Source organism: Paenibacillus sp. FSL H7-0690, from assembly GCF_037980415.1.
GTDB classification, from domain to species: Bacteria; Bacillota; Bacilli; order Paenibacillales; family Paenibacillaceae; genus Paenibacillus_AQ; species Paenibacillus_AQ odorifer.
The window spans coordinates 4,671,390-4,786,732 of sequence record NZ_CP150281.1; the positions used below are offsets into that span (position 1 = coordinate 4,671,390).

119 protein-coding genes, 2 riboswitches and 1 other annotated feature (2 of these 122 cut by a window edge) are annotated in these 115,343 nt (G+C 44.9%); of the genes, 17 read left to right on the forward strand and 102 right to left on the reverse strand.

Going from position 1 to position 115,343, the window contains the following annotated elements; all coding sequences use genetic code 11:
• The 19 genes from MHI32_RS20590 to MHI32_RS20680 all read right to left on the reverse strand — a co-directional run.
• Positions 1 to 785, reverse strand: partial view of a 3-hydroxyacyl-CoA dehydrogenase NAD-binding domain-containing protein gene (locus tag MHI32_RS20590; protein ID WP_036676304.1) — the 5' portion only. Its footprint begins 88 nt before the window's first position; 785 of the gene's 873 nt are visible here — the first part of the coding sequence; it begins with the start codon at positions 783 to 785; its stop codon lies off the left edge, out of view.
• Positions 786 to 918: 133 nt separating this feature from the next.
• Entirely contained in the window at positions 919 to 2,421 is a 1,503-nt protein-coding gene (locus MHI32_RS20595) for an AAA family ATPase (RefSeq protein WP_076276715.1), read from the reverse strand.
• Positions 2,414 to 2,956, reverse strand: coding sequence for a hypothetical protein (locus MHI32_RS20600; protein ID WP_076127549.1), 543 nt, complete (start codon positions 2,954 to 2,956; stop codon positions 2,414 to 2,416). The genes MHI32_RS20595 and MHI32_RS20600 overlap by 8 nt, the downstream gene beginning before the upstream one ends.
• A 411-nt stretch (positions 2,957 to 3,367) precedes the next feature.
• Positions 3,368 to 3,886, reverse strand: a complete 519-nt coding sequence (locus tag MHI32_RS20605) for a DUF5590 domain-containing protein (protein WP_076278333.1) — start codon at positions 3,884 to 3,886, stop codon at positions 3,368 to 3,370.
• A gap of 172 nt (positions 3,887 to 4,058) precedes the next feature.
• Positions 4,059 to 5,360 carry an amidohydrolase gene (locus MHI32_RS20610; protein WP_340010720.1) on the reverse strand — a complete coding sequence of 434 codons (1,302 nt, stop codon included), beginning with the start codon at positions 5,358 to 5,360 and terminating at the stop codon, positions 4,059 to 4,061.
• Positions 5,347 to 6,000: a redox-sensing transcriptional repressor Rex gene (locus MHI32_RS20615; RefSeq protein ID WP_340010721.1), complete on the reverse strand. Its 654-nt coding sequence runs from the start codon at positions 5,998 to 6,000 to the stop codon at positions 5,347 to 5,349. Before MHI32_RS20615 ends, MHI32_RS20610 begins: the two co-directional genes overlap by 14 nt.
• 130 nt (positions 6,001 to 6,130) lie before the next feature.
• Positions 6,131 to 8,992, reverse strand: a complete 2,862-nt coding sequence (gene dinG, locus MHI32_RS20620) for an ATP-dependent DNA helicase DinG (protein ID WP_076134667.1) — start codon at positions 8,990 to 8,992, stop codon at positions 6,131 to 6,133.
• Positions 8,993 to 9,118: 126 nt separating this feature from the next.
• Positions 9,119 to 9,760, reverse strand: coding sequence for a hypothetical protein (locus tag MHI32_RS20625; protein WP_076183993.1), 642 nt, complete (start codon positions 9,758 to 9,760; stop codon positions 9,119 to 9,121).
• 111 nt (positions 9,761 to 9,871) lie between these two features.
• Complete coding sequence (panD, locus tag MHI32_RS20630; RefSeq protein ID WP_036676288.1) at positions 9,872 to 10,255, reverse strand: aspartate 1-decarboxylase; 384 nt, start codon at positions 10,253 to 10,255, stop codon at positions 9,872 to 9,874.
• Positions 10,248 to 11,138 (reverse strand): pantoate--beta-alanine ligase, encoded by an 891-nt coding sequence (gene panC / locus MHI32_RS20635; protein WP_076127542.1) that lies wholly within the window; start codon positions 11,136 to 11,138, stop codon positions 10,248 to 10,250. Before panC ends, panD begins: the two co-directional genes overlap by 8 nt.
• Entirely contained in the window at positions 11,139 to 12,005 is an 867-nt protein-coding gene (gene panB, locus MHI32_RS20640; RefSeq protein ID WP_340010722.1) for a 3-methyl-2-oxobutanoate hydroxymethyltransferase, read from the reverse strand.
• A 336-nt stretch (positions 12,006 to 12,341) separates the two neighbouring features.
• A complete protein-coding gene (locus MHI32_RS20645; RefSeq protein WP_076127538.1) occupies positions 12,342 to 13,142 on the reverse strand; it encodes a biotin--[acetyl-CoA-carboxylase] ligase in 801 nt (266 codons plus the stop codon).
• The gene (locus tag MHI32_RS20650) at positions 13,132 to 14,481 is read right to left on the reverse strand and encodes a CCA tRNA nucleotidyltransferase (RefSeq protein WP_340010724.1); all 1,350 of its coding nucleotides are present in this window, start codon (positions 14,479 to 14,481) and stop codon (positions 13,132 to 13,134) included. The genes MHI32_RS20645 and MHI32_RS20650 overlap by 11 nt, the downstream gene beginning before the upstream one ends.
• A 10-nt stretch (positions 14,482 to 14,491) precedes the next feature.
• The gene (gene bshA, locus MHI32_RS20655) at positions 14,492 to 15,652 is read right to left on the reverse strand and encodes an N-acetyl-alpha-D-glucosaminyl L-malate synthase BshA (protein WP_036676278.1); all 1,161 of its coding nucleotides are present in this window, start codon (positions 15,650 to 15,652) and stop codon (positions 14,492 to 14,494) included.
• Positions 15,653 to 15,888: 236 nt separating this feature from the next.
• Positions 15,889 to 16,581 (reverse strand): bacillithiol biosynthesis deacetylase BshB1, encoded by a 693-nt coding sequence (gene bshB1, locus MHI32_RS20660; RefSeq protein WP_340010726.1) that lies wholly within the window; start codon positions 16,579 to 16,581, stop codon positions 15,889 to 15,891.
• Positions 16,578 to 17,000 carry a methylglyoxal synthase gene (gene mgsA, locus MHI32_RS20665; protein ID WP_036676275.1) on the reverse strand — a complete coding sequence of 141 codons (423 nt, stop codon included), beginning with the start codon at positions 16,998 to 17,000 and terminating at the stop codon, positions 16,578 to 16,580. The genes bshB1 and mgsA overlap by 4 nt, the downstream gene beginning before the upstream one ends.
• 15 nt (positions 17,001 to 17,015) lie before the next feature.
• Positions 17,016 to 17,819 (reverse strand): 4-hydroxy-tetrahydrodipicolinate reductase, encoded by an 804-nt coding sequence (gene dapB / locus MHI32_RS20670; protein ID WP_036676273.1) that lies wholly within the window; start codon positions 17,817 to 17,819, stop codon positions 17,016 to 17,018.
• 34 nt (positions 17,820 to 17,853) lie between these two features.
• Complete coding sequence (locus MHI32_RS20675) at positions 17,854 to 18,375, reverse strand: tetratricopeptide repeat protein (RefSeq protein WP_036676272.1); 522 nt, start codon at positions 18,373 to 18,375, stop codon at positions 17,854 to 17,856.
• Positions 18,376 to 18,434: 59 nt separating this feature from the next.
• Entirely contained in the window at positions 18,435 to 18,764 is a 330-nt protein-coding gene (locus tag MHI32_RS20680; protein ID WP_036676271.1) for a nucleotide pyrophosphohydrolase, read from the reverse strand.
• A 167-nt stretch (positions 18,765 to 18,931) separates the two neighbouring features.
• Here MHI32_RS20680 and MHI32_RS20685 point away from each other — a divergent pair, with 167 nt between their 5' ends.
• A complete protein-coding gene (locus MHI32_RS20685) occupies positions 18,932 to 19,801 on the forward strand; it encodes a YitT family protein (RefSeq protein ID WP_076127532.1) in 870 nt (289 codons plus the stop codon).
• Between the two features lie 60 nt (positions 19,802 to 19,861).
• On the opposite strand, the gene MHI32_RS20690 is transcribed toward MHI32_RS20685, so the two are convergent.
• The 12 genes from MHI32_RS20690 to MHI32_RS20745 all read right to left on the reverse strand — a co-directional run bounded on the left by MHI32_RS20690 (position 19,862) and on the right by MHI32_RS20745 (position 28,917).
• Entirely contained in the window at positions 19,862 to 20,764 is a 903-nt protein-coding gene (locus tag MHI32_RS20690) for a sporulation protein YpjB (RefSeq protein ID WP_340010728.1), read from the reverse strand.
• A 155-nt stretch (positions 20,765 to 20,919) separates the two neighbouring features.
• Complete coding sequence (locus MHI32_RS20695) at positions 20,920 to 21,567, reverse strand: DUF1405 domain-containing protein (RefSeq protein WP_051490910.1); 648 nt, start codon at positions 21,565 to 21,567, stop codon at positions 20,920 to 20,922.
• Positions 21,568 to 21,658: 91 nt separating this feature from the next.
• A complete protein-coding gene (locus tag MHI32_RS20700) occupies positions 21,659 to 22,531 on the reverse strand; it encodes a menaquinol-cytochrome c reductase cytochrome b/c subunit (protein WP_076134674.1) in 873 nt (290 codons plus the stop codon).
• Positions 22,532 to 22,557: 26 nt separating this feature from the next.
• Positions 22,558 to 23,229, reverse strand: coding sequence for a cytochrome b6 (locus MHI32_RS20705; RefSeq protein ID WP_036676266.1), 672 nt, complete (start codon positions 23,227 to 23,229; stop codon positions 22,558 to 22,560).
• Between the two features lie 5 nt (positions 23,230 to 23,234).
• On the reverse strand, positions 23,235 to 23,789 hold the full coding sequence (locus tag MHI32_RS20710) for a ubiquinol-cytochrome c reductase iron-sulfur subunit (protein WP_076134675.1): 555 nt from the start codon (positions 23,787 to 23,789) through the stop codon (positions 23,235 to 23,237).
• Between the two features lie 239 nt (positions 23,790 to 24,028).
• Positions 24,029 to 24,448: a DUF2487 family protein gene (locus MHI32_RS20715; protein WP_076127523.1), complete on the reverse strand. Its 420-nt coding sequence runs from the start codon at positions 24,446 to 24,448 to the stop codon at positions 24,029 to 24,031.
• A gap of 184 nt (positions 24,449 to 24,632) precedes the next feature.
• Entirely contained in the window at positions 24,633 to 24,812 is a 180-nt protein-coding gene (locus tag MHI32_RS20720; RefSeq protein WP_036676261.1) for an IDEAL domain-containing protein, read from the reverse strand.
• Between the two features lie 245 nt (positions 24,813 to 25,057).
• Positions 25,058 to 26,143: a hypothetical protein gene (locus tag MHI32_RS20725; protein WP_076101463.1), complete on the reverse strand. Its 1,086-nt coding sequence runs from the start codon at positions 26,141 to 26,143 to the stop codon at positions 25,058 to 25,060.
• Positions 26,144 to 26,232: 89 nt separating this feature from the next.
• Positions 26,233 to 26,820, reverse strand: coding sequence for a histidine phosphatase family protein (locus MHI32_RS20730; protein WP_076127520.1), 588 nt, complete (start codon positions 26,818 to 26,820; stop codon positions 26,233 to 26,235).
• Positions 26,821 to 26,998: 178 nt separating this feature from the next.
• On the reverse strand, positions 26,999 to 27,445 hold the full coding sequence (locus MHI32_RS20735; protein WP_051490909.1) for a hypothetical protein: 447 nt from the start codon (positions 27,443 to 27,445) through the stop codon (positions 26,999 to 27,001).
• Positions 27,446 to 27,597: 152 nt separating this feature from the next.
• Positions 27,598 to 28,185, reverse strand: coding sequence for a sigma-70 family RNA polymerase sigma factor (locus tag MHI32_RS20740; protein ID WP_036676255.1), 588 nt, complete (start codon positions 28,183 to 28,185; stop codon positions 27,598 to 27,600).
• Positions 28,186 to 28,737: 552 nt separating this feature from the next.
• Positions 28,738 to 28,917, reverse strand: a complete 180-nt coding sequence (locus tag MHI32_RS20745) for a hypothetical protein (protein WP_076127519.1) — start codon at positions 28,915 to 28,917, stop codon at positions 28,738 to 28,740.
• A gap of 193 nt (positions 28,918 to 29,110) precedes the next feature.
• On the opposite strand from MHI32_RS20745, the gene MHI32_RS20750 reads away from it, so the two are divergent.
• Complete coding sequence (locus tag MHI32_RS20750; RefSeq protein WP_076281432.1) at positions 29,111 to 29,677, forward strand: XRE family transcriptional regulator; 567 nt, start codon at positions 29,111 to 29,113, stop codon at positions 29,675 to 29,677.
• A 217-nt stretch (positions 29,678 to 29,894) separates the two neighbouring features.
• Complete coding sequence (locus tag MHI32_RS20755) at positions 29,895 to 31,199, forward strand: MFS transporter (RefSeq protein ID WP_340010732.1); 1,305 nt, start codon at positions 29,895 to 29,897, stop codon at positions 31,197 to 31,199.
• A 453-nt stretch (positions 31,200 to 31,652) separates the two neighbouring features.
• Here the strand turns inward: MHI32_RS20755 and MHI32_RS20760 are convergent, their stop codons facing one another.
• From MHI32_RS20760 to MHI32_RS20950, 39 genes are all read right to left on the reverse strand, one after another.
• Positions 31,653 to 32,747, reverse strand: a complete 1,095-nt coding sequence (locus MHI32_RS20760) for a prephenate dehydrogenase (RefSeq protein WP_326047953.1) — start codon at positions 32,745 to 32,747, stop codon at positions 31,653 to 31,655.
• A gap of 46 nt (positions 32,748 to 32,793) precedes the next feature.
• Complete coding sequence (gene hisC / locus MHI32_RS20765; protein ID WP_076127634.1) at positions 32,794 to 33,891, reverse strand: histidinol-phosphate transaminase; 1,098 nt, start codon at positions 33,889 to 33,891, stop codon at positions 32,794 to 32,796.
• A 60-nt stretch (positions 33,892 to 33,951) separates the two neighbouring features.
• The gene (gene trpA / locus MHI32_RS20770; protein WP_340010734.1) at positions 33,952 to 34,776 is read right to left on the reverse strand and encodes a tryptophan synthase subunit alpha; all 825 of its coding nucleotides are present in this window, start codon (positions 34,774 to 34,776) and stop codon (positions 33,952 to 33,954) included.
• Complete coding sequence (gene trpB / locus MHI32_RS20775; protein ID WP_076127515.1) at positions 34,773 to 35,972, reverse strand: tryptophan synthase subunit beta; 1,200 nt, start codon at positions 35,970 to 35,972, stop codon at positions 34,773 to 34,775. The genes trpA and trpB overlap by 4 nt, the downstream gene beginning before the upstream one ends.
• Positions 35,969 to 36,646: a phosphoribosylanthranilate isomerase gene (locus MHI32_RS20780; protein WP_076127514.1), complete on the reverse strand. Its 678-nt coding sequence runs from the start codon at positions 36,644 to 36,646 to the stop codon at positions 35,969 to 35,971. Before MHI32_RS20780 ends, trpB begins: the two co-directional genes overlap by 4 nt.
• Positions 36,639 to 37,469, reverse strand: a complete 831-nt coding sequence (trpC, locus tag MHI32_RS20785; RefSeq protein ID WP_340010736.1) for an indole-3-glycerol phosphate synthase TrpC — start codon at positions 37,467 to 37,469, stop codon at positions 36,639 to 36,641. Before trpC ends, MHI32_RS20780 begins: the two co-directional genes overlap by 8 nt.
• A complete protein-coding gene (trpD, locus tag MHI32_RS20790) occupies positions 37,459 to 38,499 on the reverse strand; it encodes an anthranilate phosphoribosyltransferase (protein ID WP_179086816.1) in 1,041 nt (346 codons plus the stop codon). The genes trpC and trpD overlap by 11 nt, the downstream gene beginning before the upstream one ends.
• 40 nt (positions 38,500 to 38,539) lie before the next feature.
• The gene (gene trpE, locus MHI32_RS20795) at positions 38,540 to 40,105 is read right to left on the reverse strand and encodes an anthranilate synthase component I (protein WP_076127509.1); all 1,566 of its coding nucleotides are present in this window, start codon (positions 40,103 to 40,105) and stop codon (positions 38,540 to 38,542) included.
• Positions 40,106 to 40,537: 432 nt separating this feature from the next.
• Positions 40,538 to 40,912, reverse strand: coding sequence for a chorismate mutase (gene aroH / locus MHI32_RS20800; RefSeq protein WP_076127508.1), 375 nt, complete (start codon positions 40,910 to 40,912; stop codon positions 40,538 to 40,540).
• Complete coding sequence (aroB, locus tag MHI32_RS20805; protein WP_076184012.1) at positions 40,906 to 42,009, reverse strand: 3-dehydroquinate synthase; 1,104 nt, start codon at positions 42,007 to 42,009, stop codon at positions 40,906 to 40,908. The genes aroH and aroB overlap by 7 nt, the downstream gene beginning before the upstream one ends.
• Before the next feature lie 2 nt (positions 42,010 to 42,011).
• On the reverse strand, positions 42,012 to 43,181 hold the full coding sequence (gene aroC, locus MHI32_RS20810) for a chorismate synthase (RefSeq protein WP_076134686.1): 1,170 nt from the start codon (positions 43,179 to 43,181) through the stop codon (positions 42,012 to 42,014).
• A 150-nt stretch (positions 43,182 to 43,331) separates the two neighbouring features.
• Positions 43,332 to 43,535, reverse strand: coding sequence for a hypothetical protein (locus tag MHI32_RS20815; protein WP_339168868.1), 204 nt, complete (start codon positions 43,533 to 43,535; stop codon positions 43,332 to 43,334).
• A gap of 105 nt (positions 43,536 to 43,640) precedes the next feature.
• The gene (locus tag MHI32_RS20820) at positions 43,641 to 44,444 is read right to left on the reverse strand and encodes a protein-glutamate O-methyltransferase CheR (RefSeq protein WP_036676236.1); all 804 of its coding nucleotides are present in this window, start codon (positions 44,442 to 44,444) and stop codon (positions 43,641 to 43,643) included.
• A gap of 27 nt (positions 44,445 to 44,471) precedes the next feature.
• Positions 44,472 to 44,915 carry a nucleoside-diphosphate kinase gene (gene ndk / locus MHI32_RS20825; RefSeq protein WP_076127503.1) on the reverse strand — a complete coding sequence of 148 codons (444 nt, stop codon included), beginning with the start codon at positions 44,913 to 44,915 and terminating at the stop codon, positions 44,472 to 44,474.
• Between the two features lie 99 nt (positions 44,916 to 45,014).
• Positions 45,015 to 45,983, reverse strand: coding sequence for a polyprenyl synthetase family protein (locus tag MHI32_RS20830; RefSeq protein WP_076127501.1), 969 nt, complete (start codon positions 45,981 to 45,983; stop codon positions 45,015 to 45,017).
• Positions 45,980 to 46,840 carry a menaquinone biosynthesis protein gene (locus tag MHI32_RS20835; protein ID WP_076127500.1) on the reverse strand — a complete coding sequence of 287 codons (861 nt, stop codon included), beginning with the start codon at positions 46,838 to 46,840 and terminating at the stop codon, positions 45,980 to 45,982. The genes MHI32_RS20830 and MHI32_RS20835 overlap by 4 nt, the downstream gene beginning before the upstream one ends.
• 4 nt (positions 46,841 to 46,844) lie before the next feature.
• Entirely contained in the window at positions 46,845 to 47,447 is a 603-nt protein-coding gene (locus tag MHI32_RS20840) for a flavin prenyltransferase UbiX (protein WP_036676229.1), read from the reverse strand.
• Positions 47,447 to 48,319, reverse strand: coding sequence for a UbiA-like polyprenyltransferase (locus tag MHI32_RS20845; RefSeq protein WP_076127498.1), 873 nt, complete (start codon positions 48,317 to 48,319; stop codon positions 47,447 to 47,449). The genes MHI32_RS20840 and MHI32_RS20845 overlap by 1 nt, the downstream gene beginning before the upstream one ends.
• Positions 48,312 to 49,064 carry a demethylmenaquinone methyltransferase gene (locus MHI32_RS20850; RefSeq protein WP_139329851.1) on the reverse strand — a complete coding sequence of 251 codons (753 nt, stop codon included), beginning with the start codon at positions 49,062 to 49,064 and terminating at the stop codon, positions 48,312 to 48,314. Before MHI32_RS20850 ends, MHI32_RS20845 begins: the two co-directional genes overlap by 8 nt.
• Before the next feature lie 3 nt (positions 49,065 to 49,067).
• Positions 49,068 to 49,961 (reverse strand): heptaprenyl diphosphate synthase component 1, encoded by an 894-nt coding sequence (locus tag MHI32_RS20855; RefSeq protein ID WP_340010741.1) that lies wholly within the window; start codon positions 49,959 to 49,961, stop codon positions 49,068 to 49,070.
• A 91-nt stretch (positions 49,962 to 50,052) separates the two neighbouring features.
• Positions 50,053 to 50,595, reverse strand: a complete 543-nt coding sequence (locus MHI32_RS20860) for a hypothetical protein (protein WP_340010742.1) — start codon at positions 50,593 to 50,595, stop codon at positions 50,053 to 50,055.
• Positions 50,596 to 50,689: 94 nt separating this feature from the next.
• Complete coding sequence (gene mtrB / locus MHI32_RS20865) at positions 50,690 to 50,938, reverse strand: trp RNA-binding attenuation protein MtrB (RefSeq protein WP_051490908.1); 249 nt, start codon at positions 50,936 to 50,938, stop codon at positions 50,690 to 50,692.
• A 116-nt stretch (positions 50,939 to 51,054) separates the two neighbouring features.
• Positions 51,055 to 51,327, reverse strand: coding sequence for an HU family DNA-binding protein (locus MHI32_RS20870; protein WP_036676223.1), 273 nt, complete (start codon positions 51,325 to 51,327; stop codon positions 51,055 to 51,057).
• Between the two features lie 377 nt (positions 51,328 to 51,704).
• Positions 51,705 to 53,183: a stage IV sporulation protein A gene (gene spoIVA / locus MHI32_RS20875; protein ID WP_036676222.1), complete on the reverse strand. Its 1,479-nt coding sequence runs from the start codon at positions 53,181 to 53,183 to the stop codon at positions 51,705 to 51,707.
• 437 nt (positions 53,184 to 53,620) lie between these two features.
• On the reverse strand, positions 53,621 to 54,367 hold the full coding sequence (locus MHI32_RS20880) for a DUF3939 domain-containing protein (RefSeq protein ID WP_254847661.1): 747 nt from the start codon (positions 54,365 to 54,367) through the stop codon (positions 53,621 to 53,623).
• 30 nt (positions 54,368 to 54,397) lie between these two features.
• Complete coding sequence (locus MHI32_RS20885) at positions 54,398 to 54,766, reverse strand: 2Fe-2S iron-sulfur cluster-binding protein (RefSeq protein ID WP_036676220.1); 369 nt, start codon at positions 54,764 to 54,766, stop codon at positions 54,398 to 54,400.
• Between the two features lie 34 nt (positions 54,767 to 54,800).
• Complete coding sequence (locus tag MHI32_RS20890; protein ID WP_036676218.1) at positions 54,801 to 54,980, reverse strand: DUF2768 family protein; 180 nt, start codon at positions 54,978 to 54,980, stop codon at positions 54,801 to 54,803.
• A gap of 198 nt (positions 54,981 to 55,178) precedes the next feature.
• On the reverse strand, positions 55,179 to 55,454 hold the full coding sequence (locus MHI32_RS20895) for a stage VI sporulation protein F (RefSeq protein WP_038572437.1): 276 nt from the start codon (positions 55,452 to 55,454) through the stop codon (positions 55,179 to 55,181).
• 66 nt (positions 55,455 to 55,520) lie between these two features.
• Complete coding sequence (locus MHI32_RS20900; protein ID WP_076127494.1) at positions 55,521 to 56,561, reverse strand: NAD(P)H-dependent glycerol-3-phosphate dehydrogenase; 1,041 nt, start codon at positions 56,559 to 56,561, stop codon at positions 55,521 to 55,523.
• Positions 56,554 to 57,171 (reverse strand): glycerol-3-phosphate 1-O-acyltransferase PlsY, encoded by a 618-nt coding sequence (gene plsY, locus MHI32_RS20905; protein ID WP_036676213.1) that lies wholly within the window; start codon positions 57,169 to 57,171, stop codon positions 56,554 to 56,556. Before plsY ends, MHI32_RS20900 begins: the two co-directional genes overlap by 8 nt.
• A gap of 12 nt (positions 57,172 to 57,183) precedes the next feature.
• Positions 57,184 to 58,509, reverse strand: coding sequence for a ribosome biogenesis GTPase Der (gene der, locus MHI32_RS20910; protein WP_036676212.1), 1,326 nt, complete (start codon positions 58,507 to 58,509; stop codon positions 57,184 to 57,186).
• 176 nt (positions 58,510 to 58,685) lie between these two features.
• The gene (rpsA, locus tag MHI32_RS20915) at positions 58,686 to 60,008 is read right to left on the reverse strand and encodes a 30S ribosomal protein S1 (RefSeq protein ID WP_170914203.1); all 1,323 of its coding nucleotides are present in this window, start codon (positions 60,006 to 60,008) and stop codon (positions 58,686 to 58,688) included.
• 174 nt (positions 60,009 to 60,182) lie between these two features.
• The gene (locus MHI32_RS20920) at positions 60,183 to 60,770 is read right to left on the reverse strand and encodes a lysophospholipid acyltransferase family protein (protein ID WP_036676211.1); all 588 of its coding nucleotides are present in this window, start codon (positions 60,768 to 60,770) and stop codon (positions 60,183 to 60,185) included.
• Positions 60,767 to 61,477 carry a (d)CMP kinase gene (cmk, locus tag MHI32_RS20925; RefSeq protein WP_254848699.1) on the reverse strand — a complete coding sequence of 237 codons (711 nt, stop codon included), beginning with the start codon at positions 61,475 to 61,477 and terminating at the stop codon, positions 60,767 to 60,769. The genes MHI32_RS20920 and cmk overlap by 4 nt, the downstream gene beginning before the upstream one ends.
• Before the next feature lie 207 nt (positions 61,478 to 61,684).
• The gene (locus MHI32_RS20930; protein WP_340010747.1) at positions 61,685 to 62,338 is read right to left on the reverse strand and encodes a flagellar brake domain-containing protein; all 654 of its coding nucleotides are present in this window, start codon (positions 62,336 to 62,338) and stop codon (positions 61,685 to 61,687) included.
• Positions 62,339 to 62,471: 133 nt separating this feature from the next.
• Positions 62,472 to 63,830 (reverse strand): germination protein YpeB, encoded by a 1,359-nt coding sequence (gene ypeB, locus MHI32_RS20935; RefSeq protein ID WP_076127490.1) that lies wholly within the window; start codon positions 63,828 to 63,830, stop codon positions 62,472 to 62,474.
• A 322-nt stretch (positions 63,831 to 64,152) separates the two neighbouring features.
• Positions 64,153 to 64,848: a glutamic-type intramembrane protease PrsW gene (gene prsW / locus MHI32_RS20940; protein WP_076134692.1), complete on the reverse strand. Its 696-nt coding sequence runs from the start codon at positions 64,846 to 64,848 to the stop codon at positions 64,153 to 64,155.
• 153 nt (positions 64,849 to 65,001) lie between these two features.
• A complete protein-coding gene (locus tag MHI32_RS20945) occupies positions 65,002 to 65,616 on the reverse strand; it encodes a genetic competence negative regulator (protein ID WP_036676203.1) in 615 nt (204 codons plus the stop codon).
• A gap of 234 nt (positions 65,617 to 65,850) precedes the next feature.
• Positions 65,851 to 66,222 carry a hypothetical protein gene (locus tag MHI32_RS20950; protein WP_076141316.1) on the reverse strand — a complete coding sequence of 124 codons (372 nt, stop codon included), beginning with the start codon at positions 66,220 to 66,222 and terminating at the stop codon, positions 65,851 to 65,853.
• A gap of 94 nt (positions 66,223 to 66,316) precedes the next feature.
• On the opposite strand from MHI32_RS20950, the gene MHI32_RS20955 reads away from it, so the two are divergent.
• Entirely contained in the window at positions 66,317 to 67,213 is an 897-nt protein-coding gene (locus MHI32_RS20955) for a polysaccharide deacetylase family protein (RefSeq protein ID WP_076179718.1), read from the forward strand.
• Positions 67,214 to 67,362: 149 nt separating this feature from the next.
• On the opposite strand, the gene MHI32_RS20960 is transcribed toward MHI32_RS20955, so the two are convergent.
• The 3 genes from MHI32_RS20960 to MHI32_RS20970 are packed head-to-tail and all read right to left on the reverse strand — an operon-like array spanning position 67,363 to position 69,193.
• A complete protein-coding gene (locus MHI32_RS20960) occupies positions 67,363 to 68,205 on the reverse strand; it encodes a metallophosphoesterase (protein ID WP_339187841.1) in 843 nt (280 codons plus the stop codon).
• A complete protein-coding gene (locus MHI32_RS20965; RefSeq protein ID WP_038572439.1) occupies positions 68,199 to 68,603 on the reverse strand; it encodes a hypothetical protein in 405 nt (134 codons plus the stop codon). The genes MHI32_RS20960 and MHI32_RS20965 overlap by 7 nt, the downstream gene beginning before the upstream one ends.
• On the reverse strand, positions 68,600 to 69,193 hold the full coding sequence (locus MHI32_RS20970) for a CPBP family intramembrane glutamic endopeptidase (protein WP_036676197.1): 594 nt from the start codon (positions 69,191 to 69,193) through the stop codon (positions 68,600 to 68,602). The genes MHI32_RS20965 and MHI32_RS20970 overlap by 4 nt, the downstream gene beginning before the upstream one ends.
• A gap of 115 nt (positions 69,194 to 69,308) precedes the next feature.
• Between MHI32_RS20970 and MHI32_RS20975 the strand changes: the two genes are divergently transcribed.
• Both MHI32_RS20975 and serA read left to right on the forward strand, forming a co-directional pair.
• Positions 69,309 to 70,214: a hypothetical protein gene (locus tag MHI32_RS20975; protein ID WP_076127483.1), complete on the forward strand. Its 906-nt coding sequence runs from the start codon at positions 69,309 to 69,311 to the stop codon at positions 70,212 to 70,214.
• Positions 70,215 to 70,324: 110 nt separating this feature from the next.
• Positions 70,325 to 70,555: a binding site (T-box leader), on the forward strand.
• 243 nt (positions 70,556 to 70,798) lie between these two features.
• Entirely contained in the window at positions 70,799 to 72,391 is a 1,593-nt protein-coding gene (serA, locus tag MHI32_RS20980) for a phosphoglycerate dehydrogenase (protein ID WP_036676193.1), read from the forward strand.
• Between the two features lie 370 nt (positions 72,392 to 72,761).
• Here serA and MHI32_RS20985 read toward each other — a convergent pair whose 3' ends face one another.
• Positions 72,762 to 73,595, reverse strand: a complete 834-nt coding sequence (locus MHI32_RS20985) for an SDR family NAD(P)-dependent oxidoreductase (RefSeq protein ID WP_076213553.1) — start codon at positions 73,593 to 73,595, stop codon at positions 72,762 to 72,764.
• A 159-nt stretch (positions 73,596 to 73,754) separates the two neighbouring features.
• Between MHI32_RS20985 and MHI32_RS20990 the strand changes: the two genes are divergently transcribed.
• The 6 genes from MHI32_RS20990 to MHI32_RS21015 all read left to right on the forward strand — a co-directional run bounded on the left by MHI32_RS20990 (position 73,755) and on the right by MHI32_RS21015 (position 80,131).
• On the forward strand, positions 73,755 to 74,711 hold the full coding sequence (locus MHI32_RS20990; RefSeq protein WP_340010751.1) for a YafY family protein: 957 nt from the start codon (positions 73,755 to 73,757) through the stop codon (positions 74,709 to 74,711).
• A gap of 120 nt (positions 74,712 to 74,831) precedes the next feature.
• Entirely contained in the window at positions 74,832 to 76,082 is a 1,251-nt protein-coding gene (locus tag MHI32_RS20995; protein WP_036676188.1) for a HAMP domain-containing methyl-accepting chemotaxis protein, read from the forward strand.
• Positions 76,083 to 76,256: 174 nt separating this feature from the next.
• Positions 76,257 to 76,353, forward strand: a riboswitch (cyclic di-GMP riboswitch).
• A gap of 155 nt (positions 76,354 to 76,508) precedes the next feature.
• Positions 76,509 to 78,149, forward strand: a complete 1,641-nt coding sequence (locus tag MHI32_RS21000) for a thiamine pyrophosphate-binding protein (RefSeq protein ID WP_340012756.1) — start codon at positions 76,509 to 76,511, stop codon at positions 78,147 to 78,149.
• A 10-nt stretch (positions 78,150 to 78,159) separates the two neighbouring features.
• The gene (locus MHI32_RS21005) at positions 78,160 to 78,528 is read left to right on the forward strand and encodes a carboxymuconolactone decarboxylase family protein (RefSeq protein WP_036676184.1); all 369 of its coding nucleotides are present in this window, start codon (positions 78,160 to 78,162) and stop codon (positions 78,526 to 78,528) included.
• Between the two features lie 205 nt (positions 78,529 to 78,733).
• Positions 78,734 to 79,084 carry a hypothetical protein gene (locus MHI32_RS21010; protein ID WP_076127478.1) on the forward strand — a complete coding sequence of 117 codons (351 nt, stop codon included), beginning with the start codon at positions 78,734 to 78,736 and terminating at the stop codon, positions 79,082 to 79,084.
• Between the two features lie 54 nt (positions 79,085 to 79,138).
• Entirely contained in the window at positions 79,139 to 80,131 is a 993-nt protein-coding gene (locus MHI32_RS21015; RefSeq protein ID WP_076308400.1) for a ketoacyl-ACP synthase III, read from the forward strand.
• A gap of 76 nt (positions 80,132 to 80,207) precedes the next feature.
• Here the strand turns inward: MHI32_RS21015 and MHI32_RS21020 are convergent, their stop codons facing one another.
• From MHI32_RS21020 to mscL, 21 genes are all read right to left on the reverse strand, one after another.
• The gene (locus MHI32_RS21020; RefSeq protein WP_339187845.1) at positions 80,208 to 80,417 is read right to left on the reverse strand and encodes a DNA-binding protein; all 210 of its coding nucleotides are present in this window, start codon (positions 80,415 to 80,417) and stop codon (positions 80,208 to 80,210) included.
• A gap of 20 nt (positions 80,418 to 80,437) precedes the next feature.
• Positions 80,438 to 81,931 (reverse strand): glycerol kinase GlpK, encoded by a 1,494-nt coding sequence (gene glpK / locus MHI32_RS21025; protein WP_076213562.1) that lies wholly within the window; start codon positions 81,929 to 81,931, stop codon positions 80,438 to 80,440.
• A 118-nt stretch (positions 81,932 to 82,049) separates the two neighbouring features.
• A complete protein-coding gene (locus tag MHI32_RS21030; protein WP_076127471.1) occupies positions 82,050 to 83,486 on the reverse strand; it encodes an ATP-binding protein in 1,437 nt (478 codons plus the stop codon).
• The gene (locus MHI32_RS21035) at positions 83,487 to 84,203 is read right to left on the reverse strand and encodes a response regulator transcription factor (protein ID WP_036676174.1); all 717 of its coding nucleotides are present in this window, start codon (positions 84,201 to 84,203) and stop codon (positions 83,487 to 83,489) included. It lies immediately after the preceding gene.
• Between the two features lie 76 nt (positions 84,204 to 84,279).
• A complete protein-coding gene (gene ccsA / locus MHI32_RS21040) occupies positions 84,280 to 85,542 on the reverse strand; it encodes a cytochrome c biogenesis protein CcsA (protein WP_036676173.1) in 1,263 nt (420 codons plus the stop codon).
• Entirely contained in the window at positions 85,539 to 87,224 is a 1,686-nt protein-coding gene (locus MHI32_RS21045; protein WP_076192222.1) for a cytochrome c biogenesis protein ResB, read from the reverse strand. Before MHI32_RS21045 ends, ccsA begins: the two co-directional genes overlap by 4 nt.
• The gene (locus tag MHI32_RS21050; RefSeq protein ID WP_038572444.1) at positions 87,224 to 87,745 is read right to left on the reverse strand and encodes a redoxin domain-containing protein; all 522 of its coding nucleotides are present in this window, start codon (positions 87,743 to 87,745) and stop codon (positions 87,224 to 87,226) included. The genes MHI32_RS21045 and MHI32_RS21050 overlap by 1 nt, the downstream gene beginning before the upstream one ends.
• Before the next feature lie 120 nt (positions 87,746 to 87,865).
• Entirely contained in the window at positions 87,866 to 88,624 is a 759-nt protein-coding gene (locus MHI32_RS21055; protein ID WP_036676166.1) for a pseudouridine synthase, read from the reverse strand.
• Between the two features lie 20 nt (positions 88,625 to 88,644).
• Positions 88,645 to 88,989 (reverse strand): N-acetylmuramoyl-L-alanine amidase, encoded by a 345-nt coding sequence (locus MHI32_RS21060; RefSeq protein WP_038572446.1) that lies wholly within the window; start codon positions 88,987 to 88,989, stop codon positions 88,645 to 88,647.
• Positions 88,990 to 89,049: 60 nt separating this feature from the next.
• Entirely contained in the window at positions 89,050 to 89,583 is a 534-nt protein-coding gene (locus MHI32_RS21065) for a spore maturation protein (RefSeq protein WP_036676158.1), read from the reverse strand.
• Positions 89,584 to 89,590: 7 nt separating this feature from the next.
• Positions 89,591 to 90,256: a nucleoside recognition domain-containing protein gene (locus tag MHI32_RS21070; protein ID WP_076127464.1), complete on the reverse strand. Its 666-nt coding sequence runs from the start codon at positions 90,254 to 90,256 to the stop codon at positions 89,591 to 89,593.
• Positions 90,257 to 90,292: 36 nt separating this feature from the next.
• Complete coding sequence (locus MHI32_RS21075) at positions 90,293 to 91,492, reverse strand: D-alanyl-D-alanine carboxypeptidase family protein (RefSeq protein WP_175618935.1); 1,200 nt, start codon at positions 91,490 to 91,492, stop codon at positions 90,293 to 90,295.
• Between the two features lie 247 nt (positions 91,493 to 91,739).
• Complete coding sequence (gene ytfJ / locus MHI32_RS21080; protein WP_076127461.1) at positions 91,740 to 92,228, reverse strand: GerW family sporulation protein; 489 nt, start codon at positions 92,226 to 92,228, stop codon at positions 91,740 to 91,742.
• An 89-nt stretch (positions 92,229 to 92,317) separates the two neighbouring features.
• The gene (locus MHI32_RS21085; RefSeq protein WP_076127459.1) at positions 92,318 to 93,025 is read right to left on the reverse strand and encodes a DUF2953 domain-containing protein; all 708 of its coding nucleotides are present in this window, start codon (positions 93,023 to 93,025) and stop codon (positions 92,318 to 92,320) included.
• 180 nt (positions 93,026 to 93,205) lie between these two features.
• A complete protein-coding gene (scpB, locus tag MHI32_RS21090) occupies positions 93,206 to 93,808 on the reverse strand; it encodes an SMC-Scp complex subunit ScpB (protein WP_036676149.1) in 603 nt (200 codons plus the stop codon).
• Complete coding sequence (locus tag MHI32_RS21095) at positions 93,777 to 94,568, reverse strand: segregation/condensation protein A (protein WP_036676147.1); 792 nt, start codon at positions 94,566 to 94,568, stop codon at positions 93,777 to 93,779. Before MHI32_RS21095 ends, scpB begins: the two co-directional genes overlap by 32 nt.
• 136 nt (positions 94,569 to 94,704) lie before the next feature.
• On the reverse strand, positions 94,705 to 95,172 hold the full coding sequence (gene ribE / locus MHI32_RS21100) for a 6,7-dimethyl-8-ribityllumazine synthase (protein ID WP_036676377.1): 468 nt from the start codon (positions 95,170 to 95,172) through the stop codon (positions 94,705 to 94,707).
• Positions 95,173 to 95,208: 36 nt separating this feature from the next.
• Positions 95,209 to 96,462: a bifunctional 3,4-dihydroxy-2-butanone-4-phosphate synthase/GTP cyclohydrolase II gene (locus MHI32_RS21105; RefSeq protein ID WP_076127453.1), complete on the reverse strand. Its 1,254-nt coding sequence runs from the start codon at positions 96,460 to 96,462 to the stop codon at positions 95,209 to 95,211.
• A 62-nt stretch (positions 96,463 to 96,524) separates the two neighbouring features.
• Positions 96,525 to 97,193, reverse strand: coding sequence for a riboflavin synthase (gene ribE, locus MHI32_RS21110; protein WP_076127451.1), 669 nt, complete (start codon positions 97,191 to 97,193; stop codon positions 96,525 to 96,527).
• A gap of 55 nt (positions 97,194 to 97,248) precedes the next feature.
• The gene (ribD, locus tag MHI32_RS21115) at positions 97,249 to 98,349 is read right to left on the reverse strand and encodes a bifunctional diaminohydroxyphosphoribosylaminopyrimidine deaminase/5-amino-6-(5-phosphoribosylamino)uracil reductase RibD (RefSeq protein WP_340010758.1); all 1,101 of its coding nucleotides are present in this window, start codon (positions 98,347 to 98,349) and stop codon (positions 97,249 to 97,251) included.
• A 219-nt stretch (positions 98,350 to 98,568) separates the two neighbouring features.
• Positions 98,569 to 98,742, reverse strand: a riboswitch (FMN riboswitch).
• Positions 98,743 to 98,930: 188 nt separating this feature from the next.
• Complete coding sequence (mscL, locus tag MHI32_RS21120; RefSeq protein WP_076127447.1) at positions 98,931 to 99,326, reverse strand: large-conductance mechanosensitive channel protein MscL; 396 nt, start codon at positions 99,324 to 99,326, stop codon at positions 98,931 to 98,933.
• Positions 99,327 to 99,744: 418 nt separating this feature from the next.
• Between mscL and MHI32_RS21125 the strand changes: the two genes are divergently transcribed.
• The 4 genes from MHI32_RS21125 to MHI32_RS21140 all read left to right on the forward strand — a co-directional run bounded on the left by MHI32_RS21125 (position 99,745) and on the right by MHI32_RS21140 (position 104,588).
• A complete protein-coding gene (locus MHI32_RS21125) occupies positions 99,745 to 100,458 on the forward strand; it encodes a response regulator transcription factor (RefSeq protein ID WP_076304025.1) in 714 nt (237 codons plus the stop codon).
• On the forward strand, positions 100,455 to 101,558 hold the full coding sequence (locus MHI32_RS21130; RefSeq protein WP_076192231.1) for a HAMP domain-containing sensor histidine kinase: 1,104 nt from the start codon (positions 100,455 to 100,457) through the stop codon (positions 101,556 to 101,558). Before MHI32_RS21125 ends, MHI32_RS21130 begins: the two co-directional genes overlap by 4 nt.
• A 127-nt stretch (positions 101,559 to 101,685) precedes the next feature.
• Positions 101,686 to 103,065: an MBOAT family O-acyltransferase gene (locus MHI32_RS21135; RefSeq protein WP_076302773.1), complete on the forward strand. Its 1,380-nt coding sequence runs from the start codon at positions 101,686 to 101,688 to the stop codon at positions 103,063 to 103,065.
• Between the two features lie 20 nt (positions 103,066 to 103,085).
• The gene (locus MHI32_RS21140; protein WP_340010761.1) at positions 103,086 to 104,588 is read left to right on the forward strand and encodes a stalk domain-containing protein; all 1,503 of its coding nucleotides are present in this window, start codon (positions 103,086 to 103,088) and stop codon (positions 104,586 to 104,588) included.
• A gap of 87 nt (positions 104,589 to 104,675) precedes the next feature.
• On the opposite strand, the gene MHI32_RS21145 is transcribed toward MHI32_RS21140, so the two are convergent.
• Positions 104,676 to 108,152, reverse strand: coding sequence for a collagen binding domain-containing protein (locus MHI32_RS21145; RefSeq protein WP_339168902.1), 3,477 nt, complete (start codon positions 108,150 to 108,152; stop codon positions 104,676 to 104,678).
• A 243-nt stretch (positions 108,153 to 108,395) separates the two neighbouring features.
• Between MHI32_RS21145 and MHI32_RS21150 the strand changes: the two genes are divergently transcribed.
• Positions 108,396 to 109,151 (forward strand): TIGR02206 family membrane protein, encoded by a 756-nt coding sequence (locus MHI32_RS21150; protein ID WP_076127434.1) that lies wholly within the window; start codon positions 108,396 to 108,398, stop codon positions 109,149 to 109,151.
• A gap of 54 nt (positions 109,152 to 109,205) precedes the next feature.
• Here MHI32_RS21150 and MHI32_RS21155 read toward each other — a convergent pair whose 3' ends face one another.
• From MHI32_RS21155 to MHI32_RS21180, 6 genes are all read right to left on the reverse strand, one after another.
• Entirely contained in the window at positions 109,206 to 109,637 is a 432-nt protein-coding gene (locus MHI32_RS21155; RefSeq protein WP_036676135.1) for a peptidylprolyl isomerase, read from the reverse strand.
• A 145-nt stretch (positions 109,638 to 109,782) separates the two neighbouring features.
• Complete coding sequence (gene lysA / locus MHI32_RS21160) at positions 109,783 to 111,117, reverse strand: diaminopimelate decarboxylase (RefSeq protein WP_036676133.1); 1,335 nt, start codon at positions 111,115 to 111,117, stop codon at positions 109,783 to 109,785.
• Between the two features lie 126 nt (positions 111,118 to 111,243).
• On the reverse strand, positions 111,244 to 112,944 hold the full coding sequence (locus MHI32_RS21165; RefSeq protein WP_340012757.1) for a spore germination protein: 1,701 nt from the start codon (positions 112,942 to 112,944) through the stop codon (positions 111,244 to 111,246).
• Between the two features lie 567 nt (positions 112,945 to 113,511).
• Positions 113,512 to 113,937 (reverse strand): stage V sporulation protein AB, encoded by a 426-nt coding sequence (locus tag MHI32_RS21170; protein WP_036676132.1) that lies wholly within the window; start codon positions 113,935 to 113,937, stop codon positions 113,512 to 113,514.
• A gap of 2 nt (positions 113,938 to 113,939) precedes the next feature.
• Entirely contained in the window at positions 113,940 to 114,596 is a 657-nt protein-coding gene (locus MHI32_RS21175) for a stage V sporulation protein AA (protein WP_076127430.1), read from the reverse strand.
• A gap of 225 nt (positions 114,597 to 114,821) precedes the next feature.
• Positions 114,822 to 115,343, reverse strand: partial view of an arabinogalactan endo-1,4-beta-galactosidase gene (locus tag MHI32_RS21180; protein WP_312148607.1) — the final stretch only. Its footprint extends 525 nt past the window's final position; only the last 522 of its 1,047 coding nucleotides appear in the window; the start codon falls outside the window, past its right edge; its stop codon occupies positions 114,822 to 114,824.

Genomic DNA, 115,343 nt, shown 5'->3' on the forward strand with positions numbered 1-115,343 from the left:
ATCGTGGAAGGACGATATTTCAGCTCACCATATTCACGGAACATATTTTCGAGTGCAGCAAGAACCGAATCCAGACCAAATCTGTCAGCCATTTCAAGCGGTCCATATTGGAATTGATAACCAATACGCATAGCATCGTCAATATCCTGTGCGGAGGCAACGCCCTCTTGCAGTACATGCATAGCTTCGTTGATAAACAAGCAAATGAGGCGTGATGTTACAAATCCTGGGGATTCATAAATCATTACACCTTTTTTCTCAACAATTTCATCAACAAAGGATTTTGTATCTTCAAAAGTAGCATCTGAAGTTTTCAGACCGCGTACAATTTCAACAAGATCCACTTTAGCTACAGGGTATATGAAATGCATTCCGATCACGCGTTCCGGATACATTGTAGAACTTGCAAGTTCAGTCAAGCTAAGTGTTGACGTATTGCTGGCAAGAATAATGTGGTTTGGACATACTTGATCCAGTTGATTCAATATTTTTTTCTTTTCTTCTAAATCCTCAACGATTGTTTCGATAACCATGTCACAAGAGCTCAGCTCTGCGAAATGTGTCACTTTTTGAATACGGCTAAGAATCAGCTTCTTCTCAGCTTGAGTGATCGCCCATTTCTCCAGTTGCTTATCTAGACTTGTCTCGATCATTTCGTAGGAGTAGTCCAGTTTCTCAGGGGTTTTCTCCACCAGCAATACATCCAGGCCCTTGGCTGCCAGCATTTCGGCAATCCCTTGTCCCATTGTGCCACCGCCGATGACACCAATTTTCTTGAAATTCATAAAAAAGTCTCCATCCTTTCAGGTATCTATACTTTTGTATTGTACCTTGTCTGTCGCAAAAATTTATAAAGCCCGACATATAATGATATCTTAGCATGCCTGAAAAGTAAAAAAAAATAACCAGCATAAATATTTATGCTGGTAAACGCACGCTGTCACGAAATTGACATCGAAATTGCTCTCCAGAGAGCACTTCTTCCTTCATTAAAATGTCAAGGGAGTAATCAAATACATTTCGTTGCTTTTCAAGGTGGTCGTGAGTACGTACCATCAATTCATCCAATATTTTACTGTTTTCCTTCATAAGCTCTTCAGTAGTAACCATTTCCAGCTTGGCGATACCCAACGAAGTCAATCCGGATTTCATCATGGTTTCGACAATATTCAGGGCCTGATCAAAATCGCCACGCGAACCTGTGCTTCGTCCGCCATAATACATTTCTTCTGCAGCCGCTCCACCAAGTGCGATCATAATCTGATCTTCTAGATAATCTTTAGTGTACAGATACTGCTCTTGTTGAGGATTGTGACGTACATAACCAAGGGCTTGCCCCCGCGGAGTCAGCGTAACCTGACTGACACTTCCCGGACGGAGCAGCTCAGCCATAATGGCATGTCCCAATTCATGGATTGCCACCCGCTTTTTCTCTTCGTGGTTTGTTTCTCTGTCCGTTTTTTCCCCCATCATAACCTTGTCAATCGCCATCGACAGATGCCGCTGCTCAACCTCTGTCAATTCCTCACGCATCATATAAATTGCTGCCTCATTCATAACACTTTCGAGCTGAGCACCGGAGAAACCATAGGCTTCTTCGGAAATTTTATCGAGGTTCACATTGGCATGAAGCGGCTTATTTTTGGCATGTAATTCGAGAATCGATCTGCGGCCTTTTTTATCAGGCATGTCCACTTGAATATGACGGTCAAACCGGCCAGGACGCAGCAATGCTGAATCAAGCATTTCTTTACGGTTAGTGGCTGCTACCAGTAGAATGCGTGGTGTTTCGTTGTTATAGATCCCGTCCATCTCAGTCAACAGCTGATTCAAGGTCTGATCATATTCTCGCTGCTGTCCGCCTTCACGCTTTCCGCCAATTACGTCAATTTCATCTATGAAAATAATAGCGCTTTGCTTGTTTTCCTTAAGGGCGCGGGTACGGGCATCCTTAAACAAATCGCGGATACGGCCGGCACCGACACCTACGTACATTTCTACAAACTCACTGCCTGATGCTGCCACAAATACAGAGTTCGTATAATGTGCTGCTGCTCTAGCCATAAGGGTCTTACCTGTTCCTGGAGGGCCTGTAAGCAGAATCCCTTTCAAAGGCCGAATCCCGAATTTGCTGATTTCCTCATGCCGGATCAAAAAATCCAACGCTTCACGAAGCTCCTGTTTTGCATTGTCTTGCCCGCCAATTTCTTCAAAAGTAAGCTTTGAAGGTCCATCCTTCTTGCGTTTCTTCCCGGCACCTGCATTTACCGCAAGTCCGCCTCTTAAATGAGCAATGATAAGTAACGCCGTGAGCATCCCAGCAGCAATTACAATCGGGAATATATTAATGCCTAGAAAAGCCATAAAAATAAACAAGACAGGAACAAATCCGATTAGAATTTCTTTAAGGTATTTAGGCATTATTCCATACCCCCAATGTCGCAGGTTTACGCGGCAAAATAATAAATTTGCTTTCTTTTCCATTACTCAAGCTTACATAGACATTATTGTCATCAATTTCTGTTGAGGCTATCACATTTTTATATTGTGGATATTGCGCTTTGAGTCCATCAAGTTCTGTGGGTATAAGTGTATATTTACGGCTCTCCATAGCTTCGGCTACAGAGAACATCGCTTTATCCCAGTATTCATCCAGCAGTTCACTGGAGTTCTGTTCTACATCAAGTTTTAGTGTACGTCCATCAATCATCGATTTTCCTTCTTGGGAGACGTACTGAACCAGTTCACGTAATTTCGTGCCTGGCTGGAGATCAAGTTTCAAAGTGACCTCATTGCGGTTAATACTGATATGAGAATTATTGACGCCCTCATATTGAGATACAATCTTCTGAAGTGGTTCCTGCATTGCAAACTGACGATACAAAAAGAAGCCACCAAACAATAGAGTAGCCGACAGTAGAGACGTTATCAGCACAGGTACAAGACGTAATTTCAAGAAACGTCCTCCTCTCAAAGATGACAAAATATAAAGCTCATTATAATAATTTATAGCTACTTGAGAGCTCATCAGAGAGACTGAAGTCTCTTATTGCTGTTCCTAATTACAAGTAGTAGTATATCACAGGTGTATATACTAATTTCAAAATAAATGTGAATATATTTAAAATTTAATTTTTTAAATATTTCCATCAATACCAAATAAATTCCTCACTTTCGACAAAACTGGCCTTGATTTTTAATCAATCGGCCTATTTTCGCATGTGAATTTAAGAGAATATTCGGTGATAACTACCCATTCAGTATATCACTTAGTATATCACTTTTGTACATCAAATAAATGTAAACAAGCGAACTTATAATAAGTTCGCTTGTTTACTATGCCACCCTTAATTTCCTTATGTTCAGCTTAACTTTTAGGTAAACTGTAACCTTCGCCCATTCGGGACCCATCCGAAAAGCGATAAAATTGATAATAATACCGACCGCTCTGATTATAAAAAAGCTGCCAAGCATACTCTCCGTTATATACTCCCGGCAGCAAGCGTTCAATCGTTATGTCCGGAAGATCAGCTTTGATAATGCCGCGTATTTGGGCTTCCGAGGTTCCTTTACTTAGTTCCTCAGCAAACACTGCGTCGTCGCCTTCAGCAAATTTTCCATCTACCGTAAAGCGGACCCAGACCATAAGAGCAGTCCCGGCTTCATTTTTCCCAGTTAATACCCAGTACACTGCATTTTCATCCCAAACCGATTTTTGTGCTTTGGTTACCTCTGTTAGACCCGCTCTGGTTTTGGCAACATCCTTAGCGATATCACGCTCGTTCCATTGATCTTTCATAATATAGGCATAGAACTGGATAAGTCCAAACCCCAGGAGCAGAATCAGAACTGACCCCAGGAGGATCCATTTTTTCCTTTTCTTCAAGGTACAGCTCCCTTTCTAGTAATATATCTTTTTTGATTATATAACACACCCGCGTGTTTATCCAAAATTTCATAATTTTCTAGCTTTCCCAGTCTTAAAAATGCACAAAAGGCCGCAACTTTTGCTAAAAGCAAAAAGTCACAGCCTATTATTTATTCGTTATTCTCCAGACTTAACGCTTCAATAAACCTTCGAAGGCTTCTTGCGCTTTACGCCGGATAGCTTCCTCATCCAGGGTTAAGCATTGTCCATGCTTGATGACCTGTTTACCATTCACCCACACATGCTCAACATCCTTAGCGCTAGCAGAGTAAACTGCATGAGACAACAGATCTGTGTGTGGCAGCAAATGCGGCTGATCGATATCAATAGCAATGAAATCAGCTTTCATCCCTACAGCAAGTCTGCCTACATTATTTAAAAAGATGGACTTCGCGCCATATTCTGTAGCCATACGCAGAGCTTCTGGAGCAGGGACAGCCGTTGGATCACCGCTGACACCCTTATGAATGAGAGCTGCAAGCCGCATCTCTTCAAACATATCCAAGTTATTGTTGCTTGCCGCGCCATCCGTGCCAAGAGACACCTTCACACCAGCTTTTAGAAGATCAGTAACCCGAGCCACTCCGCTAGCCAGCTTCAAATTACTGCCCGGATTATGAGATACACCCACATTATGGCGAGCCAAGATCTCAATCTCTTCATCATTTAAATGAACACCATGTGCAACTATCGAGGGACGTGTGAACATTCCAAGCTTCTCTAAGTGAGCTACAGGACGCAACCCGTAATCCGCCACATTTTGTTCCACTTCACGTTTCGTTTCGGACATATGCGTATGCATCGGTAAATCCAGATCATGCGCTGCCTGCACGAACTTAACCAGGAAGTCAGGAGGGCAAGTATAAGGGGCGTGTGGCGAGATCATAGTAGTAATTCTACCGTCAGCCTTTCCATGCCAGTTACGGGCAAAAGAAATCGCTTCCGCAAGCTTGTGATTCTGTACATCCTCTGGACATAACCCGATCACACCACGCATCAATACGGAACGGATACCTGATAACTCAGCTACCTCGGCTACTCGGTCCATATGATCATACATATCGAGGAAGGTCGTAGTTCCACCCTTCAGCATTTCCAATACAGATAAGGAGGTTCCCCAGTATACATCATCACCGGTGAACTTTTCCTCCATTGGCCACATCTTCTCCTGAAGCCACACTTGTAGCGCTAAATCATCTCCATATCCACGCAGCAAAGACATCGCCGCATGACCGTGTGTGTTTACAAGTCCAGGCATGAACAGCAGACGGCTGCCATCAACCACTTGCACTCCAGCTTCCATCTGAGGCTCTTCTTTTCCTATGTAAGTGATTAAATCATCTTCAATAGTCATATATCCACTCAGAACCGGCTCATCCGTTCCCGGAGTCAGAAAATACCCGCCCTTAATTATCGTTTTATTGTTGTTCATGTTCACTTTCTTCCTTTCCATCCCGCAAGTAATAAGCAAGACTTTGCAGATCAGTTGTAAAATCAGCTGCATGCACCCGGATATTCGGTGGTGTCTTCAGAATCACAGGGGCAAAGTTCAAAATCGCTTCAATCCCAGAAGAAATGAGGATATCTGCTACATTTTGAGCTTCTGAATCAGGTACGGTAATAATGCCAATGCGAATACCTTGCTCACGAATTGTGCTGCCTAGTTCATCCATCGGTTGCACAGTAAGGGAGTTGATCTTACGTCCAACCTTAGGAGCGTACGAATCAAATATAGCCGTGATTTTCATAGTATCTTTGAGATATGCATTGTAATTAGACAAGGCATGTCCGAGATTACCTGCTCCAACTAAAGCTACATTAAGCTGTTGATCCAGCTTCAGGATATGACGGATTTTCTCAATAAGATACGTTACATCATAGCCGATACCTTTTCTGCCGAAGTCACCAAAATATGCTAAATCCTTACGAATCTGTGCGGGATTAAGATCAAGCTTTTGCCCAAGTTCCTGAGAGGAAACTGTTAATATTTCGCGATTCTGGAGATCATTCAAAAAACGCAAGTACACAGGCAGTCTGCGAACAACGGCTTCTGATATTTTATCCGATTTCATATTTTTCCTCCTAAAAATAGTAATGTTCTTGTGAAAATCCATATTCAAACGTCTACCTCTCCTTATTAAGGACGGGACTGTAACACACCGCCCTTAAGGATAAGGAGGAGCTAAACTGAAGACGAGCGTTTTAAGAAGCGCCGCCATCCTCTAGCCATTCCGCTATGCGAGGGACCATTTGATCAGTAAGCATATGCTCCATTTTGGGACCAGGCAATGAATAAAGGAAATACTTCCCGTAATGAGATTCAATAACCCTTGTATCATAAACAATAACTATTCCACGATCCTGCGCCGTGCGAACCAGTCTTCCGAATCCCTGCTTAAAACGAATAACCGCTTGAGGAACAGATAATTTCATGAACGGATTCTTCTTCTGGGCCTGCAATAACTCCGACTTCGCTTCCGCCAACGGGTGATTCGGTGGTTGAAACGGAAGTCTCACGATGGCCAGGCAAGTCAGTGCTTCACCTGGAATATCTACACCTTCCCAGAAGCTGCTCGTCCCCAGCAATACGGATGCTGCACTGTCCTGAAAGCGGCGGATCAACTTGCTCCGGCTGCCACCTTCCACGCCTTGACCAAGCACCGTAATCTCTTGTGAGGCCAAAGCCTCTTTAAGCGGATCATATACCTGACGCAGCATTTTATAAGAAGTAAACAGAACCAGCATCCGCCCACGTGTTGTTTTAGCAGCTTCCGATAATGACTGTACGAGTGTATCGACAAATCGAGCATCGCCCACACTCCCCTTCACACTAGGAAAATCACGCGGTATAACTAGCAGTGCCTGCTCGCGATATTTAAAGGGAGATGGAAGGAGTGAGGTCATTAGACGTCCCTCTTCTGCAGCTTCGTTAAGTCCGAGATTATCAATCATAAATTGAAAAGATTTATCTACAGATAGCGTCGCCGAGGTAAGCACGATGCTTTTTTTCTTATCGAAGAACAACTCTTTAAGCTGGCTGCTAACATCCACAGGGACGGCATACAGCTGTAGGGATTTGCTGCGGTAATTTCCATTTGCCTCCAGCCAATATACTACATTATCGTCATTCAGCCCCATAAAGAATCTTACTTGCTCACGTATGGAAGCCAAATCTTTAAATAAACCGCTAATATCAGTAACAAGGCTGTCTGCTGAGGATTGGCTTTCCTGGTCACGCATCTCGTTAAGCATTTTATCACCCTTACGGATGATGTCGCTTAACGTCAGATTCATAGTGTTCTCTAGCGCAACCAATTCATCCCAATCCTTCGGCTTACGGGCAGGAAGCAACCGCATAACCAGTTGTCCCGCTTCTCCTGCCCCTGCATCACTGCGTTCCGGCAATAGGCTGAACAGCTTGTCGCTGAGTGCATCCCAGGTTTCTTTGACAGTAAGCAGATCCGGGTAGATCCGATCGATGACTCCGCTCCATTCTGAAGCCTCTTCACTGCCTGACGACTGTAATATTTGACGCAGAGCAGGGAGCTGTCCGTTTCGGCTATCTTTATACAGTCGCGATAACGTGTGTGCCACCGTGAAATGCTTCATATGCATGCCAAGATGTTTACCAGCCACATCTTCTAAATGATGTGCTTCATCAATGACAAGATGCTCGTAAGCCGGAAGCAGCTGGTGCCCAGCCTTAACATCTGCGAATAGCTTGGAGTGGTTCGTAATAACCACATCAGCAATCCCAGCTTCATGCTTGGCCCTATGATAATAACATTTGCGGAACCAAGGACAAGAACGGCCCAGACAGGAATCGGTATCGCTTGCCACCGTCTCCCAGAAATCACCGCCCCGGCCGCTTAAATTCAGCTCTTCATCATCCCCTGATTCACTTTGAGTGAGCCATACAATCATCTGAGCGGCAGTAAGCGCATCTTCCCTTGGGCTTATAAAGTCCTTTTTATTAATTTTATGCTCAAACTTACGCAGACACAAATAATGCCCTCTTCCCTTAAAAATAGCAGCTTTAAACGGAAAAGGAACTACCTGCGTTAACAAAGGGATATCCCGCTCGCGCAATTGGTCCTGCAGATTAATGGTATGAGTGCTGACCATGACTTTTTCATTGGTGCGAACGCTTTGATAAATGGCAGGCAACAAATAACCGAGCGATTTACCGGTTCCTGTGCCCGCTTCGATCAGTAGGTGTTTGTCTTCGGCAAGTGCCGTCATCACCTCATTGATCATAATATCCTGAGCTTCCCGGCTTTCATACTGCGGTAATGTGTCTTTAAGTCGTTTGGTTACTTCGTCCATATAATCAGTAAAAGATAAATTCGCTAGCGGATTCTCAGCATGCTCATCTCTAGGTGGCGCTAACTCCGTCCAATCTCCTACTGCAAGCGCTAATTGACGATAGAAAGTCAGATCACCTTCGGGCTGTAGCGTCTCCGCTTCCCGCTCTCGCAGCAGACCATCAAAGTACCAGCCCAGATCACTATCCTCTTCGGTAAACAGCTCACAGAGTCTCTGGATCGTAAGCAGCGGCAGCTCGTAGAGCTCCTCCAGACATTTCAGCAGCACTAAAGCAGTCGCAAGTGCATCACTATCTGCCTGATGCGGACGATCATGTGTCACTCCAAAATGAGCACTGACAGAGCCAAGTTGATAAGATGTGAGCGAAGGAAAGCAAATTTTCAGAAAATCAATCGTATCCAAAATCCGCCCTTGAAATGGCAAATAACCACAACGATCTAAAGCATTTTGTAAAAAATGGAAGTCAAAAGCGACATTATGCCCTACGAGCACAACATCATCCAAGAGCGGAACAAGCTCCATCATCATCTCATCCAGCTCAGGCGCATCCTTCACATCATCATCGGTAATCCCCGTCAGACCTGTTATAAAAGGAGGAATCGGCGTTCCGGGCTTGACATAGGAACCATATACCCGGGAGATGGACCGGTCTTCTTCTATAATTGCAAGGCCAACCTGGATAATTTCACCCACGGATTGGGTTCCTGTTGTTTCAAAATCAAGCACGGCAAATTTCATTATAATTCTATTCCCTTTCAATTGAGACTCTTAATCAGCATAACAGAAGTTGCGAAAAAAGGCGATGCACACCACTGGTTCAGGGGATGCATCGCTTGAATGGAAATTTCCAAAACCGTTATTCTTTTACAAAAGGGAAACCAGCTGATTTCCAAAGTGCAGCTTCCCTCCACGACGGCGGCATACCTCTAAGTTAACGTTTGGTTCCGGAAGCGCAGGGTCATGCTGCAAAGCAAGATCAAACAATTCCTGCGCTTCATTGAAACGTTCCTGTGAGGCTCGTATGCACCCTAAAGCATTATAAACCATGGCTTTCAGCTTGGTTTCCCGTATCAAGCCCAGCATATGGTTCAGATGACTCCAAGCGGCCTCACCGTCACCTTCCTGCAGATAAGAGATGGCTAAATATAATCGAGCAGCCAAGCTATCCGGGTATTGCGCAATAACTTCTTTAAACTGATCAATACACTTTCCATACATCAGCAGCTTATAATACCCCTGACCTCTTACAAAGCAATCCATACACAGCTCTGGTGCTTCCTGTTCCGGCACTTCCTCTTCGACCTCTGCTGTAAAATCAGCACTTTCGCGAAAGGAACTAAGCTTCTCAGCAAAAGCGAGCCATTCATCCATCACTTTATCGCTCAGTCTATGCAGCATATTATAATTGCATAAAAGCTCGTTCCGGCGGGCACCCTCCGCTGTAGGGTAATCTGTTACGATCTCCTGAAGCACCTTGTTCATTTCAGCAAACAAATGTTGAAACATGGGCGATCCCCCCTTACTGAAGATGAAATCAGTTCAGCTTGCCTGACTTCATTTTCTGCGAGATCGGGGTCTTTCATCCCTGCCATTCATTACATGGCGTAAGTCCATACATTAAGCGATTGTAGCATGCAATTCATGATCAGCCAGCTTCACTGGTTTGTTATTCTCATCCACGAATACCACCGTTGGCTTATGTGACTCCAGTTCTTCCGAGGACAACATCGCATAGGAAATGATAATTACTGTATCGCCCGGCTGAACAAGACGAGCTGCGGCACCATTAAGACAGATCACTCCGCTTCCACGCGGTCCAGGGATTACATAGGTTTCCAGTCGCGAACCATTATTGTTATCCACAATTTGAACTTTTTCATTCTCAAGAATGTCTGCGGCTTCCATCAAGCTCTCATCAATGGTAATACTGCCCACATAGTTTAAATTCGCTTCCGTTACTGTTGCGCGGTGAATTTTGGATTTCATCATATGTCTAAACAAGTGCAGCAACCTCCTTTGGAATAAATACATTATTATCAATTAAGCGTGTTCTGCCAAACTTCACGGCGAGCGCTATTATAATTTCCCCATCCACTTCTGATAAAAGAGCTTCATCCTCTAATCCTTCAAGATCAGGGAATGTTAGGATCTCCGCATAATCAATCACCGCTAGAGGAGAGCTGGAAATAACCGATGTCAACAATTCCCGCACTTCAGCAACGGTTGTTACTTTTCCTTCTTCAATAGACTGACGTGCTTCACGTAAGGAACGAGATAACACCAATGCCTGACTACGCTCCTCTGGAGACAAGAATACGTTACGTGAGCTGAGTGCAAGTCCATCCCCTTCACGAACGATCGGACAAGGGATAATTTTGACATTCATATTAAGATCGGACACCATTCGGCGAAGCACTGCAACTTGTTGAGCATCCTTCAGCCCAAAGAAAGCATAATCCGGCTGTACGATATTGAAGAATTTATTAACCACTGTGGTTACACCATCAAAATGCCCAGGGCGGGAAGCCCCACAAAGACGGGTAGTAAGCTCCGATACCGAGACCGTAGTCCGAGTAGGCTGCGGATACATTTCTTCCACACTGGGGATAAATACAATATCTACTCCCTCACGTTCAGCGAGTTCCAAATCACGACGCTCGTCACGCGGATAGGAATCATAATCCTCGTTTGGCCCGAATTGCAAAGGATTCACAAAAATGCTCATTACCACTGTGTTGCTCATTTCTCCAGCCCGGCGAAGCAGACTGGCATGTCCGTCATGCAAGTATCCCATCGTAGGAACGAACCCAATCGGGGCGTGCCCGCCTTGTCTCATATACTCCAAAGCTTCGCGCAGCTGCTCAATGCTTCTGACGACTCTCATTTATTTCCCTTCCTTTCTTGAAGCGCCATATAAAGATTCCAAAACCGTTTCATCTGCATTAAAAACGTGACTTTCATCTGGGAAGGAACGTCCCTTCACTTCCTTCACATATTGGCTGATGCCCTCACGGATTACATTACCCACATCCGCATAGGTTTTGACAAAACGTTTCTCACGGTAAGGTGAGGCATACCGCAGCAAATCATGGAAAACCAATACCTGTCCATCACAGTAACGGCCTGCACCGATCCCAATGGTTGGGATGCTAAGCGCTTCAGAGATCGCTTGGGCTACTTCTTCCGTTACCAGCTCCAGAACGATTGCAAAAGCACCTGCGGCCTCAAGCGCCTTAGCTTCATCCATCAGGCGCTGCGCATCTTTGGCATCTTTGCCTTGAATCCGGTAGCCACCAATCATATTCACGGATTGCGGAGTAAGCCCGATATGTCCCAGTACAGGGACTCCCGCAGCTACCACTGTAGCTACAGTCTCACAAATCTCGAGTCCACCTTCCATTTTGACGGCATGAGCCCGCCCTTCCTGCATTAATCTGCGCACTCCCCGCAGAGTTTCATCTACACTTCCGTGATAAGTCATAAATGGCATATCCGCCACGATAAAGGTGCTTTGTGCTCCTCGGGTTACCGAGCGGGTATGGTACACCATATCTTCAATCGTTACCGGTAAAGTTGTATCGTATCCAAGGACTACATTCCCAAGAGAGTCACCAACCAAAATAAGGTCGATACCTGCTTCTTCTGCAAGAACTGCAGACGGATAATCATAAGCGGTCAGCATGCTCAGAGGCACACCTTCTGCTTTCATTTTTTTCATTTTTACAATATTTAGCGCTTGTTTGTTTGCCATTTCTCTTTTCGTCCTCCTTTTTTAAGTAACCTGCCCGTAAAAATCGCAACAAAAAAACCTTTTAGCAATCATTTGCTAAAAAGGTCCGAAGGGCAAAAAAGAGTCACTTGCGATCGTCCCTTCTGTCTCGGTCCTTACGGCTCAGAGCAGAATCCAACGTAACCGTCAAACGCAGTTATGAAGGTATTTCCAATAATAAAAATATAAAAAAGTTCTTCAGTTCAAGAGTACAGTTCGTTAAACGATACCGCCTCCGACCCATAGTATAACAAAAAAAGCTCGGAATTACACGAAAAAAATATGACAAGGGATGATACCCTTGTCATATAAAAAATATTATAAAAGTTCAATCTCACCTGAGCATACGTTAGAGATCTCTCCCAAGCTGTTTTTAAGCAGCAGACCACCTATTTCATCCAAACCTACTACCACACCTTCAGAACGCCCCTGAGGGCTATTCAGTGCGATCTGGCGGCCCAAAGTCACTGACATGGACTCCCAGAGCTCTTTGATGGGTTTAAAACCTTGCTTCATGTACAAATTGTAATGCATCTCCAGCTCGTCCAAAACCGCTTTTACCAGCTCAGAACGGTCAACTGGAGCACCGCCCCGCTCAATCCGAAGTGAAGTCGCGACCTCCTGCAGATGATCAGGATAATCTTCCTCTGTCATGTTCGCGGAAATGCCAATTCCAGCAATGCAATAATGAAGCTCCCCTTCTCTTAGAGAAGATTCCAGTAAAATCCCACAAATCTTACGACCGCCTGCGAGCAGATCATTCGGCCATTTGATGCCGGCATCTACACCTGTTACCCGTCGAATTGCCTTACAGACGGCAACCCCAGCCAGCAATGTCAGCTGCGGAGTCTCCGACAAGGGTAATTGGGGCCGTAACACAATACTCATCCAAATGCCCTTGCCACGGGGAGAAAACCACTTTCTTCCCATTCGGCCTCGGGCGCCCGTCTGTTCTTCCGCGATGACAGTTGTCCCTTCCGGCGCGCCGTTCTCCGCTAAAAACTTAGCTTCTTCTTGAGTGGACACCACAGATTCCAGCAACTGAATGACGCCTACCCAATTCGAAGCGGAGGTCTCTCGCTTCAGCTCAGTTAGCGACAGCGCTTTATCATCGCTCATGTCTATCCATCCTTTTTGCTTCAAGCAGTAATAATTGTTTATCGTTAGGTAAATCACCTGAAGCGACCGCTTGCAGGAGTCCATTTAACATTTTGCCTAGCCATGGTCCCGGACGTTTGTCCAAAGCCCCCACCAGCTCATTGCCTGTAATCTCAAGCTCTGAAAGGCTGGTTAGCGGCATTTGAGCGATCCATTCTCTTGCCGCTTGTACATTTACAGCGGCAGGTGTTGTTGAGGCCTCTGTCGATTCCACGACGGAAAAGGCAGAAGAGGCCGCAGTAGGAAGTGCAGGTGCAGCTGCTGGCAGGATCGCCAGCAGCGAGAGCCACCCTTCGGCGGCTTCCACGCCGAAGGCCAGCACGGCGGCGATCCATTGCCGCCGCAGACCTTCCATGCCGCCCGTACCCGGCGGCATGGCCTCTATCGCAGCGGTCCAAGCTTCGCGGACCCGCAGCACCTGGACGACGCCGCTCCGTGTCGTCCCCGAGAACGTCCATGCCCGCAGCAGCACATCGGCCTCTTGGGCCGATTGCTTCAGGGCATGGAGGAGAAGCGCCCACCGCAGGCGGGCGCTCTCCAGTTCCCCGATCCCGGCCGTTGAGGCAGCGGCAGCCGCCATATCGGTTCCGGTCCAGGGGAACGGGGCTTTGCCGCGCGCCAGCAGCTCGCAGCGCGCTAGCATGCCGAGGCCGCGCAGAGGATGCGGCCCCTCGACGATGCGGTCCAGCTCCGCGCGGACACGCTCCACAGCAATATGCGCCAGCTTATCCCGCTGGCGCATCAGGCCCCTCCACGTGTTCTTCGCGATGGAGAAATCCAGCACCGATGCAAAACGAATGCAGCGAAGCATACGAAGTGCATCTTCGTCAAACCGCTCCTCCGCATCGCCTACACAGCGAATCACCTGCAGCTGTAGATCCTTCTCACCCTCAAAAGGATCAATAAGTTCCCCATTTAATCCACAGCAAATCGCGTTGATCGTGAAATCACGACGACGAAGATCCTCCTTCACATCGTTGACGAAAAAAACATGCTCAGGACGACGGTGGTCTACATAACCACTCTCTGTCCGGTATGTCGTCACTTCAAACCCACAACCATCCTGTATCACGGTGACCGTACCATGAGCTAATCCTGTTGGCACACTGCGCGCAAAGATAGCTATCACTTCCTCTGGCAGTGCTGAGGTTGTAATATCCATATCATGCACTGGCCTACCCAATAGCTCATCGCGAATACATCCTCCAACCCAATAAGCCTCGTGACCATTTTGGGTTAACTCGGAAATTACAATCTCCGCTGCAATTGCCATCGCAGAAGGTGCCATTGTCCATTCCATATATGACTCCTTACCCCCGAACTGGGTCCAGTCCAAGTACCTTGCGCCCCAGCACCCGGTAATAAATATCTTCATATTGTTTCGTTATCGAATCCTTACAGAAATCTTTGCAGGCTGTTTGTAAACAAGCTTCTCTGAACTGTTGCACCATACGTTCATCCGACAGGAGCTTAACTGCATATTTAGCCATAGCCGTTGTATCGCCAATCGGTGCAAGGAATCCAGTCTTTCCATGCTCTATAAGCTCAGGGATGCCTCCGGTTTGCGAGCCAATCGTCGGTACGCCGCAAGCCATTGCTTCCAGAGCAACCAGACCAAAGCTTTCCTTCTCGGAAGGTAGCAGAAGCAGATCAGCTAAAGAGATCACCTGAGCGATTTCATCCTGCCTTCCCAGAAAACGAACTTTATCTTCCAGACCCATTTCGCTAATTTTGGCTTGAATTTTGGGAAGATCCGGACCTTCACCTACAAGCAGCAGGCGTGAAGGCAGTTCACGATTCACTTTTGCAAAAACGTCAACAACATCGCTGACTCTTTTTACAGGACGGAAATTACTGATATGCATCAGAATCTTCTCATCAGGCGCTGCGAAATCTCCCCGCAGATCCGTTACATCACGCGGATAATAGACCCGATGATCCACGAAGTTATAAGTGAGATCAATGTCGCGGGTAATATCGAGTACGTCCCGTGTTTCTCTAATAAGATCCTGAGAGACCGCTGTAACGGCATCACTTTCATTAATCCCCAGACGAATCAAATCTTTAAGCGATTCATCCTGACCAAGCACCGTTATATCCGTACCATGCAAAGTGGTTACAACCTTCATATCGTTCCCAAGCATTTGCTTTGCAAGGAAAGCACACACTGCGTGTGGCACTGCATAGTGAACATGGAGAAGATCCAGATTTTGCATTTTGGCAACCTGAGCCATCTTCGTAGCAAGCGCTAGATCGTACGGAGGATAGCGGAATACATAATAATCGTTTACTTCTACCTCATGGTAAAAAATATTTTTCTGAAACGTTCCCAACCGGAACGGGATACTATGTGTAATAAAATGAACTTCATGACCCTTCTCGGCCAAGAGTTTACCTAATTCAGTCGCAACTACGCCTGAACCGCCAAGAGACGGATAACAGGTAATTCCTATTTTTAGCATACGATCCATCTTCCTGTCTCCTTCTTCTCCAGTATTGATTCGTGTAATGAATCATCTATTGTTTGTCGGCCGCTTTCAAAAAAGCGAAGCGAACACCGTTTCTTTCAAAATCACACAGGACTTCATTTCTCTAAGCTGTTCAAAAAAAGCTCTCAGGAGCGCAATGGCGTATTCATTCCAAGCGCTCCTGGATCAATCATAATCAGCTTATTATATTATCATACAAACTTCGTTATATCCGTTCCTTAAGTAAACAATTCCACCGTATGAGGTACCTTGGTTGCAAACCCTTCTGCATAAGGAATCAGCCTGCGCTGGCCAAGCAGCATATCTCTCGAACGGACTCGTTCAATGTAGCCTTCCGTTAACGGTGTGGATACAGCATCCTCACCCGGAGGTTTGGTGAACTGCGAGCGATAGCAGGACAACGCCTGCTCCTTCAAGCCATATTGCTCAGTAACATCAACAATAAGATCGGTACGTCCTAAATCATTGATAAAATAGAAGTACAGCTGTGAAGCAGGAATTGCCGGCTTGTCCGGCATATATTTACGTAGCTTGGCATTAAAAACAGCCTCTTCCACCAGCTTGCTACAGGCGATATGATCGGGATGACGATCCTCCCAATAAGGAGCAAAAACTATCGTAGGAGAAAGGCGGCGAATTTCAGCAGTCACAGCCGCCACATGCTCTGCTGTAATAAAAAGCCCTCTATCTGGCAGACCCAGGTTTGTCCGCACGGATGCTCCGAGAAGGTCTGCAGCTTGCTGCGCTTCTTGCTTGCGAAGTTCTACTGTACCGTTCGATGACATTTCCGCGGCTGTTAAATCGCAAAGTCCCACCTTAAGTCCCGCAGCGGTATGTTTCGCAATTGTTCCTGCCATACCAATCTCCGCATCATCTGCATGCGCACCAAATACAAGAATGTCCAGCTTCATTCATCAACACCCGGTTTGTATTTGTGAACCAGTGCACGCCAAGCAAAATCACCACGATCAATCGCCTTCACAAGAACCTCCGCTGTGGCAATATTCGTAGCTACCGGTATCCCGTATACGTCACACAGACGAAGCAGAGCTGAAATATCAGGTTCATGTGGCTGCGCCATTAATGGATCCCGCATGAAAATAATAAGATCCAGTTCATCCTGTGCTACCATGGCACCGATTTGCTGATCTCCACCTAATGGACCAGACATGTAACGATGAATTTTTAAGTTAGTTACATCCATAATCCGTTGGCCAGTAGTCCCTGTAGAAAATAGTTCATGACCTTCAAATACATGTTCATAAGCTAATACAAAATTTACGATTTCATCTTTTTTACGATCGTGGGCAATAAATGCGATCTTTAACATGGTGTTCTCTCCTGTCTATTCTATAAAGTGCTCGAATCCATAGATCAAGCCTGTATATCCCATTACCTTTTCAATACCCATCTTAACGCCTGGCATATATCCTGCACGCTCATAAGAATCATGGCGAATCTTCAAGGATTGTCCGAATCCACCAAAAATCACTTCTTCTTGAGCAAACACACCAGGAAGACGGACACTATGTATCCGGAATCCGTTATAGTAACCACCACGGGCACCTTCAATGGTTTCTTCCTCTTTAGGATTACCTTGACGAAGTTCCTCACGAACTTCCGAAATCATCTCTGCGGTTTTGACCGCAGTTCCGGATGGAGCATCCAGTTTCTGGTCACCATGATACTCTATAATTTCCAGATGCGGGAAGTACTTTGAAGCTTGTGCCGCAAATTTCATCAATAGAATAGCTCCAATGGAGAAATTCGGAGCAATAAGTCCGCCAATCCCCTGTTCTTGACACTGCTTGTCCAGTTCCACCATCTGCTCCGGTGTGAATCCGGTTGTACCGATAACCGGACGCACTCCGTACTTAATAGCTAGCGCTGTATTCGTATACGCTGACTGCGGTGTAGTGAAATCGACAAGGACATCTCCGTTGCTTCCCGCGAGGGCGGCCTCAAGATCAGAAGTTACAATAACGCCTGAGTCTTCCAGACCTACCAGACGCCCTGCATCAATATCGCCCGAAGAACGATCTACTGCTGCTGCTAACTCCAGCTCTTCGTCCTGCAATACAAGTTTAACAACCTCTTTACCCATTCTTCCGCCTGCGCCGGATACAACGACCCTGATCTTGTTATTCATATTTTTTCCATCCTCGCTCTCACTAGTTATATAGTTATTGCATATACGATTGTATGGATTTCTGAAGGTCTCTCATCAATTCCCGCAAGCCAGAATCATCCGGATGTAACGAAATCACTTCTTTTAAGGCAGTCATAGCTTGTAAATGTTCATTCACTCGGCTATGCGCGATAGCAAGCCATACATAAGCATCCCCATATAATGGATCAAGGGTAATAGCCTCTTTGAGCAGTGTAATCGGATGATAAGGGTTGCGAGTTTTGTTATCTTCATCTTCTATCAACCGTTTGGCTTCTTGTACATGCATCATAGCCTGCAAATGCTGCAGATGCAGACTATACTCAGGTTTGCTGGTGTCCAGCTTTACAGCAGCCTGAGCATGAACTAAAGCTTTATCTAGCATACCACTGCGGGCATACGTTATGGAACAACGATATCTAACCTCGGCATCAGCAGGGCTTGCTGCAATTGCAGACTCGAAGCAAACAATAGCTTCGGCAAAGTCACTGCGCAATATCGAGCGGTAGGCCTCTCTTACATAATCCTTATGATCCATATACACACCATCCTCACGGCTAAATCCCGTTCGTTTGGTACAGCATATGTTATAGAGGCCTAATCGGTGTCTTTCGGCGTCCAACGTCCCGCATCACGGGTATTAAATTTATGCATTACCTTATTATGCGCTTCCGTCAGGTCTATCCCGAGAGAATTTGCAAAACAAACGGTAATAAACAGAATATCTCCCAGTTCAAGTTCAATGGAATTCTCAGCTTCATCAGACTTCTTAGGCTTCTCGCCGAACTCATGATTGACCTCTCTAGCCAGTTCTCCGACTTCCTCGGACATGCGGGCCAGCATAGAGAGTGGACTGAAGTACCCTTCCTTAAACTGCGATATATAAGCGTCTACTTCACGCTGTATGTCACCAAGACTTTTGTCCATAAAATGTAACTTCTCCCCCTCTGTATATCTTGCCTTCTGTTTGCCCCTATGTTATCGTAAAGACGTTTTGAAGACAATCTTTTTTGAATATTTTAACACACGCAAGAAAAGGTATACTTATTATAGGAAAAGAAAAACTGCCTACAAAAGGCCTAACGAGGGATTTCATGAATTCAAAAAAGGTAATTACAATCAGCAAGACAGTCGCTCCCATCTTGCTCGGAGCCGCAGTATATGCCTTCGGGCTACTGTATTTCATCATTCCTAATCAGTTGATGGAAGGCGGCGTAACCGGGATCACACTTCTCCTTAATTATGCCTTTAGTATTCCCATCTTTTTATCCACACTGCTGATCAATCTTCCTTTGTTTCTGCTAGGCTGGAAAGTTCTAGGCGGGCGGCAAATTGTGTATACAGGTGTAGGGATTGGGGCATTGACCTTTTTCCTGTGGGTTTTCGAACGAATGATTACTGCGGGATGGATTATCCCCTTCAGTACCGAACACGACTTTATTCTTGCGGCACTGTATGCAGGAGTAACGCTTGGAACGGGGCTTGGGCTTGTATTCCGTTTTGGGGGTACAACAGGTGGTGTAGATATTGTCGCAAGAATTCTGGGACGGAATTTTGGTTGGAGCATGGGGCAGATTATTTTGGCCATCGACATTATTATTATTGGCTCTTCCATCCTCTACATTCCTAAAGAAAAAATACTTTACACACTCGTCGCAGTTTTTATCTCATCACGAGTTATAGATTTTATCCAAGAAGGCGCCTATGCTGCCAAGGCATTTACAATTATCAGTGATGAAGCACCACAAATTGCCGATCTGATTACAGCCGAAATGGACCGTGGTGTAACCCTCATCCCTGCCATTGGTGCTTATTCCAAGCAAGCCAAATATATGGTGTACTGTGTAGTCTCAAGGCAAGAAATCCGCCGGCTAAGTCTGCTGGTCAAATCCGTTGATCCACGCGCCTTCGTAATTATTAGTGATGTACACGACGTACATGGAGAAGGCTTTCGAGAAACCTAAATAAAAAGGAGTGTAGGCCATTTCAAGCCCACACTCCTTTTTGCTGTTTATAATTTCATCCTACGGAATCGGCTTCCAATTCTGATTCTGACCACGATACTTGCGATAGGCTACATAGGCTAACGCAGCTATAATGAAGCTTGCGGCTAACCCTCCCCAAATCCCAAATTCTTGCGATGCCAGCGGCAAGGACAAAGCAGGTTCATCCTTCTCTTTTCCGAACATTACTCTTACCGCATCCTGACCATAAGATACAATTTCAAGCAGGCGGGCACGTTCAACCTTTTGTGAGGACGAAGGAATGCCGGCCGCATATGAGAGCCAGGAATCAAAAGCATTCACAACTTCAGGCTGGCGGGAGACAATCACTGCCGGCCGGATGTTATCATACCTGCCCTGCAGTCTTTCCAGAGCTGTTTTCCAGCCCGCCATATCATTCGCAACCGCACTTTGCTCCATCGCATTTAGATCCTCACGAATCAGCTTGTAGTACTGAAGCCAAATAGGCTGGCGCGGATGATTAAGACTGTTGGCAGCTAGACGTAGCTTGGCGGCTGCCGCTTCCCATTGCTGTGGATTTATTTTCGCTCCTGCCACGGTAGCCTTCAGGTCCATAATGACCCCTGACAATGCATTAATACCCTCCACAGAGGTCATTCCTTCAAAGGATGAGGACACAAAGATCTTGGAGATCGCTTCGGTCTCCTGTCGGACCTTCATTACATCTCCTTCCAAAACATTCCCATACAATGCCTCAGCAGCTTGTTCCAGCTGCTGCGCTCCAGTCTTTCCGCTCATTACTGCCAAACCGTTGCCCGAACTAACGTCGGCGCTTTGCTTCGAAGCTTTGCCAGACCCTTCACCAGCATCCCCTAGCGCTGCTGAAGCCTTTACAACATCCATACTGGACAGCAGCCAGCAGAATACTAGAACAACCACTACATAATATCTCCCGCGGAGCATGAGACATCCCCCTCCTACTTAAGAAGAAACGACGTTGTCGTCTTTTAAAGACGATATTCGTTTCTCGTAAAATTATAAGGATAAAGCATAGTATAAAACTTATACTTCTTATAATTCTAAATGTATGGCAGGGGGACAAGGGATAGAACTGCTTACTAACGTCTATTCTTGAACTGATAGATTGACTCTACCGGTCTTTGTCTTCTACTAAACAACCAAGCAGCTGCAACACTAAGCAGCGTAAGCGCCATTGTAAAGTACTGTACCTGTATAACATAATCGTTCAAAACAGAAGGTAACCACGGATAGATTCCGTAAGAATAATCCAGCATATCGTTGGCGAGTGTCCAAAGCAGGGCTAATGGAATCATTTTGCGGAAAGAAAAAAACCTTGCATAAATCAATGCTTCAACTGCCATCCCCGTATGGGAGATTACCAGCATCCAATCTTTCCAAACCAAAACATCACCGTGATAACCCCCGGCAAAAATAATACTCACTGCCCATATCCCGTACTTCACTGACGTAACGACCGCCAAAGCCTCAATAAGTTCCCTTACATTGTTTCCTGTGTAGCTTTTTGGAGGGAAGAGCATCAGCAACAGAGCCAAGGTAAAAAACAAACTTGCGGTTGGACTATCCGGAACAAATGGAAGCAGCCAGTGTGGATAATTAGCCGCAGTGAACTCCAGTTGATTGCCATACCATATGTAACCATAAATTGTACCCAGGAAATTTACGATAAATAACAACCAAATAATTCCCCGGTTCTTAAACAGTTTGTTAAACCAATGAACTGGCATACAGATTATTAACCTCCCCAAGTAATGGCACTTTGCATTTAGACATACAAAAACCTGACCGCATGCACGATCAGGTTGCGTTATCATTATTTTACTGTTCGCTTTTTTGTTTGGCAAGCCAGCCGGCCAATGTATCAATATCCGCTTCTGATAGACCTGCTCCCAAGGCGGTATCGTACATTTTCGGCATCTGCCCTTGACCCTCTTTTATAATAGTAAGGATTGCTTCTTTGTCATGAGTGTCTCCAACTCCACGAAGTGAAGGTCCGCCCGCCCCTTTCAAATCCGCTGCGTGACAGGAGATACAAGTGGCTTGCTTGAAGAGCCCCATAGCAGGATCATCCTTGTCCACAATCGCTACTTCTTTTGGCTTAACGGCACTGGAGGTCGGAAGACCCTTAGCCCTGTTCTCCGCCGCCTTTTCTTCCCTTTGAACATCTTCAGGAATCTGACCCGTTTCAGCCATTTCATGTTTGTATTCAGTCCAGGCTGTATTGGTCAAATAAACAATTGCTGCAAGTGACAAGAACATTAAAGATGAAGCAATCGGCCTACGGTAAAAGCGACGCTCTCTACCCGTATCCAGAAAAGGAGCCAACAGAAGTGAACCAAAAGCTACACCAGTAACTCCTAGTGTACCCAGAACGATATAATCGCCCGAAGCATATGGGAGCTTCAAATACTGATAGAGGAACAAGAAATACCAGTCAGGAATCGGGATAACCGTAGCACTAGCATTTGCTGGAAACCCCAGCGGAGCTGGCTCTGAAATAGTAAGGACTAATATTCCTACAAGTACAACGACTCCGACCATCCATTCCTTCAGTAGAAAGTTAGGGATAAAGGCTTCCGATTTGCCGGGGTAAGCCGTGTAGTCCGGAGGTGTGATAAATCCGTTCCCTCTGCGAACTCTGGAATCACCGACATATACAACCTTTTCCTTAGAATTGTTTCCATGCGCCATCCGTATTCCTCCTCTCTCAGATTAACTTACAACGGTCCGGAAATCCCTTGTCTGCGGATCATAATAAAGTGTCCTACGAGCAGACTAAGAAGCACCGCTGGGAGGAAGAATACATGTAATGCGAAAAAACGAGTTAAGGTTTCGGCACCAACAATCGTTCCACCTTGCATCAGTTCCTTCAGCACCGGCCCCATCACTGGAACAGAATTGGCTATTTCAAGAGTTACCTTTGTTGCGAAATAAGCTTTATTATCCCAAGGCAACAAGTAACCTGTTAAACCAAGTCCCAACATTACGAAGAAAATCAGCATTCCAACTACCCAGTTCATCTCGCGCGGCGCTTTGTAAGAGCCTGTAAAGAAGACGCGCATTGTATGAAGGAACATCATAACAATTACTAGACTTGCGCCCCAGTGATGCATCCCGCGGACAATCTGTCCAAATGCAACACTTGTCTGCAAATACTCAACACTAGCATAAGCATTAATAATGTCCGGAACATAATACATCGTTAAGAACATACCTGATAAAATCTGTATGACTGTAATAAAAAAGGTCAGTCCGCCAAAGCAATACACGAACGCAGAGAAATGATGGGCCGGATTAACATGCTCAGGAACCTCGTGATCGGCCACGTCTCTCCAAATCGGCGTAACATCCAGACGTTCGTCAATCCAGTTATAGACATTTTTAAACATCAGAACTACGCCTCCTCACGAGCTACTGTATTTGGCACAATGTCTCCCAAAAGCACCCACCCGTTATCGAATTTCGTTTTATACTGGTCAAGCGGCTTAGGAGCAACTTCGAGATTTTTGCCAAGCTTTGTATAACGTGCACCATGGCAAGGGCAGTGATATTCGTCCGGATGAGCTTTATCGTTGTTCCACCCGACCGTACATCCCAAATGTTTACAAATCGGTGAAAGCGCATAAATATCACCCTTCGCGTCTTTCCGGATCCACGCAGTGAGTGTCGCTGTACTGTCGTACCATCCGTCCTTCTGTTTCAATTCAAAAGTAAATTCCTGGGGCTCTTCGGTGATTTTGCTTATCTCAGCAACCTTGATAAAATCTCCAGCACCCTTCTTATGTAATATCGGATCCACGACAAAACGGACCATGGGGAGAATCATACCCGCCCCCATAAAAGCAGTGGCGCCACCAAGCGTGTAGGTCAAAAATTGCCTGCGCGACATCTCATTACGGCTGGGTGGTTGTTCAGGCCATGTCTCCTGTTGTTCATTATGGCTGCTCATACTGTTATATAACCCCCTTCTCAAGATATAAGAAAGTATCTGTGGTGTCCGATCAGAGATGTCTCAATATAAATAATCCGTTTTCAAATCTTTTCAATGAAATACATCACATACCATTTGGATTCAACCTAATAATAGCTTAGGCTCCAAAACCCGTCAAGAATATTGTCTAATTTGTGACAGGCTAAAAAACGGTTTCAACCTATAATTGTTGATTTTCTGTCACATTTATAAGGAGTTCATCCCCGCCACATGTCTTGAATTTTCATACTAATTTCACTGTTATTCCTCCCTTCTTGAGAAGCCTCAATGATAGGCAGAGAGAGAACTAAATCGCTTTCATAGATTTGGCTTTCTTGGAGAGGTACATCCGCTGTCAACACCACTACATGCTGGAAACCACTGGATTTGACTTTTTGGCAAATCTCATTAATTAAATTCACATAGCCCTCTCCAGCGTACTGAATGGCTGGGTAAGTCACGATCCGCCCCTTGAACGGTATTTCCACCATATCCATGAAATTACGTAATCTTTCGAGTGCCTGAACGGTCTCAGGAGGACTCTCAAGTCCACTTAATCCTGTAAAAGGTATGAGACATGTATCATAGAATTTTTGATTTTCTTCCCAAGTGTCCACTTCAAAATCGCTGAATTTCATTCCCATTCATCTCCCTATGTATAATTGTTAATTTTTCCGTTCTTTCGCAAAGCTTCCTGAAGTTATAGAACCCATTATATTGAAGGAGGAGGAGGAACGTCCAGATTTAGATTTTATATTTTCGTCCGATTAAGCAAATTGAGTAGATTATAAGCAAAAAAAGAAATGCGCTAAGCGCATTTCTTTATGCCAAACTTTTAAGTTCCTCAGTAAGATTTCGGAAAGCCATCTCATCTCCGGTAGCCAGCGCCGTGTCAATCTCACGGTGCAAGATGTCGGAGCGACGCTTTCGCAGCGCTTCATCCCACACCATTTCTGCCGCAAGTCCTAGCATCACTTCATACGTAGCCTTCATTTTGTCCATTCGATACACCTCCGCTGTTTAAGAGATCCTTTTTTCTTGTTATTTGATATTTTGATATCCATCAAGATGATTATGTTTTCGGTTTCAAGAGAATCGGCACCTACTAAAGCATATTCATCAATCCTGTCTTCGTTCTACATATTTGCCCATTCCGCTCAATACTTCCTCTATTGTACCCATCAGCAACAATAACGGATTCCTACATCTGCGTATGTAATCCCCATAAGCATTTCGCACACGCACCTCTACCGAAGATACTTAGGCACGGCTGTCTCTATCCCCCATGGCGTCATCATCACAGCGAGTCCACCAGAAGTCTCGCCCAATTTAAGCATCCCTAGGTGCACCATCATCCGTATTATACGTTGCTCTAGAATAGAAGCAGCACTGTCATAATAAAACGGTTTAATTAGCCACCCCACACCATCCACTAAAGAAGGTACTGTCACCCAATTACCGGCGCTGATGCTTATCCAATACACAAGTGAAGGTAGATTTGGCACAGCCCCTTTATATAGTCTTAACCAAAAAGAGAATATCTGCATCAACGAATCACATTTTCCATCGTTTAACACAGCCTCACCGGTCGCAGTAAGCCTTAGCCGGAAGCCTTCCTCAGAGATCCAGCGGCGGTGACGAATATAGTCATACAAAAGCGCAAATCTTGGAGGATAATGCTCACAAGCTCTCCCATAACCAAACCTCCAACCGCCTTTGCTAAGAAGCTCCTCCGGAATATGAAGCGCGTTCATCACACCTTGCTGATAACGCCTATACATTGCCCCTTCCTGATTCAGTTCTGGCTCATTGTCCTTAATATATCTCAGCAGCATTACCAGATCACTGATCATTAATTCTCCTTCACTGCGATACATCACAGGTTCAGGGCTAGTTGCGATGCTCTCTTTGATATGCGCACTCATCGTCTCCCGAAAACGCTCTTTTAAATCTTTGGGTACCTGGTACAAATATCTGGTCTGCTGTGAGGAACCACTAAAGAGCCAGCCTCCACTCTTGAAGCGAGAGACCATCTCCCGGAAACCTCCAGTTTTTCCTTCAGGTGCATCAAAAGACGCTTGCCTTGCCACAGCCAACAAATCCTCAAGACTAAAGTAGGTGCGTTCATCAAAAAGCAATGTATTCAAAAACCTTAAATCCTCCGGAGCGCATTCCCGGATATGAGACTCCATAAAACTTCTGCTTCCAAGCATAATCAAAATACTTTGGATCAAGTCGTGTTTGGAATTCTGTTTGCATTCACACCGGTAGCGGCCCGCTATGGCGGTCAGCTGTCCAATATCTGCATAAGTAAGCATATCCGCCAGATTCATGTTTTATCGCCTCACCGTTTTACTACCATTATGGGGAATACTGCCTATTTTATTCCCTTTATTGCAAAAAAAATAACCCGAAGCCCGGGTTAATGCTGATTTTGCAGGATATGGCGAGTACAATTATATAAAATAGGGTTCCATTCCCGCTCTTTCTTCTCCAGAATCGTCAAGGATAGATTGCCAATTCGTTCAGAATACTTATCCTTGTAAAGAGCAGTATACAGCTGAGCAAGAAATCCTCCATGGGATATGACGAGTATATTCCGATTGGGATGCAATGCAGAAATATCTTCCATAAAAGCAAGAGCCCGCGCCTGAAGCTGTTCGTCGGTTTCTTGACCGAGGGAGAGCTGGCTCCATTCCTTACCCCACTTCTCTTCACGTTCTGCGGCAGTAAGCCCTTCTACCTGCCCATAAGCACGTTCCCGGATACGCTGATCAGGTTCTAATAGCGGAATCCCTAACTTGTCAGCAATAATCTTACCGGTCTCAGCAGCGCGGGAAAGATTACTAGTAACGCAGCAGTCCCAGCTGTACGGTTCCTGTAATAAGCGGTCAGCAAGCATTGCAGCTTGCATCCGTCCTTCATCATTAAGTGGAATATCACTTTGTCCCTGTATTTTCCCTATCGCGTTCCAGTCCGTCAATCCATGGCGTATCAAGCCGATTAGCATGTTGCCTCCCCCTTTTCAGCAAAGTATTTGTCTCTTAATGTAACATGGATGAAATAAAAAGTCTTCTTTTTATGAGTTTTACAATGCAAAAAGCCCCTCATTACATTAAGTAAAGGGACTCATTCAATGTTCTGAATATTATAAACAACGGAAGCAAAGACATACGTCTAATAACCCTCTATGATCGGCGATAACGATTCAGCCTAGTTAATGAAAATACTGCAAAGCCTACACCTAACATTGATAACATCATCCAGTATTGAGGATGAGTGGGTCCCATACTTACTACAAGGGGTTCAATGATCCCACCTTCAGAGCCCAAAATTGGATACGTTGATTGCCATTCCATCGAGGATCCAGCGACACCTGTCTCCACAATTCCACTCTGAGCAACAACTGCATCACCTGGAGTTCTGAACATCGTAAAATAAAGAACGCTGGACAGAAATATTGCCAGAAAGCATGCGATCCATAAGCTAAGCCGATGGCGAACAATAGCAGAGGTCCCAGCAGATTTCCCGTCACCGGGCATCAACCATGGACTCTCTAAATAAATCCGCTCCATGACCTTAACATTTATGGCTTCAGCACGCTCTTCACTGATCTCTTCCCTCAAATCTTGCATAAGCAGGCTGCTCTCTTGCCATAGAGCCCATTCTGCAGCGCAGTAAGGACAAGTTTCAATATGTCTTTCAAGTAAAATCCGCCTAGGATGTGTGGGGGGAGCGTCCCACAAGAGCGGAATACATTCTTGCGCTTCCCTGCAATTCATTCGCCTTACACCCTCTCAACCTGCTCTTCAACTTCAGGCTCATTGAAATAGGATTCGAGTTGAAGCTTCACACTACTCCTGGCACGAAACAATAATGATTTCACTGAGCTTACACTCTGATCTAAAATTTCTGCGATTTCTTGATAGTCCATTTGATCATATTCACGTAGGATAAGTGCAGAGCGTTGTTTTTCGGGAAGATTATTTATCGCCTCACGGACCAAATTCATCCGTTCATTGCGCAATGCAGCCTGCTCGGGTGCAACTTCAAACGGTGCTACTGGTGTATATCCACTCTCTTCCAGAGATACATTACCGGCACGGTTCTTGCGAAGCTCACTTAGAACAGTGTTGCGGGCGATAGTGTACAGCCATGTTGAGAATGAAGCATCTACCTCTCGAAAGGAATGCAAGCTACGAAATGCCTTGTAGAAGGTCTCCGAACAAAGGTCCTCTGCGATAAGCTCCATATGTGAATTTCTAAGCATATGATATACAAATGCTAGTATTTTACGTTGATAACGACGCATTAATTCTGAATATAATTCCGTGTTTCCTTGTTTGATTTGCTGGATCAACTGGGAATCCGTCATGGTGAGATTGGCCCTCCTCGCCCTTGCACGTCTTTTCCCATCCGGTCCGTACTTATTATACCGGTTTGGGCTTTAAAAGTTGCGGTGTTACTGCAAATTTTTAGTTTTTTTATGAAATACACCTATGTATATTCAACTACCCGATAATTAAGGCATGATGTATATGAAGAAGACAAAAAGAAATAAGGCATACTTCTAATTTTACATAAATATAGAAACGAATCTAGAAACATACCTGCTCTATTGTACCACATATTCTCATAGGATGACATTAATAGACTTTAGATAGGTCGACTCGCCAGCAAGACCCGACATTGGATTTCTGACTTAGAATCCGGCTTTAAAAATAACACATTTATCAATTTTTAAAAACTGTTGACAAAATGTAAACGTATACATATAATAAAAGTACAGTATGGTTTCTCTCCACTCCTATCCAATACTTAACGGTTCCAATTTATTGTGAACTGTAGCCGCTTACTTTGTAAGCGGTCTTTTTTTGTCCTGAAAGCGCTCTACCTTTTTTTTTAGATGATCTATATTAGATTATTTTTAATATAGCGAGCGAATTAGCTTCCACAAATCCCCACAATCATCTATTACCCCGTCTACGTCCACTTGAAGAGATATCTGCTCATTACGTTTCCCAATGGCTTGCAGCCCTGCGTTACGGCTCGCTTGTACGTCATTCATTGGATGATCACCTACAAATATAGACTCCTCTGCGCTCACCCCATTGGTATCCCTCCTTTTGCAAAAATAAAGGATTAAACCGGGGAAGGTGATAAGCCTACGGGCAGGTTCGTTACATAGACGTCATTTGCATAGCTGCGTGTGTAATCCACCCTCTAATCCTAATCGTATGGAAAAGAGTCAGGATAAACAATATACTAGCTATAAAGTTATTTGTTGAGGTGAATTTGAAATGGATGAAATCGATGAATCAAAACAACTGGTACTACAAATCGGCGGTGCCTTGAAAAAGTACAGAAAAGAAAAAAACATGAGCTTAGACGACTTAGCGGAATTAACGGGCGTAAGTAAACTTACTCTGGGGAATATCGAACGTGGCGAGACAAATCCAACTTTGGCGATAATATGGAAAATTTCAAAAGGCATATCTTTGCCCCTATTAGCTTTGTTCAAATCTGAAGACCCTGTTAGTTTGTATCGAGCAGGCGAAGGTCTCCGGTTTTCTAATGATCAAAAGAATTGGATCATAGAACCCGTCTTTAAAAATGTAAGCAACGATATTGAAATGTGTCGGGCTTACTTACAGCCAAATAGTTCGTATCACCCTGAAGGTCATCATGTGAATACAACTGAAATTGCGACAGTAATGACTGGTTCCATTGAAATACGAGTCGATGGAGAAATGTACACATTGAGTCAATATGATACGATCAGTTTTCGTGCAGATCGCCCTCACTCTTATACCAATCATACGAATAGCGAAACAGTGCTCCATATCTCCTTAAAATATGGTTTCTAAAAGTCGAAAATTTCACCTATTACATGCAACTCAGTATTCCATTCTAAATGGAAACTCTGAGTTGTATTTTTTTATCTAATATAAGCATTTCAAGTTATAGAACCATCTCAATAAAGTAAACTTTAAAATACTTATTGTTAAATTTAATATATTATACTATACTTTCATTGTCCGCGCGGATATTAGTACGCATTAATTCTGGGAGGGAAAATGAAGAATGCCGAATAAAAAATTCGTACCATCATCTTTAGGGCTGCTACTACTCGGCATCATTATTATTGCCGCAAATTTACGTGCTCCCTTAACCTCGGTCGGTCCATTAGTGGGTCTCATTAGGGGTGACGTTCATATTTCCAATACTTTAGCAGGCTTGATCACAACGGTACCTTTACTTACCTTTGCTTTATTATCGCCTCTAGTACCAAAATTAGGACGTAGGTATGGAGTAGAACTTTTAATTTTGTTTGCTCTGATCTTTTTGACTGTTGGTATTGTAATACGTTCTTTATCTGGGGCTGCAAATCTGTATATTGGAACTGCAATTCTTGGATTTGCAATTGCCGTTTGTAATGTATTAATGCCAAGTTTAATCAAACGTGATTTCCCTAATAAAATCGGTGCCATGACTGGTGTATTTGCAATTTCAATGAGTTTATCTGGAGCGATCGCATCGGGAATCAGTGTACCGCTAGCTGCAAACGCAGGTTTAAAATGGCAGGGTGCATTGGGAATTTGGGGGATCCTAAGCTTTGTATCGATCCTCTGCTGGTTGCCTCAATTAAGGAAGCATACGAAGCAAACAGCCTCGACGAGTCAACAGATGGCCGGCAATGATGTGAATGTTTGGCGTTCCCCTCTTGCCTGGCAAGTAACCTTGTTTATGGGGATGCAGTCCATGATTTTCTATGTGCTAATCGCATGGTTGCCTGAAATTTTAAAACAGCAAGGCATCGACTCAAGCCAATCAGGATGGTACCTCTCAATAATGCAGTTAGCGCTGCTTCCATTTACCTTTATTGTCCCCGTTATTGCAGGGCGAATGTCAAATCAACGTTCGTTAGTGTTCATCACAACCATTTTACTTTTGACGGGAACGCTCGGACTGCTTTACGGAAGCTCCAATATCATTCTGTTGTGGATCATCATACTCGGAATTGGTGGAGGCTGCGCCTTTAGCTTGTCCATGATGTTTTTCGGTTTACGTACTAAAAATGCGCATCAAGCAGCGGAACTGTCTGGTATGGCGCAATCGATCGGATATCTGCTTGCCGCAATTGGTCCTGCCCTTATAGGATATTTGCATGACACGACAAATAGTTGGAACGTGCCACTTTTCATACTGCTTGGAGCTTCGGTTTTACTCTTTATTGTCGGTCTAGGAGCAGCAAGAAATCGTTTTGTAGGTAGTCGAAATAGTTACGACGAAATAAACTCAAGTACCAGAGAATTTCATGGAAGAAATACTGATCAGAATGAAGAAAGCGAGTTTGGGAACAGTTGCAACAAACCAAACCTAAATTAGAGTCCGCGGGTATAAACCCGGAAGCATTTTGCGGCACTCCTTTCTTTTCTTCGTTGATCCAATAAACATTTAGCTTGTACGAAGTCGCTATCGGACACAGTTGACCTTAAATGCAGCATTAATCCACATTTGGGATGCTAACGGACCGCATATCAGCTATTGGCACGAAAAATACACAATATAAGCCTCTTTATGTGAAATAGCGTCTGTGGAGTCCGAAAGACTGCTTCAAAGGCAAAAAACGAGCAAATAACGTCATTAGGGTCCGTAAGTACTAGGTGGTACTTATGGTGGTACTTATGGTGGTACCGATGCCGATGACGATACTGACGGCATGTTGAAATAAGCAACCAATAACCCAAAAAACAAAAAAATAGCGATTCTCTATTCACATGAGAATCGCTATTTTACTGTTTATTATGATTTAAAAATGAACCCGAGCGAACCTCAATACTACACGTATACCGTATAATCATGATGCTGCAACAGGATCTTCGCCCGCTCCATATCGTTCTCCTGACGGAAAGAGAGACGCATAATCCCCGGCACATCTTCACGGCTTTCGATAATTTGTACGTTGCTAAGGTTAATTCCTTGATCCCCCAGCTCTGTAGCAATACGACCGATAATCCCCGGATGATCCGGTACATCAATATGTAGGTCAAATAAAGGTGCTATCATACCTTTACGCCGTTCAGGCAATTGACTACGGAAGCCATTGGCTTCATGAAATGCCTCTTCAATCCCTACACCATCTTCATTTTCCAGCAAACGAACAAAAGAAGAAACTTCCTCGTTCCAATCCTTCAACAATCGAAGCATCACTGAACGATTGTTTAACAAGATATCACGCCAAATAATTGGATCACTGGACGCAATCCGTGTAATATCCCGAAAGCCCCCTGCAGCTAACGTACTAAACAAGGAGTCAGTATCATCATAAGCTTTAATCTGATTTACCAGCGCAACGGCAATAATATGTGGTAAATGACTAATGGCGCCTACAATCTCATCATGACGTTCTGGATTAAGGCGTACAATCTGCGCTCTAGTAAGGTGGAGTAAGGACTCCAACGCATGATAAGCCTCGTCTGGCACTCCCGGTGGAGGCGTTAATACGTAATAGGCATTCTCAAACAACAGCGATGAAGCTGCCTCAACACCTGAACGCTCTGATCCTGCCATAGGGTGACCGCCGATAAAATGTACTCCAGGAATATCCAAAGAGACCGCGCATGCGGCAATACTAGCTTTCGTACTTCCAACATCTGTAATGATGCAGCCGGGCTTGAGCGGCAATTTGCTTAACTGCTGCAAATAATCCTCTAGCATACCCACCGGCACACATAAAAAAATGAAATCGGCATCGATTGCCGCTTCCTCCACAGACAATGTGGCACTATCGACCACACCTCTGCTAATATACTTACTCGCGGATTCAGGACGGTGGGCATGGCCAACGACGGTCAGGCCCTCCTTGCCTTTAAAGCAAAGGGCCAGTGAGCCTCCGATCAGACCGACACCGAATATTGCTATTTTTGTCGTCATGTTCTTTGAACTACCTGCCTTCTTTAGTCTTGACTTGCTGTTATTACTAAGCGCGTACTCCACTCTCTATAAGAGTTTGTTCCAGCGCGGTGATAAAAGCTGTATTCTGCTCAGCCGAGCCCACAGTAACCCGAATATAAGTCGGATAAACCTGATGACCCGCTCTTACGATGATTCCTTTACGCATCAAAGCATCAAAGACCTCTGTAGCAGGCTTACGAACATCTACCATGATGAAGTTCCCGTGTGCCGGGAAGGATTCTAGACCCAGACGTTTGAATTCACCTTGCAATTGGACAATACCCGCGCTGTTAAGACGACGGCATTCCTGTACGTAATCTTGATCATTCAAAGCAGCAAGAGCTGCAGCTTGAGCAAGTCGTGAGGTATTAAAAGGCTCACGTACCTTGTTGATCAACGAAATGATCTCAGGACTCGCAACACCGTATCCAATACGCAATGCAGCTAAGCCATAAATTTTGGAGAATGTGCGAAGCACAACCAGATTCTTGTAACGAGTCAGTAACTGGATACCATTGGAGTATGAAAGATCTGTTACATACTCACAGTATGCCTCATCAAGGACAACCATTACATTGGAAGGCACAGCATCCAGGAAAGAAACCAAAGCTTCCTCTGGAACAATCGTACCTGTTGGGTTATTCGGATTACAGATCCAGATAACCTTAGTGCGGTCCGTTATACGGGCCAGCATCCCATCCAGATCATGTGTACCTTTTACAAGTGGCACCTCAATAGATACCGCACTTTCGATGTCTGCGTTACTCTTATACACGGAGAAGGTTTGGTCCGCCATGATTGTCTCATCACCCGGTAAGAAAAAGGCACGAGCAATAAGTGCAATAATCTCATCTGAGCCACAGCCAAAAATAATATTGTCGTTATTCACGCCAAGACGGCTGGAAAGTGCTGAAGTCAATTCAACGGCTGAGCCGTCCGGATAAAGATAAAGATTCTCAAGTTCTGCTAGAATTGCTTCTTTTGCACTCGGTGAAGCTCCATACGGGTTCTCATTGGATGCAAGCTTAATAACCTCACTTAAGCCAAGCTCCTTCTTGACTTCGTCTATAGGTTTCCCTGGTTTGTAGACAGGGAGATTAACTATATTCGGTTTTGGATTCATACAATAGTCCTCGCTCTCCATAGTTGATTACTCCACTATACACAGGTCAGAATGACACTGTTATGGTCTTTTTAATTGTGCCACAAATTCTCGAATTTGCAACAGTCCCTCATTCCGCGTAGCAGGATGATCGAGCAACGGAATTACCTCTTCTATTTTGCGGACAATGGCACTCCCTACTACAACACCATCGCAAATCTGAGCAAAACGGGCAACCTGTTCGCCAGTAGAGATCCCAAATCCTACAGCCACTGGCAGATCCGTAGCTTGACGAACGGAATCAATAAAGGCTTCTACATCCGCATGGAAAGAGGATCTTTCTCCAGTCACCCCTAATGAAGATACACAATAGATAAAACCGCTCGCACCGGATACAATCTTTGCAATACGTTCGCTTGAGGTGGGTGCAACTAAAGGAATGAGGTTGACTCCAACTTCATCACTACGGCGCCGCATCTCCGCTGATTCCTCAACGGGAAGATCCGGGATAATAAGTCCGCTAATTTCATGCTTGTTCAGATCAGCAAAAAACGTATCTAGACCCATTTGCAGGATAGGATTGTAATAAGAAAACAAGATAAATGGCAACCTGCTGCCGGCTTCACGAGCCTTTAACGCGGTCTCCATGCAAGTGCGCAGGTGAACTTCACCCCGCAGTGCCCGGGCAGATGCTCGCTGAATTACAGGGCCGTCTGCAAGCGGATCAGAGTATGGTACTCCTAGCTCCAGAATATCTGCCCCTGCTGTCTCCAGTTCAGTGATGATGGCAAGAGTAGTCTCCAAATCTGGATCTCCAACAGTCAGAAAAGGAATCAATGCGGTCCGGTTCTCAGCTTTAAGCTTCCGGAATACCAAATCCATCCGGTTTGTAGTTTGGGTTGTCATTCAGTTCCCTTCCCTTCTGTATACGCCATAATGGATTCTACGTCTTTGTCTCCCCGGCCTGACAGGCAGATGACAACAATATCATCCTTAGTAAGGGTTGGACCCATTTTTACAACATGTGCTATCGCATGCGCCGATTCTAACGCTGGAATAATGCCTTCCGTTACGCATAGCAGCTTCAGTGCATCTAGCGCCTCTGCATCTGTAATCGGGACATATTTTGCGCGTTCGATATCTTTTAGATAGGAGTGTTCAGGACCCACACCAGGATAATCCAGGCCTGCGGAGATGGAATGTGCTTCTGTTACTTGTCCATGCTCATCCTGCAGGAGATAACTCATCGATCCCTGGAATACGCCATGAGTTCCTTTACTCATTGTTGCCGCATGAAAAGGGGTATCAATGCCTTTACCAGCCGCCTCTACACCAATCATACCGACATTTTCATCCTCAACAAATGGATAGAACATACCGATGGCATTACTGCCACCGCCTACAGCAGCTACGAGCACATCCGGCAGCCTTCCTTCAGCCTCCAGAATCTGGCGCCGTGTTTCATCCCCAATAACCCGCTGAAAGTTACGAACCATCATCGGATAAGGATGCGGTCCTACAGCTGAACCCAATATATAGAAGGTATCATCTACATTGCTAACCCAGTAGCGAAGCGCTTCGTTGCCGGCATCTTTTAAAGTACGCGATCCGGAAGTAACGGGAATCACTTCTGCACCAAGCAGCTTCATCCGGAATACGTTAAGGGCCTGGCGGCGTGTATCCTCTTCCCCCATAAACACCTTACATTCCATACCTAGCAAAGCTGCAACTGTAGCTGTGGCTACACCATGTTGACCCGCACCCGTCTCAGCGATTACTTTCGTTTTTCCCATCATTTTGGCCAGAATCCCTTGACCAATCGCATTGTTAATCTTATGGGCACCTGTATGATTCAAATCTTCACGCTTCAGATATATTTTAGCTTCTCCCAGATGTTTGCTCAGACGCTCCGCATAATACAGCGGGGTCTCCCGTCCGGAATACTGCTTTAATAGATAATCTATTTCTTCCTGAAAAGCTGGATCTGCCGAAAACTTACGGTAAGCCTCCTCCAACTCAATCAATGCATTCATCAAAGTCTCGGGCACGAAGCGGCCTCCGAATGAACCGAAACGTCCATGCTGGTCCGGTACTTGTATCATGATTGCTTCACCCTTTCCACAAAAGCTGTCATTTTTTGAATATCCTTAATGCCGTCAGTCTCTACTCCACTCGACACGTCTACCCCATACGGGGCATAGGTATCAAGCAATTCACCAACATTATCTGAATGAAGCCCTCCAGCCACAAACAAGGGCAAGTCATGTTGTACTGCAATTTCTTGGTAAGCAGGTAATTTATTCCAAGCGAACGTTCGGCCGGAGCCGCCACTCTGCAATGGATCATAAGTATCTAATAAAACCGCATCTACTGCAGCTGCGTAATCTTCCAAGCTATATTCATTTTCAGCTTTATCCCGCTCTTGATCCGCAACGGACAGTGCCTTCCATACCTGAACCTGTGGATAAGCTCGGCGAACCTGCTGGCAAAAAGCTGGACTCTCCTGTCCATGAAGCTGAATTACATCTAAATGCACCACAGACAGCAATTCGTTCAACTCATCCAGCTTCGGATTAACGAAAACCCCGGCAGCCTTAGGGATTTGACCAGTCTTCCAATTTGGAAGCTCTGCAATCAGTTCGGCAGCACGCTCTATGGACACCTTCCGGCGGCTAGGTGCAAAAACAAATCCGATATAATCTAGTGGTAAGTGTAACATAGATTTTAGCACTTCAACGTCCTGAAGTCCACAGATTTTTACTAATGTCTCAGCCATGCCGGACACGGTCCTTTCCGTTAGGAAGCTCCCCGAGCAAACCGTTAACCGCATCCTCTACGTTAGCTTGACGCATTAGATACTCCCCAACGAGCACTCCGTGAGCACCAGTAGTTCTTAGGTAGTCGATGTCTGTTGACCCGGAAATTCCGCTTTCGCTGATCACTGGAACACCTTGCGGCACAAGAGCTGCCAGCTCGGCTGTTGTCTCCAAAGAGGTCTCAAAGGTACGTAGATTACGGTTATTAATTCCAAGAAGAACGTTAGGTTGGGTTATCTTTTCTGTGCTCAGTACAACCGCCAGTTCATTTTGGTCATGCACCTCAATCAAGATATCCAATCCAAGCTCTGAAGCTATATCTATAAAATGAGACAGTTGTGCCGGTGTCAAAATAGCGACGATCAACAACACCGCATCCGCTCCGAGAAGACGTGCTTCGTAGATCTGCTTCTCATCGATAATAAAATCTTTGCGAAGCAGCGGCAGATTTACAGCTTCCTTCACTTGCTGCAGATAAGCTGCGCTGCCCTGGAAATATTCTGTGTCCGTCAGAACAGATAAGCAATCTGCACCTCCAGCTTCATACCCTTTTGCAATGGAAACAGGATCAAAATCTTCACGGATCAACCCTTTGGAAGGAGAAGCCTTCTTCACCTCAGCGATCAAGCCCATATCTCTGTTCTTCCCTTGGGTCAGAGCCTTACGAAAGCCTCTTGTTGCCGGAAGAAGCGCAATATCACGCTTTGCTTGTGCCAGCGAAAAGTTTTTACTGAGCAGTTCAACCTCTTTAATCTTAGTCGCGACAATTTTATCAAGATACATAATTAAGTTCCTCCGTCATAGCTACAAGCTGATTAAGCTTGGATAGTGCCTTGCCTGAATCCACTACATCTTTTGCTCTCTCTACGCCTCCGGCCATGGTATCTGCCAGACCAGCAACATATATACAGGCTCCGGCGTTAGCAAGAACGATATCGCGATAAGGATTCATCTGCCCTTGAAGGACCGAGGTAATAATCGCCGCATTTTCAGCTGCATCTCCACCCAGCACAGTCTCCAGTGGATGTCTGTTAAGACCTAATGCCTCTGGCGTTACCTCATACGTGGTTACGATGCCCTCTTTTAGCTCAGACACTAATGTAGGGGCCGAGATGCTGATTTCATCCAGACCATCCAAGCTGCTAACAACCATCGCACGCTTGGACCCCAGCTCCTTCAGTACATTAGCCACCGTCTCTGTCTTATTCCGATCATAAATCCCCAGCAGCTGACGGTCAGCACCAGCGGGATTCGTAAGCGGACCAAGCATATTAAAAATCGTCCGCACTCCAAGCTCTTTACGCGGTGCCGCCGCATGCCGCATCGAAGGATGATAGATTTGCGCGAATAAAAAACAAATGCCGATTCGATCCAAGCATTCCCGGGCCTGATCCGCATTCAGATGAATGTTGACGCCCAAAGCTTCAAGTACATCTGCACTTCCTGCTCTACCGGAAGCTGAGCGGTTGCCATGTTTGGCAACTCGTACCGAAGCCGCTGATGAAATAATCGCTGAGGCGGTAGAAATATTAAACTTATGGATGCCGGAACCGCCCGTACCACATGTATCTAGCAGACGCGCTTTTTCAGTAAGGACAGGTGTGCCGAAACCTCTCATGGCTTCCGCAAACCCCGTAATCTCCTCCACGGTCTCTCCCTTAATCCGTAAAGCGGTCAGCAGTGATCCGATTTGCGCCTGTGAAGCCTCTCCCAGCATGATTGCACCCATTATATCCCGTGCTTCTACACGTGTCAGACTTTTGCCTTCGATTAGTCCAGCGATTCCTGATTGTATCAATTTTGTTGCATCCATAATGTTCATCCTCCAGCCTTAATGTAATCTTTTTTATTAATCAAACCACCTGTTCAGGGGTATATGCGTACATGTAATCTTGATTGATGACTTGTTTCTCTTTTATCTCGGGTGGGAACATAGCCTCTGCCATACGAATAGCTTTTAGCATGCCCTTCGCTTTATTCACCGTCTCTTCATACTCTTTCTCCGGAACCGAGTCCCAAACGATACCCGCTCCAGCCTGCACATATGCTCTGCCCTTACGGAAGATGATTGTACGGATGGTGATACATGAATCCATATTTCCCGAGAATCCCAAATATCCAATCGCCCCCGCATAAGCACCACGGGCTTCTCGCTCCAATTCAGCAATAATCTCCATTGCCCGTAGCTTAGGTGCTCCTGAGACAGTACCGGCTGGCAGACAGGAGAGAAAGGCATCAAAGAAATCTTTATCCTCGCTAAGCGTGCCTGACACATTCGAAACCATATGCATGACATGAGAGTATCTTTCAATTTCCATAAAGGAATCACATTTTACAGAACCGAATTTGGACACTCTTCCTAAATCATTACGACCTAGATCAACTAGCATCAAATGCTCTGCACGTTCTTTTTCATCCTCCAGCAGCTCCGCGGCGTAAGCTCGATCCGAAGCTTCACTTTCACCTCTTGGTCTTGTTCCGGCAATCGGCCGTGTCTCCACACGATTTCCATCTACCTTTACGAGCGCTTCCGGTGAGGTTCCAACAATAATCTCTTCATCCATTTTCAAATAATACATATATGGAGATGGGTTAAGCGTCCTGAGCATCCGGTATACATGCAGTGGAGAAACTTCCGTTTCAATATGCAGGCGCTGCGACAACACCACTTGAAAAATATCGCCAGCCCGAATGTATTCCTTCGCTTGTTCTACGTTGTTGATATATTGTTCTTTAGTCAGGTTGGAATGAATCTCACCCAGCTCAATATCCTGCGGAATACTGCGGCGGTTCACATTTTCCTTAGGCCCTTCCTTCTGCAGCTCTTCGGCCATATCCTCAAGCTTACGACTTAAGCTTTCGTAATTGGATTTGATATCTGAGTCCGTATCACCGTCTTTAACATGCAGGTTACCAACTAGGAGAATTTGTTGTTTCACATGATCAAAAACAATGATGCGATCACAGAACATAAACCGGATATCATCCATTTGGAGATCATCTACTGGATGCTCAGGCAGCTTCTCATAATATTGCAGCAGATCATATCCAAAAAATCCGATAGCTCCTCCAGTAAAAGGCGGCATCTCATCCAGCTTAGGGCTACGGTATGAACGAAGCAGCGCCTTAAGCTCCTCAATCGGCTTTCCATGCAGCTGTTTTTTCTTACCGTCGATCTCTACGTTAATCGCACCCTTTTTTCCCGATATCATTAAAAAGGGATCGCTGCCGATGAACGAATACCGGGCCCATTGTTTGCCACCCTCTACACTTTCTAGTAAGAACGCGCGGTCACGTTCAGCAAAACGTTGGAATAACCGGATAGGTGTTTCCATATCAGCCAGCAGCCGCTTCACAACAGGAATCAGATTATAATCCTGCGACAGCTTTACCACCTCTTGAACACTCGGATTCGTCATTTTTAGATGCCCCCTTAGTTATATAAATCTTTCCGAAACACAGAAAAACCCTCTACCAAAGTAGAGGGTTTGTGTAAGTAAGTATATGTTTTTGAGCAATGATCAGCATCGTTATATTGTGCCTACAGACTTATCTCTAAATAAGATACATCAGAGATGTGAAATATCACTCCCGTACATATCAAAATAAAGACTCTGCGTACACAAAAACTGCTAATCAGGCATAAACGTCTTCAGCGTCCTTATAAGGACGGTAAGCGTATATGCGTGAAATATAAGAATGTATAGAACAAAGCTTATACTTTCTTATATTCGCAAAAATTTCTTGCACTCTGCTCAACTATACTCATCTCAACTCAACTAAACTCTTCTATACTCGGCTAATTACACTATACATGATGACAAGGGTCATTGACAACCCACAACTCAAATTTAAGACTTACTCTGCGACAAATCCGGACGAAGCTTCTGAGCTTCATTCAGATACACATGGCGGATCTCACGCTGTGATTTATCCGTATTAAACTGCACCATTAACCGGATACACATCGGCAGGCTGCCTTTGACCGGGATCTCCGTAGAACACATAAGCGGCACCATTTCCCAGCCCTCAATCTCACGTATGGCTCTTGCCGGAAAAGTAGCATCCAGATCATTGGTCATCGTAATCCATACATTGCTAATATCCTCAGCTATAACATTATTGCGTTCAACGATCTCCCGCAGCAGCACAACGGTTTCACGCAAAATCTCTGTTTCTTCGTTATTAATCACGGTAGTTGCTCCGCGAATCCCTCGATTTACCACGGTTTTCCCTCCTTTTTAAGCTCTGCGAGAACCTCTCGCACAAGCGATTCCTGTACATCGTTTACAATACTAACGGCTCCTATGGCATCAGGCACAATAAAAGTCATTCTGCCTTCTTTGAATTTCTTATCATGCATCATCGCTTCCATTAGCTCCTCTTCATCATATTCAGAAGGAAGCTGTATAGGCAGTGAAAGGGCAGATAACATAGATACTGTATCCTCATAAATGGATCGGTCACGTCCAAGCTTTACAGCCAGCAGCGCCGAACCCGCCATACCAATCGCAATCGCTTCACCGTGCAAAAACACACCATATCCGCCAACCGCTTCAATAGCATGGCCGATCGTATGGCCTAAATTCAGGATCGCCCGAAGTCCATGCTCACGTTCATCGTTCGCCACGACATGAGCTTTGATCGCACAACCGCGCTCAAGGGCATAACCGAGGGCTTCAGCATTCAGAGCAAGCAGCTCATCAGCATGTTCACGGCACCAATATGCAAATTCTTTGTCCATAATCAGACCATGCTTCACTACTTCAGCTAAGCCAGAAGAGACTTGGCGTGGCGGAAGCGTGCGAAGGGTATCCAAATCGTAAAGCACCAGCGAAGGTTGATAGAACGCACCAACCATATTTTTGGCTAGTGGATGATTGACAGCCACTTTGCCGCCTACGCTGCTGTCATGGGCTAGAATCGTCGTTGGAATTTGTAGAAATCCTATTCCGCGCATGTAGGTAGCTGCTACAAAACCAGCTAAATCACCAACAACCCCGCCACCTAAAGCCAACACCGCTGAGTTGCGATCCAGTCCCGCTTGAATCGCGGTCGTCATAACCTCTTCATACACGGTTAATGATTTGGATGCTTCCCCTGCCGGCATAATATGGCTTACTACGGTATAACCTTGCTGACGTAGAGCTTCTTCAAGCGCCGGTAAATACCGTGGAGCTACTTCACTATCACTCACAACCAGTAGCGGGCTACGAGTGGACAGTCCAGCCTCAGCACAGTACTGGGCAATGTTCTGCAGCAGACCACTACCGATGTGGATTGGATAAGAACGATCTCCCAAATCTACATTGATTGTACGCATGATTAATAACTCTCCAATTGTGCAAGATAGTTTTCATAATTCGCTTTAATTTCTTCGAGAGAATCCCCGCCGAATTTATCAAGAAATGCTTTAGCAACTTCCCATGCCACTACGCTTTCCAGAACCACACATGCCGCTGGAACTGCACATGCATCCGAACGTTCTACTTGAGCAGTAAAAGGTTCTTTCGTATCGATATCTACACTTTGAAGTGGCTTATACAAGGTAGGAATAGGCTTCATAACACCACGAACCACTACCGGCATGCCATTCGTCATCCCGCCTTCAAAACCGCCTAAACGATTGCTTGCGCGATAGTATCCTTTAGAAGCTTCATACATAATTTCATCATGGACTTGCGATCCACGCAATTTACCTGCTTCAAACCCAATGCCGATTTCAACGCCTTTGAAGGCATTAATCGACATTACTGCCCCAGCAATTGCCCCGTCTAACTTCCGATCTGACTGTACATAGCTGCCAAGTCCAATGGGCAGTCCTTCGACGATACATTCAACGATTCCACCGATGGAGTCGCCCTCTTCCTTGATCTGATCTATGTAAGCCTCCATTTTCTGTTCTGTTTCTTTGTCGACAACTCTGACAGAAGACTGTTCTGTCCGTTCAATCAGCTCATCGATAGGCAGATCATTTGCAGGTGCCTCAATTTCACCAATGCGAATGACTTGACCTGCTACTTTCACACCAAAAGCTGCCAGCAGCTGTCTGGCTACAGCGCCACATGCGACTCTGGCTGCGGTTTCGCGGGCACTGGAGCGCTCCAGAACGTTGCGAAGATCCGTATGATTGTACTTCAATCCACCATTCAAATCTGCATGTCCAGGACGCGGCCGATTTACCCGGCGTTTTTCTTCATCACTGCCTGGAATAGGTTCAATATTCATAATGTTCTTCCAGTGAGTCCAATCCTTGTTCTCTACTACCAAGGCTACCGGAGCACCCGTAGTATAGCCGTGACGTACTCCACCTACAATCTGTGCCGTATCTTTCTCAATCTGCATGCGACGTCCACGTCCGTATCCCTTTTGTCGACGATGCAATTGAAAGTTAAGCTCTTCAAAATCCAAAGTTAAATTACTTGGCAATCCCTCAATAATAGCCGTTAGCTGGGGGCCGTGCGTTTCCCCCGCTGTTAAATAGCGTAAACTCATGATGTCTTCCCCCTTTTATACTTTTAAACTGTAAACCGCTAAAATCCTATGATCTTTGCTCATTATAGTATAGGGAATCCGCTTTGACAAGAAAGGGATCTCCCTAGAAACACTGTATGTATACCGAAATAAAAAGCGCCATCCATACCCTTAAGAGTATGAATGGCGCTCCTCGGCTCGGTCCTCAGCTTGTTGGCTGCCGAGCCGCTGGCTTGGTGGAGGGAATGTAGACTTACGCTCTTCCAGCTGCAGAAGGCGCTCCAATTGCATTTCCTCCACACCGAGAATTTGCCCGCACTCACGAACGGTGATAAAGCCTCGTTTGTACGCGGCAATGACCTTGCTTTTGTCCATCGGTTTAACTTTCCTTTCACTTAGCGTACAGATTCTACTATCCAGTATCACTGAACTTTTGCGAAAGTATACCTTTGAAGTTAATGGCGAAGGAGCAAAAAGTATTTATTTTTTACGATAGAAAAAAGTTTCCGTCGATTCAAAGCCATATTGAGCCGGTGTAAAGATTTGCTCTGTGCTGCCCACAAACAAATAACCACCCGGACGTAAGCTAGCCGAAAACTTATGATAGAGCTTGTTCTTCGCTTCTTCAGTAAAATAGATCATTACATTGCGACAAATAATAAGATCGAAACCTTCGTCGAACTTGTCCAAGAGCAAATTTTGTTTGCGGAAATCTATGTTTTTCTTAAGTGAATCGCTGACCTTGAAGACAGGGCCTTCCGGCGTAAAATAACGTGCTGCCACGTCTTTCGGCACATCCTTTAAAGAACGTTCCAAATAAAGACCCTGCTTTGCTTTGGATAAAGCGCCATCATCAATGTCAGTGGCAAGAATACCTGTCTGCGCCAATATATTCTTGTCCGACAAAATCATAGCCAGCGTGTAAGGCTCTTCGCCTGTGGAACATGCCGCGCTCCACAGCTTTAATTTGCGGCCCGACTGCTGGAGGTCAGGGAGGATAATATCCCGCAAAACTTCCCAGCGATTCGGATTCCGCCAGAACTCAGAGACATTGATCGTCATTCGATCTAAAAATTCATAAAATAAGTCCTTATTTTTCATCATCGCTGCAAAAAAATCACTGAAGGTATGATACCCATTCTTCATCCGAAGAGTCGTCAAACGCCGCTTCATCTGCGCTTCTTTATATTGAGCCAGATCAATTCCGGTGCTTTGTTTAACGTTGTGAATAAATCCGCTATAATCTGGATCTGTTGTTAATGCTGCAACATTACGATCAGACATGTTAATCCCCTGCCTCCCACCTGGACCTTACATCCAGACTGCGATGTCTTTGTTATACTGATTCAGTTCATCTGGAGCAAAGAAATTAGCAATTTCCCGTTCTGCACTTTCAGGCGAGTCTGATCCATGAATTAAATTAAGTGGTGTATGGCTGGCAAAGTCGCCACGAATCGTGCCTGGCAGAGCTTCTCCAACTTTTGTTTTGCCTATGAGTGTCCGGGATAAAGTTACGACATCATCGCCTTCCCATACCATTGCAAACACTGGACCTGAAGTGATGAAAGAGACCAGCTCTGAAAAAAAGTCTTTGCCTGCATGCTCAGCATAATGTCTTTTCGCTTGATCCTCACTCACTGTAATCAGTTTAGCAGCGACCAATTTAAACCCCTTATCCTCAAAGCGGGCAACAATACGCCCTATTAATCCACGTTGAACTCCATCAGGCTTGACCATCAGATACGTCTTTTCCATAGAAGCACTCTCCATTTTCCCATTTGAAGGGTTGTTTTGACGCTATCTTAACAGAAACATTGCTTTCTGGAAACGTTTAATTTCAATCTCACCAGAAGATCAATAACTTCTTCCTGTTATAAAATACGCAATATCGCGCAGATTGCGCTTAGTCTTATTGTTAGGCAATTGTTCCAGCGCCGCCAGCGCCTTGTCGATATAACGTGAAGCGAGCTCCTCAGAACGGGCGATTCCGTCTCCGGAAAGAATGAGATCAATCGCATGTCCTACCGTGCTATGTCCCTCACGTATAGACTTCAGTTCCTCAAGCAATGACTCGCGCAGTCGCTCATCCTCAAGACTATAAATCACTGGAAGTGTAATGTTTCCTTGCCGCATATCACTGCCCGGAGGTTTACCGATCTGTTTCTCTGTGCCTGAGAGATCCAGTAAATCATCACGAATCTGGAACGCCATACCCACGTTATATCCATAATTATAAAGCAGACGAGCTACTTCTGGATCTGCCTCAGCAGCAAGAGCGCCGAGTTGGCAGCTAACTGCAATCAGCAGGGCTGTTTTGCGGCGGATACGCCGTAGATAATGACGTACACTTTGCTCACTGTTGAAAAAGTCACGAATCTGCTCCATCTCTCCGATCGACATTTCGATCATCGCCTTAGACAGAATTTGATGAATTCGTGGATTCTTCAGCTCCGTAGTCATAACCAGCGCTTTTGCATATATGTAGTCACCAGTGTACATGGCAATTTTATCGCCCCATTTTGCTTTCACGGTGAGTTCACCACGGCGCAATTCTGCATCGTCGATCACATCATCATGGACCAGTGAAGCGCTATGGATCAACTCTAACGGTATCGCCACCCGTTTCAGTTTTTCCAGATCATACTTACCGAATTTTCCGCCCATTAGGACAAATACGGGACGTAATCTTTTGCCGCCTGCCTTTAATAAATGCAGGGAGGTTTCTGTAAGCAGATCGTCATCCCCCTGTACACTGCGGTACAGCTCTTTTTCAATCTGATCCATATCTCTGTTCAGTAATCCGAATATTTGCAGTCGTTTCATTCTTTCACCCGTGTCAACAGTTTATGGCTCCAAATCTCCATCTTCACTTCCTGCGGCAGCAGGCCCATCTCATAGGCATAGCGGAAATAGAGGTTCAAACCTTGCTGCTGCCTTTCTCCAAAATCATAACATAAATTGCGGAAGTACCCTTCCCAATAAGACTTTGTTCCTCCAATGTTAGAACAAGCTGCTTGTACAATAGGATCTAAATCTCTCAATCCCCGCATTTTACTCTCGGCAAAAGCCTCTGCAATCTCAGAAATAGCTTCCGGTTTGTCCTCCGCAGCCTTTCGATTCACTGCCCAGACCGCAAAGGTCATCCCTAAGCCCGTCCATTCCTTCCAAACCTCAGCTAGATCAGTAACGATATAACCTTGATCCTGCCATGAGGCCTTAATAGCATTATCACCAATTAATAAACAGGCATCCGCTTCATGCATCATGTCATCCAAATCAGGATTAGCGCTAATATACTCCGGTTTATTGCCAAAAGCTTTTTCCATTAAAATTTTCAGCAAATTTACCGAGGTTGCAGAAGTATTCGTAACAGCGATCTTACCGCTGCCAATCTGAGCAAATGGCACCCTGGAAAAAAGGAATATTGATCTCACAGGACCGTCCGCGCTAACCGATAAATCAGGTAGAAGTAATAATTTGTCACTGGCCTCAGCATAAGCAAAAGAGGATAAAGCACCTACATGAATAGTTCCACGGCTCATCCCCTGATTAAGAATGGCAGGTACCTCACTCACCATCTCTGCAGGATATTTCAGTGCAGAGGGATGAAAATTGTGAAATACCGGCCATGAGTTGGTATAGCTGATTTTGCCAATGATGGTGTGGCTGTTATTGTCCATCCTTTCAATCCCCCCATCTTCGAAATAAATTGTGTTCAATATTAAAGCTGTCAAGCACTTTGCCCACCATGAAATTAATCAGATCATCCATACTTTGCGGCCCAAAATAAAAAGCCGGCATTGCGGGAATCATCCGAACTCCCAGACGGGACAGCTTCAACATATTCTCTAGATGAATAGCATGCAGTGGAGTCTCACGAGGTACAAGCACCAGTGGGCGGCCTTCCTTGAGCATAACGTCAGCAGCACGTGTCATCAGATTATCAGAGGTCCCATTCGCTACCGCGGATAATGTTCCCATAGAGCAAGGCATAATAATCATCCCTTCCACACGAAACGAACCACTTGCAATGGATGCGCCGATATCCGCAACAGGATGATAAAGCAGAGAACCGGGATAGCCTTTGAACCTTTCGTTCAAAAAGCCCTCCCGGTCTGATGCGATATAGCCAAGTTCTTCTTTAAATACGCGCCAGCCCGCATTGCTAACTACCAAATGCACGGAGTAGCCTAGTGACAGCAAGGTTTCAGTTAGACGAACACCATATATCGCACCGCTTGCTCCTGTAATTCCAACCACGATGTTTTTCGGTTTAGTAAGCGTCATTAGTAGAACTGCACCACCAAGTCAATCAAAGTGAAAGAGAACACCACGATGCTCAATACGCCGTTCATAGTGAAAAAAGCAGTCTGCAGACGGCTCAGGTCACTCGGAGATACAATGTAGTGCTCATAAAAGAGAATGATATATGCGATGATCATGCCTGCTACATACCACCAGCTTAAATCCGTCATAAACAGCAACGATACGAATCCAATCGCCGTGAGAATGTGAAATACGCGGGCAATAAAGAGTGCACCTTGAACCCCGAACCGAACCGGAATGGACTTCAAGCCCTCTTTTAGATCAAACTCAACATCCTGACAAGAATAAATTACATCAAAACCTGCAGTCCAAAACACAATAGTGAAATAAAATACCATTGAAGTCCAATTCACACTACCAGTTACAGCTACCCAACCGCCTAAAGGTGCAAGCGCAATGGTCAGACCGAGGATAAGATGGCAGGCCCATGTAAAGCGCTTAGTAAATGAATAAATGACAAGAAGGAAAACTGCGATTGGCAAGAGCTTGGCCGACAAAGGATTCAGCTTAAAGGCTGCCCAAAAGAGTAAGAAAAACGAAATGCCGATAAAAATGACGACTTCACCGATCTTCAATAATCCTGCAGGAATAGCTCTTCCCGCTGTGCGTGGATTCTTAGCATCACTTATCCGGTCAATCAGTCGATTCAGACCCATAGCAGCGCTCCGTGCCCCAAACATAGCCACTACGATCCAACCAATCTGGCTCCAGGTAGGTAGCGTGCCAAACATGACAACGGAACCAAGTAAAGCGCCCATAAAAGCAAAAGGTAAAGCAAATACCGTATGTTCAAACTTGATCATTTGTAAAAAGATACCGATTTTCTTAAACATTCCCGTTCTCCTTGAGCCCAATATGTAATGCCGCGATGCCTCCGGTCAAGGGGAAGGATTCCACTTTTTGCAGTCCGGTTTCACGGAAAATAGCAGCTAATTGCTCCCGGTCAGGGAACAGCGCCAGCGATTCTGGCAGCCATTTGTATTGCTCATACCTTTTAGCGAATAACTTGCCCAGCAATGGAAGAACACGCTGAAAATAAAAGAAATAGATACCTTTAAACGGTTGTTTCATCGGCTTGGAAAGCTCCAGGCAGACCACCATTCCTCCGGGCTTCACCACTCGTTTCATCTCGTTCAGCACTTGAACAAGATCCGGTACGTTGCGGAGTCCAAAACCAATCGTTGCATAATCAAATGCGTTGTCTTCAAAAGGCAACTCCATAGCGTTGCCCTGTACGAGAGAGATCCGGTCCTGAAGCTTGCGCTCCTCCACCTTACGGCGCCCCACTTCAAGCATGCCTGCACTGAAGTCGAGCCCTATCACATTCCCTGTCTGTGAGGCTTCGGCCAAGGCAATGCTCCAATCGCAAGTGCCGCAGCATAAGTCTACAGCTGAATCCCCGCGCTTCATACCCATCTTCTTCATCGTGAACTTACGCCAAGCCTTATGCCGACGAAAGCTTAAGATGTCATTCATCAAATCATATTTACCTGCAATACTCTCAAACACCGAGTGCACAAACTGTTCCTTCGGCTTGCTGTTATCACCCACAGCAGTTGTAGTTTTGTCCATAGTCATCCACTAACCCTCCACGGCTGCTTGTCCTGAGACTTTCATCTGCAGGAGAATACGATCCAGCGCTATCTCAAGCTCTCTAAGCAGGCTTTCGTCTTTAACGCTTTGTAATAGTCCCTGAATCGACTGAATCGACTGATGGAGCTTGTCCGTCAGCAGAGAATCACATTTATATTTCATCTTCAGCATCTTCCAGTCCTTCTGATCAAGGTTCTGGTCTTGAAGCTGTTTGCGTTCTTCCTCTGTCGCTGACTCCAGCATCTTCCAGTAGCAATAACCATTGCTTGCATTCTCAAGGTTATTACAACGCTGAAGCTCTATGGCAACAGTTTCGCACTGACTGAACTCTGTCAATAACTTCTCCCACAATTCCACTAAGGAATTCTCGATCATGGGCGTAAAAGAAAGGAACAGCCGCATATTGAGCTGTACCATGTGCCGCAAGTATTGTTCAGCCGAAAGACGGATTCCTCTCATCTTCACATAGAGGTTCGCTTTCAAGACATTGAAATCAGCAATCGCCTTACTCAAGATTCCAACCATCTCAATCTGATCACTCTTTGCAAGCAGATGGTAAAACCAGCTACTAAAATAATCACCAGCCAATACCTTTAATTGACGGGAACGCATAGGATCTCCACCGCGTCTATCATTCGAGCGGTCAATTACCTCATGTGTATCTAGTCCAAGTTGAATAAGTGCGGTTACGAGCGTATACAACTCACCAGTACTTCCTTTTACAGAAGATCCATGGTTTAGAAAAATATATAACAAATGACCCCGGCCATCAGAAAACGGCGGCAAATCCGTATGCTTCTGAATCATGTCGTAGTCGGTGTAGGGTTTTGCCAGTTGCGGTATGCAGTACGGTTTCATTTCAGCCTCCGAAGCCATTGACATTTATATTAATTCCTTTGTTCACAATCTTGTCTATTATATCACATGTTTTTTTGTCACGCACTGTGATACAACTGAGTTTCTTTTATTCTTCTCAAGGATAAATGAACTGCTTCTTCCAGAGCTCAGTCTCACTAATACGGAAGCCTGTCTTGAGACGCTCGGATATGGGGAGATTACCCGCAGACTGAAGTTCATTCTGGAGTTCAACGGACCACTCCGCGCGTCTGATATCCCCTGCTAGCAGCAGCCGGCGGCTATCCAGCCATTTATCCATGACCACGATGCGCAGCAGAAGCTGATCCACATTCGAGGTTTCTTGAAAAGCAAAAGAAATAGTCTGTGCCATATTTCGATAAAGCTCCTGGGGTTCATGATCATTTCCGCTCACTTTTAAATCCAGAGACAGAACGTGATCCTCCCAGCCTACGCTATCAATGGATAAGGTCAATGGAAGTGCGCCAAGAACATCAACAAGATTATCGTTGTCTAGCACCGTGTTATGGCCGCCAGTAAAAGTCTCCACTGCACCATTTCTCTGCTGTAAGGTTGAATCCATATCTGCCACTTTGGGCAATATTACAGCAGAGGTTGCAGTCAAGAGTAATACGGCTCCAACCCACCAGGCCTTGTTCATGAACACGCCCCCCTTATCCATAATTCCCACTCTTAGCGGAATACGATCATTTCTCTTTACTATATTTTGAAAAAAAGCAGGCTATGCCTGCTTTTCAGCTTTCACTTTCCAATTGTCCGTGCTTTGTCCATATTTCAGCCTTACCGCGGATCTTCATCGCTGAGGTATGATCAGTAAACTGGGCAATCAATACCTCGCCCTTATCCAGCTTCTCTGTATGATGAAAACGTGTATCTGTACCTCTGGTTAACCCAATGACCTGAACGCCATTATCTTTAGCCTTAACCACAATATAGTCGCTGCCCGTTGGAAGCGGAGTAGTACCCGTATTTTTATCCATCATCACTCATCCTCCTCTAAACCTATTATACAGTTCATAGTATTTCAAAAAACAAATGCCGCCTTGGAGGGCGGCATAGTTGTTCTTAAAAAGACTATGGGATAGGTATGTAGAAATCTTTATTTGATTCCGTCTTTCAGCGCCTTACCGGGTTTGAATGCCGGTACCTTGCTTGCAGGAATTTCGATTTCTTCACCAGTTTGCGGGTTACGGCCTTTACGTGCAGAACGCTCACGCACTTCAAAGTTTCCGAATCCAACCAGTTGTACTTTATCACCGCTTTGCAGTGCTTCTGTAATTGCTTCGAAAACCGCATCTACAGCTTTAGTAGCATCCTTCTTGGGAAGTTCAGTTGCTTCTGTAACTACATTGATCAAATCTGATTTATTCATGTTTTCTCACCTCCCTGAGTAAATTCTCCGGTATCATACACTGTTTCCGTTTCAACGTAAAATATACGTGATAATCCCGTTTAAAACTTAACTTTGGCGCCCTTAGACCTTGAAGCGCAACAAACTTATAGTAATACAGCCCATCCATAAATTCAAGCTGTTACTCAAAAAAGGAGCAGAAATTATCATCTATCCTTGCATATTTATCTAAATTCAATCTAATTTGTTAGACCTATAGGAGCATTTAAGGTCTTTATTTCATCAGAATAATTGAGTCAGATTCACCGTTATTATAGGAACTAGGAATCAAGTTTTAGGATAGATACAAATAAAAAGAGCAGGATTTCTCCCACTCTTTGAATTTATTTATATTCAGCTTAGAGAATAATTGCAATAAGTCCGCCGGAACCCTCATTTATAATGCGGCCGAGCGTTTCTTGCAGTTTGTAGCGCGCATTATCCGGCATCATAGCTATCTTGCCTTGAATTCCTTCTCTTACAATGGAGTGCAGGGAGCGGCCAAAAATATCGGATTCCCAAATCTTAATAGGATCATTCTCAAAGTCCTGCATCAGATAACGAACCAGCTCTTCGCTTTGCTTTTCCGTTCCGATGATTGGCGAGAATTCAGACTCCACATCCACCCGAATCATATGAATGGATGGTGCCGTAGCCTTTAAGCGAACCCCGAAGCGAGAGCCCTGACGAATCAGTTCTGGCTCGTCGAGTGCCATTTCAGCTAAGGATGGAGCCGCGATACCATAGCCAGTAGTCTTGACCATTTCCAAAGCTTCTGAGAATCGGTCGTATTCTCGTTTCGCATGTGAGAACTCCTGCATAAGCTGGAGCAAATGATCCTTACCGCGGATCTCAACCCCAACCACTTCCATCAGAACTTGATCGTACAGCTCTTCTGGAGCATACAGGTCAATCTCTGCTACACCCTGACCCATGTTCATACCACTTAGGCCAGCTTTATCAATAAAGTCATATTCGGTGAACTGAGATACGAGGCGGTCAACATCCCTCAGGCGGCGAATGTCTTTTACCGTATCGCGAACGGAGTTCTCATAACTACTACGTAGCCAGTGGTTTTCTCCAAGCACCATAACCCAGCTTGGCAGATTTACATTTACTTCATGCACTGGGAATTCATAAAGCACTTCCCGCAGTACACCCGTTACGTCATCTTCGCTCATGTTTGCGGCGCTTAGCGTCATAACTGGGATATCGTATTTGATGGCTAGCTCGTTACGGAGCTGCTGCGCTTCCTCACTGCGTGGCCGGGTGGAGTTAATGACAAGCACAAACGGCTTACCCACTTCCTTCAGCTCTGCAATGACGCGCTCTTCAGAGTCCACGTACGAGTTCCGCGGAATTTCTGCAATCGTACCATCTGTTGTTACCACTACACCTAGCGTTGAATGCTCCTGAATAACCTTACGTGTCCCGATTTCTGCCGCTTCCTGAAAAGGAATAGGCTCTTCAAACCAAGGTGTAGAGATCATTCGTGGTCCATTTTCATCCTCGTAACCTTTTGCACCCTCTACAGCGTAACCCACACAGTCTACCAGACGAACATTAACCTCAAGCCCTTCCGCAACCTTGATTTGGACTGCGTTGTTTGGCACAAACTTCGGTTCTGTCGTCATAATCGTTTTGCCTGCTGCGCTTTGCGGAAGCTCATCCACAGCTCTTACTCGATCAGCCTCATTCGTGATGTTTGGCAGGACAATTGTTTCCATGAAGCGCTTGATAAATGTCGATTTCCCCGTGCGAACCGCGCCGACGACGCCAAGATAAATGTCTCCGCCGGTACGCTCGGCAATGTCCTTGAAAATATCCACTTTTTCCAAAAGAGATCCCCTCCTCATATTACTCCGAAGAAAAAATGCCTGAAGAGCATCGACTTCGCGTTCCGCCGGTAATCTGACCCTTGCAGGACATCAACCGGACTTATCGTATGCCCGCCCGAAGCCTAGCTGCTTTCGACCGGGACGTACTTGCCCCGCGCTAAACTCCGAATGCTCGGACATGCATTTGGACTAGTATCATCATATGTATCCGGAACGAATTTATGACCCGTATTCGCGCATTTCCCAATGTAATTTCAAAAAAAGTTAAGTCTGCGCGCCGCAAGGCGTCTGACGCCCGGAAGCTTACTCATCCATCTTATGAGGTAGGATTCGTTGATAGAACTATTTTTAGTGGATGCTGAGATTAAAAGGTTATAAACAAAAAACGCCTAATGCCCCGGATAAAACCGAAGCTTAGACGCTTTTAAACTATAACTCTAACTTGGAGGCTGTGGGATCGGCTGATTATTAATCCATAGATACGGCAAAGACTTTACGGGAACGTAATATGAAGCTTCCTCCAGATCCAGTCGCAAGTCCTGATTCTTGTCGTGCTCTCCACCCTTCTTATCGACGGCAGCCATGATATCAAAAACATAATCTACGTAGACAGTTCCATCCTTATCCATGATAAAGTCAAGAACTTGACCGGAATAGACGCTAGTTAAGGTTATAGAGCTTGTACCCGCCTGCTTATGATCAATGGTATACAATCCGGGGTATAGCTCATCAAGCACAGGCAGGTTGCCGCCATGAGCTGATTTATAACGGTTAACCTGTCGTTGCACGTCATTCACCTTTTGAACCGTAACAAGGTCCATCACCTTCACCACAGGATCAATTTCCTCATTCAAAATAAGAAAATAAGCACTTCCACCCTGCTCAAAAGCGGTAGCCGGTATATCATCCAAATATCCCTTATTATTCAACTTCCCCAGGTCAATACGAAACTTCTCATACCTTGGAGTAGTTTCATCCGCATTAAGAATGGGCAATACCCCTTCCTCCTGTTGATAATCATCAACGGCTGCTTGTATCCGTTTAACACTTTCCCGATAATTAACACTAGCCCGCTTCTCTTCACCTGGGTATAGACAGCCCGAAAGCGTAAGCGCGAGCGATACCATCCCTAGCAAAAGCTTGGCCCCTGCCTTCAGTTTCATTTTATATCCTATAAACTCCAACCGAGTCCCTCCCACGGTGACATTCTTACGCTACCACAGTTCATCTTCTTCCCCACGACGCGCTGCTTCAAGCTTACGGCGCACCGCAGCCTTCAGTGGATCTTCCGGCACCTGAACGGTTACGTCGCTCCATACGGCAGCCTGACAGGCCAGACGCGTTCCTTCTTCTAAGGCCGATCCAAGCTTACGCCGCTCAATATCACCGGGAGGCCTTACTGCAGCAGCCTCTTCCTTCGCGACTGTAACCTTGCACATCAGACAGCCTGCTTTGCCTCCGCATCTAGTTGTTATTGGCACTCCTGCTTTACGAGCAGCCTCTAATAACGAAATGCCACGGTTCACAACAGCTTTACGACCTTCTGGTTGAAATACAACGGTAACTCCTTTTTGTGATTTCATGATGTTACTTCCTTCCTCAACACTATGTAACTGCTTACATAATTGAAACAACTCCGCCCAATAGGCCCACTAACATGATGACAAAAGCAAGTATAGACAGTACAGCCTTAAGCAATCCCTTGGTTTTGCTCCGAGCAAAAGTTATAAGAAATACTGATAATCCCATAATCAGCATCGCAATCAGGGATAACCACATTTTTGTCATCGGATCCATGGTCAAAGCCCCCATTCGCCTGTAATTTATTAGGGACTATTATATCATGACCTTATCCTTTTCTGTAAAAAAACATCATTTTTAATGTATTATTTTAAATAAATTACGCTTCGTGAAAATTATCAGGAATATAAAAAAAAAGCAAAAGACGACGGAATCATTCATTGATCCGTTTTCTTTTGCTCACCCAACATAAAGCTATTTTTTAAGCATCATTTTCATTAAAGACTCCATTGTGCTGGAACCTGCGCCGCCTTTTTTAACGGCATTGATAATCTCCTGCACAGTAGCTTCACTGACCGGCACTTTCGCCATTGATGACACCTGCTTAATTAACTGGCGGAGCTGGGCTTCATTCTGCGTAGTTCCTGGCTTTACCGTACTGGCTAGCTTTTTGACGGCACTTTCCGTAATGTTCTTGCCCGCCTTTTTGTTAATGGCGTTCAATGCATCCTTGGAAAAATCTCTGCTCACTTTTCATCCCTCCTCCGTCAATCCCCATTACAACATATGAGAATTTGCGGAAAAAGGTGAACAGGATCAGGAATGCCACTGCTCCCAAGTTTCCTGGGAGATCGACTCAAGCTCAGGCTTACGATCACGACCCATCAAGGCTTCAACCGCACTGCGTGGGCTTCTTCCTTGAAAGAGCACATGATAAATCTGATCCGTAATCGGCATCTGCACACCCAGCTTGAGCGAAATTGCATAAGCTGCTTCGGTAGTACGAATACCTTCGACTACCATCCCCATGGATTCCAGCACCTCGGCCAGCGGCTTGCCTTGACCAAGCATGGACCCAGCGCGCCAGTTACGGCTGTGCTGACTAGTAGCCGTCACAACAAGGTCGCCAATTCCGGCAAGGCCGGCAAAGGTCAAAGGATTGGCTCCAAGCTCAACTCCCACCCGAGATATCTCGGCGAGTCCACGGGTCAAAAGGGCTGCTTTAGCATTGTCCCCATATCCAAGGCCATCGGATAGACCTGCACCAAGGGCAATAATATTCTTAAGAGCTCCGGCAAGCTCTACCCCTACCTGATCACGATTCGTATATACACGGAAATCGTTGTTGATGAACAATTCCTGCGCTTCGGCGCTACGTTTGTCATCAGGTGAAGCAACTACAACGGTTGTAGGACACCGGCGTACAACTTCCTCTGCATGACTTGGACCGGAGAGGACGACGATCTGCCCTTCGTCACAGCCTAGTTCCTCTGCAATTACGATGGACATCCGCTTATTGCTTTCCGACTCAAAGCCCTTCGTAGCATGAACACATAACATGTCATCCTTCCAGAATGGCTTCAGACTGCGAGCAACCTGCCGCATTCCTGAAGACGGAGCTACAATTACAACCGCCTTAGAACCGGACACTGCCGTTTCCATATCCGTAGTTGCAATAATGTTAGCTGGCAGTGCGATGCCAGGCAGATACTTATTATTCGTATGAGAGCCATTGATCTCGGCAGCTTGATCAGAGTTGCGTGTCCACAGATAAACTTCCGAGTGGTTTGCAGCCAGCACACTAGCCAGCGCAGTTCCCCAGCTCCCCGCTACAAGTACGGTAACTTTATCAGACAACACGATTCCCTCCTTTAACTTTTGAGCCTATCTTGTTCTCACGGCCTTCTACAATCTTTACAATATTCGTCCGGTGCCGCCAGAAGGCGAAGACCGCAATAATAATACTGGTCCAGAGCACAGGTTGTGTAAATCCTGTCAACAATAAAGCCACTGGTGTCAGTGCTACAAAAATTAATGAGCCAAGGGACACGTAACGTGTGATAAAGATAGACAGGATGGCGATGATACCGGCGAGCAGCGCTGGCCATAAACAAAGCGTAGCCATAACACCGATCGTAGTAGCAATGCCTTTCCCCCCACGAAAACGAAAATAGAGCGGCCAATTATGTCCGATGATGGCCGCGATTCCGCAAAGAGCCGGAACCCAGGTTCCCCAACCGCCGACCCAGGTTCCTAACCATACAGCGGCCACCCCTTTCAACACATCCAGCAACAGCACTAGTATTGCAGGACCTTTACCCAATACACGCAGTGTATTGGTAGCCCCCGCATTTCCGCTTCCGTATTGACGGATATCAATTCCCTTTAGCAACTTTGCAAGCAGTACACTAAAGCTGACAGAACCAAGCAAATAGCTTACAACGATAACCAGAAGTTCAAGCGCCACACTTCTTCTCCCCTAACCTTCGTTTTCGGATTTGCGCCGTGTAAAGAGACGGATTGGTGTTCCTTCGAAATTAAATGCTGCGCGAATTTTATTCTCCAGATAACGTTCATAGGAGAAGTGCATCAGCGACGGATCATTCACGAACACCACAATCGTAGGCGGCTTAACCGCAACCTGCGTTACATAGTTAATACGCAAGCGACGGCCTTTGTCAGTTGGTGGAGGGTTAATCGCGATTGCATCAGATACAACGTCGTTCACCAAATGTGTAGTAATGCGCAGTGCGTGCTGTTGAGATACATGCTGTACAACAGGCAGCAGTTTTTGCAAACGCTGTTTGGTTAAAGCCGACAAAAAGACAACCGGTGCGTAACTCATAAACAAGAAATGGTCACGAATCTTAGTCTCGAAGTTCTGCATAGTCTTATCGTCTTTCACAATGGCATCCCATTTGTTCACAACAAAAATAGATGCTTTACCAGCTTCATGTGCATAACCAGCAATATGCTTGTCCTGATCGATGATGCCCTCTTCGCCGTTAATTACAACGAGGACCACATCAGCCCGTTCAATCGCACGCATAGCTCGCATAACACTGTATTTTTCAATGTTCTCGTATACCTTGCCTTTTTTACGCATACCTGCCGTATCGATAAGCACATAACGTTGCCCATCACGTTCAAAAGGAGTATCGATAGCATCTCTTGTAGTCCCTGCAATATCGCTGACGATAACACGTTCTTCGCCCAAAATCGCGTTAACCAGAGAGGATTTACCTACATTCGGACGGCCAATCAAAGCTACACGAATGACATCCTCATCGTATTCATCATCTATTTTCTCAGGTAGGCGTTCAACTACAGCATCTAGCAAATCGCCGAGTCCGGTTCCGTGACTACCAGAAATGCCGATTGGATCGCCAAAACCAAGGCTATAGAACTCATAAATATCATCCGCACGCTTCATATTATCCACTTTGTTGATGGCAAGAACGACCGGTTTACCTGAACGGAACAGAATCTGAGCTACCTCTTCATCTGAATTCGTCACACCACTCTTCGCCTCACACATAAATACAATAACATCCGCTTCTTCAATCGCCAGCTCCGCTTGAACACGGATTGATTTCAGAATTGTATCTTCTCCATCAATTTCAATACCTCCGGTATCAATCACACTGAACGACTTACCGTTCCAATCTGAAATACCATAAATCCGGTCACGTGTAATCCCCGGCTTATCTTCTACAATGGCTAATCTATCGCCAATCAGCCGATTAAATATCGTCGATTTTCCGACGTTAGGCCTCCCAACAATTGCCACAACGGGTCTTGCCATATTCATTCCTCCTGTCATCCTTACGTTACTCATCATAGCAAAAAACATTTAAATTGGCTAACAATCATGTTAACTCTCAATAATCCGACCAGTTCCGAAAAAAAGACAATCGGCGAACCCCCGTATCGAGGGCTCGCCGATTACTTTACCCGTATATTCAAAAGCTCGTTTAGGGATTAGTTATTACCCTTAAATTTATCCAGCTTGTCACCAAAACGTTCAGCAAGCGTAAAGCTAAGGCCTTCGTTGCTAAGGGAAACGTTAGGGTTGTTCAGAACTTCTTTAGGAGCTCTGTCTCTGCTATTGCTGCGTTCAGGTCTAGCAGATGGAGCTGGAGCTTCTTCAGTTTCTTTGATGCTCAGGCTAACACGTTTCTCGGATGGATTGAAGTCCAGAACTTTCACTTGAACTTCTTGTCCTTCTTTCAATACTTCGTGTGGAGTAGCGATGTGTTTGTGGGAGATTTGTGAGATATGCACAAGACCTTCCACACCCGGAAGCAATTCTACGAACGCTCCGAAGTTCACAAGACGTTTTACAACGCCTGTTACAACATCACCGATGTTGATTTCGCCAGCAGCAGAGTCCCAAGGACCTGGAGCAGCAGCTTTGATGCTCAGGCTGATTTTTCCTTTTTCAGGATCAACCTTCAATACTTTAACACGTACTTTATCACCTTCAGATACTACATCAGAAGGTTTCTCTACGTGGCTCCAAGCGATTTCAGATACGTGTACAAGACCGTCAACTCCGCCCACATCAACAAATGCGCCGAATTGAGTCAGACGTTGTACTGTACCTTCGATGATTTGGCCTTCAGATAGTTCAGCCATAATTTTCAGCTTGTTAGCTTCGAATTCTTCTTCAAGAACTTCTTTAGCAGACAAGATTACTTTGCTGTTCTCACGGTCAAGTTCTTTCACTTTAACGCGCAAGGTACGGCCTTTGTAATCGCTGAAATCTTCAACGAAGTGACGCTCTACCATGGAAGCTGGGATAAATCCGCGAGCTCCAACATCAGCTACGAGGCCACCTTTAACAACGTCAGCCACAGTAACTTCGAAAGCTTCTTGGGAAGCGAAGTATTTCTCAAGATCTTCCCATGATTTTTCACTATCAACAGCACGTTTGGAAAGAACAAGGCTTTCCTTGTTGTCGTTGATGCTGACAACTTTACATTCTACTTCCTGTCCAACTTCTACTGCTGCAGCAGCGTTGTCCAGTTGTACTGCGGACAATTCGCGAATTGGAATCACACCGTCGTATTTATATCCAATGCTTACATAAGCTTGGTTATCTTCGATTTTGACGATTGTTCCTTTCACGGTATCGCCTTTTTTCAGAGAAATGATTTCCAAGTCAGCTTGGTTAGTCACTTCTTCTTCGTTAACGGCAGCAACTTCTTCTACAGCTCCGTTATTTTCTGTCACAGCGGAATCCACCGCTTCTACGGATTCATTCTTTTCCGCAGCTTCCTGATTTTTAATTTCTTCAGACATGTGATTAGCCTCCTCGATTCAAAACCCCATTTATTTAAACCTGCGTATAGCAGAGTTCAAAACAAGCAATGCATAATATTTCACTTACACTTGATGATAGTATGTTCCAAAAAATAGCGGCTATGCCGTTATTTAATCAAAACATTGAGCAAAATTTGTTGTTCTGCTCATCCCTTAACTAGCACTTGGTTTACCTGTCTCTTTCATCTCACGGATGCGATCCATAATGACATCGGTAACAGCCTCGAGAGATTCGCTCCCCGCACCGGCAAATTGACTAAGGTCTACAGGAGCACCATAGACAACGACCATGCGTCGAAAGGGTTTATACTGGCCGATAATAGCCGCCGGAATAACTGCTGCGCCACTTCGAAGTGCAAAGCTAGCAGCACCCTTCTTGGCCACTCCGGCATCAGAGTTACGCGTACCCTCCGGGAAGATACCCATGACATTACCATTACGAAGTGTGTTAAGGGCCGTTTTTATGGATTCTTTGCTTACGCCGCCACGTTTCACCGGAAAAGCACCCAATTTATTAATGAGCCAGCCAAGCACCGGAACCTCAAACAGTTCAGCCTTAGCCATATACTTTACCTGACGGTCCAGCTTAATTCCAATAGTCATTGGATCAAGCAGACTAATGTGGTTAGCGCAGAGCAGTACCCCGCCCTCCTTTGGCACATTTTCTTTCCCCACAATCTTAAGTGGGAAAAGGATTGCGTAAATCAAGCGAAGCAATCCAACACAAATTGCATAAATCATAAATGATTTCTCTCCCCGTCAACATGAGATCTACAGTGGGATACAATGGCCTCCACAACTTGATCGATATTCATTAAGGTCGTATCCAGAAGAATAGCATCCTCTGCACGGCGCAGCGGTGAAATCTCCCGTCCTTCATCCAGACGGTCCCGCTTTGCAATATCGTGTTCAAGCTGCTGAAGCGTCACCGATTCCGCGTCTCTCAGTTCCTTATAACGACGGAGAGCTCGTTCTTCCACACTTGCCGTCATAAAAATCTTTACCTCGGCATCCGGCAGCACGGTTGTACCGATATCGCGGCCATCCATCACCACGCCTTTGCGAAGCGCCATCTGACGCTGCAATTGACTCAGTCTGGATCTTACATCCTCGATCTTCGCATACTGCGACACAAGGCCGCTAACCTGAAGGCTCCGAATATGTGGGGTCACGTCTTCCCCATTAATCAGCACCTTCTGAATGTCTCGTTCCGGAATAAGTTCAATCACCATGTCGCGAACCTTCTCGTTCACTCGATGCTGATCTTCCGGTTCAATGCCTTCTTGGATCATATACCAGGTGATTGCCCGGTACATTGCACCAGTATCGACATAGATATAAGACAACTTCTGGGCTACCAATCGGGCTACAGTGCTCTTGCCTGCCCCGGCAGGTCCGTCGATGGCGACGTTTATTCTGTCATAAGTATGTGTACCCTGCCTATCCAACGGGGCATTCCTCCTCAAACACTCTTTCATAAAAAAAGCATCTAGCGTTACGAAAACTATTCCTGCAATATCAAGGAGCACACATAAATTGTTATGCTTGATGATATTATCAAGAAAAAAGCAGGCATTGCCTGCGACTTATAAAATTATACCACAGTTTATACTTCAGTGCAAAATCAGACAGCTTAATAGAGCTGTAAAAAATGCTTATCTGTTGCGGAAATCAAACTGACGTTCGAAGCAAACACGGATAATTTTCTGGCGTTCCAAATCTGAAATAGCGACAAATTTCAACATCGCTAAAAGCCGTCCATTCTCTAGCTTTTTAATGCGCACTACTTCACCTTCAAAATTGACATGCTCCGTGCTTCCGTTTCGATAAGGCACCAATACCCAGCAGGACAATTTATTACCAACCTCCAGCTTAACCTGGTTATCCACCAAAAAGGAGATTCCTCCACCACCAATATCATCTGTACGAACCAGGAACCGTTTGCCAAGGCTATCCTTCACAGCAAGCTCTAGATCTGCATTCACTCGGAAAAAGCTTCTTCTCTGGATCTTAAAAATCGAATCTGTCTCCGGCTTTTGAATCCGGACCATACGAATTACATCTTCTTTAAAGCCCAGTACATAAGTATTAAAGTAATTTTTGATGCCACCCTCAGTTAAAAAATAAACCGAAAGCTCGTCCCCCATAAAGAGCCTTTTTAGACGACCATTGCTCTCCTGCATAGGAATTTCAATCAGGAATGCGTCTTCTTCCGTCTCTGCAATTCTTGATCTATATTCAACTTCTGCTTCAGCAGCGTCACTGGAAGCAACCTGTATGTATAGATATTCGTTAATTTTAGGATACAAAGATGTCACCGCCACATCAGTTTAGTAATTATCACTACCCCTGATTATAGCATGGGAATATCAGCCAGTCAGATATATTTTATAGATATTGCAAAAAAAAGGGACGCACCCAACTGCTGGATGCGCCCTCCCTTTATTTTGCCTCAGACCCCGAAGAAGGTCTGATTTCTTCCACAGACTCTTCAATGCCATCCTCGGCGTTAATGTAAATACGATACTTTGAGCCATTGACCCCTCCACCGAACTCGTAAGTCAAGACCTCGACGGAATCATCATTTTTAATCCAGGACAAGCGATTGTATTGCTCCTTGAAATCAGAATTCAGAAATTTTCTCGCCTCTGCAAGGGTAAGCTTTGGTTTTGGAAGCTTCCGGTTGTCCTTGTGCTCATTGACGTATTCGCTGGCCTCAAAACCGATGGTATCACCTGTATCCAGCCCCATACGAATGGTCATCTTTTCAGGATAAATCAATACATCATTCTGTTTGGTTACAAAGGTCAAATTCCCGATATTATCGTAACGATCAGCGCTGACTGCAGTCATATGGGGATATCCTTTTTTCTCAAGAAACTGCTCTGCTTTGGTAACTGCTTCTTTAATAGAAACTTTGGCAGGGCCAACCTCACGGTTGTCATAATAAGAGATCAGCAACCCGCCATTTTTGGTGAAATCCATACTAATGGTGTGCTTCTTATTCGAAGCGCTAACAGTTGCTGTATAGGATGGCCATTCGGTGTTCTTCCCATTTTCTTTAACATCCACTTTAGCATTGGAGCCCGCATCCGCGAACTTCAACGCCTTACGTTTGATATCTTCGGCAGTCACGGGGGTACCTCCGAGCATTTTGACGGAACGTTTATCGTAGATGCTTGCTACTGAAGGACCCCAGTCTAGCTCAGGGTATGCCCCTACACGTTTATCCACCGTTTTGAAGCCGTCAATAATCGTGTTGTCCTCCGCTTTATTTTCTGTCGCCAACGCCGTTTCAACATCCATCCAGCGCAGCCGATTGCCAATGACTTTATTTTGTACCTCTTGCAAATCCTTAGAGATTTCTCCTGAGTTCTTGTACAATGCTTTTAGATTGCTCAGCTCTCCATCTGTCAGAGGTTTTTTAGTGAAGTCACGAATCCCGGCTTTATAAGAAAAGTTGGAGATTTTGGACAGAAACTCCTCTGTTTTGCTAAATGGCAGCAAGGTCAGCGGCAGCTGGTTAATCTCATTTTGGGCCTCACTAGTCATCCGCCACACATTCACAAGTCCTTTGCGGTGCATCCCATTAGAAGCAGAGTTAACCGCAAGCGTATTTCCAAGCTCACCATGAAGACGGTCCACATGATAGGACAAATCATGAAAGGCGCGTTGATATTGGTTCTCCGCCTTAATTAGTATTGAATTCTTCTCCTGATTCTCCTGATAACCCCACACAAGCGCACCAATCAGCAGCAGCGCGGTCAGCGGGAACATTACAGCACTTAATCTTTTGTACATAGGGCTACAAGACTCCTTTCGATAGCTTATTGGCGTTAGTTTGACAATAAACTAGGAGTCTTATGCACTGAAGTTGCTACACAATGTGACTATAACGTCCGTTCATGCTCTCTCTTCAATCTCAAAGCCACTGCTATTACTGCAAAGGCATTGTTTAAAGCCGGTTTGAATGACACCATGCTCTTTAATCCCTCTTAATATGTAGGTCTCACCGCACTGTTTGCAAACGATACGTACTTTTATACGCAAAAAAAGACACCTCTCTCCTCTCTGGAATTCCTTACTAGGAACTGCCCTTCGAATATAAGTGTGTCCATCTCGATTATAGGTTAACCTCTTCTTCACGTTTCAGAAAGCGGAAAGGAGAACGGCTGTTGGCCCTAGCAACCTTTCCCATACCTCCATACCATAGGATAGCCATCAGAGGCACAATAAACCATATCCAATAGTTGGCTGTCGTACTCAAAATAAAGTCATATATCCCATGCCACATCCATGGCAACAGGAGAGAAAACACCAGAATTCTGCGGGTATGAACTCCTTTTGAGAACTTCGCCCTTCCCATATGGTAGCCCATGATCACACCAAACATAGCGTGTCCAGAAACCGGAAGAAGTGCTCTTAGAAACATTGATCCGATTGAAGCGTTGCTATACCAAGCGTACATTACATTTTCTATTGTTGCGAAGCCGAGCGAAATCGCCACAGCGTATAGTATCCCATCATATGGCTCGTCAAATTCGGTATGATTGTAAATCATATGGTACAGCACAAACCACTTTAGACATTCTTCCACGCCAGCGGATATGAGAAACGACTCCACGTAGGGACCACCATTTAGTCCCAGCATCAGCCCTCTCTGAATGATCATTACTGGAAACACAATCAGAAGGCCGAGCAAGAATACTTTAATGACTACATGAAGCGGTTCTTGATCATACTTGTCTTTCAGATAAAAAAAGGTCAACAGAGCAAGTCCCGGCGCTACTGCCGACGTAATGACCGATAACACGAGCACCGAATAACCTCCCTACACCCCTAAACCCTATTACTGCCGTTACACAGCAAGGTAGATGATAACTTTGATACAAGAATGACCGACATATCACCAACAACAAGACTAGGGCTGATCGGCCTAAACAATGGTCATCAGCCCCTAGATCTTGCTTAATTACTCCTGACGCTTAAAATGAGTGCACAATAACTGGACCGCATTCTCCGGCATCACTGTTTTCCCGTATTCATCGAGAACAGCTTCTGTGACCGGTGAGGAATCTCCAAACTCAGCAAGTACGCCAACAAGACCTGACAACGCCGTTTCTTCAAATTCCTTTGGATCGAAATACAGATACCATTTATTGTTATAAGAATACAGTTTCCCCTGGGAAGTAATATTACCGATGAGCACATGAGCCGCTTCAACCAGAACCTCGAAATCGCGGAATGCATATACAATGGAGTCGCTTTGTTCAAGAGTAACTTCCATTTCATAAATCTCTTCTGGCAATTCTTCTTCCCCGGACGCACCGTACTGATGGTGATCATATTTTCCTCGGGTCACTATAACGACCATGCCTTGCGCGGGCAATGCGAAAACTTCTACGGCAAGCGGACCCGTGGCATCAAAACCTAGTTCACTATATGCTTGATCCATCATCTCCGTAAACAGGTCATGAACCTTAGGAACTTCCTGCCACATGTCTTCCTTCTGGATGCCCCGCTCGCTCAGGTCGTCAAAAGTGAGGAAAATCCGTATCTTATCTTGACTTAATCGCTCTATTCTCATGACAGGATCCTCCTTTTGCAAGCTCATTTATTATAATGTATGATGAGTCCCGAGTAATGAGCCAAAAATGGTTACTATGTAAGTATGTTATCATTTTGCCGAGATAAATGCACGTAAATAAATATATAAAATCCTCTCTATTGAATAAACCATTTTCAAGGCCCTGAATAATAAAAAAGAATCATTCTGCGGAATATTTCATCCCCAAAATGATTCTGATGGAGTCCTTTACGGTTACAATCCCGGTATGGTTGTATGCGTTTCTTTAAGAATCTGCTCTACTTCGCTCTTTACTTCAGGATTGCTGCGAATGAATTCCTTTAACAATTTAAGATTGGATTCCTTCGACTTCACTGGTGATTCAGTCTTATGCTCAGAGGTTGCGCTGCTTGAACCGTTACTTTGAGCATTACTGCTTGAAACAGCAGTGTTACCAAAACCAGTCGTGGCCATACCGATTATTTTTTCTTTTGCTTTATCTGCAGCCCCACTCATGGAACCACCCGATTGCCCTAGCGAAGACATTAAAGAATTCCGCTTTTTGGACATAATCATACTGGCTGCGGCGCCCATCAGCACCCCGCATAAAAATGACGAAGTATTCATATTTCCAGCCTCCTTGTATGGTAAAATCATGTTTAGTGTTCGCGGAAAGATTCCGGCTCATACAACCTAATAACAAGAAAGCGAGTTGAAAAAAGTGGGTAAAATGACATCAGTGCTCCTATTGGCTACCTTGCTGCTTACAGCCTGTGGCAACAGCGGTGCAAATGGAAATACAGCCAAGGAAACAAACACCACAAACAATCCGCCCACGGCGGCAGCTACACAAAGCGCAGAAACTACGGCGCCAGCACCTGAAGCAACAGCCAGTCCTACCCCTGAAGCAACAGCAGATGGAGGTACTACAGGAAATAGTACAGCCAGTAAGGGTGAAGCATCCGCTGAAATTCCACTGCTGTACCATATGAACAAAAATTACGACATCGTCCCTAATGAGGAAGCTACAAATAAAAAAGTGGTTCTGCTCACTTTTGACGACGGTCCTAAAGATGCTGCAATGATTAACCCTTTGATGGATATTCTGGACAAACATCAAGCTAAAGCCATCTTTTTCGTAAATGGTTATCGTGTTAAGGAGCATCCTGAGCTTCTGGAGTTAATACATAACCGCGGTGGAATTATCGGCAACCACAGCTGGGATCATATTGTATTGAAAGACAAGTCCTATACTGAGGTTAAAAAGCAAATCGAAGATGTTCAAAATATTGTCAAAGAAACATTGGGAGAAGCTCCTCACTTTTTCCGTCCGCCACATGGTGCCGGCGGGGATGTTGGCAAGAAGGTCGCGGCTGAGAATGGAATGTTATACATGACCTGGTCTGTAGGCTCACTTGACTGGGAAATGAAAGAAAAGGAAACGGGTAAGACAGAAAAATTGATCAGTAATGTTACCGATCAGCTGCATTCCGGCAGTAATATCCTGATGCATGAGCTACCATGGACCGTTGAGGGACTGGATACCTTGCTCACTACACTTGAGGGTAAAGGCTACAGCTTTGTTGATCCGCGCAGCATTGAGCTAAAAATGCGTTGATCTTCTCATCTTTACATGTCCGATAGTTGCTTCGTCAGTGCAATTGTTTTCGAATCAAACAAAAATAGAAGGGGGTTCCAAAAGCCATTTGCATGGCTTTGGAACCCCCTTTTTACGCTACCAGTTTTTCTTACTGGAAAGAGTAAGCACTATTGGGTTGATTTACGCAGTGTCAGCACATGCATTTCAGCAGGACTGCCCCAGCGAAGTGGCAGATGTGCTGTTCCAAACCCTCTGCTGATCAGCAGCAGGGCATTTTTTGCGGAACCGTCCCCTCTTGGCCAACTAAACTTTCCAGCGTCATATTTATGATAGAAATGCTCTACATGTCTTTGACCCACAAATGGAAGGATCACCTGCCCCCCATGCGTATGACCTGCGAGAATCAGGTCCGCTGGCACACTCTGGCGCTTGGATAACCAAAGCGGATCATGTACAAGAATAATACGACAGGTACCTTCAGCAGAAGTGTTTGTGGTTAATGGCGGAAAAGGACCGTATGGAGTTTTGCCCCCATTTTTCGGAAAATCAATTCCGGTTAACCAAAGTTTAGCTCCCTCACGTTCAAAAGCCACATTTTCATCCATTAACAGTTTTGCACCACTGTCCTGAATAATCTCATCTACCCTTGAAATATTAGCCCGGTAATCATGATTTCCATGCACTACATAGGTAGATGCAATAGAAGTAACTAGAGTCATATTATCGACAAGACGATTTAAAGGGCTATCTTTTTCCGTTAGATCTCCTCCCAGAAAGACAACATCTACCCCACCCTTTAATGGTGTCAGAAGCGCGGAAGGAAGGCGGCGGCGATGGATATCTGTTATAAACAAAATACGAAATCCATCGAACTCTTCAGGTAACGAATCTAGCATTATTTCCTCGGTAATAATTCTGTTTCTAAAAGCATTAATCACCATGATTATGACAACGGCCGCAGCTATCAATAGAATGACCAGAGCCATTCCCCATACCCATGTGCTCACCATAATGTACTCAGCGGAGGCGCTCCTTCAATTCCCCACCAAAGCAGCCCGATTAGCAAAATAACAAAGATAAAAATCAAAGAATTCACAAACATCTTGCTTAGACGAACTTTTTCTGAAGAATAAGTATCTGAACGAGAAGGAACAGATTCTTCGTCCTTCTCTTTACTTCCTGTGGAAGAGCGCTTTGCAGAACCTGCTGGGCGGCGAGCTTTTCTTGATAAAGTTGCCGTAGAAACCCGAGCGGTAGCATTTTTCTTTATAGGAGTAGACTTCTTTTCAGGAGTAGCCTTTTTTACAGCCTCCGAAGTCCGCTTCTCTTTTTTACTTTTGCCAGGATGTTTGCTTTCACTTTTGTGTTGTTTTTGTCGAGACTTTACCCGGCTTAATTCCTCACTCATGATTCCCTCCTATAGCGGATCACCAGACCTGAGATCAGGTCGATGAAGAAGTGACATAGTATAGGGGCCCAGAGGCTGCCCGATTGAATGTAAATATATCCAAGACCATAACTGCTTAAGAATACCCAGCCGGTAGGTACAAAGTGACGTAAATAACGGACATGAATAAGAGCAAATACTATACTCGTCCAATAAGGGCCAATGGAATATTGGATGGCTCCGCGGAATAAGAGCTCCTCACATACCGATACAATTGCTGCTATGACGATAATATGCCATACAGGGCGATTTCGAAATAAAAGGTCGTTTATTCCACCATCATCCATGCTTTCCTCAGGGACAATATGTGTCAATAAATAGTCAACAATTAGCATTGCAGCAGCAAGACCAAGGCCCCATGCCACAAAATGTACTTTTTCCGGAATAATTAATAGCTGAAAAGGATTTCTTTTCTGAAATAATATCCATATCAAACCGATAATTAATGTGAGCCCCTGAGTGATATAGAGATTGAGCAGCAGAAGACGGTCTGTCAACTGGCCTGGTTCTACCTTTTTAACCTTAATCTCGCCAAATTTGAATTTTTTCATCGTGACCTGCCTGTTCTTTATTTTTTTCGGGCCGCTCCGAGAGAGAAACCGTCCATAGTGTTGCTATCAATACATAATACATAGGATAATCCCCCCAGAAAAAGGAGCATTTATTATGAGCAAACGTAAGTCCCGCAATCAAATGTTATACACGCTAGTTTTTTTGTTTTTCTTAGTTTGCGCCTTCGCCGCATTTTTTACTGGCGTCAAGGTTGGCGCAGACAAAACTGAAGCCAAATATGACAATCAATCAAGCATGAATGGATTAGTAGAATTCACGGGCTCGTATCAACAGCAGGATCTTGTTACTTTCTATCATAACGTATTTTTGCCCTATCGGGAATTCAAGCGGAATTGGAACATTCAAGTAGATAAGTTAGCGCGCAGCACAGATGCTCGTATGAATGCGGCAGTAATGAAGAATCTAAGTATTCTAGCAGATCAGCAATATGAAAGAGTTAATCAAGATTCAATTTTTACTAACTCTCCTCTATTACATCAGTCACAGGTCAATGTTCTCAAAAGCTTAACTTTATTTTCTAAGGCCTCCGGCAAAGTCTCTACTAGTGCATCTGGTGCAGAGACAGCCAAGTTATTGAAAAATGATGAATTTACAACCGGCGCCGTGAAGTACGGTCTGTTAGCACAAAAGAACTTCTATGATTCTATGCTAAAATGGGGCTCTAAGACAAACCAGAAAATACCTTCTGCACCTGGCGAACTAAAAACGATGTCTTTCATCCAGTGGAAAAAAATGCCGCTTCTTTTGAAGAATGCTTCTATCGCTGACATGATGCTGAATCGCGGAATTTTTGCAGGTTATGATCCTCAGGACATCACTGCTAAAATAGACGATATGATTTACTCAGGCACTGCAAGCTCATTAAATCTTTCGGATATCCAGTCCTCAGTAACCTTGTTGATTTCTACAGGTGCTGTGCAGGAACAGGATTTTGTAAAATGGCGGGAACAGTATTATAACAGGGAGACACTTCCACAGCTTCCGTTCTTTTTTGAATAGAACCAGTTATTGAATCATAACGAAAAATGAAGTTCACTTCAAGAAACGCTGCTTGCAAAGCCTATTGACACAACTTGCATACCGTGTTACATTATGAAAAAATTAATCATTCAAAACCGATGATGGAACAAAGATCCTGGAAGTCTTCAGAGAGCCGGTGGTTGGTGCAAACCGGTGACGAACAGCTATCTTTAGCGCTCCTGAGATATTGTATCGAACCTTAAAGTAGGTACAATCGGATCAACTCCGTTAACAGTGTGGCCTATGCAGGCCAATGAGGCTGCTTCTTCCAAGTTGCAGTGAATTAGGGTGGTACCACGAAGATAACTCTCGTCCCTTACTACGGCAGTAGTATGGGGTTGGGAGTTTTTTTAATTCCCTAATCCCCCATAAATACTACCTTATGCCCAAAGTTACCGATTTCGCGGTACTCTTGCACGCTGTTTCTTTTGTGCGACACCGCGTTGATCTACTATTATTACATGTTTTTCTCTACTAGTTCGTGAACCTTCTGGTATTGTGGACTGCCCATCAGGGCGTCCTCGACATATAAAGCTTTTCAACTTTAAGGGGGATAAGAAACCATGTTTAAAGTATTAGTATCGGATCCAATCAGTGATTTGGGCATTCAGCAATTGATGGACGCAACAGATGTAGTTGTAGACAAAAAAACAGGTCTCAGTGAAGATGAGCTCGTTGCAATCATCGGTGAATATGATGGTCTACTCGTCCGCAGTCAAACTACAGTAACTGAAAAAATTATCGAAGCTGGAAAAAACTTAAAGGTCATTGGTCGTGCAGGTGTGGGTGTAGATAATATCAAGCTGGAAGCTGCTACTCAACGTGGGGTTGTTGTTATCAACGCTCCTGATGGAAATACCATTACAACTTGTGAGCATGCTTTTGCAATGATGATGGCTTTGGCCCGTCACATTCCACAAGCTTATGCAAAAACAATTGGTGGAACCTGGGATAGAAAAACCTTCGTGGGTGTAGAACTTCGCGGCAAAACTTTAGGTGTACTGGGAATGGGCAGAATCGGTAGCGAAGTGGCAAAACGTGCCAAAGCTTTCGGCATGGAAATCCTTGCTTTTGATCCTTTCTTAACTGCTGAGCGTGCGGAGAAACTGGAAGTAAAATTAGCTTCCGTTGACGATGTAGTCCGCGGAGCAGACTTCATTACTGTTCACACTCCACTTACTCCGGAAACACGCCATATGATTTCCCGCCCGCAATTTGAAGTGATGAAAAAGGGAATGCGCATCATCAACTGTGCCCGTGGTGGTGTAATTGATGAAATGGCGTTAGTAGAAGCTATTGATAGCGGTATTGTTGCTGGCGCTGCATTTGACGTATTCGAAAAAGAACCGCCACAAGCAGATCACCCATTCTTGTCGCATCCAAAAATTATCGTGACTCCTCACTTGGGCGCTTCTACAATTGAAGCTCAGGAGAATGTAGCGATCGATGTATCGGAACAAGTACTGCATATTCTGCGTAATGAACCGTTCATCAATGCTGTAAATATTCCTCCAGTTGCTCCAAGCGTAATGAACAAACTCCAGCCTTACTTCACACTTGGTGAGAAGCTGGGCAGCTTTGTTACCCAAATTACAGATAGTGCTATTCGTGAAATCCATGTTGAGTATGCGGGTGATCTGTCAGATGTCGATACCCAACCACTTACCCGCTATATTGTGAAAGGCGTGCTCTCCCGTCACTTCGCTGAGGATGTTAACATCGTTAACTCCATGCATTTGGCAAAAACACGCGACGTTAATGTAGTAATAACTAAAGCTTCCAAAACTAAAGGCTTCACTAATCTGATTACCGTGACCCTTAAAACAGATCACGACCAAGAACGTCTCGTAGCCGGAACATTGCTGCAAGGTTATGGAGAAAGAATTGTTCAAGTGAACAAGTTCCCGGTTGATATCGCTCCTGAAGGACATCAAATTGTAGTATCCCATAACGACAAACCAGGGATTATCGGACTTGTGGGCACATTGCTGGGCGAAAATGATGTCAACATCGCCTCCATGCAAGTGGGACGTAAAATCGTTGGTGGCGAAGCAATCATGCTGCTGACCGTTGATAAAGCTGTACCTACTCATGTGCTTGTGAAGCTTGCTGGCCTGCCAGAAATCAACACTGCCGAAGAAATCATTCTTCTGTAAGCAATACGATAGAAATCAAACAACAGAGCAGCGATCCTCCCCTTATAGGAGTTTCGCTGCTTTTGTTGTTGATCGTCGACCCGTTTCGGCTTCATTTACAATATCGAATCGAGTTCCCTAGTGGGGGCTTACGGACACCCTTGAGGTTACGGACCCAGATGACCCTATATGCAATAATTTCGCCTTTGAAGCAGGGTTTCTCCAGTGCCACTATTCCTCAAAAAGAGAGCTAAATCAGGTGTTTTGCCTATCAATAGCGTCTATGGGGACCGATAGCGTTCTTAATATACGAAAATGCTGCATTTAAGATCAGCTGTGTCCTACACTGCTTCGTACGCACAAATGGGATCAAACAGATCAAGTTTGCTGTTTAGACTAAGAATGCGGGAACAGTCCGACCATCGATGTCTGTAAATCCATACTTTTCAGCCAGCGTAGCAACCTGCTGCGGTTGTCCGGTCATAGACATGACCTTAGGATCGGCTGCTAGAGCAGCGGCTGCTCTACCGATATAGGTTGTGGATTCAGTCATCTGCAATGCTTCAACCTCATGCCAATGCTCCTCATCCGTGTTCATGCTCTCCAACACCGCCTCTGTCCTCATCCAGCCCGGAGTAAGCGGAATAACTGCAATGTTGTCCTCTTTAAGCTCATTCGATAACCCGTAGGCCATGCGGACTAGGGAGTTTTTAGAAAGATCATAATAGAAGTTTCCAAGATATTTGTAATGATCCCAAAAGGTTGTGTGGATGATTAGACCGCCAGCTTTTGCCTCACGCATTAATGGAATTGCATAATAATTTGTTATCAACTGTGCCCTCACACCCGCATTAAACATATTATCCCAATGCGCTGTAGGAAGCTCCCAGAAAGACTTCTGCTCAATAGGTAAATCGTTGCCGCCCCATACATTGTTGACTAAAATATCAAGCCGCCCTTGCTCTGAAGCAATCTGGCGAATGACCGCCTCTGTCTCCTGATCTTTTGTATGATCACATCGTATGGCGCTGCCGGACCCTCCCTCCGCTTTTATTTCCCTAAGTACGTTATCAATGCTCCGCTTGCTATGCTCTGTGCCAGAAGCCTCTGTCGTTCTGCCCGTAATATAAACGAATGCACCTTTCCTTGCCAGCTCCAATGCAATTCCTCTACCAGCACCTCTGCTGCCTCCGGTAACCAATGCTACTTTTCCTTTTAAAGTCATGTCCTCAATCCTTTCTACACTTGTTTTTCTCAAAATGTTCTGTATTTAATCCTTACCTTATATAAGTATAATTCTTTAATATGACATCAACTGACATATATAATATAATAATTAATTAAGAACTAACTAACATTTATTAGGAGGAGGAATGTTCCCTTAATGAGAGCCGATCGTTTGTTATCCATCTTACTTTTGCTGCAAAATCGTGGAAAGATGACGTCCCGTGAGCTAGCCCAGACCTTAGAAGTGTCTGAACGAACTGTGTTTAGAGATATGGAAGCCTTATGTACAGCAGGAATACCGATTCTTGCCGAACGGGGACGCGAAGGGGGTTGGATGCTCACAGAAGGATACCGAACCTCGTTAACGGGTATGAAGCCCTCAGAAATTGCTACTCTGCTGCTGTCCGCAGACTCCTCGATTTTAAAAGATCTGGGTATACAAAACGACTTCTCTTCTGCCGTGCTTAAGCTGGAGGCTGCTTCCCCATCCAGACCGAATAATCCAGCCAGTTACCTGAGCCAGCGCATTCATATAGATGGTGCCAGCTGGCACCCTTCCGACGAGACATATCCGTTCCTATCTGTCCTGCAGGAAGCTGTTTGGGAAGACCGTAAAGTGAAGATCACTTACCCACGGAATGACGAGATGAAGGAGCGTTTCATTGAACCTCTCGGGTTAGTCGCAAAACGTGGTGTTTGGTATGTAGTGGCACGAACCGAGGGTGAAATGCGGACTTTTCGCGTGTCAAGATTAATACAAGCTGAAGCAACTAATGAATCATTTGTCAGACCTGAGGCTTTTGATTTAAAAAGCTACTGGGAACAATCGACTTTAGCTTTTAAAGCAGCACTGCCAAAATATGTAGTGAAATTAAAGGTGAATGAGTCTATTCTTAAAGAATTACAACGTGAAAGATATGTAACTATAACTTTAGTAGAACCCTCTGCTAATACTGGGTGGATGAACGTGGAGGCCGAGTTTAATACTATAGAATCTGCCTGTCGTATCGTACTCTCTTTCTCTCCTTCAGTTATTGTTTTAGCTCCTACCGAACTAGTAGGGATGGTAAAGTCTGCTATTAAAACAATTTCCACAATATATGAGGAATTTTGACATGAATTCTAAATATCTACTACTTAAAGAAGATTTATGACACTTCTCTATAGACCAATGACCTATAAATCCCCTATAATAACACCATACATAAAATTTAATAAGGGGGACATTTTACCAATGAGCTGGATGCACAAACTTCCGTTAAAACAAAGAATTGTTGCCGGATGTTACCTCGTTGCCGCACTGTTTGCTATTCCTGTCTTAGTTACGTTAATGATTCTAGGTCAATTTCTCGTAGGAATTATACTAGTAGTTGTTCTTGCAGGTCTGACTTTACCTGTTGCTCGCTTTGTGGAGAGAACGCTTACATCATCTTTTGATGATATTGCTAATGTATCTCACAGTATTTCGAAGGGGGATTTCACTAGCAGAGCGGACGAAAATGGTTCAATGGGTGACGTAAGCCGCTCCTTTAACACAATGATTGATAAGCTCAAGAAGATTCTGACCGATGCATCGCAGATCACCCGTCAAGTAATGGATGCAAGCCGCGGAATCGAAGATAAGAACCAGAACCTGAAAATTGTCATGGCACAAGTAGCCTCTTCTTCTACTGAGCTCGCTCTTGGTGCAAATGAAATATCTACGGATATCGCTGATATGACAGAATCCATTAAAGACATTGAGACCAAAGTATCCAATTATACGAACTCCACCAAAGAAATGAACAGACGTTCAATACATACCTTAGAACTTGTTGAGCAAGGGCGCCAATCCGTAGATACACAGGCTGAAGGCATGCGTAAAAACATAGAGGCTACACAAAAAGTGGCTGACACTATTGAAGCTCTCTCACAAAATGCCCGCGGGATTACGATGATCACCAAGACCATCACAGAGATCGCTGAGCAGACCAACCTGCTGTCACTGAATGCCTCCATCGAAGCTGCTCGTGCCGGTGAGCATGGTCGGGGTTTTGCCGTTGTAGCTCAAGAGGTTCGCAAGCTTGCTGAGGAATCTACGGCATCCACAAAAGAAGTATTCGGCTTGGTCCGCAGCATTGAGTCAGATATTAAACAAGCCATCGATAATATCGCCATCAATGAAGAGGTTGTGCAGGTTCAGAATGAAATGATCACTCAATCTGCCCATATTTTCGCACAAATTGTACAAAGCGTGCAGTACATTACCGAGCAAATCTCTTCATTCTCTGCGGAGAGTGATCTTATGCTAGAAAGTGCCTTGAAAATTTCTAGTGCAATTGAGAATATCTCAGCAATCACCGAAGAAACCGCTGCTGGCACAGAAGAGGTATCGGCGGCTATGAATGAACAGATTAATGCCCTGCAGTCTGTTGCAGAAGAAACGGAAAAAATGACCCAGGCCGTATTTAATCTGCAAAAAACCATTCATATCTTTAAATTCTAGTTCAAAACTATCAACTGCCACCTAAGCTGAGTCTTAGGTGGCAGTTTTTTTCGCGAGGCAAAACTTCATCTCTTGGACAAGACTTTCGTCAAATTTCGAGTTTTTTTAGCGGATTATGTTGACAAAAATTAATGAGGAATATATTGTAAAGGAAAATTATTCTTATCAACTATAAATTAATATTGGCAAAATCCTCGAAAGAGGATGACGCAAAACCATGGATCTACAGCCTCATTTTTTCGTTTGAGGCCATGATTGCCAGGTTGCAGAGGAACCAGGACGGCTGAACTATTGTTCAGTCTTAGCGGCGCCTTATGCCACCAACCTGTGCTTACTATAGAGCACAGGTTTTTACTTTTTGAGTATATTGATCTATCGTATCTATTCGGTAGATTAATAACTAATATATATCAAAAAACTTGTGAGGTGTTTCTTTTGAAGACAGTCGCAGATTACATGGCGGAAGCACTACGTAACCTTGGAGTCACCCATTCTTTTGGGATCATTGGCAAATCCATTTGTCCAATAGTTCTAAAGATGGTGGATTACGGTATTGAATTTATTCCCGGCAGACATGAAGCAAGCTCCGGATTCGAAGCAGCAGGGTATGCGCTGAAAACGGGTAACCTAGGCGTAGCATTTGGTACTTCGGGTCCTGGGGGAACTAACCTGCTTACAGCAGCAGCACATGCGAAAGCTAACAACCTACCTGTCCTATTTATTACCGGCCACCAATCCATTACAGAGCTTGGAATTCCTCAATGTCAGGACTCCACCTCTTTTCTGGCTGATTTAGCTGATATGTTCAGACCTGCCACCTTGTTCAGTAAATTGGTTGAACGTGGGGATCACTTTGGTACTATTTTTAATCATGCGATTTCTGTGGCCCTGACCAAACGGGGTCCTGTTCATCTTTGTATTCCTTTTGATGTACAAACTGAAGTATTGGAAGAATGCAATATAGTAATCCCAGAAAGAGAATCTCTAATTAGTCAAGCTAATATCGATAGAGTCATCGATGCTATTCAAGCTGCTAAGAATCCTTTGATTATTGCGGGTAAAGGAATTAACCGCTCCGGAGCACATAAAGAGCTTGTTCAACTCGCAGAAACTTTTAATATTCCTGTAGTAACATCTCCAGGTGGAAAAGGGGCTATAGTCTGGGATCACCCACTCTATCATGGTCCTATTGGCGTTGGCGGTTCGACCCACGGGGACGATTTATTGAATAAAAGCGATTTATTTATAGTGCTTGGATCACGTTTAAGTGATATGACCATCTGTAATCTTAAACGGGAGAATCATCCAGCAACTTTAATTCAATTTGATATTGATCCAACCTTTGTCGGAAAAATACTATTGTCCAAAACGATACCGGTCACTGGGGACCTGCGCGATAATTTGGTGCACTGCCTAAATCATATTGACCCAAACACAATCACCAAACGTGAGGCTTTGGCCGATGCGGATTATTCAGAAGAGCTTCCAACCCTCAAGAATCTTTCCCTTGCTTCGGTAATGAGCACTTTAAGTGATTTGATCCCTTATAATAATTCAATTTTCGTTGATGATGGAAGTCATGGATTCCACGCTGCAAAATGGTACAAGGTTAAGAAACCGGGCAGCTTTGTTTTTGATGCGTATTTTGCTTGCATGGGTAATTCGATCGGCATGGCTATTGGTGCAAAAGTTGCTGCTCCTGAAGAAACTATCCTCTGCATTACAGGTGATGGTTGTTTCATGATGCTCGGCGCTGAGATTAACACCGCTGTCTGCAAAGATATCCCTGTCATCTTTATCGTGGTCAATAATAAGCAACTAGATATGGCTCTTAAGGGTATGGAGAAAACCACAGGTCGTATCGATGGAACTCTATATGAAGTACCAATGGACGCCGTAAAATTCGCTGAATCTCTAGGTGCTAAAGGCTACAAATGTGAGAATGCGGATGAATTCACAGCTGCAATTAAAGATGCGGTAGCTCTAAACCATGTTGCCGTTATTGAACTACTAACAGACCGTGATGAAGTCCCTCCGACTGCACACCGTACTTTGAACCTAAACTAGGAGGCTAACCATGAAGGAAAATATCAACAGTGGTCTCAACCACTTCACGAATCTATCAGGAGACTATGGCGCAAAAGCACTAGCTCCAATTAAAGACCACTTCCCTGACTTGGCTGAATTTATTATGGGGAATGCCTATGGCGATATTTTTCAACGTAATACTATAGCCCCTGACTGGAAGGAAATCGCAGTCATTTCATCTTTAATTTCAATGGGTCAATTCGAACAGTTGGGCGTTCATTATGTCATGGCCCTTCGTGTTGGAGTTACCGTAGAACAGCTTAAAGGTATTCTATTACACTTAGTACCCGTTATAGGGGCACCTAGAATCATCACAGCTTTTAATATCCTGCTTGCAACCATAGAAGAAATCCAATAACCCAACAGTTCGACAACAATATACAAAATTCGACTTTATTATTGCATACACTTGAAAAATATGCCTATAATAGAGTCGGAATATCCCATTACTTGCTGTATAGTGTCGAATTTTGACTTTTATAAAACAGCTAAATGGATATACATGGCTGGATATTGCAGTCGAACTGTTTTGGACAAATTCAATCTATGGGAGAGATTTAGGCATGGGAAGTTTCGTTTTGAAGACAGACACTACAAACAAGGTTATTAACATTGAGTTGGATGGAACATTTTCTGAAGAAGATGGTCTAAAATCTATTCAAGCTTATCAACAAACTATCAATCCAATTACTCCAGCTGACTATGAACTAAAAATCGACTGCAGAAAGCTAAATGTAACTGCACCAGATGTTGTACCTCTTTTAGAAAGCTGCTTTGTAATGTTTAAGAATGATGGATTTGTAAAAGTAAATCTAACGCTTGAAAATAACCCGATCCTCAAAATGCAGCTTTCCCGTCTTGGCCGTAAAGCTGGACTCGATAACATCGAGATCATTTCTGCGGTTACAGTCTAGATCTTTGAATCTTAATATGTAGGCCACATTTTACTGCTTTCCTGGAGGCGTATTATGACCGGAATTCGTATTAAAGGCATTGATATCTATCATCCCAGCAATATAGTTGGTAACGACTTTTTCATTAAGCATTTTGACGAAAAAGGCATTGATATTCGAGGTCTATTATCCGCATTAGGTCGTATTACACGGTATAGTATTAAGGATGCGGATGAGAATTCCCTTACGATGGCTTTTGAGGCTGCCAGGAATGTTCTGGAGAAAAGTAGTCTCACAGGTGCCGATATCGACCTTATTGCCTATGCAAGTCAAACTCCTGAGTATATCTTTCCTACCAACTCATTAATGATTCACCGTTTGATCAAAGGCGCATCCCATACAATCTGCATTGACAGCAATGCTAATTGTGCGGGTATGACGGCTTCTGTGGAACAGGTTAGCCGTCAAATGCAAGCGAATCCTAGGATTAAACGAGCGTTGGTCATCGGCTCCGATTATGTAACCCCTCATGCCGATAAGAATGATCCAGTCTACTACGCTAACTTCGGTGATGCAGCGGCGGCAGTCATTCTTGAACAAGCTGAGGATGTGGTCGGTTTCATTGACTCTATCTACCAAACGGATCCTTGTGTTTGCGATAATTCCAAATTCCCGTGCGCAGGCCTGGCTAAACTGGGTAAACAAGGTGTAGCGGCTGGAGAGTTTAATGTGAAGTTTATTCCTTTTGATGATTCCATTTGCATAGATGCTGCTTCTGAGTCTATTCGTACTCTACTGTCTAACAACAATATCGCGCCTGAAGCCATTAAAGCAGCCTGCTTCTCACAGTTTTCATTGCCTAATATCTTAGAGATGTGTAAGAAAGTCGGCATTGATCGCAATGTAGCGGTATACATAGGGGATGAATTCGGATATACCTCTACCAGCAGCCCATTTATTGCTCTACATAAAGCTGTAACTACTGGAAAGATCGAACGTGGTGATAAAGTCCTGTTCTGGACAGTGGGCGCCGGTTGGCAAAATGTAGCATTTGTTATTGAATATTAGGAGCTGTATAACAAAAAGCGGCAAGCTAGGGATTCACCTAAGCTTGCCGCTTTTTAATATAAATATGAACGCAACATCAGGACTTACTTGCAAAGGTGAGCCCCTTTTCCGCGAGAGCACTCCGTAATAGGACGATCGCCTTTGGCCCCAATCCATGTAGCTGCAGAAGCTCTCCTTCAGTAAGCTTGCTGAATTGTTGAAGCTGAACATATCCAGCCCCATGCAGGGCTCGAAGCGCCGGCTTAGATAGTCCGCCCGGCAGATCAGATTCGGTTCCGTTAACCATAGATATATACAGCTCCTTTATCACTGATATCCTTCATGCTTCTCCCAACCCATGGTACGCGCTACAGCGTCCTTCCAGGCGTTGTAACGACCTTCCCGCTCAGTTATACCCATCTCAGGCGAGAAGACCCTCTCAGCCTTGTTGAAGCTCTCTAGCTGGGCACGTGTCCAGACTCCGGACGTTAACCCGGCCAGAAGCGCCGCACCCAAAGCTGTTGTCTCCGCATAGGTTGTTCTAGTAACCTCACTGCCCAGGATATCAGACTGGAATTGCATCAGCAAATCGTTACGCACAGCTCCGCCATCCACACGAAGGCCGGTCAATGGCATGCCTGCGTCTTTTTCCATAGCTCCTATTACATCTCTAGATTGAAAGGCTAAGGACTCCAATGTAGCTCGTACCAGATGTCCTGAGGTAGTGCCTCTAGTAAGGCCAAATATGGCTCCACGGGCATACATATCCCAATAGGGTGCCCCCAGTCCGGTAAACGCAGGCACAACGATAACCCCTTCACTGTCCTCTACTTCCCGTGCTTTATCTTCTGAGCCTGCTGGCTCCTCTATAAGACCAAGCCCCTCCTGCAGCCACTGAACGGCCGCTCCGGCCACGAACACACTGCCCTCTAGGGCATAATAGAGTTCATCTCCCATACCCCAAGCTACAGTGGTCAACAAGCCATGGCTGGAGGCTACAGCTTCTGTGCCTGTGTTCATTAGAATAAAGCAGCCTGTACCATAGGTGTTTTTGGCACTGCCGGGTTCTAGACAAGTATGTCCAAACAATGCGGCCTGTTGATCTCCAAGTACAGAGCGAATTGGAATGTCCGCCCCGAACCACTGTTTGTCTGCTACTCCAAATTCGCCACCAGACATTCTTACTTCTGGCAGAATGGCACGCGGAATACGAAGCTCTTCCATTAGCTCTTCATCCCAGCACCGTTCATGAAGATTAAACAGCATCGTACGTGAGGCATTGGTAACATCAGTGACATGTACGGCTCCGCAAGTAAGTCTCCAAATTAACCAGCTGTCGATCGTCCCTGCTAGAAGTTCCCCACGATTCGCCCGTTCTCGGGCGCCATCCACATGATCCAGTATCCAGGAGATTTTGGTAGCTGAGAAATAAGCATCTACAACAAGGCCCGTCTTGCTCGCTATAACTTGCTCCAGCCCTTTACTTTTAAGTTCTTCACATTGCTCTGCAGTACGCCTGTCCTGCCACACAATCGCAGGGTATATCGGTTTGCCCGTTATTTTATCCCAGATTAAAGCTGTTTCTCTCTGATTGGTTATTCCGATGGCAGAGATCTCCTCAACTGCTATGCCACCCCGCGCAATCGCATCTCTTGCCGCTGCGAGCTGTGACGCCCAGATTTGCTCAGGGTCATGCTCTACCCAGCCTGGATGGGGGAAGGATTGTTTAACTTCATATTGACCTTGTGAGACCCATTTAGCCTCCGTATCGAACAATATGGCTCGTGAGCTGGTAGTACCTTGGTCTAAAGATAAAATCATTCTATGCCCTCCCAAGCAAAACCTACAAGATATGTTCCACGATGAACAAGATTAATGTGTTTGTTTCAACAAAAAGCACCTCTGCTGTCAGAGGCGCTATCACACATTGTGTTTGGAATTACTGTTTTTCGACAGGAAGTCTTAGCGTAAAGGTTGTACTTTCGCCTAGTTTGCTTGAAGCTGAGATGGTCCCGTGATGCGACTCTACAATATTTTTAACAATCGCAAGCCCAAGTCCCGTTCCACCTGATTCTCCCCGTACACGCGCCTTATCAGCTTTGTAGAAGCGGTCAAATATATACGGCAGATCCTCTGGTGGAATTCCAACCCCTTCATCCTGAATTTTAATCTCAAGATAACGACGGCCTTCTAATACACAAGTTCCTGTATGAACCGTGATTTTTTTGCCACCCTGTGTGTGGCGAAAAGCATTATCAAGTAAATTGGTTAAGACTTGTTCCAGCTTATCCTCATCCGCTGCCTTCAGAACAGCAATATCACTCTCTTGCTGTAAGTGAAGATGGATATCGCGCTCTTTCGCACGTACAGAAAATTTACGGTAGACTCGTTCCAGCAGTTCATTCATGTCCACCTGAGCTTTCATCATATCCGTATGTCCGGCTTCCATTCGGGCAAGATCAAGCAAATCCTTAACCAGACGCCCCATACGCAGTGATTCGTCATGAATGACCTGGATCAGCTCACTGCTTTCTTCGGGGGATGAAGCCATCCCGTCCAATAAAGCCTCACTGTACCCTTGCATCATCGACAATGGAGTACGGATTTCATGGGAGACATTAGCTACGAAGTCTCTGCGCATCTTTTCCAGACGCACCTCTTCCGTCACATCCCGCAGTACAGCAACTACTCCCCGAATGCTGCCTTCAGAATATAACGGTGCCATATGAACAGACCAGACGCCCTGCCGTACATGTACATTGGAGCGGTCATCGCCACCTTGCTTCAAGGTGCTTAAAAATAAAGGACGCAGGGGAGGTGGAACACTACTCTCAGCCGTTTCGGGATGAAGCTCAGCATCACTCGCATGTTCCCACTGCAAATCGCTCCAGCTCTCTAGCAGAGCTTGGCCGTGCGGATTGGTCAAAATAATCTGCCCTTCAATGTCAAAGGTGATCACAGCATCGCTCATACTGCGCAGTACGCTAGACAGATGCCCCTTCTCATGATGCAGACTGCGGATATTCTCTTCAAGCTCCTCAGCCATATGGTTAAAGGAAGTCGCCAACTGGCCAATTTCATCACTTGTGACAAGCGTAAGCCTTGTTCCGTATTCACCCCGTCGAATGTTATTCGCAGCTTCAATGACACGCTGCATCGGCTGAGTGATTTTGGTAAACAAAAACAACGCAAAAAATGTCGTCAAAGAAAATCCGATCATACAAGTATACATAAATAAACGTTTGATATCTCCGGAATTGGCAAAGTTACTGTCTATGTAGGGAAGCAAAAATAACCCCAAGGTAATAAGCACGACAGCGACCAGGCAGATGATCGTAACCCACAGTTTGCCGACAAGACTTCTCCAGAAGTTCACTTATTTAGGTACCTCTAGTTTGTAACCTACGCCCCATACGGTCGTAATCATCGCTGCAGATTCCGGTGATACTTTATTCAGTTTTTCACGAAGACGTTTTACGTGAGTATCTACAGTACGCAAATCTCCGAAAAATTCATAATTCCAGACATCCTTAAGCAGTTCTTCACGAGAAAATACTTTATCAGGCGAAATAGCCAAATAATGCAGAAGTTCATATTCTTTAGGTGTCAAACTTACTTCTTCACCACCAGCAGTCACACGGTGAGCATCATGTTCAATAATAAGATGAGTAAATACAATGTTATTGCTGGAATTGCTCTCCTTGGACAAGAAAGCAGTCGCCGAAGAACGGCGCATAATAGCCTTCACCCGGTAAATGACTTCACGTGGACTGAAGGGCTTCACAACGTAATCGTCTGCGCCCATCTCAAAGCCTTGAACACGGTTGATCTCTTCCCCTTTAGCTGTAAGCATTAAGACCGGTGTTGACTTCACTCCTCTGAGTCTTGTCAGCACTTCCATCCCATCGATGCCAGGCAGCATAACATCCAGCAAAATCAGACCGTAGTCATTTGCTGTTGCTTTACGAAGAGCGATTTCTCCGTCTTCCGCTTCATCGATTTCATAACCTTCTTTTTCAAGATACATCTTTAGCAGGCGGCGAATGCGTTCCTCATCATCCACTACCAGAATTCTGTTTAAATGATCTGCCATTTCACTACAACCCCTTCATCAATACAGTAGAACGTAACCTTTAAACCATTGTGCAACGTTAACAGGTAAACTATGCTCAGTCCGTCCCCGCGTAAGAATGAAGTCCGGCGATGACTAAATTAACGCCAACCAGAGTAAACATTACGACCAGGAAGCCAAGCACAGCCAGCCAGGCAGATTTTCTTCCTTGCCATCCACGAGCCAAACGTAAATGAAGATAAGCGCTATAGAAGAGCCAAGTGACAAGCGCCCAGACTTCCTTAGGGTCCCATCCCCAGAATCTTCCCCAAGCGATTTGCGCCCATATCATTGCAAAGATCAAAGCGCCTAATGTGAAAATAGGAAAGCCAATGGCTATCGCCCTATACGTAATCTCATCTAGATCGCCCTCATCAATTCCGTCCATCACTGGGTGTAAAGCAGTGCCCAGCGGTTTACGTACGATCAAGCGAAGAACTCCGTAGAGGATTAATCCGGAAAGGAGTGACCAAATTACAGTATTAAACTTCCGTCCAGCATTTACACCATTCATCCAAGATGGTGCCTCAAAGAGTGGTTCTTTTATGCCAAGAAACGACTGGAAGCTCTCAATTTCGCTATTGTGAGGTGCCACAATCGGCGGCATTCGATAACTCACTTTCTCTATTGTACTATTTTCCTGCCCGGGGCTGTCAATCGTAACGTTCGGACGGACAAAAACAGTTTCATAGCCTGCTCCGCGGAATGCAAAAACAGAACCCAGAAACCCAATTATAACAATGATTGAAAAGAGAGTAAATTCGACCAGCCTCTGTTGCTTGCGATCCGCCTTCTCTTTACTGGAAAAATTGACTGTTCGCAGCAGATACATCAGTCCCGCCGCAAACCCTACTGCGAAGAAGGATTCACCTAGTGCAGCCAGTGTTACGTGAATCTTTAAGTAGTTCGATTGAAGAGATGGAATCAGCGGCTGTACTTCCTGTGGAAATACTGCGGCATAAGCCATCACAATAATACTGATTGGAACTGCAAAAAGACCCAAGATTACCTTACGATAAATAGCGTACATCACAGTAAAGGCAACCATCACCATCATCGATAAAAAAGTCATGAACTCATACATGTTGCTGACCGGAATATGCCCTGAGCCCGCCCAGCGTGTAAAGAAATAAATAAGATGAAAGATAAGACCTATTGAAGAGAAAATAAAAGCAATTTTGCCCCAACGTGCGGTATGTTCCTCCGGCTTGCGGCCTGACCACTTGCGACCCATGATGGCGATAGTGAATAACATAAACGAACCGCTGTATAATAAAAATGCGGCAATAAAGACAGCGCTGCTGATGTCGAGCAAGCTCATGAAAGGCCTCCTCCATTATCTAATGATTTTTCATCGACTACCAGATCTACTTTTTCTAAAATAGAAACGATCTCACGGCGGAACCCGAACCAGTTCTTGTTCGTATGTCCTCCGAGGATAAGCTCCCCGTTAGCAACGGTAAGCCAGATACGTCTATGCTGCCAGTAGAAGCCAAGCACTAAACCCAGCATCACGATTGCTGCACCTAGCCATACAAACGGCATTGCACGATCAATACGTATATTCAAGTAAGTAGTCGATTCCGAAAAATCAACGTCGCTCATGTTGTCCACTTCAAGCTCAAGAAATCTATTGCTCCCGCCAAGCTTATCGTTAATGGCAGCCTGTTGAAACTGCGCCTTATCCACCTGTTTAGGAAAATAGAAATACTGCTGCCCTTCCACCGGGAGATCCGGACCTTGTATCAGGAACAAAAAAGCAGGTGCATTCGGATAAGGTGATTTGGAAATCGGCTGACCCTCCTCATTTAGACCAAAATCCATATACTTTTCTTTCAAAGTTAAAGTATAAGGACCCGCCTGAATTGCCCGCTGAGGGTTCTTCATGTCCAGCTTAAATTTGCCGTACGCCTCGCCAGTGGTGGAATTCTTAAGCTCAGGCTGTACCGAACGCAGCACAGGGGTCAGATCATAATCAAACTGATACGCTTTCAATCCTTTATAATCCAAAGGTGAATTTACTTGGATATCATGTTTCGTCACCTCGGATAGCTGCGGTTCCTTCGAAGGGTCTCCACAATCCGCGGTGCATTCATAAAGCACAGCTTGGGTCTGGAATAGCTTTGGAAGTATTTTTTTGCCGCGAAATTCCTCAGGCATCTCTTCCTCCGTATAAAACTCCACGGTAAATTTCTCATTTTTCAAATAATAGGTGGTGTCCGGAATCTGTGTGATCTCCCCTTGCGGGAAAGCAAGATGCTGATCCATGTTCAGTCCCGGCAATCCTCTTGCTAATACAGCAAGTAAAAAAATAATTAAGCCAATATGTATTACATAAGGTCCCCAGCGGCTGAAGCGATGTTTCTCTGCCAGCAGAGCCCCTCCATCCGTCTTCACGCGATAGCCCTTTTTACGCATAGGCTGAATTACCCGGGCTACCCAAGCTTCTGGTTCCTCTTGTACTTCAGTCACTAACACAGCTTTTTGCCGAGTTAAGAACTGACGATGTTTCCGAATCTTCTGTCTGGTTAAAGCCTTATAGAGCGGAAGTACTCGATCCAAGCTACAGATCACAAGTGAAGCGCCGATCATTACGAGTAGAGTTACAAACCACCAGGATTCGTATGTATGTGAAAGTCCAAGTTTGTGATAAATATATCCGGCTGTTCCGTACTCTTGCTTGTAATAAACTGAGGCATCAATATTAAGAAAAGTACTCTCCTGCGGGAAAATCGTCCCCAGCATAGAGCCTATAAGTGTCAACACGATCAGATAGATCGCTATTTTGACGGAAGAGAAAAAGTTCCACACCCGATCAATAATCCCCGGGTTAACGCGCTGAGATCGGCGAGCTACGCCATCGTAACGCATTTCCAAATTCTCGCCCCAGTCTGATTCCTTCCCCAACGGCTTCCCGCATGCTTCGCATAAAACAGTACCTACAGGGTTCTGGTGACCACATTCACATTTGGTATTGGTTATAAATGCCTCGCGTTCACTCATCAATCCACCAGCTTCCCAATTTGATCATCAAGTGAATTCAAATCAAGCTGGCCGATATGAATGTTGTCAATTTTACCCTTGGAATTAATGAATAAGGTAGTTGGCAGCGGAGAAATACCATAACTTCGTACAGCATCACGTCCAGTGTCCATCAAAATCGGAAAATCGATGTTTACCTGCTTCACAAAATTCTCGACAGTCATCCGGTCTTCGCCCACATTAATGCCTAAGACCACTACGTCTTTGTCCTTCCATTTCTCCCATTGCGCTTGGAGAGCCGGCATTTCTTTGACACAAGGTGCACACCAAGAGCCCCAGAAATTAAGCACAATAGTCTTGCCCTTATATTCGTCTAGGGTATGAGCCAGACCGTCAAGCCCAAGCAAATCAAAGGAAGGTGCTTTGCTCCCTTCCTCTGGTTTGCCGCTTCCCCCAAATACAGAGGAACCGATGGCATAACCGCCCACTATAACAATTAGAAACAGAATTACGATTTGAATTGGTTTTCTTGCTTTACCCACACGTAAAGCCCCCTTCTGTGACGCAACTCATACTTATGTTGTAAGGTGTGAACATCCTATGAACATTATAGCGAATTTCGTCACAGCTTTAGGGGGTTTAATTGTGAATATTCTGTGTCTTTATGACTCTTTACGTGGAGTTCTTTCTTTAAGCAATCCTGCTTTGGCAATTTGCTGCAGATGGTTAATTTCATCCTTGGTCAAATGACGGTAAGAGCCACGTTTGAGATTTTGCAGCATAATATCCCCGAATGAAATCCGTTTCAGACGGAGTACGGGGTGTGAAATCGCATCAAACATGCGTCGTACCTGACGGTTACGTCCCTCGTGAATCGTGATGCTGATAACCGCTTCCTTATTTGCCTCATCAATATCCTTGTACTCTACTTCCGCAGGCGCTGTCATGCCATCTTCCAGCTTGATGCCAGCTTTCAGCTTGTCCAATGCAGTGCCATGCGGTATACCCTTGACCGTAGCATGATACGTCTTAGGTACATGATGCTTCGGATGAGTCAGCAAGTTAGCAAAGTCCCCATCATTCGTCAGCAGCAGCAAACCTTCCGTATCGTAATCGAGCCGGCCTACAGGGTAAACCCGTTCAGTAATTCCTTTTAGGTAGTCCGTTACAACCTTACGACCCTTTGGATCGGAAGCGCTTGTGATTACTCCCTTAGGTTTGTTGAACATAATATAGATTTTGTTCTCGCCCCGGATCAGTCTACCGGAAACTTTAATAATATCTGTTGCGGGGTCCACCTTCGTGCCAAGCGTAGTTACGAGTTCCCCGTTGACTTCCACTTTACCGGCCAAAATCATTTCTTCACACTTGCGTCTGGACGCCACACCGGCCTGCGCCAAAATTTTCTGTAATCTTTCCATATTCGACTAGTCACCTCAGATCAATGATAACCATCAGAGGGATAAATCACAAGTTCATTCCAAGGAAAAAATGCTCCTGGGCAGGAATTATTGTGGGGTTCGATGATTAAAGGGGAGATTTGGTAGCGTTCTACTAATTCTAAAACAAGTTTAGCCGTTGCAAAAAGCTGCTCCTGCCTTCCGGATATTGGAGGATCGCCCACTTCCTTACCAAAATCACCTTCCAAACAAATATGAATATACTCCGGATCTGTCAGTAGCGGTGCTGCATAAATCGCGCCATCCACTCCTACCCAGAAGTCAAAACCTTTACCGTTAATGGATGTGCAGCTAGAATGATGCAGAATAAAGCCTTTATAGTTCATTGCGGAATGCCCCCCTCCACATTGCTGCAATAGCATATGTTCAGGGGGGCAATGGGGTGACTATCCAAATAATAGCAAACACACAGCGATCGCGGCGACAAAGCCGACAACATCGGAGAACAGGCCAACCTTAAGCGCATAACGGCCATTCCGTACGCCTACAGCCCCAAAGTAAACGGTCAAAACATAAAGCGTAGTATCTGTGCTCCCCTGTATGGTGGAAGCAATCATACCAATTAAAGAATCCGGACCATGCACACGGATTAGATCCGTAGTGTAAGCAAGCGACCCAGTCCCCGTAAGCGGCCGCAAAAGACCAAGCGGCAATACTTCTGCCGGAACACCAAGCCCCCGCAGGGCTGGGGATATGAAGCCCATAAAAAAGTCCAGCGCACCGGAAGCGCGAAAAACGCTGATCGCAACCAGCATCCCCACAAGATGGGGAATAATCGCAATGGCCGTGCCAAACCCATCTTTCGCACCTTCAACAAAGGATTCGTAGACTGGCACTTTGCGCGTAAAAGCATAGAGCGGGATGAACGTGATCATGACCGGAATCGCCCATGCCGATATGAGACTGATAAACTGGTACAAATCACGTTCACCCTTTCAATGAGGAATTAGGGAGTGTTGTCTTCGCCAAAGGAGGAACCCCGGACTTTGCTGAAGGGGGCTTCGGCGGTTTGCGCAATAAAGTCAACCTTCGGAAAAACCGGTCTGCCGCAATCGCTGCAAGTGTAGCCACGGCCGTTGCTGCAAGTGTTGTACCTACTATGCCTGCGGGATCGGCTGAACCATAGTTTAACCGGATGGCAATCAGTGTGGCCGGGATAAGCGTAATGCTTGCTGTGTTAAGCGCTAGAAGAGTACACATGGCTGGTGTCGCGGTCTCTTTATCAGGGTTGAGCTTTTGCAGCTCCTGCATCGCCTTGATGCCCATTGGCGTTGCGGCATTGCCTAGTCCGAGCAGATTAGCACTCATATTGGAGAGAATATATCCTATGGCAGGATGCCCTTTCGGCACATCAGGGAATAAAAAAGCTACGACAGGGCCAAGCACCTTGGCAATCTTTTTAAGCAAACCTGCATCTTCTGCTATCTTCATAATCCCAAGCCAGAACACAAGCACACTGATTAAGCCAAAACTTACCGTTACCCCACTCTTGGCTCCGTCGAATACGGCGGCTGTAAACTCATCCATTCTGCCGTTAACGGCGGCGAACAGAAAACCGATGATGATCATTCCTAGCCAAATCCCGTTAATCATGGATACGCCTCCTTCTTCATTCATCAGCCCATTTTCTTATTTCGAACTCGCTCCCATTTCAAATAGAGCCTTCAGTGCACTGCCCAGCGCCTGGAACCAATTATTTGCCGGGTAAGCCTGTGCTAGTGTTGGACTGTACTTTTTCATATAAGCAGATTGCTCAGGAGGCAGGTTCTCAGGAGTATACACCGGCACGCGACCTATTTCTTTTCCGCCCAGCTCCAGCACAAGCGCTCCTTGCAATCCAAAATTCGCTCGTGTAGCTTCGGCTGAAGCACTTTCCTTCTGATTTAAAACAAGTTTCGTGATCACTCTATTTTGTTCACCTTGTCCAAGTGGATAAGCAAAGGTTTTGGAGGTTACAAAGTTATAGCCCGTCACGGCATCACCACGTTCGATCAGTGTTTTGAGCGGATAGTGATTAAACCCGAAGTTTAGCAGGGAAGCATGATCATTCCAGTCATCGCCGTCATTTATAGTAACTGCGACAAGCTGCTGGCCGTTTCTGGTGGCAGAGCTGACAAGGCAGCGCAGTGCTTTTTTTGTATAACCTGTCTTTACACCGTCCGCTCCCTCGTATAAATACAGCATCTTATTTTTGTTTCTCCATTTGTAATCCCATTTCTCATTTGGATTGTCTGCAGTTTTCTCCTGCGTCTTCACAATTTCTTTAAATACAGGATTATGAAGAGCATAAGCGGTCAGAACAGCCAAGTCGTTAGCACTAGAATAATGCCCTTCAGCGTCAAGACCATGGGGATTAGCAAAATGAGTATGGGTTAGCCCTAGCTCCTCAGCCTTAGCGTTCATAAGGTATACAAAACCTTCCTCAGAACCACCGATATGCTCAGCGATCGCCGTTGCTGCATCATTCCCTGAGCGCAGCATCAGGCCATACAGCATATTTTCCAGCGTCATCTCTTCTCCCTGCTGCAAGTAAATAGAAGAGCCTTCTTTCGCATAGGCATTTTTTCCTACTTTGACTTTAGAGGCTAAATCACCATTCTCAATGGCGACGAGGGCGGTCATAATTTTGGTCAAGCTGGCAATAAGCATAGGCTCATCCCCACGGCTGCTGTACAAAATACGCCCAGATTCCACATCAATCAGTGCCGCTGCTCTTGCATGTGTAGAGATAGAGCTGTTCTCGGCCTGAATTGAAGATAGCGGCGCCAGAAGCAGCAGCGAAAGGCACAATATTAAGGCGAATGGCCATTTACGGGTTATTGTCTTCATGTTCATCCTCCGGCTTCTTATCGGATCTTAAGTAAAAGTGTTTATGTTGTACAAGTGTATGCGGACCAGCCTTAGGGTATGTCCACTCCTTAGGATGTTCCACACAAAATATCCCCACAACGTGAGGCTTTGCTTCGATACATTCTCAGGTAATTTGGGGATCAAAATATACTTTCTGGCACGTCAAAAAAGGGACACCGCCTGTGTATGGCGATATCCCCGAGGCTATTTGTAGAATTATGTGTACCTAATGAGTTGAAGATTGAGATGTACTTGGATCGGTTTTAACAGGTGCTGCTGCCGGTGTGGCAGGTGTTGGCGGCGTTTGAGCTGCAGCATTGCCGGTTTGGAACATCGTTTGAATTTTGTCGATGAGCCCTGGTGTTGCATCGATGATTTTTTCGAATAGGTGCGTTTGATTGTCCAGAGGGACAATATTCACTCCATCCTTACCTACCACTAAAAAAGCGATCGGTCGAATGGAGACGCCTCCCCCGCTACCTCCACCAAATGGAAGCATTTTGACTCCACCTTGGGAGCTTGAACCACTTATAGAATCTTCTACTCGATAATCACTACCACCAGCAGCAAATCCAAAGGCAACTTTACTGATAGGCAGGATAATGCTGCCGTCAGGGGTTTGTACTGGATCACCGACAATGGTATTCACATCTACCATACCCTTGATATTTTCCATCGCTGTTTGCATTAGGCCTTGAATAGGATGGTCGCTCATATTGTTTCCTCCTTTAATTGAGTACGATTTCTCTTTCTTCTACAGCGTATATCATCCCCACATCCGCCCATTTGTATGTAACTTTCATTTTAAACTTTCCCGTGTGGCTCCTGACGCATCTGTTTCAGCAGATTTCTCCAATGGCCGATCCCGCCTTTTTCACGCAAGACACGCCGAGATAGTCGCATTAAGGCATACAAAGTATAGCCGACTGACATTTTCCCCTTACAGACAAACTCCATTGCAAAACAAAGCTCATCTTCAAAAACAGGCTTAACAAAAATTCGAGGATGCTGCTGCAATTTTACCCACTGCGAAATAAAACCAACAATACTCCACTTCAGGCCCCAAACCGCTCCCGATGCGGTCGCAGTGTCTGCTGCATCACCAAGAGAGAAATCGGTGGACCAATCGAGCTTTGATATTTTGACATGAGCTACAGTCTCTTTTAACCATTCCTTCAAGCCGCGTGTAGATTTCACAGCTTGGTTAACATTGGCGCGCCAGTGCATTACTCTTTCTTTATCAAATATCTCTTCTTTTACGGTATCTACACCTGTCGTCGCAGTCCCTGTCTCTTTAAACTTTCCCCACACACCCTGCTCCAATCCCTTAAAGACCAATTGGGGAAGTTCATAGTGAAGCTTTATCAAACCAAAAAGAGAGGTAACATCTAATTCGAGCAGGTCATTTTTTCCATGTTTATAACACCGTATGCGGAAATCGATAGATGAAGACAGGACCAGGATCAGTGCCAGTACAAGCAAAACAAGGGGAATTGCAAGCCATAACGTCACGTATTTACCTCCAAGAAACCTTAATAATGGGAACCTTTGGTTTAGTATGGCAATTTAAGCTGGAAAAAATTCGGGGTTTGCATAAAAAATATGAGCTTAAATAAAATAGGGACTGTCCCAAACCACATAAATGGTTTAAGGGCAGTCCCTTCAATACAATTATTAGCGTTCTCGTACGAACTAAGGCAGCTCGACATCCTCAAAAGTCATTTGAGTATCCAGCTTATTGAACAATAGCTGTGTCTCTTCTTCCAAATTATCCGTGGACTCAAAATTTGTCGGTTCCGGCAGATCCTTTAGACTGGCAAGACCAAAGCTCTCCAAGAAGGATTTAGTCGTCCCGTACAAAATTGGCCGGCCTACCGCTTCCGCACGACCAACCTCATGAATCAAATCCTTGTTATTCAGCGTATGAATTGCGCGTTCCGACTTCACACCCCGGATCTCTTCAATCTCCACCCGCGTAATCGGTTGGCGATAAGCCACGATTGCGAGAGTCTCTAAGGCAGCCTGAGACAAGGTTGATCTGGATGGTGAATAGGCCAGACGCTCAAAATAGTGGGCATGATCAGGCAATGTAGCCAGCCGATAGTTCCCGGCAATTTGCACTACCTGTAAGCCCCGCTCCTGTGCTACATAATCTTCTTTCAGTTCCTCTAAGGCTCCGGCCGCAAGCTCTGGGCGCTGTTCCGTAATTTCAGCCACTTGGCGTACAGAGATTCCTTCATCCCCTGATAGAAACAGCAGACCCTCAATAATCGATTTCAGCGTTTTGTAATCCATTGAAGTGTTCTCCTCCTCTCCACTCCATTACGATGTCATCAAACAATTTCTCTTGGTAGCAAAAAATCGCCTTCATTTTCATCAGTTCCAGAATCGCAAGAAAAGTAACTACGATTTCGTGCCGTGCCATTTCATCGTGAAGCAGTGCCGAGAAATGCAGCTTACCGCCTGTTCCTCTGCGCTGCAGCGCATCTGATACATCACGTATACGATCTTTTACCGATATTTCATCCCGGGTGATCCGCTGGTAAGAAGACCTTCTGGCAGCCTTACTTAGCGCTTTACGAAAAGCGGCTATTAAGTCTGAGGTATGTAGTCCTTTTAGCGTTTGATCAATCTCTTCTGGCACGAATGGACCCAAATCCTCAGGCTCCTTCGTAAAAATCAAGCTCCGCTCGCTCTCCATATCCATTAAATGTACAGCAATACTCTTGAACTTACGATACTCAATCAGTCGCTGAACAAGTTCAGCTCGTGGATCAAATTCATCCTCTTCGTAATATTCAAAATCATCGATCTCAATGACCGGTGGTTTGGGCAGCAATAGCTTGCTCTTTATAGATAAAAGGGTAGCGGCCATCACGAGAAATTCACTCGTAATATCCAATTCAAGCTCCTGCATGCTACGCAGGTATTCCATATACTGTTCGGTGATCTCGGCGACCGGAATGTCCTGGATGTCGATTTCCGCCTTATCAATTAAATGCAAGAGCAGATCCAGCGGACCTTCAAACGTCTCCAGCTTGTACAATACAGTCACGAAGCATCCTCCCGCCAAAAAAAGTAAAGTGCAGCGCCCGTCTGGACGCTACACAAGTAGAAAGGGCTCTTATAATCCATGCTTTCTTCTTATACTATAAATAAGCACGAATTCGACTGATTCGTCAATAGCTGACTTACTTAAACAGTTTGTTAAGATTCGCCATTTCAATCGCAGCAGTCGCAGCATCCCAGCCTTTATTGCCTGCTTTGGTTCCTGAACGCTCGATGGCCTGTTCAATATTTTCAGTAGTGACTACGCCAAAAATGGTCGGCACGCCGGTCTTAAGATTGATAGCGGCTACTCCTTTGGCAACTTCATTACATACATAATCATAGTGTGTAGTGGAACCACGGATAACCGTTCCTAAGGTGATTACAGCGTCGTATTTGCCGCTTTCAGCCATTTTTTGCGCGATCAACGGAATTTCAAATACCCCTGGAACCCAAGCAACATCCACTTCATCATCACCAACACCATGGCGTTTAAAGGCATCAAGTGCACCTGACAAAAGTTTGCTGGTAATAAATTCATTAAAACGTCCTACAACAACTCCGTATTTTAACCCCTCAGAAACTAAGTGACCTTCTAAATATTTCGGCATATCCATCATCTACCCTTCGTTTTTTATAATGTATGGTTAAGCTTTCGAATCCTCATTTTGTTCAATATCGTCAAAAGACAGCATATGTCCAAGCTTCGCTTGCTTCGTGTGGAGATAATTAGTGTTGTCCTTGTTCTCCGGCATTTGTATCGGCACGCGCTCAACGACTTCCAACCCATAACCCTCCAGCCCTTTGATCTTACGCGGGTTGTTCGTGAGCAGACGGATTTGGCGCACACCCAGATCCTTCAGAATCTGTGCTCCAATTCCATAGTCACGCAGATCTGCTGGAAAACCAAGCTTTAGATTCGCATCTACAGTGTCAAGACCTTCCTCTTGCAGCTTGTAAGCCCGAAGCTTATTGATAAGGCCAATACCTCTGCCTTCTTGGCGCATATAGAGTAACACGCCCCTACCGGCAGTTTCGATCTGCCGCAGTGCAGCTTCAAATTGCGGGCCGCAATCACAGCGATGGGAGTGGAATACATCACCAGTCAGGCATTCGGAATGTACACGTACAAGCACTGGCTCATCGCCGGAAATATCGCCTTTTACCAAAGCTACATGCTCTTTATCATCCACTTCATTTGTATAAGCAATGGTCTGGAAATCTCCAAAATCGGTAGGAAGTCGTACAGACACTTCGCGTGTGACGAGTTGTTCTTTTTCGTTGCGATAATGAATAAGATCCTTGATACTGATCAGCTTAAGATCATGCTTGCGGGCAATTTCGATTAGATCAGGTAAGCGGGCCATTGAGCCATCTTCCTTGATAATCTCGCAAATGACACTGGCTGGATAAGCGCCACACATCCGCGCTAGATCAACAGCAGCCTCCGTATGTCCGGAGCGGCGCAGAACGCCACCTTTTTTCGCAATCAGCGGGAACATATGCCCCGGTCTGCGGAAATCAGCAGGTTTCGCTTTTGGATCGATCATGGCTTTAACGGTCAAAGATCTTTCCCCCGCAGAGATCCCAGTGGTTGTATCTTTATGGTCAACAGATACGGTAAAAGCCGTACCGTGATTATCGGTATTGTGGGTTACCATGGCTTGCAGTTCAAGTTCTGCCGCACGCTCCTGGGTAATAGGCATACAAACCAATCCACGTCCCTCAGTAATCATAAAATTGATGACCTCTGGTGTCGCACGTTCAGCAAGGGCTATAAAATCCCCTTCATTCTCACGATCTTCATCATCCACTACAATGATGACTTTACCGCGCATTAAGTCATATATTGCTTCTTCAATCGGATCCAAGACACTTTCCTTTTTCGATTGCTCGCTCATGATCCTATCCTCCTAAAAGCTTTACGAAAGATTATTCCCTTCTTCGTAAGCAAACTCTTTATTTAAACAAACCCGTTCGCCGCCAAAAAATCATGACTAATCCCGGAGCGGCTCTCGCCTTCCTCATCTTGGGCGGCTGAGCCATAATGCAATAAATGATCTACATATTTGCCAAGTACGTCACACTCGATATTCACACTATCCCCGGCCCGTTTGTGCGTCAGAACTGTTTCCCCTAACGTATGCGGAATAATGGACACTGCAAGCGATGTGGCTGTAGTCTTCACTACAGTTAAACTAATGCCGTCGATCGTGATCGATCCCTTGGGGATAATATATTTAAATAGTGATTTACGATCCGGTGCAATCTCGAATACAACAGCATTCTGATCACGTTTTACACTCTTAATAATGGCAGTGCCATCAACATGTCCTTGGACAATATGCCCTCCAAAACGCCCGCCGGCTGCCATCGCTCGTTCCAGATTCATCCGGCTGCCGGGCTTCAGTTCCTTCAGGTTGCTATTCCGGTAGGTCTGCGGCATTACATCCACTGTAAAGGAATGATCGCCCAAAGTTGTCGCCGTGAGGCAAACCCCATTGACGGACACACTGTCACCGATTTTTAGATCATCCATGATGACCGAAGCGGCAATATTCAGCACCATCATTTCCCCACCGGCGGAGACACTGCGCAAAACACCAACCTCTTCAATTAATCCGGTGAACATGATATCCCTCCTAAAAAGCATTACTTCCTCAAATTCACTTCTTGCATAGCTTTTGTTAGCGTACCGGAGTGCCGCTGATACATACATTATCTCCTAGCACTTTTACTTCCAATCCTTCAAGTGAGATCGCATCCTTCATCAGCTCTACACCCGGAAATACGAAAGTCCCTTTCGCTTCTGCACCACCGCCGACAATTTTTGGAGCGAAGAAAAGAATCACACGATCCACTAGCCCGCTCTCCAGCATCGCACCATTCAGCGTCCCCCCGCCTTCCAGTAAAATAGAGCCAATTTCCATTTCGCCAAGGGATATCATGGCCGCCTTCAGATCCACTCTTGGACCTGCTCCGCACACAACGATTTGAACGCCTACTTCCAGCAGTGCAGCCTTCTTAGCAGGATCTGCAGCATCGGTTGTTACAATAAGTGTAGGCGCTAGACCATCACATACAACTGCCGAATCCAGAGGAATACGTAGCCCGGAATCAATGATGATCCGCGTCGGGTTAATGCCAGGCACTTCTGTTCTTGTTGTCAGAGAGGGATTATCAGCAATCACTGTATTCACACCGACCATGATGCCCTGATGCCGATGCCGCAGCGTATGTACGATCTCCCGCGCTTCCCCATTCGAAATCCATTTACTGTCACCAGATTTGGTAGCTAGATTGCCATCAAGTGTACTTGCACTCTTCAGCGTAATAAAAGGTTGTTTTGTCAAAATATATTTGATAAAACGCTCATTCAATCGAAGCGCGCGATCACGCAACAAACCGACTTCGACCTCAATCCCTTGGTCACGCAGCATTTGGATTCCTCTTCCTGCCACCTGGGGGTTGGGGTCTTCACAAGCAACTACAACCCTAGCTACCCCTTCATCGATCAGCCTTTGGCTGCAAGGTGGAGTTTTTCCATAATGGCTGCACGGTTCTAGTGTGACATATGCCGTACTACCCTGTGCCTGCCCAGCTGCCATATTCAAGGCGTGCACCTCGGCATGCCCCGTACCTCGCTGTAAATGAGTTCCGAGTCCAATCATTGCTCCATTCTTCACCACAACGCAGCCAACAACAGGGTTAATTCCCGTCTGTCCTTGGGCACGTTCGGCCATGTCCAGTGCTAGCGACATATAAAACTCATCATTCATGTTGTCCATCTCTTCCTCCTATCCACTGCTGTCAATTCTTAAGCTAAAAAAAACAGAAAAACCCATCTCATTCTCCAGGAGGAGTTCAAGATGGGTTATGCGAGAGTTCATCGGCAGTCCAAATAAAAGTGTGCTTAAATAGCCGTCAATCGACGGGTATTGTGAAATATCGCACATGATTATATGAAAATACTGCGGTCCGCCAGTCCATTGCAGACAAGCGGTTAACCTCTCCTTCTTCCATCCAGACTATACTGTCGGTCCCGGAATTTCACCAGGTCCACCGTTCGCGTCAACAACGCGAGCCGGGTAGCGGACTAAGCACTGTAGATAAACTGAATAAGTTATTTCTACAACAGCATCACCGCCGGTAGGGAATTACACCCTGCCCTGAAGGATTGATCCTTTATTTAATTGAGATTCAAGTTTTCCTTACTAACAAAATTATCACTTACACCAGCGAAATGCAAGTGCGTTTATTATATTTACTTAAAATTTGTAACTAGATTATAGATTGTACTGAGTTTATAAAAGGAAACCAAGAAGCGCCAGGACAAGGACTCCTGGCGCTTCTTGGTTATATTTCAGGATTACAAACCACGTTCTTGTTGTTTCAAAAGATCACGAATTTCCGTAAGCAGCACGATATCCTCTGCAGGTGCTGGAGTCTCTACCACTTCAACTTTAACGGCTTCTTTGCGCTGAAATTTATTGGCGAGCTTGATCACCAGAAAGATGGAGAACGAAATAATAAAGAAATCCACAACCGATTGTAAAAATAGTCCGTAAGGTATTTTCAGGTCCGTAGTGACTTCAAGCACCCGGTCCTTTAAATCTATACCACCCGTAAGCAAACCTGCAATTGGCATAATAATGTCATTTACTAATGAAGTTACAATCTTTCCGAATGCAGCTCCAATAATGACCGCAACCGCTAAATCAAGAACATTTCCTTTTAAGGCAAAAGCTTTAAATTCTTTCCACATATACCAAATAACCCCCAACATATATAATTTGAAATTATTATAGCATAGTAGCTTCCTATTTCTTAAGACTTGTTAAGAAACTATTAAGTTTCCCTTTACTTTTATCTGCCACCGCTGTTAAGAAGTTTCCTGTTAAATAAAGTTTAAGAATTATTTCTTACATGATAGAGCCATGGCTGAAAATGTATTATCTACAAATCAACACATGGATTGAGGTACAGCGATCAGAGCAAACTAAAAGGAAAAACCAAACTGGCATAATGCTGTGGGGGATTTGGTCTTTTATTCCACTAATTTATTAGCTGCTATACAGTACCTTTGCCTTCACTGGTCTTCAAATGAGGCTTCCAAACAAGAAAATGTTGTATACTTCTTATAGCAAGAATTGCGCTTTACAAGCAAGAAAGGACGCTGAGAAATGCACAACGCAACGCTGCTATTGGTGGACGACGAAGCCGAGATTATTAAACTAATGCAGATCTATCTGGAGAACGAGGGTTACCGGCTGTTAACTGCCAAAGACGGGCTGGAAGCACTCGAAATTATCAATAGAGAGATTATAGACCTCATGGTTCTTGATATCATGATGCCTAATATGGACGGCATTGAGGCTTGTATTAAAATTCGTGAAACGCAAAAATTTCCGATCATCATGTTATCTGCTAAAGGGCAGGAACTTGATAAAATCACCGGACTAAGCGTAGGTGCAGATGATTATGTTACGAAACCTTTTAGTCCGCTGGAGTTAGTTGCCCGTGTTAAATCCCAGCTGCGCAGAACTCGAAATTACATGGCAGATCTAAACGCCGCCAAACAGGATGAAATCATCATTGATGGTCTGGTTATTAATTCGGTTACGCATGAAGTAAGTGTGGATGATCAGCCCGTTAAGCTTACCCCGCGAGAATTTGCGATTCTAGAGCTGCTCGCCCGTAATAAGGGACAAGTCCTAAGCATGGAGCAGATCTACGCCAAAGTATGGAAAGAACAATTTCTGGAAAGCAACAATACACTTATGGTGCATATTCGTAAAATCAGAGAAAAAATAGAAGAAAATCCGCGTAAACCACAATACTTAAAAACGGTATGGGGCGTTGGCTACAAACTGGAAAAAGGAGGTCCTTCTAGTTGAACTTTAAACGATTCGATACCCTATCCTGGAAAATAGTTGGCTTCAGCTTAACGAGCCTAGCACTCACCGCTTTAATCTTAATGGGCGGCTATTATGGCACTTCACTATTGCTGTGGTTAAATCCTTCACGCTCCTTTTGGGGAGTCAGACTCATTCTCTGGGTGATCAATACCATTGGATCAACGCCAGTTGTGATTCTTATAGGGATTCCTTTATTTATTTTTTTCATCCTAAAGCTGTCCAGAAATACAACTAAGAATCTTCATAACATTACGAGCGGAGTTCAGGCCATTGCGGATGGCAATTTATCTTTCACGGTGCCGGTAACAGGTACGGATGAACTCGGAAAGCTCGCTGAAAATATGAACACTATGGCTGGCAAGCTAAAATCTGCTATAGAGGAAGAACGAGCCGCTGCAAAAGCCAAAAACGACCTAATCACAGGTGTGTCCCATGACCTCCGAACCCCACTAACCTCTGTTCTCGGATTCCTTGAATATGTGGAGAAGGATCGTTATAAAAACGAGGTTGAGCTGCGTTATTATGTGAATATTGCCTATGAGAAATCTTTGACTCTTAAAAAGCTAATCGACGATTTATTTGAATACACTCGCGTCAGCAGCAGCGGATTACCGCTAAATATTGAGCCTGTAGATCTCGGCAAGCTGCTCGAACAGCTGATTGAAGAATTTGCACCCGTACTGGAACAAGCAGATATGACCTACCGCATTCATACGGATACAGCTCCTCTGATTATCAACGGAGATGCGGACGAGCTGGTGCGATTGTATGAGAACCTATTTACCAATGCCGTAAGATACGGAAAGGAAGGAAAAATTCTAGACATTTCTGTTGTTAGAAAAGACGATAGAATAGTTGCTCTATGTACGAATTACGGTACTCCTATCCCTGCATCCGACCTCCCCCACTTATTTAAACGCTTTTATCGTGTCGATAAATCCCGCTCCCGAGAGACAGGCGGAAGTGGCTTAGGGCTCGCCATAGCCAAGAGTATTGCAGAGCTTCACGGCGGAACCATTACAGCCAAAAGCACACGCAAACAAACTGAATTTGAAACCTCTTTCCCTGTGAGCGAATGATGCTTGCGGGGATTTTTTGTACAATCTCAACCATTAAGAAAATGATAAGAATTCATAACATAAAGCCTTAAGATCTCTGGCTTATAGTGATTTCATACCAAATCTGCTATAAGTGAGGATTGTTGTTATGCTATTTAATTCGTATCCCTTTATGTTTGGTTTTCTGCCTATCGTGCTGGCCGGATATTTTATTCTGAATCGTCTTCGTCTCACACTCTGTGCTAAGGTATGGCTTACCCTCGCCTCTTTAGTTTTTTACGGGTATTGGAACATAAAATATGTCCCTCTAATCTTGTTATCCATCTTATTTAACTATGTTATGGGCCATTTCATTCATTCCACAACAGCTAAGCTTCGCCGGCCGCTGCTAATCTTTAGCTTAAGCACAAATATTCTATTACTCAGCTATTACAAATACACGGATTTTTTTATAGAAAATTGGAATGAGGTAACCGCAAGCAACCTTTCTCTGCACCATCTTATATTGCCTTTAGGCATAAGTTTCTTTACCTTTACACAAATCGCCTACCTCGTTGATGTTTACCGGAACCAAGCGCGTGAGTACAATCTTTTGAATTACACGCTATTTGTGACTTTTTTCCCGCATCTGATCTCCGGTCCCATCCTTCATCACAAGGATATGATGCCCCAATTCGATAAACTGCGAAATAAGGTTTGGAATTGGAACAACATACGGAAGGGGACCCTCTTCTTCAGCATCGGATTAGGAAAAAAAGTCATCCTAGCGGATACCCTAGCTGGTTATGCTGATAACGGTTTTGCAGCTGCAACATATTTTGTAGATTCATGGGTGGCTATCCTTTCCTATACCTTACAAATCTACTATGATTTCAGCGGCTATACCGATATGGCGATTGGAATAGCACTGCTGTTCAACATCCATCTGCCGCAAAATTTCAATGAACCCTACCGAGCCGTAAGCATCCGCGATTTCTGGAGACGCTGGCATATTACGCTCAGCCATTTTCTTAGAGATTATATCTACATTCCACTTGGCGGCAACCGGAAAAGCTTCTGGATTTCGATCCGAAATGTCATTATTACTTTTCTGCTCGGTGGTTTCTGGCACGGTGCAGGTTGGCTATTCATCCTGTGGGGGCTCTTGCATGGAGTAGGACAAGCTGTAGAGAAATGTTGGGGACGCTGGGGTTTCTCCCTTCCCAAATGGTTATCATGGTTGCTGACTTTCATATTTGTGAACATCACTTGGGTATTTTTCCGTGCAGAACATATATCGCAGGCATTTCGTTTGTTGAAAGGGATGAGTGGGCTTAACGGGGTATCTTTGCAATCTATTGGATCGCTTAAATGGGCAATCATCCTGATTCTCATCTTAATGACGATCATTCTCTGGAATCCCCTTCATCTGTTGAACAAACGTAATTTTCAGTATAGCTGGAAAACAGCATTTGTGATGGCATTTATCATTATGTTCTCGCTGTTATTCTTCAACCGAATTACAACCTTTTTATACTTTAACTTCTAGAACTGTAAGGAGGAATGATGATGCTTGCATCACGGCTTCAAAATAATAACAACCCACGTAAATCCCCCGGGATTCATACTAAATCGAAACGTTTCATAGGTTATTTCCTGCTTTGTTTCAGCTTGTTAGCGCTTCTAACGGCGCTGATTACTGCTTTTATCGACCCATTACAATTCTATCACCGTCCATCGTGGTATACCCCACTCTTGTCAGAAGAAGAACGTTATCAGAATCCGGGTTTAGCTAAAAATTACGACTACGACAACATTATCATCGGCACGTCTATGACAGAGAACTTTCTTCCCTCTCAAGTAGATGCCAGCTTAGGTGGGACAACCTTAAAGTTATCTATGGAAGGATCCACAGTCGATGAGCATTATAAAATTGCCAAACTTGCCTTGGAGACAGGCAAAGTAAAACAAGTGCTCTGGGGTTTGGATTATTTCTCTTTGAAACTCGCCACAGCCGAAGATGAGGAAGATTTCCCTGACTATCTGTATGACGGCAAACTATGGACCGACTACAAATACTGGTTCAATTCATCTGTATTTAAACAATTAATAAGCAGCATCAAAAATAACCTGAGTGGTGAAGCTAAACAAGATTTGGAATATTTATACAACTGGAATAACAAAGTAGTGTTTGGCAAGCAATACGTTGCAGAATCTTACCTAATGGCTTGTGACAAGGAGCTGGATTACGGTACTAACGAGGAAAGCATTGAGCAAATAAAGGGCTATTTTAATACGTATATCCGTCCTCTGCTGGAGGAATATCCCGATGTCCAGTTTTATTTCTACTACCCACCCTACAGCGTTATGCGTCAGGTCGCTTGGTTCGCCAGTAATCCCGTTCGCTTTAACAATCAGCTTGTCATGCGGCAATGGATATTCGAGCAATTTGAACAGTTTCCAAATGTGAAGCTATACGATTTCCAAGCCGAAGCGGATTGGACATTCAACCTAGACCTCTATAAGGATTTAAGCCATCATAATGGTGAGGTTAACACGTGGATAGCAGAAGCTATCGGACAGGACAATTCCAAATATCGGGTAACTTCCAGCAACATAAAGGCGCTTAATAGCTCGCTGGAATCACAGGCGGAAAGCGCCGTTATGGATAATAACGGAAAAGTTTATCGCAGCAGTGTACAAGTAAATGGATTACCACTAGCACTTAACATCCGTTTAGTGCAAGGAAATAAAGAATTATGGCTGCCCGCCAAAGATATCGGGACAGCCCTGGGTGCATCCATAACGTGGGATGCGGCCACTAAAACTGTATCGCTTACTTCCGCCGAGAACACCGTTACTATGACAGTGGGCAGTGTCAAAGCACTCGTGAACGGGAAAGCTCTCACCATTGATGCTGCGCCGCTACTGGCAGGAGGAAAAGTTTTAGTCCCGCTAGCCTTTGTTGCCGAACAGCTCGGCTGGAATGTCTCAAGTGAAAAGGAAGGCGAATGGCTGCGCTATAACCTAAGCACCTCAGATAACGCCGGTACACTTAAGAATCAGCCATAAAATTTTCAAAAAAAAAGCACAAAAGCACCCGGCATTTATCATGCTGGGTGCTTTTGCAAAAAAATCTTAAATCACACTAATCTCCGATCACTCTGTCTTACCTCTACGTCTAAATACTCGGTTCATAACAAATCCTATGGTTATCAACCCTATTCCCGACAGATACAGAGGCAAAGGACTGTTCTCACCTGTCTTCGGCAGCTGAGGAGCACCCGAAGTGCTATTGTTCACCGTACCTTTTGGTACTTCTTCATCGTCGATATCAACTTCTCCTAATGGAATTTCTTCTTCGGTAATCTCTTGCTCAGGAGTTCCCTCATCGGTTGATGTCAGGGATCCTGGATCGGCCGCATTTCCAGGACCAGCAGGAACAGCTGGATCATTAATAATTACTTCGGGTACGGGCGAGCTTGTAGACGTGGGTACCACCGAACCTCCAGATGTGCTGCTTGTAGGGATTGGTGTAGGTGCAGCAGTCGCTTCTGGTGATGGAGAAACCGTCGGTGCTGGCGTTGTTGATGGTGCAGGTGTTACGGTTGGTTCTGGTGTTGTTGTTGGAGCACCGGTTGGTTCTGGCGTTACCGTAGGCGTGGGCTCCACTGCTTTTTGATTCGTAATCACCAGTTGAATCGCTGACGAGGAACGAATCTCCACTGGATGCTCGGATGTATCGAGCACGTAACCATTTGGAGCTGCTGTCTCCACCAATACATAGTTACCCAGCCATATTTTATTAAATGTAGCTGTACCCTCTGCATCTGTAGTTAGACTGTTAATCAGTACACGTTCCGTGCCATTTAGTCGATACAATGCAAAAGTCGCATCACCAAGCGCCTTTAAATTATCATCAGCATCTAACTTCTTAATATTGAGAGTGCCTCTTCCCCCGCTGCCTGTGCCAGAACCGCTGGAGACCCCGACAATAATTTCTCTAGAGGTTTCTTTACTTATTTCGCTGCCGTTAAAACCACTGAAATGTACAGTATTTATTACTTTGTCTCCAGTGTTAGCCACAATCAGGGATTGATATTCGAGAATGTAAGCCCTGCTGATTTCATAGGCAAAGCTTAACTCAAAGGATTGTTTTCCATCGGCATCCGTTGTGATAACAACGCTATAATCAATACCCTGAATCAATTCAGGGCCGCTTTTCGTGATATCTCCGTTCACAGCTACAGCCGTAGGATACAGATGGAATGAATTCTGCAGCAAAATTTGATTAGCACTAGGAGTATCTTTGATTAGAGCATCCTTTACAGTAGACTGCCCCCGGTTAATTTGCAGGCTCCAGTCGATTTTATCCCCGTTTTGTGTACCGTCCTTCAGCACATAATCCTCTCCAAAAGGAATTTTTACGGAGGCGGTCAAATCTTTGGAAACCACTTTTGCTCCATCATAGAGATTAGCTTTATTATCAACAGTAGTGCCTATTATTTGCCCTTCAAGACTTGTGTTAAATTCAATGTAGAAAGCGGAGTTAATCTTATCTGTAAAAATAACCTTTAATTCATTATCGCTATTTACGCTATTTACGCTATAGGTATATTTATTAGGATTCACTTCTGTACCCTTGGTAGGGTCACCATTCTTTGCAATATTCATAGTGTAAACTTTTAGTGAACCAGGAACCAAGGTCTGGCCTGATTTTAAAATATCAACAAGCGCCGGAGCTTCGAGGGTTTTGCCGTTATAATTGGCGCCTATCGTCCAAGTAATTTTTTTAGTTGAAGCATCGTAGGCTCCCGCTTTAAATCCATTGCTTTTCGCCTCAGGTCTAGGAATGAATAACCCTTCTGCTTCTATCGTGCGTAAGGCTTCAGTAGTGTCCATCCAGTCTAACCGAACTTTGTTATTGAAATTTTCAGTTTTAGCCCAAATCCAATCCTTGTTAAATTCTGTAGTATAGCTAATCGTATAAAGACCAGATATCGGTGAATTAAACACTACCTTGAAGCCTTTATTAGGCTCGACAGGTGAGTTGTACACTAGATCATAGTTATTTGGATTTAAAACATTCCCATTCAGATTTCTAATCACCAGTGATTCTGGAATAAACTTTAGGCCGCCAAATGGGAAGGATTCGGTAACTGTAACATGGCTCATCGGGTAATTATCACTATTCAATGTGACCTTCCAGCCTAATGTTTTATTCTGATAATCTACGGTTGATAAAGTCTTATAAAGAATGGAAGACCGGATTAATCGGGTAGCCTGATCACTATACGTACTATCAGATACTGTATTAGTTATGGTGGCATCCTCAAACACGCGTTTTATCGCTTTTGTCTTATATTCGATTCGATATGGTGAAGTAACATCGTGTGCAAATTGCAATACAAACCCAGACTTATGAACGTCTGACGTGGAAACAACCGTGTAGTCAACATCCTTTGTCAAAACCTTGCCTAACGTTGCACCACCGGAAGAATCCAGCTGCACAGCATATACTTTTAGCGAATCGGCTACCAGCTCTTGAGAATCATCGAACAAATCTGTTAACACAGCGTTTCCTTGCGGGATGTTCTTTTCATTGTAGTTATATTCAATTGCCCAGGAAATGATCTGCTTGCCCCCATCATAGCTTGTGGAATACTTTTTCAAGCTTCCTCCACGTTCTACATTCACTGTGGCAGAGGAGCTGGCAGGCTCTTGCCCATCTCCTGAAAAAGTTGCAGTATTGGTGAAGCTTAGCTGATGGTCATTAGTAATCCCTGTGGAATATACAATACGGTAAGCCTCTTTAATCACAGGCTCCGTAAAACGGACAATCAATGACCCTCCGGAGAGCTCTGCAGAGTATTTGCTTGTGTCGAGCAATGCTCCTTCCGTTACTGAACCATCCAATTGAATGCTCAGTTGATACACGCTCACTGTGACTGGAGTATTTAATGATAAGCCTGAAGGGATGGGGTCCGTCACAATGGCATTCCCCACGGCTTCCAAAGACTTATTGACATCAACAGTCCATAATATTTGGTTCGCATTGAAGCCTTCGGGAATACCTCTCTTCTCTATAGTCGATCCAACACTGGGTTTAAAATTAACTGTCACTGTCTGAATACCGCCGCTCACGGGAAATAAAATATTCTGAATAGTACTGCCCGAGATTTTCTGTTTATCGAATTTAGTATTTAACCGCAGCGTTCCCTGCACGTCATCATGTGTTTCTATGTAGTCATTAAAAGTCATTATCACTTCATGTGAAATTTGCCTCACTTCAAAGCTCCCTACATCTCCATCTTCAGAGACCAAAGGTCCGTTAAAATCATTAAATAGCTGGAACTGTTCTGGAAGCTGAAAAGTAAAAGTGTCACCTTGCTTGTAATTATGATTTTTAGGAAGAGACCAATTATAATCCAAGGTAACATTAGCATCTCGTTCGTATACGCTGTTCGTGACCGTGATTCCATCTGGCCCGTAAACAGCCATTGAAACACTGGTGATGATATTTCTTTCGTCATCAATCGCAGCCGCTTTTACTTGCGGAGCAAATCCGATGCCATAGGCATATTGGGCCACAAGCATCAAAATAATGACCATTACACTTATTTTTTTCTTAAACATGTTCCTGTTGCCTCCATTTTCTTGTTCTAATTGTTTTCCACCCCTGCATGTTCAAAAGCTTCATATGTAATTCCGCGCCCTACGCCCCATCTTATGTTAATATAATGAAAAGTCTTCCTTATGTGGTGGAGTTGACAGAACATATACATATATACCCATTTTATGGATATCTAGAATCAAGATTATTAAAATTCTCAAACTTTATTTTTGATGGATGTTTTCACGTTCAAAGGAGGTTCGTCTATGCAGCTTTCATCTTTTTTTGATCGCCAGCACGCGGAGGATTTCATCATGTTCTCATCTTCGCATTGGGTTGCGCTGTCTATCATTACGTTAAGTTGTCTACTGCTCTATGGGTTACGGTTTGAAATTCGTACAGATTCAAGACTTCGGCAAAGCGTGCGTTTGCTGCTAATCATACTACTTGTAGTCTCAGAAGCCGGGCTGCAAATGTGGTACATCTCTCAGAACATCTGGCGCTCCAGCTCCTCATTACCGTTCGAGCTCTGTGGAATCACTCTACTGCTGTCTATTATCATGTTAATTTCACGCAGTCGAACCCTTTATTCCTTTCTCTACTTTGCCGGGATCGGCGGAGCATTTATTGCGTTGCTCACCCCTAACCTAGTTTATCCGTTCCCTCATTTCCGCTTTCTCCTGTTTTTTATAGCTCATGGTTCTATTATTCTCGCGTCTCTTTACATGACCTGGATTGAGGGCTACAAGCCGACTTGGAGATCTTTACTCATCACCATGCTCGGCCTCAATATTGTGGCTGCCTGCATCTGGACTGCTAATTACTTCCTAGGCTCAAACTACATGTTCCTATCCCAGAAACCTAGTACCTATTCCGTATTGGATTATTTTGGACCTTATCCTTATTACCTGCTTGTTGAAGAGCTGTTTGCCTTCACTGTGTTTCTAGCTATGTATTTGATATTCTTCTGGCTACCAGAGCGGCGCAATTCACGGCGTAGACAGGTTAGGCGGATTCTTTAACAACACAAAAAAGCCAGCCCCGATATTCGGAGACTGGCTTTTAACTATTAAATCTTAAGCTTCGATGATTTCTACCGAAGTCATTTTGTCGCGTCCTTTGAAAGCATCAACAAGATCCATGCCTTCTACTACTTTACCAAACACAGTGTGTACTCCATCCAAGTGTGGTTGTGGAGCGTAGCAGATGTAGAACTGGCTTCCGCCTGTGTTCTTACCTGCATGTGCCATTGCAAGTGTTCCGCGTTCATGTTTGTTTGGGTTAATTTCGCAGTTGATTGTGTAACCTGGGCCGCCAGAGCCAGTTCCGTTAGGACATCCGCCTTGAGCAACGAAACCAGGGATAACACGGTGGAATGTCAATCCGTTGTAGAAACCTTCTTTTGCCAGCTTTTCAAAGTTGGCTACAGTGTTAGGTGCATCTTGATCGAACAAGTCCAGCAGCACTACGCCGCCATTTTCTAGAGTGATTTTCGCTTGCTTTGCCATATGTAAATGACCCCTTTCAAAATTAACAAATTTAGAATACCTCAATTATATTACTATGAAACCACGCACAAAGCAAAGCAAGCAGGAGACTTTCCTGCTTGCTCTATATGCTGCTCAACTTTACCCACCTTACAGCAGCAGGCTATTACTTAGCAACAACTGTCTGTTTGGCGATACGCTCTGGTACAATATCGTTGGCAATAAGATCCGTATAGCTTTCACGACGCACTACAAGATCGCTTTGTCCGTTCTGTACGAATACTAAAGCCGGACGGCGAAGACGGTTATAGTTGCTGGCCATGGAGTAATTGTACGCACCTGTGCAGGCTACAGCCAACAAATCGCCGCTTTCAGCCTTCGGCAGCTCTACATCCCAGATCAACATATCTCCGCTCTCGCAGCATTTACCAGCGATGGAGACAGTCTCAGTTGCGTCTTCGTTAGCACGGTTAGCAAGCAATGCCTCGTATTTAGACTGATACAAAGCAGGGCGTGGATTGTCGGTCATTCCACCATCAACAGCAACGTACTTACGCACGCCAGGAATGTCCTTGTTAGATCCTACAGTGTACAATGTAGTACCTGCATCTCCAACAATACTACGGCCCGGCTCCACCCAAATTTCCGGCAAAGCACTATAAATTCCAGCAAAATGAGTCTTCACTGCATCCGTAATCGCTGCAACATATTCTGAAACATGTAATGGGGTATCTCCCTCGACATAACGAATGCCGAAACCTCCGCCAAGATTGACTACACGGAAGTCCACTTCCAAGCCTTCTTTAACACTGCGGGCAAAAGTTGCCACACGCTCAACAGCTAGCTGGAAACCATCGGTTTCAAAGATCTGCGAACCAATATGGGAATGCACACCAAGCAGCGTGATATTCTTTTTGCTGACTGCTGCTTTCACTGCTTCATAGGCCGATCCATTACCGATATCAAAGCCGAATTTGGAATCTGTCTGGCCCGTTGCGGTATATTCATGAGTATGCGCTTCTACACCTGGTGTCACCCGCAATAAGATGTTCACATTAACTTCTTTACGTGCGGCAATGGACTGCAAAAGGTTAAGCTCTACCAGATTATCGACTACAAAGCAGCCGATTTTGGCATCAATCGCCATTTCGATCTCTTCAGATGTCTTATTGTTGCCATGAAAATGAATACGTTCTGCCGGGAAGCCAGCTTGCAAAGCTGTATATAGTTCGCCGTCAGATACAACATCCAGTGACAAACCTTCTTCATCAGCCAAACGAACCATTGCCATTACTGAAAACGCCTTGCTTGCGTAAGCTACTTGGAAACCAAGGCCGGAGGCTTTAAAAGCATCCATATATTCCCGGCAACGTTGTCTAACCAATTGCTCGTCCAATATATATAGCGGGGTTCCATATTCCGCTTTCAATTCAGTTACATCACATCCGCCGATCTCCAAATGCCCAGCATCGTTAATGCGGCTAGTACCGTGTAGAAACATTCTTTAGTCCTCCAATTTCTGTGGAATATCAAGGTTCCACCCTGTCTTAGTGTATTCAGTATAACAGACAGTGGGAACTCCATTGAATGGACTAATTTGCAGTAGTTTTGTATTTTCCTACGATTGTTATTCATTCTCTTGAGATGGCGGCATTCTGGTATTGTCTCTAGTTTTGTTAAAAGACGGTCTTTCCTTCGAACTTAAAACCGGTTTTCGCAATAGAATTTCACTCATTGCCTTTGCATTAAAAGGTATAAACGGCCACATATATGAGGAGTTATAGGACCGATGAGTCGTTAAGAAGATAGTCAGTAACGTCGTGCCAATCATAAAGCCTGGTACCTGGAACGCCGCTACAGCAATTAATAACACAAGCCTGACTATACGATTCGCCAGACCCAGCTCATAACTCGGAGTCGCAAACATACCGATTGAGGCTACCGCCATATACAGTACTACTTCGTTTACAAACAGACCGCTCTGCACCGCTATATCACCAATCAATATGGCTGCAATCAGACCCATCGCTGAGCCTAAAGGTGTTGGGGTATGCACGGCGGCCATCCGCAGTAAATCAACCCCAAGCTCTACAATCAGAAACTGAGCGAGAATAGGAATTCTCGCTGTCTTTTGCGGCCCGATAAAATCCAGCATAGCAGGCTTTAACTCAGGATGGATAACAAGCAGCATCCATAATGGGAGCAGGAACATGGAAGCGAAGATGCCGATGAAACGGACCCACCGCAGATATGTCCCCATAAAAGGAGTCTGGCGATTCTCCTCCGCATGCTGGCAAAGATCAAAAAAGGTAGTCGGAAGAACAATTACAATGGGCGAGGTATCCACGAATAATATGACCCGTCCCTCTAATAAATTGGAGGCTACAACGTCAGGGCGTTCAGAATAACGCACCATAGGATAAGGGTTCCACCCTCCGCCGATAATCGCTTCCTCCAATTGCTTATCCGCCAGTGGAATACCATCGATATCGATGCTGTTGATTTTATCGATGACAGACGTAACTTGTGTTTTATCAACGATATCATCGATGTAAGCCACGCAGACATCTGTCCGTGTCCGCCGTCCCACTTGAAACATTTCAAGCTTCAGCCCCGGATCACGTATCCGTCTTCTTACAAGTGAAATATTACTAAGCAGGGTTTCTGTAAAACCATCGCGCGCACCACGCACCACCCGATCAATCGAGGGTTCATCAGGACTTCGCATGGGGTAAGATCGAGTATCCATTAGGATAACTTTGTTCTCACCCTCAATAAATAGTGCGCTCATTCCTTTTAATACTTTATCGAAACATTCGCTTAATACACTACCCTCTTCAACTTGAATATGAGGGATGTATTCGTTCATAAAGCTACCTAATACACCTGCGGACAAATTTTCTGAAGAAAGGTAGGTTAGTCGTTTCAGAATTTCATCCGTCACATCTTCGTTGGTGAATCCGCTTAAGCAGAGTAAAGCTGTCTTATGTCCCCCAAAGGACATTTCTCTAAACGTCACATCAAAACTTGTTCCCAGCCCCATCACTTCGGTCAGCGTGTTTTTTGTTTCTTGTAGAGAACCTGGGATATGATCATTGCCTTGCCAATAAATAACGGATTCCTTTAATGAGTTAGAATGCTCACTATCGCGTTTGTTTTGTAGCTTATCTTTACTTTTGTTCTGAGACTGCTGCTGCGCCTGCTTCTTTGAAGGCTTCGGTTGAGCTTGAGACTCCTCCCCAGTACCAGCATCGTTACCTGTTCCGCCTGCTGCCTGAGCATTCTGATCCTGTCCCTCATCATCTGATTCTGAATCCTCTGAATCCATACCAAATAACCTGGCAAAAAAACCTTTACTCGGCTCATTTGGCTCCTGATTGCCGAGCTCATCCGATGCTTCTGCATCTTGCTGCTCTGTTCCCTGCTCCGCAGTGGCATCTGCATCCTGCTGCTCTGTTCCCTGCTCCGCAGTCGCTTGTGCATCCTGTTGCTCAGTTCCCTGCTCCGCAGTCACTTCCCCATCCTGCTGCCCTGTTCCCTGCTCCGCAGTCGCTTCTGCATGCTGCTGCTCTGTTCCCTGCTCCGCAGTCGCTTCTGCATCCTGCTGCTCTGTTCCCTGCTCCGCAGTCACTTCTGCATCCTGCTGCTCAGTGCCTAATTCGGCTGATGCCTCTGTATCCTGCTGCTCCTGGCTAGTTTCAGATGTTGTAGAATTTCCCGCTGAATCTTCACTTTCACCGATAGCTGAAGCGCCCTCAGGATCTGTGTGATCTGCAACTAGATCCTCTGCAGTTGTCTTCATTGCTGCAGCAGCTGCAGCATTATCTTCCAGATGGTCATCTTCCGGTGCAGAATCACCGCTGTGTATAAACTTGCTCATTTCCTAACCCCCTGTTTACTGTCGGTATACAAACCAGTCGAACAAAGAACCCGCAACCTTCCCACTCACCATCGCCATTAACAGACCGAATAGATAATGTGTCATATTTAAGCGTTTAGCGAGTATCGGCAGCACATTTAATACCTCGGTCAATGCTGCAGCGAGCATCCCGACAAAAATCCCATCAAATAGTCCTACACCAAGTTCAACTAGAGGACCTGAGGTAATTTTCCAATTCCAAAAATCACTAACAGTACCTACTAAAGATCCACCAACCATTGCGCCTTCATACCAATGAACTTTATCGTAAGAAGAGGTTAATTGCGCCAGACGCGGCACCATATCCAGCACAACAAATAGAGCGATCACTCCACCGCCTACAGCAATACCACCCGCAATGCCCAGCAGCAAATTTAGTCCCAGTGCTATAGGTGCCGTCATCTTCAGTCCTCCCTATTCTCAGATTGGTTTTCACTGCGGCGCCTCATCTTGCTGTATTCCTCATTGATGACATATTGGTCGATGTTCTTCTGATACAGATACATTTCCACTTCCAGCGGAGTAGGCTCCTCATTCCACTTCTTTTTAAATAAATGGTTGAAAAAAATGACCATCCCAAACCCGATGCCCAGAGAATAAGCAATCTGAAATATATAGGGATGCTCATCCCGATGACCCGTTAGCATCTCCACAATTCGAATTTGTACCTCCAGCATATTTACATCAGCATGAAAGTTCATAATCGTCAGAGCAGACCCAAAGAAAAGCAGCAGCCACACTAAAACAAACATCGCCACCGAAGGTTTCCGTCTCTCCACCTGACTCTCAATCTGCACAATCGTCCTCCCTTCACCGATCGGTTCAATGTCCGCATTCGGTATAAGTTCATATATCCGGGGGATAACCATCAACAGATCAATCAAAATCAGATTGCCGTCACTTTGCTCCGGCTTCATTAAGAGAATTGTCTCCAACGACTCTTTCAGCTCAGGCTCCGCTATCAAAAAAGCAATATCACCCAACGTGACACCTTTACCCTTGGGAACCATCACCCGATTTTTAAGCTGTATATAGATGGTGGGAGCAGAATGTTGTTTCATCCGCATTCCTCCTAAAGGTTATGGTGAAGCTCAGGTCCAAGATAACGGTAGTATGGGAGTAAAGCCTTATTTTTACTCTTGCTGCTCTGAATCAATTTCTTGAAATACTGAAATGTTGCTTGTTTATAGGTATCAGGAAAGGCTAACCCTTCTTCTGGAAATTAAAAAGAAGACAGCTCAAGGTAATTAACCTTAAGCTGTCTTCTTGTTTCAATCCTAAATACGTCAGAATTCGAGCGAATCCAATTTCCCTCCCGCAAAATCAAACAGGGTCAGATTGGACCAACCATTCTCATGTCCCACGGACCATTCCTTTTGCGAAGGAACCCAGGCTGGCTCCCAATAATAAAACCCGATACCTTTACCGTTAGGTATATTCTCAATTACACTAATAAAATCTTTCATATACTTAGTCTGTCCCTCTACTGTAGCCGGATAACCTTCATGCAGCTGCTTTTCCTCACTTACTATTAAGGGGAAACCTTCAGGTGCATTCAGCGTCCAAGGATAAGCTGTTTCAACAACAATAATATCCTTATTGTACCGCACCGCCAATTCATTCAGGTTAGATCGCAAGTCATCCAGCGTGCCGTGCCACCAAGAATAAAAAGATAATCCGATCACATCAAAATTTACGCCATGCTCGAAAAACCGATCATAAAAGTTACGGCTGGCTGGATGATCAGCACCACGGTCAATATGGATCATGATGGACAAATCAGAAGCAACAGCTTTTGCGCCCGCTAT

Coding starts and splice junctions, on each gene's coding strand:
- MHI32_RS21145 (WP_339168902.1), bottom strand. CDS start 108,152: ATGTTTAAGAAAAAAATAAGTGTAATGGTCATTATTTTGATGCTTGTG.
- MHI32_RS20890 (WP_036676218.1), bottom strand. CDS start 54,980: ATGGATCCGATGACAAAAATGTGGTTATCCCTGATTGCGATGCTGATT.
- dinG (WP_076134667.1), bottom strand. CDS start 8,992: ATGAAATTTGCCGTGCTTGATTTTGAAACAACAGGAACCCAATCCGTG.
- MHI32_RS20720 (WP_036676261.1), bottom strand. CDS start 24,812: ATGGACAAAATGAAGGCTACGTATGAAGTGATGCTAGGACTTGCGGCA.
- MHI32_RS21175 (WP_076127430.1), bottom strand. CDS start 114,596: ATGAAACAACATTCTGCTCCCACCATCTATATACAGCTTAAAAATCGG.
- MHI32_RS20820 (WP_036676236.1), bottom strand. CDS start 44,444: ATGTCTGATCGTAATGTTGCAGCATTAACAACAGATCCAGATTATAGC.
- MHI32_RS20700 (WP_076134674.1), bottom strand. CDS start 22,531: ATGGCGCATGGAAACAATTCTAAGGAAAAGGTTGTATATGTCGGTGAT.
- MHI32_RS21070 (WP_076127464.1), bottom strand. CDS start 90,256: ATGATTAACGGGATTTGGCTAGGAATGATCATCATCGGTTTTCTGTTC.
- bshA (WP_036676278.1), bottom strand. CDS start 15,652: ATGGATCGTATGCTAAAAATAGGAATTACCTGTTATCCGTCTCTTGGC.
- MHI32_RS20850 (WP_139329851.1), bottom strand. CDS start 49,064: ATGACTATGGACAAAACTACAACTGCTGTGGGTGATAACAGCAAGCCG.
- MHI32_RS21125 (WP_076304025.1), top strand. CDS start 99,745: ATGCACAACGCAACGCTGCTATTGGTGGACGACGAAGCCGAGATTATT.
- der (WP_036676212.1), bottom strand. CDS start 58,509: ATGGCAAGACCCGTTGTGGCAATTGTTGGGAGGCCTAACGTCGGAAAA.
- MHI32_RS21015 (WP_076308400.1), top strand. CDS start 79,139: ATGACCGGAATTCGTATTAAAGGCATTGATATCTATCATCCCAGCAAT.
- dapB (WP_036676273.1), bottom strand. CDS start 17,819: ATGAATAACAAGATCAGGGTCGTTGTATCCGGCGCAGGCGGAAGAATG.
- aroB (WP_076184012.1), bottom strand. CDS start 42,009: ATGCGTACAATCAATGTAGATTTGGGAGATCGTTCTTATCCAATCCAC.
- trpA (WP_340010734.1), bottom strand. CDS start 34,776: ATGACAACCCAAACTACAAACCGGATGGATTTGGTATTCCGGAAGCTT.
- MHI32_RS21150 (WP_076127434.1), top strand. CDS start 108,396: ATGCAGCTTTCATCTTTTTTTGATCGCCAGCACGCGGAGGATTTCATC.
- ribD (WP_340010758.1), bottom strand. CDS start 98,349: ATGGACAACATGAATGATGAGTTTTATATGTCGCTAGCACTGGACATG.
- bshB1 (WP_340010726.1), bottom strand. CDS start 16,581: ATGAAGCTGGACATTCTTGTATTTGGTGCGCATGCAGATGATGCGGAG.
- MHI32_RS20855 (WP_340010741.1), bottom strand. CDS start 49,961: ATGTCAATGGCTTCGGAGGCTGAAATGAAACCGTACTGCATACCGCAA.
- MHI32_RS20780 (WP_076127514.1), bottom strand. CDS start 36,646: ATGGCTGAGACATTAGTAAAAATCTGTGGACTTCAGGACGTTGAAGTG.
- mtrB (WP_051490908.1), bottom strand. CDS start 50,938: ATGATGGATAAAAATACGGGTACTACTCCGCTTCCAACGGGCAGCGAC.
- MHI32_RS20740 (WP_036676255.1), bottom strand. CDS start 28,185: ATGACGGATTCCCAGTTGATCCAGCAAATCAAACAAGGAAACACGGAA.
- MHI32_RS20990 (WP_340010751.1), top strand. CDS start 73,755: ATGAGAGCCGATCGTTTGTTATCCATCTTACTTTTGCTGCAAAATCGT.
- trpC (WP_340010736.1), bottom strand. CDS start 37,469: ATGTATCTTGATAAAATTGTCGCGACTAAGATTAAAGAGGTTGAACTG.
- MHI32_RS20595 (WP_076276715.1), bottom strand. CDS start 2,421: ATGCCTAAATACCTTAAAGAAATTCTAATCGGATTTGTTCCTGTCTTG.
- MHI32_RS20725 (WP_076101463.1), bottom strand. CDS start 26,143: ATGAATCTGGCGGATATGCTTACTTATGCAGATATTGGACAGCTGACC.
- MHI32_RS20710 (WP_076134675.1), bottom strand. CDS start 23,789: ATGAGCAGCCATAATGAACAACAGGAGACATGGCCTGAACAACCACCC.
- MHI32_RS20735 (WP_051490909.1), bottom strand. CDS start 27,445: ATGCAAGATTTGAGGGAAGAGATCAGTGAAGAGCGTGCTGAAGCCATA.
- MHI32_RS20695 (WP_051490910.1), bottom strand. CDS start 21,567: ATGCCAGTTCATTGGTTTAACAAACTGTTTAAGAACCGGGGAATTATT.
- MHI32_RS21060 (WP_038572446.1), bottom strand. CDS start 88,989: ATGAACTATAAAGGCTTTATTCTGCATCATTCTAGCTGCACATCCATT.
- rpsA (WP_170914203.1), bottom strand. CDS start 60,008: ATGTCTGAAGAAATTAAAAATCAGGAAGCTGCGGAAAAGAATGAATCC.
- MHI32_RS20610 (WP_340010720.1), bottom strand. CDS start 5,360: ATGAACAACAATAAAACGATAATTAAGGGCGGGTATTTTCTGACTCCG.
- trpD (WP_179086816.1), bottom strand. CDS start 38,499: ATGGATGCAACAAAATTGATACAATCAGGAATCGCTGGACTAATCGAA.
- mscL (WP_076127447.1), bottom strand. CDS start 99,326: ATGTGGAAAGAATTTAAAGCTTTTGCCTTAAAAGGAAATGTTCTTGAT.
- glpK (WP_076213562.1), bottom strand. CDS start 81,931: ATGATTTTATCTTTAGACCAAGGTACTACCAGCTCACGAGCCATATTG.
- scpB (WP_036676149.1), bottom strand. CDS start 93,808: ATGGATTACAAAACGCTGAAATCGATTATTGAGGGTCTGCTGTTTCTA.
- MHI32_RS20615 (WP_340010721.1), bottom strand. CDS start 6,000: ATGAAATCGGATAAAATATCAGAAGCCGTTGTTCGCAGACTGCCTGTG.
- ytfJ (WP_076127461.1), bottom strand. CDS start 92,228: ATGAGCGACCATCCTATTCAAGGCCTAATGCAAACAGCGATGGAAAAT.
- trpB (WP_076127515.1), bottom strand. CDS start 35,972: ATGATACAAGTACCGGACCAGCATGGACGTTTCGGTTCATTCGGAGGC.
- MHI32_RS21035 (WP_036676174.1), bottom strand. CDS start 84,203: ATGGCAGATCATTTAAACAGAATTCTGGTAGTGGATGATGAGGAACGC.
- MHI32_RS21170 (WP_036676132.1), bottom strand. CDS start 113,937: ATGACGGCACCTATAGCACTGGGACTAAATTTGCTGCTGGGCATTGCG.
- MHI32_RS21075 (WP_175618935.1), bottom strand. CDS start 91,492: ATGAAGACAATAACCCGTAAATGGCCATTCGCCTTAATATTGTGCCTT.
- MHI32_RS21140 (WP_340010761.1), top strand. CDS start 103,086: ATGCTTGCATCACGGCTTCAAAATAATAACAACCCACGTAAATCCCCC.
- ribE (WP_076127451.1), bottom strand. CDS start 97,193: ATGTTCACCGGATTAATTGAAGAGGTTGGTGTTTTGCGCAGTGTCTCC.
- ypeB (WP_076127490.1), bottom strand. CDS start 63,830: ATGTACAAAAGATTAAGTGCTGTAATGTTCCCGCTGACCGCGCTGCTG.
- MHI32_RS20840 (WP_036676229.1), bottom strand. CDS start 47,447: ATGACGCTTACTAAACCGAAAAACATCGTGGTTGGAATTACAGGAGCA.
- MHI32_RS20675 (WP_036676272.1), bottom strand. CDS start 18,375: ATGGATCATAAGGATTATGTAAGAGAGGCCTACCGCTCGATATTGCGC.
- panB (WP_340010722.1), bottom strand. CDS start 12,005: ATGGCAAACAAACAAGCGCTAAATATTGTAAAAATGAAAAAAATGAAA.
- MHI32_RS20945 (WP_036676203.1), bottom strand. CDS start 65,616: ATGAGAATAGAGCGATTAAGTCAAGATAAGATACGGATTTTCCTCACT.
- lysA (WP_036676133.1), bottom strand. CDS start 111,117: ATGTTTCTACACGGTACTAGCCGCATTAACGATGCTGGGCATTTGGAG.
- panC (WP_076127542.1), bottom strand. CDS start 11,138: ATGAGAGTCGTCAGAAGCATTGAGCAGCTGCGCGAAGCTTTGGAGTAT.
- MHI32_RS20760 (WP_326047953.1), bottom strand. CDS start 32,747: ATGACGACAAAAATAGCAATATTCGGTGTCGGTCTGATCGGAGGCTCA.
- MHI32_RS21010 (WP_076127478.1), top strand. CDS start 78,734: ATGGGAAGTTTCGTTTTGAAGACAGACACTACAAACAAGGTTATTAAC.
- MHI32_RS20815 (WP_339168868.1), bottom strand. CDS start 43,535: ATGGACAAAAGCAAGGTCATTGCCGCGTACAAACGAGGCTTTATCACC.
- MHI32_RS20920 (WP_036676211.1), bottom strand. CDS start 60,770: ATGATTTATGCAATTTGTGTTGGATTGCTTCGCTTGATTTACGCAATC.
- MHI32_RS20975 (WP_076127483.1), top strand. CDS start 69,309: ATGAGCAAACGTAAGTCCCGCAATCAAATGTTATACACGCTAGTTTTT.
- MHI32_RS20685 (WP_076127532.1), top strand. CDS start 18,932: ATGAATTCAAAAAAGGTAATTACAATCAGCAAGACAGTCGCTCCCATC.
- hisC (WP_076127634.1), bottom strand. CDS start 33,891: ATGAATCCAAAACCGAATATAGTTAATCTCCCTGTCTACAAACCAGGG.
- MHI32_RS20985 (WP_076213553.1), bottom strand. CDS start 73,595: ATGACTTTAAAAGGAAAAGTAGCATTGGTTACCGGAGGCAGCAGAGGT.
- serA (WP_036676193.1), top strand. CDS start 70,799: ATGTTTAAAGTATTAGTATCGGATCCAATCAGTGATTTGGGCATTCAG.
- MHI32_RS20680 (WP_036676271.1), bottom strand. CDS start 18,764: ATGGACAAAAGTCTTGGTGACATACAGCGTGAAGTAGACGCTTATATA.
- aroC (WP_076134686.1), bottom strand. CDS start 43,181: ATGAGTTTACGCTATTTAACAGCGGGGGAAACGCACGGCCCCCAGCTA.
- MHI32_RS20845 (WP_076127498.1), bottom strand. CDS start 48,319: ATGTTTAAGAAAATCGGTATCTTTTTACAAATGATCAAGTTTGAACAT.
- MHI32_RS20970 (WP_036676197.1), bottom strand. CDS start 69,193: ATGAAAAAATTCAAATTTGGCGAGATTAAGGTTAAAAAGGTAGAACCA.
- MHI32_RS20995 (WP_036676188.1), top strand. CDS start 74,832: ATGAGCTGGATGCACAAACTTCCGTTAAAACAAAGAATTGTTGCCGGA.
- MHI32_RS20755 (WP_340010732.1), top strand. CDS start 29,895: ATGCCGAATAAAAAATTCGTACCATCATCTTTAGGGCTGCTACTACTC.
- MHI32_RS20715 (WP_076127523.1), bottom strand. CDS start 24,448: ATGAAATTCAGCGATTTTGAAGTGGACACTTGGGAAGAAAATCAAAAA.
- MHI32_RS20730 (WP_076127520.1), bottom strand. CDS start 26,820: ATGCTAATCGGCTTGATACGCCATGGATTGACGGACTGGAACGCGATA.
- MHI32_RS21165 (WP_340012757.1), bottom strand. CDS start 112,944: ATGGATTCAGAGGATTCAGAATCAGATGATGAGGGACAGGATCAGAAT.
- MHI32_RS20950 (WP_076141316.1), bottom strand. CDS start 66,222: ATGAATACTTCGTCATTTTTATGCGGGGTGCTGATGGGCGCCGCAGCC.
- ccsA (WP_036676173.1), bottom strand. CDS start 85,542: ATGAGCTTGCTCGACATCAGCAGCGCTGTCTTTATTGCCGCATTTTTA.
- MHI32_RS21045 (WP_076192222.1), bottom strand. CDS start 87,224: ATGAGTGAACGCGAGGCATTTATAACCAATACCAAATGTGAATGTGGT.
- mgsA (WP_036676275.1), bottom strand. CDS start 17,000: ATGTTAAAGATCGCATTTATTGCCCACGATCGTAAAAAAGATGAAATC.
- MHI32_RS20750 (WP_076281432.1), top strand. CDS start 29,111: ATGGATGAAATCGATGAATCAAAACAACTGGTACTACAAATCGGCGGT.
- MHI32_RS20860 (WP_340010742.1), bottom strand. CDS start 50,595: ATGAACAAGGCCTGGTGGGTTGGAGCCGTATTACTCTTGACTGCAACC.
- MHI32_RS21055 (WP_036676166.1), bottom strand. CDS start 88,624: ATGGAAAGATTACAGAAAATTTTGGCGCAGGCCGGTGTGGCGTCCAGA.
- ndk (WP_076127503.1), bottom strand. CDS start 44,915: ATGGAAAAGACGTATCTGATGGTCAAGCCTGATGGAGTTCAACGTGGA.
- MHI32_RS20870 (WP_036676223.1), bottom strand. CDS start 51,327: ATGAATAAATCAGATTTGATCAATGTAGTTACAGAAGCAACTGAACTT.
- MHI32_RS21005 (WP_036676184.1), top strand. CDS start 78,160: ATGAAGGAAAATATCAACAGTGGTCTCAACCACTTCACGAATCTATCA.
- MHI32_RS20965 (WP_038572439.1), bottom strand. CDS start 68,603: ATGAGTGAGGAATTAAGCCGGGTAAAGTCTCGACAAAAACAACACAAA.
- trpE (WP_076127509.1), bottom strand. CDS start 40,105: ATGACGAATCCGAGTGTTCAAGAGGTGGTAAAGCTGTCGCAGGATTAT.
- MHI32_RS21105 (WP_076127453.1), bottom strand. CDS start 96,462: ATGAGCGAGCAATCGAAAAAGGAAAGTGTCTTGGATCCGATTGAAGAA.
- MHI32_RS21135 (WP_076302773.1), top strand. CDS start 101,686: ATGCTATTTAATTCGTATCCCTTTATGTTTGGTTTTCTGCCTATCGTG.
- MHI32_RS20835 (WP_076127500.1), bottom strand. CDS start 46,840: ATGGACAATAACAGCCACACCATCATTGGCAAAATCAGCTATACCAAC.
- MHI32_RS20705 (WP_036676266.1), bottom strand. CDS start 23,229: ATGTTTAAAAATGTCTATAACTGGATTGACGAACGTCTGGATGTTACG.
- MHI32_RS21020 (WP_339187845.1), bottom strand. CDS start 80,417: ATGGTTAACGGAACCGAATCTGATCTGCCGGGCGGACTATCTAAGCCG.
- MHI32_RS20625 (WP_076183993.1), bottom strand. CDS start 9,760: ATGTTTCAACATTTGTTTGCTGAAATGAACAAGGTGCTTCAGGAGATC.
- MHI32_RS21155 (WP_036676135.1), bottom strand. CDS start 109,637: ATGGCAAAGCAAGCGAAAATCACTCTAGAAAATGGCGGCGTAGTGCTG.
- MHI32_RS20830 (WP_076127501.1), bottom strand. CDS start 45,983: ATGAAACGACTGCAAATATTCGGATTACTGAACAGAGATATGGATCAG.
- MHI32_RS20645 (WP_076127538.1), bottom strand. CDS start 13,142: ATGAGCGATGATAAAGCGCTGTCGCTAACTGAGCTGAAGCGAGAGACC.
- MHI32_RS20650 (WP_340010724.1), bottom strand. CDS start 14,481: ATGGAATGGACAATGGCACCTTCTGCGATGGCAATTGCAGCGGAGATT.
- MHI32_RS20960 (WP_339187841.1), bottom strand. CDS start 68,205: ATGGTGAGCACATGGGTATGGGGAATGGCTCTGGTCATTCTATTGATA.
- ribE (WP_036676377.1), bottom strand. CDS start 95,172: ATGCCGAAATATTTAGAAGGTCACTTAGTTTCTGAGGGGTTAAAATAC.
- MHI32_RS20885 (WP_036676220.1), bottom strand. CDS start 54,766: ATGAAATCACAAAAAGGAGTTACCGTTGTATTTCAACCAGAAGGTCGT.
- MHI32_RS20690 (WP_340010728.1), bottom strand. CDS start 20,764: ATGCTCCGCGGGAGATATTATGTAGTGGTTGTTCTAGTATTCTGCTGG.